Source organism: Yersinia sp. IP36721, from assembly GCF_003634395.1.
In the GTDB taxonomy this organism is placed as follows: Bacteria; Pseudomonadota; Gammaproteobacteria; order Enterobacterales; family Enterobacteriaceae; genus Yersinia; species Yersinia entomophaga.
The window spans coordinates 1-115,343 of sequence record NZ_QCZL01000003.1 but is presented as its reverse complement, the minus strand read 5'-3'; the positions used below and the strand labels follow the sequence as shown (position 1 = coordinate 115,343).

The window sequence follows — 115,343 nt, the reverse complement described above, 5'->3', positions numbered from 1 at the left end:
GACATCGTGAGATTTCCCTTCGTCAGTTAACACCAAGTCACCGGCGACAACCGCAGCCAATGGCAGCAAATATTTCTCTCCGGTTACGGATTTACCTTCTGAATCGACAAATACTTGAGGCCGTTGTTTCACTTCGAATATAGTTAAATCGGCATCAAAGCCTGCGGCTAATACCCCTTTACCGGTCAAACGTAATGCCTGCGCGGCATTTTCTGTTACGCAGCGAATAACTTGTTCGAGGTTAAGACCAATGGTAAAGAATTTAGACATCACCTTTGCCAAGCTGTGCACCGGCCCGGTAATACGGTTGCGGCAGTAAATATCAGAACTGATGGTGTGAGGGTAAATTCCCTGTTTAATCGCCTGCTCAGCAACATCGAAACTAAAACTGGCGCTGCCGTGACCGACATCCAATAACACACCACGTTTTAATGCGCGTTGAATAGACTCCCGCAGCGTACCGGACGGGGTCAAAATACGGTTGGGTTTACCGTTATAGCAGTGGGTAATAATGTCCCCTTGGGTCAGCAAATCGGCAATTTCATCTAGATCCGGCGGATTATTGCCAATATGTACCATCAAAGGTAATTGGTTATTTTCTTGCTGGATTTCTTTGGCTCGAACCAAAGGCTTAATGCCGTTTTTCCCCACGACGCTACTGCTCATCCGAGCCTTAATCCCAATAATAAAGCCGGGATTGCGAGCGATTGCCTCGCTTACGCTGGATTTATCGATCTGCTCCATATCGGCTAATTCGTTTTGCGTCACAATGCCGGTTTTAGCGATATTTAAAAACGCGTAAACCTGTGTTTTCGCCGCTCGCGTCAAGGTATAAAAATCATCCACGTCATTGGCACCGGTACTCCCCGCGTCAATAACCGTAGTCACGCCGCTGGCCACGCCAATTAAATCCGCATCATCATGATAAATTGGCGAAGCTGGGTAGCAATGAACGTGTGAATCAATCCAGCCTGCGCTGACAAAGTACTGCCCCGCCAAATCTATGGTTGCCTTGGCAGAAAGAAAGTCGATAGGATTTTCATTACAGAGTGAAACTGAAGTAATCTTGCCGTCATCAATAACGATATCGACCTGATGCCCTTCAACCAACCTTGCCCGTTTGATAATAAAGTCATGCATTATCTTTATTCTCCGTTAAATATCCGGGTAACAAGATGTGAGTGGCTAAATGATGATGGGGCAAAATTGATCATTTAATTTCGCCCCGTAATATCAAGAAATAGCGACCGGGAATAGAGAACCTAAAATCATCGCGCCTAAAATCGCACCACCGGTAATTGGCTTGCTCCATAAATAGAACAATAATGCGCCAGCCAAAGAACCAATACCGATAGGAATAGAAGCTGCCATTGCAGAAAGAATAATCAAGGGTCCAAGAAAACGTCCGGATGAATTACCTGCGCCCATCATGACATCCGCGCCGTAAGTTGAATCACTCTGATTAATGGTGAATTTTCTAGCCAGAATAATAAGATAACCGATAGCAATGCCAATAACTAACCCAGTGACCAGTGAAGCTGCAAAATTGGCTACGGGGAAAACAAATCCAGCGCCCAATAATAATGCAGGAACCCCCAAACCTACTCCGGTTTGAATCGCCCCACCAATATCCAGAATACCTACCAGCGAGCCTTCGATAATGCGTGCGAATAAGAAGCTGGCACCGAATGCTGCTACTGCACCATAAACGCCGGTATCCATACCTGCTCGCAACATGGAAACGAAAGCCACTTCGTTAAATGCGCCAATCCCATAGAGATAATACATATGGGTACCAGCAAAAACGCCGGAATATAATACGCCAACAAATATCGGGAATGACCAGTCGGCATACCAAAAACCGTCTTTGGTTTGTTCATCCATCATCAAGCTCCTGTAGAAATGTTATTTACCGCTTAATGCGTTATGAATGCTGTCGAGCCAGACTGGAACGCCCAGACTGAATGACTCCAGGAATTTCATGTCAAAGCCACGGAAGAAACCGCTCAAAACAAACAGTAAGACAATAACTGCCATCATGATTTTTGTGACTTTATTCCAACCGCTTTCTTCTACGCCTTTACCGATTAAAATACCCAGAACCAGACCTGGAACAGCGTTCCCCATAATTAACTGAGCCAGACCGCCAAAAATAGTGGCCCAGAAACCGGAACGACGACCGGCATCAATAGCCGCCAGCCAGAAAATAACCGGCATCACGGTATTCACCAGAATATTAGCCGCCGGTACCAATACTTTAATTGCGGTAACCTGCAATGCTTCCGGTACAGCCGAAGCGGTGGTATTTAAGAAGCTAACAACGATAACGCCAATAATGCCGCAGGCAATCGCCATTTTTTTCGGGTTATGCATGGTCTCGGCCACATTGCGATTTTTAATCATCAATGCTGCTGCACCCCAGTTAGGAATAATGCGATGGTCAACATCTTGCGTAAACGCACCCGCCGCAACGGAAGACGCCCATGCGTTAAAGAAGAAGCCCAAACCAAAGGAGAAATGCGAGGCTGGATCGCCTTCACAAGAGTTCAGTTCACCCAAGGTACGAAATGCGCCCATGCCCTGAACCGTAGGCGCATGAAACATTCGCGCTGCACCGGCACCGACGCCGACACCAACCAGTCCGCCGATGATAATCGACTTAAAAAGAATGATTAAAAACATCAGTATATCCTTTCATTTATAGCCAACGTTTTTATTTAGAGACGAAAACAACCTTATCTGTATTAATGATTGTTACGCTCACGGTAATATCTAAGGCTACGGTATAAGTCCTCTTTTCGCGGGGAAGAAAGAAGAACAGAAATTTCTCTTTTTTTACCGACTCTTCCGCGCTTAATACCTTCACGTCCTGGGGTTCAATGCGTAATAAGATATTTTGTGTCGACTTCAATACCGTATTCTGGACATGACCTAATGCGCTGGCGAAAGCCTTAGCTTTAGTATCCCCTTTCCCTTTGACCTTAACCTGGGTGGTATATTGTTCTTTCATTACGGATTGCCATGTTTCTTAATATAAGCTTCAACCAGTTTCTGACCGAGTTCTTCTTTATCCATAAAACCAAAACCTAATACTTTACAACCTTCATTTATTGCCGTTACGCCCTCTTCAATAGAGCGCATTCCGTATTTCGCTTTATAGCCATATTTAGTTTGTGCCGTAATAGCGCCTGCGCCACCGCTGCCGCAAAATGAAATACCGAGGGCAGCCTGTTCTTTATTCATCACATCGCCCAATTTCATATCTGCGGCAACGCCAGGAATCACAATAGATTTTGCCCCGGCCAACTCAATACCCTGACCGACTTTCTGACCTTTACCCAAACGGTCGCCAATCACAACGGTAATTTGACTCATAATTTTTTCTCCAAGGCTGAATTTATGAATTATTATCTTTGGCTACTTCAAAATGCACGGACAATAAATAGGCTTCCTCAATGGGCAAATTCCCCAATGAATCGACTACTTGCTGAGCCATTCTCATTGAATCTGCTGATATTTCGTCAAATAATGACTTATCCACTTCCGGCAGTGGTTCACCAGTAATAGAGCGCAGCACCATAGCCCGAATATGTGAGGTCAACATCTGCTGCTGAACATCATTGGTATAAATATTCTCGGCATTCAGCATGGCCATTATATCCGCCAATAACCATTGAGTTTTCTCAATGCCATCATCGACATCGAGTTTATTCTCAGTATTTACAGATACGGCTCCATCATTCACGCTAGCGTTCCTCTGTACTGTGCTGATTTATTTTCTGACTGCAAAGAAAAGTTCATGGCGTTAAATCTTATTCCTTTCCTTTACGCTATAGCCTTACCCTACCCCTAAGCGTAAAAAGTATGTAGCCTGTTTTTTTCCAGTTCGAAGTGGAAATAAAGTGAGCAATATTGATCCAATTCGCAAAATCCGCGGTACTGGGCCTTCCCAGTGAATTTTCACTTTTTTAAAGCTAGCGCTATCCATAAATGTTTATAAACGATAAAACAGAAAAAAACGCCGAAGAAATAACAGGCAAATATCATGCAAAATCTTAGAACTTGCGATGATTCAGCTATTTTATAAGAAGATGAAATAGGGAAAACAGGGTAAGAGAATAAATATCCTTATTTTATTTCAGCATAAAAAATGGCAATTATGGAAAATAACGAGATCAAGATCACCTTTTATCAAAAGATAAAGCAAGAAAAGCTTCGTGATCCGGATCTCTTTCTTTTCTCGCCAGAAGCGCCTAGTATCAGACTAATAATCTGATATTTTCTAACACCCCCTCTCCTATGGCGCGGGGGTGTTGTTTTTATGTTTTCTGTACTTGAATTGGAGAGTGGTATGACCAAGCCAACCATCACGATTAACGAGCTGGACGCCGAACGTTTGGATGCGTTGTTGGCACAACCTGCTTTTGCTGACACAGCGATTGCCGATGCACTGAATGAAGAGCTGGATCGCGCTGACATTCTGCCTCCGTCAGAAATACCTGCTGACGTAGTCACCATGAATAGCCGGGTTCGTTTTCGTGATTTGAATAATCAGGAAGAGCATATTCGCACGCTGGTCTACCCCGCATCGCTGAAAGATAGTAACGAACAAATCTCGGTTATGGCTCCGCTCGGCGCCGCATTACTGGGATTACATGTTGATAATGAGATTAACTGGAAACTGCCGGGTGGGGATGAAGCCCGCATTAAGGTATTAGAACTGCTGTATCAACCAGAAGCCGCCGGTGAATATCACCGTTAATACCTTCGCGTTTTAGCGATGAAGGGTGGTAGATCGTCGATCTCTCACCCTTTTATGCATCAAGTGTTAAATCCATTTACTTCTCAATACTCTTTATTCCTTAAGCGCACTCATTATTTAGCCTGACTCATTCTTTCAAGCTATAGCATCTTAACGGTATTTTTTATGGTAAGTGTTGCGGGTGTCTTTGAATTCCTGCGCCACCTTTCGCGCCTCTTCCAGCTTGCCTTGATCGGCTAAAGCCAGAGATTGATCGATTTGACCGATCAGTATGGTTAATCCATGACGATAATCTTGTACTTCTGCGCTATCTGGCGCCTTGCCCTTTAATTTAGGCGGAATGCCTTTCTGCGCATCCAACGCCGCGCTGCGCATCCCCTGTAGGCCTTGTTTGAAGCTTTCCAGCGAATCGGTTTTCAGAACCGCACTGTAATTGCTCGCAATGGTATCCATATCTTCCGCAATATCATTTGCCATTGCCAAAGTGCTAGCGCTTAGCAGTATGGCGGCCACTAACACTTTTATTTTCTGACTCATGCTCACGCTCCTTATAATTATTGTTAATAGTTTGTATCACTCATAACATAGGTGGCTAGCAGGGAAACAGGCAATAGAATTTTTGTAAAACACTGAAAATTTAATGGTAGCAGCAATGAGACATAAAAATGGCCGAGGGCATTAGCCATCGACCATTTTACTACAGATTTTTATGCCACAATATTTGAACCCATTCCCGCTAATCGAGCGTGATTAACGAAAAAATCCAAAGGATTATTCACCAGCAATTTTCATTTCTGGAAGTAATATTGAACCGCACTGAATATTACTGCGTGTTTCAATATCACTGCCTGCGCTAACCATATTGCGCAGCATGTCTTTAAGATTACCTGCAATGGTAATTTCACTGACCGGATACTGAATTTCACCGTTCTCCACCCAGAAACCGGCGGCACCGCGAGAATAATCACCGGTTACGGTGCTTACGCCCTGACCCATCAGTTCCGTTACTACCAGGCCTCTGCCCATCTTCTTAAGCATTCCGGCGAAATCCAGCCCTTGCCCAGCAATACGCCAGTTATGGATTCCGCCAGCATGACCGGTGCTTTTCAGACCCAGTTTACGCGCCGAATAGCTGGTAAGCAGGTAGGTTTGCAGAACGCCGTCTTTCACAATTTCGCGACGCTGGGTACGTACCCCTTCGCTATCAAAAGGCGTAGAAGCCAACCCGCCCAACAGGTGCGGATGCTCTTCGATGGTCAGCCATTCAGGCAAAATCTGTTTGCCGAGATGATCGAGCAAAAAGGTAGATTTGCGATATATATTCCCGCCGCTAATGGCTGAAACCAAATGCCCAAACAGGCCGGTAGCGACTTCTGCAGCAAATAACACCGGAGCCTTCATAGTTGGCAGTTTACGCGGTGACAGGCGAGACAGGGTGCGACGAGCGCACTCTGCGCCGACCCACTCTGGGCTGGCCAGATCTTCCAACCGGCGGCTGATGCTGTAAGCGTAATCACGCTCCATATCACCGTCAAACTCTGCAATCACGCTACTGGATATCGAATGGCGACTTGAGCAATAACTTTTCAGCATACCGTGGCTGTTTCCGAAAACCTTGATGCCATAGTGACTGTTAAAACTACCGCCTTCGGTATTGGTAATGCGCTTATCGGCCTTTAATGCCGCCTGCTCGGCTCTAGCTGCCAGTTGAATGCCGCGATCGGCGTCCAACTCCGCGGGATGGAACAGATCCAACTCCGGCGCATCAAACGCCAGCAAGGATTTATCTGCCGGGCCTGCATAAGGATCCGGCGAAGTATAGCGAGCGATATCCAACGCAGCCTGGACGGTGCGGGCCACTGCGTCTGGATTCAAATCAGTGGTGGACGCGCTGCCTTTCCGCTGCTGGTGATAAACGGTAATCCCCAGCGCACCATCGCTGTTGAACTCCACGTTTTCCACCTCGCCAAAGCGGGTGCTGACGCTAATACCCGTAGTTTTAGTAACGGCGACTTCGGCCGCATCCGAACTGGCGCGAGCCAGTTCCAAAGCTTGTGCAACAGCTTGTTCCAGCGTTTTACGCTGTTCTGCAACTTGAGTGACTACTTTCATCGATCTGCCATAATTAATGAGATAATCGTTCAGGAAAGTGCCGTGACGGCGTAGTAATACGACGATTTACACGGATAAAATGTAGAGCGCCATGGCTTTGAGTCTAACAGGATCTGCGTACAATTTCGCAGAAAGCCAACAACCTGATAGGATTAGCCTCTTTTTAAGGAATGACACCATGAACAAACAGCCCGAAGACTGGCTAGACGAAGTCCCAGAAGATAAAAATGAAGATGATGATGAGATTATCTGGGTCAGTAAAAGTGAAATTAAACGCGATGCCGAAGCGCTGAAAGATCTGGGCACCGAGCTGGTAGAGCTGGGCAAAAACGCGCTGGAAAAAATCCCGCTGGACGAAGATCTGCTGGCTGCCATTGAACTGGCGCAGAAGATCAAAAAAGAAGGCCGTCGCCGCCAGATCCAATTGATCGGTAAAATGCTGCGCGCCCGTGATGTTGAACCCATTCAGATCGCACTGGATAAGTTAAAAAACCGCCATAATCAGCAGGTTTCGCTGTTCCATAAACTGGAAGTGCTGCGCGACCGATTGGTAGAGGAAGGTGATGACGCGGTGCCTACCGTGTTGGATCTGTATCCCGATGCCGATCGCCAGCAACTGCGTAGTTTGATCCGTAATGCCCAGAAAGAAAAGGCAGCCAACAAGCCGCCAAAAGCATTCCGTCAAATCTTCCAGTACCTGCGTGAACTTTCCGAGAAGCAGCTATGATCGGACGGAGCCGGGAGTCTGCCACAGACCCCGGTTCCGACTAACAAATATTAAAGCGTAAACTGCCAGACAATTCTTCTTCCGCCTCTTCGAACAGTAGAATAATCGCGCCAAAACGCCGTTTCCGGCGGTGATTGAGATGAATAAACTCAATTTCCACCGGTAAACTGATAGCTCCGGTTACCGTATCCCACAATGCATCCAGATTGGCGCCGAAATCTTCGCCCAAAGAAAACTTCTGCGAAAAATCGTGATAAAATGCGGGAAGATCCGCGATATGGTCAAAATCAAACGTCACTTTCACCATCTTCTCACTCCACCCGAACAAAATTCTTATAATGATCCTGAGTCAGATAAATCAGGCCATCATTGGAATAGAGCAGCCGATCCGTTCCCCGATGGCCACACTGATAGTTGACGTCCGCTTCACGCCATATCCGATTATTCGCCTTGGGTAACGAACCTTCACGGTTTGAAAAACGATCGCCACCGATAGCTTTCCCCGGTAATACCTGGCATAAATTGCCGTCTTTCGGATTCCAACCTTGCTCACGCGCCTGCTTTTTCGTGATATAAAAATCCGGCAACCGGTTGTTTTGTTTTAGGTATTTCACCACTTTTTCATGCTGGGTCAGTTGGTCGATAGAGTCAGTTCGGCTGACTTTATTACTCTGCTGATGGCTACGCGTCTGCTCCTGACTATCGGCCTGCGCTATCACCGGTGTTGACGTCGGCACAGAGGCCGGCGCTGTTCCCCGCTCGTTTCCCTGAATGACCGCGACAATTAATACCACCGCCGCCGCCAGAATTCCCACCAGACGTTTGTTCATGATTTTCCCAATCAATTTGCTCGGCTAAAAAAGAGAGCTGACGCCGATGAGCGCCAGCGCTTTTCCGTTGATTTATTGGCTATAAATTACCTAAATGTAAGGTTTTCACTTCCATAAACTCATCCAAACCCAGCACCGAACCTTCACGACCCAAACCAGATTCTTTCACACCGCCAAAAGGCGCTAATTCAGTAGAAACCGAACTATCGTTAATGCCGATCATGCCGCTTTCCAGCGTCTCGGACACGCGGAATACTCTTTTCAAATTTTGAGTATAGAAGTAAGCCGCCAGACCGAAAGGTGTGTTATTCGCGCGCTCAATCACTTCTTCTTCGGTCTTGAAACGGAAGCAGGCTGCCAGCGGGCCAAAAGTTTCCTCACTTGCTACTTTCATCTCTTCGGTAGCCTCGGCAATGACAGTAGGCTGGAAGAAGTTGCCACCCAATGCGTGACGTTCACCGCCCGCCAGCAGACTCCCGCCTTTCGCCAATGCGTCCTTGACGTGATCCTCAACTTTTTTTACGCCAGCAGAGTTGATTAGCGGCCCCAGGTTTACCCCTTCATCCATCCCGTTGCCGACTTTAAGTTTTTTCACTTCGGCAGCCAAACGGGTGACAAACTGTTCGTAAATACCATCCTGAATATAGAAGCGATTGACGCAGACGCAAACCTGACCAGCATTGCGGAATTTGCAAGCCATAGCTCCGGCAACTGCCGCATCCAGATCGGCATCGTCAAAGACGATATAAGGCGCATTTCCCCCTAATTCCATCGAGATTTTCTTCATGGTTTCTGCGGCGTTGCGCATTAGGGTTTTGCCAACCTCGGTGGAGCCGGTAAAGGAAATTTTACGCACTTTCGGGCTGGCCATAATGACATCGCTGATGGCGTGAGTGTCGCCAGCAACGCCATTTAACACGCCGGCCGGCACACCGGCTTTCTCTGCCAGAGCCAGCAGTGCGAAAGCAGAAAGCGGAGTGTTATTGGCAGGTTTAATCAAACCGGTACAGCCCGCGGCTAACGCAGGACCCAGCTTGCGAGTTAGCATCGCCAGCGGGAAGTTCCACGGCGTAATCGCTGCGACTACGCCCACCGGTTCACGAGTGGCAAAGATACGCGCGCCGGTTTTTGCCGGAGGAATAATTTCACCGTTGGCACGTTTAGCCTGCTCACTAAACCACTGAATGAAGCTGGCGGCATAATCTACTTCACCCAAAGCTTCTTTCAAGGGCTTACCTTGCTCTGCGACCATTAATTCGGCCAGATACTGACGGTTTTCGACGATAAGCTGATACCAGCGCTGTAGAATCTCGGCACGCTGTTTGGCCGGCGTTTTACGCCAGGCAGGGAAAGCCTCATGGGCTGCTTTGATCGCCGCCTCGGTTTCACTTTTACCGGCTTTAGCCACCTGAGCCACCAATTCACCCGTGGCTGGGTTCAATACATCAAAGGTTTCTGCGGCCTGATACCATTTTCCACCGACATAGTAGCCAGTTTTAAACAATTCATGTTTCTGTAACGGATTATCCAGATGTGTTGAAGCGGACATCTTTAGGCCTCCTGATCGGCAAAGGGCTGCCCACAATAGGCAACGAGGAAGGGGGGAGCGTGAGTTGAGTATAGCCCTTGATGGTGGCAGGAAAACAGGCTCCCTGCCGCCAATAGCTTATTGAATGAGCGCGTGCTGGTATCTGTGCAACATATCTGCAAGACGTTTGACCGTTTGAGTAACAGAGACAGGAGCATGATATTCAACCAGTTTTTGCTGGTAATCACTTAATTCCTGTAGCAGACGGAAAAAGTAGTGGCGTCGCTTTTGCTCGTTTTTCGACGTCATCACCCGATCGGCGGTATGGCGAATCTGTTTATGGAAGGCGCTTAACTCGGCGTTGACTGGAATCTCGGTATTATTCAGCCTTTGATGAGCGACAATCAGCAACAGAGCCAAACGGTACTTGGCGATATCACCGGGGAACATCATCAGCAATTGGTTGAGCTGCTGATATAACGCTGGCAAATGGTTATCGCTGCGGCGGGCTTGGTTAGTGGTCAGAGCCGCCACCGCGCTGTACACAAAACGGTTGAGCAACGTTCTACCGGTACGCACTTTAGCGTTATCACGAATCAGCAGCAGCACGATCAGAGAAACAAAACAGCCGACCATCTGGCCGAGGGCGCTATCCAGAAACAGGCTAACGTTGAATTCCATGGGGTTGCTGAGCACCAAAATGTTAATAGTACCCGCCAGCGTGCCCAAGGAGCCCAGCCGCCGTTTCTGCACTTCCACGCCGATAATAAATGCCAGTAACCCCAAGCTAATGCATAACAGCAGTAAACTTTGCTGAGTCGAAGGCAGAATAAACATGAAGTACAGCGCTCCCATCGGCAACGCCATTAACATACCGATGAGAAAGTCCATCGCCACCATGCGCGGATTGGGCGTTCGCATCGCCAGAGAGGTTACAACCGCTATCATGACCATACAGCCCGCCCCCGATGTCCAGCCGGTCCACAACCAGAACAGGCCGCCGATCGCAGTAGCAATACCGGTGCGTAGGCCATTGATCATCGCGTGATGGCCCTCCGCCGAGGTGTGTTTTATTTCAGGCTCGGTGGTTAACAGCTCTTCTTCAACGCTGCTAATACTGCTGTTGGTATGAATGCCCTTCGCCAGCAATAAATAGCGAGTGGCGGCACCAACCCAGCTACTGATGGTCAAAGGCACGGCACTACTGTGACTACCCGCGAAATGCTGACGTAACACTTTCATTTGCTTATGAATATCGCCGCAGTTATCTGCGGGTGTACTCAGTAGCGCTTTCAGTTCATCGGTTAGATAATCAGGATGATTAATCAAAATCAAATAGGTTTCACAGGCCTGAGTAATCATAGCGAGGGATTGGCCGTGTAACGCCTGTAAGCGGCGATCGCAGCGCTGCCAGCGTGAGGATTCCATCATCAGATAGCTACGCATCCCTTTCAATGCACTGGTATTTTTCACCAAATCATTCCACGCACGGTCGATATCTTCTTTATCCGCAGAGTGGATGCACAAATGCAGCAGGTGATACTGATCCACCAGCAGTTTATCGATCAGTCGATCGATATCCTGTTTGATGGATCGCGGAGAAAACAGCAGATCCGCGATCACCGCACAGACGATCCCCAGCACAATCTCGCTACAGCGTTCCACCGCAAACTGCGGCGTTAGCAACGGCGTTTCTCCGGTAGTCACAATGATGATCAATGCGGTGTAGCCAGCCAGACCGAAAGCGTAGGAATTCTCGACTTTCACCAGCGAGGAAATCCAGGTACAGACACCAGCCCAAACACAGCACAGTATTAGCGTCAGTACCGGTGCTCTTATGGTCAGAACGATAATGATCAGGCCACCAATACAGCCAATGAATGTGCCAATAATCCGCAGCCAGCCGCGGTGACGAATAGCGCCGGAAAAAGGTTCGCCACCGGCAGCAAAGGCTGGTCCAGCAGCAACAATCGCCGCCGTCATCACCGACCAACGCGGAGTTTCCAACTGAAAATGGAAGCCCAGAAACAGCGCCGCTATAATGGCAAAGCTCAGTTTGAACGCAAAGCGATAGCGGATAAACCTTTGGCTAGTGAACATACTTCCCCTTAGCCGAACTCACGCAGGCGATGCATTAGCTGAATCAAACCCGAAGCATGGCTTGGCTCGCGACCATTCGGCCCGGTAATCACTACGGTGGCAGTGGTGCCCGCAGGATACGGATGCTGTTGATCTTCCTCATCTAAACGAACTTTTACCGGCACACGCTGAGCTAAACGAACCCATTCCAGATTATTATCGATCGTCGCCAGCCCCTTACTATCGGCCTTGCTGCTGCTGTTAGTCACCCCTGCGGATACGCTATCGACGGTGCCGTGCATAATACGATGACTACCCAACGGGGTGATTTCGACGCGATCCCCTCTGCGTACACCTTCCAGCTTGGTTTCTTCCAGATAGGCCAGTACGTAAAACGTGTCTTTTTTCACTAGCGCTACCGCAGTAGCGCCTCGGGTAATAAATTCACCAGCATGAACATTCAAGTTAGTGACCCAACCCTGAGCTGGCGCACGCACCGTGGTTCTTTCCAAATCGAGTTTTGCCAGATCGCGCACCGCGATGGCTTTTGCCAGTTGGTGTCTGACGGTTTGCAACACGTTGGTGGACTGATCGATTTCTTCCTGTGACAAAGCCTGCACCCCTAAACGCAGACGACGGCTGGACTCACGCTGTTTCTCCGCCGCTAATGTTTGATAGTAGGCCACATCGGCTTCGGCACTGGCCAATGCCTGCTCGTAACGGGGACGATCGATAACAAACAATACCTGACCTTTTTCTACCAATTGGTTATCCACCACCGGCACATCGGTAATTAAACCGCTGACGTCGGGCGCGATGGCGACCACGTCGGCGGTAAATTTGGCATCACGAGTCCAGGGGGATTCGGTATAAAACGCCCAGATTTTAAAAATGGCCATTACGGCCAGCAGTACCACAACCAAGGTGATACCGATTCGGATTATTTTTATCAGAAATGTACTCACGGTAACCTCAGGAAAAGAAACGAGACGTTAAATAAAAAAGGCAACAGAACAGCGCCGTATTAAACAAAGCCGGGTGCCAGACAAATTCATAAATACCCGTCGGCTGTAAAACCCGACGCAGCAGAAAAAACAGCGCCAGAGAAATCAGCAACTCGAGAAATATCGGTGGAAAAGACAGACCGAAAACAACCATCACCGGAAGCAAACTCATTCTTTTATCCTTATTTTTTGGGTACCGGTTGGTTTACCCTACCGCTGGATTTATACCGTCGAGTGAAAGGTCACCGTTCGCTCGACCGATCGCGGCACTAACCTGAAATAACTATCAGGTGCCTGAAGTGTTAAACTTGCTGGTATCTGTCAGAGGAAGGTGCGAGGACAACTGAGGCGGTGCGTATTAACACCGAAGGTTATTTCTCCCGACCCCTTATATTAGCCTGCTTATTATCAACTGATCTACAATCTGTGATCTAAATCACTTTTAAGCCAGAGTTAACAATTCATTCAGAGAGAACAATGGAACGATTAAAACGGATGTCGGTTTTTGCCAAAGTCGTAGAGTGTGGTTCCTTTACCGCCGCCGCCCGGCAGTTAGGCATCAGCGTTTCTTCCATCAGCCAGACCGTATCCAAACTGGAAAATGAGCTACAGGTCAAACTGCTTAACCGCAGCACGCGTAGCATTGGGCTGACCGAAGCGGGTCGTATCTATTATCAGGGCTGTCGCCGCATGCTACAGGAAGTGCAGGAAGTGCATGAGCAGCTCTATGCTTTTAATAATACGCCAACCGGCACATTACGCATTGGCTGCTCCTCAACCATGGCACAAAACGTGCTGGCAACCATGACCGCAGATATGCTGAAAGCTTATCCTGGCCTATCGGTCAATTTGGTTACCGGGATTCCGGCTCCGGATCTGATCTCCGACGGGCTGGATGTGGTGATCCGCGTTGGGGCTTTGCAGGACTCAGGCCTATTCTCTCGTCGTCTGGGATCGATGCCGATGGTGGTTTGCGCCGCAAAAAGCTATCTGGCTCAACACGGTACGCCGGAGAAACCCGCGGATATGGCGAATTTTTCCTGGCTGGAATACAGCGTTCGCCCTGATAGCAACTTCGAACTGACCGCACCGGAGGGAATTTCCACCCAGATATCGCCGCAGGGACGTTTTGTCACCAATGATTCGCAAACCATGATTCGTTGGCTCAAAGCCGGAGCCGGTATCGCCTATGCGCCGCTGATGTGGGTTATTGATGAAATTAAACGGGGAGATGTGGAAGTGCTGTTCAACCGCTACCATTCAGAACCACGACCGGTTTACGCTTTGTATACCGAAAAAGACAAAATGCCGCTGAAAGTGCAGGTATGTATTGATTATTTGACGGAATACTTCAAGCGCGTGGCTGAAATTTATCAAGGATACCGCTGAGTAAATCTGGCCTCCCCAAGCGAGGAGGCCAGCGAAAATCAGGCCGTGCCGCCGACGGTCAGATTATCCAGTTTCAGCGTCGGCTGGCCGACCCCCACTGGCAGACTCTGCCCTTCTTTACCACACACGCCCACGCCTTTATCCAGCGCCAGATCGTTGCCAACCATCGAAATTTGCTGCATCGCCTCAATGCCCGAACCAATCAGCGTGGCACCTTTCACCGCGTTGGTGATTCGGCCATTTTCGATCATGTAGGCTTCCGAGGTAGAAAACACAAACTTACCGGAAGTGATATCAACCTGCCCACCGCCAAAATTCGGCGCATACAGACCGTATTCCACGCTAGCGATGATGTCTTCCGGCGTGGATTTACCAGCCAGCATGTAAGTATTGGTCATACGTGGCATTGGTAAATGCGCGTAAGACTCACGACGGCCGTTGCCGGTCGGCGCGACACCCATCAAACGTGCGTTCAGCTTATCCTGCATGTAGCCTTTCAGAATGCCGTTTTCAATCAATACGTTGTATTGACCCGGAACGCCTTCGTCATCGATAGCCAGTGAGCCACGGCGGCCTTGCAGAGTGCCGTCATCCACCACAGTGCATAGCTCTGAGGCCACGAGCTGCCCCATTTGACCGCTGAATACCGAGCTGCCACGACGGTTGAAATCGCCTTCTAGACCGTGACCAACCGCTTCGTGCAGCAGCACGCCCGGCCAGCCTGCGCCCAATACAACCGGCATAGCGCCAGCCGGAGCCGCCACAGCGAACAGATTCACCAAAGCCATACGAACAGCTTCTTTGGCATAGGCGTCGGCACGGACATCCCCATCAACCGGTTCTAAGAAATAGTCATAGCCGAAACGACCGCCGCCGCCGCTGGCACCGCGTTCACGTTTGCCGTTGTCTTCCACCAGCACACTGACAGACAAACGCACCAGAGGCCGCACATCGGCGGCCAGCGTGCCATCTGTAGCCGCAACCAGAATCAATTCATATACGCCGGTCAGACTGGCGCTCACTTCCTGCACCCGCGCATCTGCGGCGCGCGCCACTTTATCGACCCGATGCAATAGCGCGATTTTTTCTTCACGCGGCAAGCTTTGCAGCGGATCGAGCAGAGGATACAGCGAAGCGTGGGCAATCTCGCCCAAGGTGTGAACTTTACCGTTCCCATTATCACGCACAATACTGCGGGCAGCCTGCGCACTTTGGTGTAAAGCATTCAGGGTAATTTGGTCGGCATAGGCAAAACCGGTCTTTTCACCGCTGACCGCACGCACGCCAACCCCTTGATCGATATTGTAAGAGCCATCTTTGATGATGCTGTCTTCCAACACCCATGCCTCGTGATAGCTGGACTGGAAATATAAATCCGCATAATCCAGGCGGCGTTCAGCCAACTGACCCAGAACTGAGGAAAGATCCTGATGGGTCAGTTTGTTAGCAGCGAGTAACTGCTCACTGACAAACGAGAGGCTCATATTATTTTCACTCTTTATTGGATGAAACTTCATTGAATGGCGGCACCAGACTTGGCTGGAAGCGATTATGCTGCATCACCGGCATCTGCTTACGTATTTTTTGCAGGCCATTAGCCTCGACCCTCACTTTCAGGGCAGAAACGTTATCTGGATTCTCGATTAATACCTTGCCCCAAGCGTCAACGGCCATCGAATGACCCCAGGTTCGACGGGTTAACCCATGGCTGCCAACCTGTGCCGGCGCCAATATCATACATTGGTTCTCAATAGCCCGCGCCCGCAGTAACACTTCCCAGTGAGCTTCACCGGTAACTCGGGTAAATGCCGCCGGAACGGAAATAATTTCCGCCCCTTGCGCGCGCAACGCCTGGAATAACCCAGGGAAACGCAAATCGTAACAAATGGTCATGCCCAAACGCCCAACCGGCGTATCGACTACGGTTAGATGCTCTCCCGGCTGATAGGTATCAGACTCACGATAGTGTCCGTGTGTATCATTGATATCCACATCGAACATATGAATTTTGTCGTAGCGCGCCTGCAATTCACCCTGATCGTCAAACAGTAGGCTGCTCGTGGTAATGCGATCCGGAGACTCACGGCTAATCATCGGCATCGAGCCAACCAGCAGCCAGACGCCGTAACGGCGCGCCATTTCACGGATGGCCTGCTGTAACGGGCCATCATTGTGACGCTCGGCCTGTTTACGATAAGCCGCAGAATCGGCAAATAACAGCGCATTTTCTGGCGTCATCACCAATTTAATGCCCGAATTCAACTGCTTAATCTGTTGCTCTATCTGAGCTAGGTTAGAACGGGTTTGCTCACCGCTACAAAGCTGTAAAAGTGCAACATTGGCATTTTTCATGGTGCCTTATTCTCCTTTAGCTGGCGTAACACCTCATGGATATCCGGCTGATCCAGACTACCGGTTATCTGATATCGAATCAGAGATATTTTACTCCACAACGGCCCGAGCACTTTGGTGGCCGCAAAAACCGCCGCCCCAATCACCGGGTTAATCACAAATGCCGTAGCCACACCGACGGTCGCGGATATTTCCGGCGTAATAACGGCTTCCATGTTGATTTGGCGTTTCACCAAATCAACACTGCCGTTCATGGCGATATCTGCCGCCAGACCGTCGATCAAAAGATCGTTAGTATGCACCACGCCAGATTTCACGCTGGCGGTGCCGCGAATCGAATCAAAGGCAAAGTCACGGCTGAAGGTATCGCTGAAATCCAGCTGTAGTTTACGCAACAATGCGTCGAAGCTGACCAGCCGCAGCAGTTGCCCGGCGCGGCCTCCGCCCAGATTCACCATGGCACCTTTGCTTAGTTTGGCGCTCAAATTGCCATTAAGGGTTTCAATTCGCGGCTGCCAAGGCACGCCCTGCCATGCCAGCGTTGCGTTGCCGTCAAAAGGTGCATCTTTGAGCGGCGTGCTAATACCGAAGAATGACAGAGTGTCATCGATTTTACTGCCAGAAACCTTCATCCTAACCGACGTGTTATTGCCTTCCGCACTTTGCTGCCATTCGCCGTTAACCGCCATGCGAGCCTTAGCGACCTCAATCAGGCCATTCTTAAGACTTAACACTTTGTTGTTATGGGAGATATCGGCGCTCACTTTGCCAATATTCTGCCCCATAACCCAGCATTCTTGACAGCGAAGCTGCAACGCTGGCCAATCGCGGAACGAAACATCATGACTTAGTGGAGAATCTTGCAACGCCGCTTTTGACAAAGGTTTATCAACATCTTGCGCCGTCCACTGCGGGTTGTAGTAGAGATAGCGAATATCTGCCCGCCACGGCCCGCTGCTGGCTACGCGCACGCTGCCATCCACTTCGCGCCCTTTGGCGCTAATATTTGTCCCATTCAGCTGCGGCTCAATCCGCAGGGTCAGATTATGCCAAGCCTGGCCGCCCAGCAGCAGTTCTGGCGTTTGTAGCTCAATGCGAGAAGGTAATGTGAACTGGCTCTGGCTGGCAGATTTTTTACCGATCATGGATGACGCCTGCGGAGAGGCTGATGCTAGCGCAGGGCCAATTAGCGCCAGCCAACGTTCCCCATCCAAAGGGGGCAAATTCACCACCAACCCTTTTTCAGCAGGTAATGGCGGGACTTTTTTGCTGTCGGTTTGCCAGACCGCTTTACTCAATTCGACTTTCTGATCTTTTAACAACCATTGACTGTTAAAATGATTCGTTCCTGCCGCTGAACCAGAAAGCGTGAATCCATTGAGGCCACCTTTGGCCTGAACGCTCACCGGCAAAGATTCACCGCCTTGAGTATCTAGCGGCGGCGGTAAGCGACTGCTCACTTTCTTTAGGTCTGCGTTGACATCTACCAGATAACTTGGCTCCCCGTGCTTCGGCAACTGCACCGCAACTTTGCCCTGCCAACCGAAGCTACCCTTCAGCTGTTTGGCTATTTCAGCGGGAATCTCGGTGATTTTGGCTGGAATCCAGTCACCGCGCAGGTTAACCCCAACCTGAAAGTTGTCTTTTTGCTCTTCCGTGGTGAAATTTACCGTCAGCGGCTGACCAAACCAGTTAGCCGATATTTCATCGCTCGACAGATTGCCATCGCTAAAGCGGAATTTACCGCTGACATTTTCCAACTGACTTTGCAGTGGCTTAATCAATAAACTGTTGTTGTGCAGCGTCACCTCACCGGTAGCGTGCGTGATATTGCCTTCTACCAAGGGAATATCCAGATGTAAGCGCCCACTTACACCCCCACCAACCTGGAGTTCATCCAATGCACTCCCCACGGAATCATGTAGCGGCGTATCGTTAAAGTAATCATGAACATCCGAGCCTAGCCCCGCTACCTGCGCATCAACAAACAGGCGTTCTTTCAGATAATCAGGAATATTGGCGCTGATATTGGTGCCGGTGACGTTCCCCAGCATTGCCCGCGGTGCATTCATCCACAGGCCGTCATTGAGGAAATTCAGGTCGATAGCCAGATTTTCCAGCGCTGGCCATTCCGGTTGGAACTGGAAGGTCGCATTACGCAACGGAACATAAACCTGGAATTGACCCTCGTTATGGGTATAAGGGAAATAATGTGGATTACCGTTATAGACCAACGTGGCGTTATCCACCTGCCCGCCCTGAATCGCGCCGGTCAGATAATCCACCAACGCTTTCCCCATCAAAGGCTGAGGGAAGTAACGCCAGGCATCTGCGCCGTCATACAGGCGGATACCGGCCAGAATATTCAGCCACGGCTGGCCTTTTTCCGGCTGTTGATAACGGAAACTACCGTTTGCCCACAAAGACTTGGCTTTTACATCCAGCTTATCGCTCCACAGCTCCCAGCCTTTATCATCCATGCGCCAGTCAATGTCGCCCTGAGCGCTGCTGACTTCCAGCGGTGCGCCAAACATGTCACCGTAAGGCAAAATGCTGTCGTGCAGATTTACCGCCAGACGCCCATGGCTGACGGAACCGCTCAATGTGCCAGAGAAATGATTCACGCCCGGTAAGAGTTCCCAATGCTGCCAGCTGACATCTTGCCATTTAGCCTGAAAACGGGTCAATTCTGGCTGTTTTAGAGGAATATCCAGCGCCAGCGCATTCAAATGCCCCTGCGGTTTTAAATCTCCCCAACGGGCCAGTAAATCCGGGGTAAACAAAGAAATGGTCGGTAACAGCGGCCCAATTCGCTCTAACTGAAGGTCTTTGGCACGAAGGCGTAATTCTTCCGGCTGATCCGGGCCCAGCAGTTTATTATTTTCCGGCAACCACAGCGCCGACAGGCTCCCTTGCGGCCACGCCTGGCCGTCAGTGGTTAAATTCAGCTGTGGGGCATCAATCTGCCAGCCATTTCCCTGACGGCGCGCGTCCACCACCAGTTGATCGACAGCGAGCTGATGGGGTTCACCTTGAGTAGTCCAAGCGGCTTGCCCTTGTTTTAGCAGCACATTCCCACTGTAAATATCGCCGCCTTTGAGCGTCAGCCAAGCTGCCAGACTAAATTCGGCGCTGTCTAATCCGGTATTATTATGCAACCAGCGGCTGATCCAAGGCTTCACGTCAATATTATCAGCCTGCATATATACAGTGCCGTTATTCAGAATGCCCTGATCGTCGTGTAAATCCATCCGTACCTGAACCACGCCGTGCTGGCCATTAATCGTCGATAGGCTGATCTGCCCTTCGGCGCGATGGCGGTTACGCGAGTTAAGCCAGGTTAACTGAGGAATTTCCAGCTCGGCGCTGGAACCAGAAGGGGTAAGAAATGAAATGCGGCTGTTACGCAGATCGAAATGATCCAACTGACGCAGAAAAATATCGGTGAAGTGGCTGGATTCAAAAGAACGGTTCTGATCACCCGGATTAATCAGCGGACGATCCAAATCCAGCTGTAGCTGATGGAACGTCATATCCCGTAGCTGCCAGCGCCAGTGCAGCAAAGATTGCCAGACATCCAGCGCTAGCGTGATGCGCTGAACCTGCAATTTGGTATCAGGCAACTGGGCGCGCAGATCCCGTACTTCCAGCGTCGGGCCAAAAGTTTCCCAACTGCCTTGAATAAAACCAATTTCCAGCGGAATTCCGCTGACGGCCTGAATCTTAGCCTGTAGCTGCGCACGATAGTCGTTGAGCTGCGGCAACATCAAACGAAGCCCACTCACCAACAATGCCACCACAACAATCATTGTGGCGCCTGTCGCTAACAAAATCCTGGGCAGTCGCCTCACGCATCTCTCCTTGCTTCCCGCTGCAAGGGGCGCAGCGGAAATTTATTACATCATCACCACGTCAAACTGCTCTTGGCTGTAGAGCGGTTCAATTTGAACTTTTACCTGCTTACCGACGAAAATTTCCACTTCGGCCAGCGCATGGGATTCTTCGCTCTTCAGCGCTTCCCCTACCGCAGGTGAGGCATAGACCAGGAATCTGTCGGTATCATAGGCATGGTGAACCCGCACGATTTCTCGCAGGATTTCATAGCATACCGTTTCGACGGATTTGACCGTGCCGCGACCGTGACAAGTAGGACAATCATTACACAGCACGTGCTCAATACTTTCGCGGGTGCGCTTGCGGGTCATCTCCACTAATCCTAGCTGAGAGAAACCGTTAATACTGGTTTTCACTCGATCTTTGCTCAGCGCCTGCTCTAATGAGTGTAATACACGGCGACGGTGCTCTTCATTACTCATATCAATAAAATCAATGATGATTATCCCACCGAGGTTACGCATTCGCAGCTGGCGAGCAATGGCCTGAGTGGCTTCGATATTAGTATTGAAAATGGTTTCATCGAGGTTACGGTGGCCGACAAATGCCCCAGTGTTGATATCGATGGTGGTCATAGCTTCAGTTTGGTCGATAATCAGGTAACCACCAGATTTCAATTCAACTTTACGCTCCAGAGAACGTTGAATCTCGTTTTCTACATCATACAGATCGAAAATAGGTTGTTTGCCGGAATAGTGCTCCAGCTTATTGGTCATTTCTGGAATATATTCGCGGGTAAATTCGATCAGTTGCTCATAGGTCTGGCGGGAATCGACCCGAATGCGATCCAAGGCCGCGCCCGCAAAATCCCGTAGAATTCGCTGCGCCAGAGCCATTTCGCCGTACAGTTTGCATTTAGTTTTATCACGTTTTTTACGCAGCTGTACTTTGGCCCACAGACGTTTTAAAAACGCCGCGTCCGCGGATAACTCTTCTTCACCAATACCTTCGGCGGCGGTACGGATAATAAATCCGCCCTGCTCATCGCAATAGCTGGCCACTGTATTTTTCAGACGATCGCGCTCAGCTTCGCTTTCAATACGCTGAGACACACCAACGTGCGCCGCTCCGGGCATCAACACCAGATAACGAGAAGGCAGCGTGATATCCGTAGTCAGGCGCGCGCCTTTGGTGCCCAGCGGATCTTTGACCACCTGCACCATGAGATCCTGCCCCTGACGTACCAGTTCAGCGATATCACGTACATTGAAATTCTTTTGCTCATCCCCAGCCACGCATTCGGTGTGGGGCATAATGTCTGAAGCATGAAGGAAAGCCGCCTTATCCAGGCCTATATCGACAAAAGCCGCCTGCATTCCAGGCAAAACCCGGCTAACGCGACCTTTGTAAATGTTACCGACGATGCCTCTTTTCGCTTCACGCTCAATGTGAATTTCCTGCAGGATGCCACCGTCGATGTAGGCAACCCGCGTTTCAGACGGTGTAATATTGACCAGTAATTCAGCTGTCATGTATTCCTCTCACATCACGTAGCGCGAAAAAATGACTCAGTAGTTCATGGGTTTCTACCAACGGCAGGCCGACAACGGCGTGATAACTGCCTTTAATCGCCCTGACGAAACAACCACCCTTGCCCTGAATACCGTAAGCGCCCGCTTTGTCCATCGGTTCACCGGTAGCAATATAGTCACTGATTTCTTGTTGAGATAACACGCGGAATGTCACATCTGTCACGACCATTGTGCCGAGTAAATCCTGTTTATCGGCTAATGCAACGGCGGTCATCACCTGATGCTGCTGCCCGGACAACGCACCCAACATTTGCGCGGCATGAACAGCATCTCGCGGTTTTTCCAAAACCTGTCCATTAAGCACCACAATGGTATCGGCACCGAGTACCGGTAAATCCCACTCGGCAACCGCCACTCCGGCGCGCGCTTTATCTTCAGCCAAACGTCGGACATAGTCCTCGGCGGCTTCCCCCGGATTACGCTGTTCCTCCACTTCCGTTTTCAGTATTTCAAACGGTAAATCGAGAAGCGCGAGCAGTTCACGCCGACGGGGAGAACCTGAGGCCAGATAAAGGGCTGTCATTGGAAAAATCCTTATTGCACCGCAAACTTACGGCGAATCTTACGCATTAATAAGAATAGCCACGGCCATAAGATACCGTTAATTAAACTACTCCAGAAAACTTCAGGTCGGAACGAAACGTTAATCACTAAGAATTCTGACCAGAACACCACAACATCCATCGTTAGCGACAGAAGCATCACGATTAATGCCTGCTGCCACAGCGCCATATTGCGGAATAACTGAAACTTAAAGGCCACCAGATAGGCAATGATGCTCAATGCCAACGCACGCACGCCAAGAGTTGAACCTAAAATCAGATCCAAAATCAGGCCGAGAATAAAGCCGCTGCCAACGTTAACCCGATGAGGCAATGCCATAACCCAGTAAATCAGGATCAACGTCAGCCATGACGGGCGGAACATATAAATTTCTTTTGGCCACGGCATCACCTGTAGCACCATTGCAATCAGGAATGATAGCCAGATAACCCAGCGCCCATTACTGGTGTAACGGTTCATGGCGTCGCCCTTACCGCTGGCGCGTTCGCCGGAGGCGGATTCAAACTGGCTGGCGCCGGTGGGCCGACCATTTCGCTGGCGCTTGGCAATACCTGAGGCATCATCTGCATCAGACGCTCATTAGCCACCCGATGTACTTCATTCGGCGGCAACGGCAAATCGCCATTGCGATCCGCGCCCCACAGCAACAGCAAATAACGCAGACGCTGTAAATCGGCCATTGGACGAGCCTGAATAACGGTATAGGCGCGCTGATTATCGACTTTAACCGAAGAAACCACCGCCACCGGATAACCTTCTGGGAAACGTCCACCGAGGCCAGATGTCACCAAAACATCACCAACACGAATATCAGTATTGCTTGGCAAATGTTCGAGCAATAAGTCGTCGCTACAGCCGCCACCGGCAGCAATAACGCGAATGTCATTACGCAAGACTTGAATCGGTAGCGCGTGGGACGCATCGCATATCAACAGCACGCGGCTGGTGAATTTGCTGACCGCCACTACCTGCCCGACCACGCCTTTATCACTGATCACCGGCTGGCCTTCATACACGCCATTATCGGTGCCCTTATCGATCACCACCTGATCGCTATAAGGATCGGTGCCGCTGGAAATAACCTGCGTCACCATTTTTTGTTCGTCCTGACGCAGCGGAGAGCCGAGTAACTCGCGCAGACGTGAGTTTTCCTGCTTAAACTGGCCAAGCAACTGTAGATCGGTATTTTTAAGCAACAGTTCCTGACGTAACGCACGATTTTCCAGCTCAAGCTGTTGGCGCGTTGCGATGGTTTCTGAAACGCTGTCTAAAACTTTACGTGGCCCATTGGCCAGAAAATAGAAGGGGCTAACTGCGGTGTCCATATAGGTACGAATTTTAACGAACGTACCGAGCCGGCTATCGACAATAACCAGCGCAATGGCTGCAAGAACGGCGAAGAAAAGTCGCAGTTGCAGGGATGGACCCCGGCTAAAAATCGGCTTCATAAATTATGCGTATTCCTCGACAACAAAAAGGAGGCACTAAACCTGATGATGCAATACCTTCATCCGATCCAGCCCTCCTTTTTTGGCTGACTATTCTTCGCTGAACAAATCGCCGCCATGCATGTCGATCATTTCCAACGCTTTGCCACCGCCGCGAGCTACGCAGGTCAGAGGGTCTTCTGCAACCACAACCGGAATGCCTGTTTCTTCCATTAACAAACGATCCAGATTACGCAGCAATGCGCCGCCGCCGGTTAACACCATGCCGCGTTCGGAGATATCGGAGGCCAATTCTGGTGGACACTGTTCCAGAGCAACCATAACCGCGCTAACGATGCCGGTCAGTGGCTCTTGCAGAGCTTCCAGAATCTCGTTGGAATTCAGAGTAAAGCCGCGCGGAACACCTTCTGCCAGGTTACGGCCACGGACTTCGATTTCCAGCACTTCATCACCCGGATACGCCGAGCCGATGCTGTGCTTGATACGTTCAGCCGTTGCTTCACCGATCAGAGAGCCATAGTTACGACGCACATAATTAATGATCGCTTCATCAAAGCGGTCACCACCGATGCGTACAGAAGAGGAGTAAACCACACCGTTCAGTGAGATCACCGCCACTTCCGTAGTACCGCCACCGATATCCACAACCATTGAACCGGTTGCCTCGGAAACCGGCAGGCCAGCACCGATTGCAGCCGCCATTGGCTCTTCAATCAGGAACACTTCGCGAGCACCGGCACCCTGGGCTGATTCACGAATTGCACGACGTTCTACCTGGGTAGCACCGACTGGCACACACACCAATACGCGCGGACTTGGGCGCATAAAGCTGTTGCTATGAACCTGTTTGATAAAATGCTGAAGCATTTTTTCGGTCACGAAGAAATCGGCGATAACGCCGTCTTTCATCGGGCGAATCGCGGCGATATTGCCAGGAGTACGCCCCAGCATCTGCTTGGCATCATGACCCACAGCTGCAACGCTTTTGGGGGAACCGGCACGATCCTGGCGAATAGCAACCACCGAGGGTTCATTCAGTACGATGCCTTGTCCTTTTACATAAATCAGGGTATTGGCGGTACCCAAGTCGATGGACAAGTCGTTGGAAAACATGCCACGAAATTTCTTAAACATAACGAAAGGATAATCCTGCAAGCTGGGGGCGAAAAATAAAATCCGCCTACTTTACCAACCACACGGAGCAGCGACAAGGCGCAAAAACGTCCTACTCCGGTGAAAAAGTGGCTACGTTATTCCAATCAAGTTCCGCTGAATAAGGTATATGCACTAAAACCCTTGAATAAAGGCTCATTATACCCCCCAGTCGACGCGTCGAACGGTGTAACACAGCACATAAAATCTAACATTTAACCTGATTTACCGCCGGAAGTAAGTGCCTACCAACGGTCTACGGAAATGGCTGGGACATTCTACGTTAATTTTTGCTCAACGATCAGGCTAAACATGGCCCTGTTACGAATATTTTTTCTGCTCTGGGTTCAAAAGCATCGGCGCAGCAAAAAAATTGCCCTGTCCGCCATAAACCCCTTTCTGTAGCAGCGTTTCCCATTCTTCCCTGGTCACCACTTCTGCGGCAAAAACTTTAACATTCGTACCGGCACAGGCACCAGTAAGACTTTGCACAAATAGCTGATTTTCAAGGCGGACATCAATACTTCTTACCAATCCCGGATGTAACTTAATCATTTCCACCCGTAAAGACTTAATATATGAGGTACTGACCACCGTCAATCCGGCCTGCGAAACCATCAATCTACAACCTAACCCTAATAACAATCGAATCACAGGGCGTAGGGCCTCAATATGTTGGCAGACATCCGCCTCAGCCAGCTCAAAGATAATCCGCTGACGGTAACTTTTCCGGCACTGTAATAAGGTATCCCGTAGCCAACGCTTAAAGGAACGTTGCAATAATGAATCAACGCTTATGGAAAATGCCAGCGTTTCATCCGGCCACAGCGCCAACAAAGGAATTATCCGACCTATTTTCTGTCGATCATAACGTTCGGCCAACCCGAGCAAACGTACCAACGGAGTAAACTCCGCCGCTATCAGCTCTTGTTCGCCATCAAATATCCGGCTGATGATTTCACGGTGATGAATTTTTCCATCACAGGTAATGACCGGTTTCTGATACAACCTAGGGCCACCGTTAACCAGCGTTTTTTCCAGCAATGTTCGCCACTTAACGCTACCGCGTCCTTTCTCCGGCACCTGATTGTCATAGACATACCAGCTATTGCCTCCATACAACGCCGCATTTTTGGTAGCTTGTCCAGCATTATCCATAATTTGTTCCGCCGCCTGCCCGTGGCGATAGGCCACGATACCAATATTGAGCAAAGCGTCGCGATCGATAATCTGCGGCGCTGGCATGGCACCCGCCACATGAACCAACTGTGCCGCCATCACATCGGCGTCTTTCAGAGTTTTATGCGGTAATAAAATGGCAAAATCGCTGTTGGCGTAGTGAGCTAGCAGTGCGGAAGGATAACGGTCGACAAAAGTGGAAAGCAGATTCACCATCGAATGCATCAATTCCTGCACCCGTGATTTGTCGTAAACCTCACTTAACGCATCAAAATCGGGTAAGTGCACCATCATCACTACGCCGTGGGCACCGGGTTCTTCAAGCTGGGTAGTCAGCTGATTATCAAAAAACAGCGCGTTATTCAGGCCGGTTTTAGCGTCCTGTGCGGCATAGGAGCGAATCAAAGTATCCAATTGGCTGCGTTCTTCACGCATTTCCGCCAAATCCAGCAGCAAACGGTCGAGAGCATGGCTGGCATAAGGCGGCCACTCATGAGTTTCACCGCGCAGTACATTCTCACGCTCGCCGTTGAGAATACGTCGCGCTCGGTTCTCCAGTTGCTCCTCACCTGCCGTTTGTTCCCGCAGCCAGCGAAAACTTAAAAACAGAATGACCGCAATCATCGCCACCGCCAACGACAAAATCACCGCTGCATACATTGAACGAGTGTAACTGGTGAGCGGATCGATATAAGTCAGGCGCATCGAACTGCCGGGCTGCTGTAATAATGGAAGAGACAGTTCGCGATAGCCGCTATTGGTATCCCAGGCGGTATAAGTAGGAAGGACTTTCAGATAAAACAATTGATGCTGCGAATTTTCAACGCTGATTTCAACCACGCCAATAGCGCCCATCATCAACGGCAACCAGCTACGCGGAACTTCAGGTGGATCGGTTAGTAAGGATTGATCGTACGCGGTCACGATAGTATTAAGGCGATGTTCCATTTTTTTCTGGCATAAGTAGAAAAAACTGAACGTACTCCCTAACAACATTAAACACATGGCCAATACGACCAGTAATGCCATAAACGCAGAAAGTTTGGTTGTAAATCGCATCCCTCAGCCTTGCCTACCGCAGTTAAATGGAAAGTATTCCTCACTCCTTTAGGGCAGGTACTATATGATAAAACCGACCACGGACGCTGGTTTTTTAATGTTTTATACGACAAAAACGCAATTTTTTACGAAATTCGCATCCATTGCCTCATCCTTACCCTGCATAAAGCATAGTCACTGATATAAGCATCGAGGCCAAATTTGTCCTCGGTCAGCCTTCGAACTTGATGTTTCCGGTATAGTCACCCAACCTGATGAATACGAAATTTTCGATCGTTATTAGTCGATCGTTCGTTATTAGTCGATCATTGTTAACGGCACTTCTTAGGGAGCCTCTAATGCGCGCACTGTTACTCGAACAGCACGATGGCAAAACCTTGGCCAACGTCCGTGATATTTCACCGGAACAACTGCCTGCGGGTGAAGTCACGGTTGATGTCAGTTGGTCTAGCCTGAACTACAAAGATGCACTGGCGATCACCGGTAAAGGCAAAATCATTCGTCAGTTCCCTATGGTGCCAGGCATTGATTTCGCCGGAACCGTTCACAGCAGCGAAGATCCGCGTTTTCACATTGGCCAGCGGGTATTGCTGACCGGCTGGGGCGTAGGCGAAAACCATTGGGGCGGGCTGGCAGAACAGGCGCGAGTACAGGGTGAATGGCTGGTTCCGCTCCCCGCAGGTTTGGATGCGCGCAAAGCGATGATTATCGGTACCGCCGGTTTCACTGCGATGCTGTGCGTGATGGCGCTGGAAGAAGGCGGAGTCACACCAGAAAGCGGCGAAATTGTGGTGACCGGTGCCAGCGGCGGCGTGGGCAGTACTGCGATTGCTCTGCTTTCAGCTCTGGGCTATCAGGTAGCAGCTATCAGTGGCCGTGAAGCGAATAACGACTATTTACTGTCACTCGGAGCCAAACGGGTTCTGCCGCGTAGCGATTTCAGCGATGCATCTCGTCCGTTGGAAAAACAGCTATGGGCTGGCGCTATTGATACCGTCGGCGACACTTTACTAGCCAAGGTGCTGGCACAGATGAACTATAACTCTACCGTCGCCGCCTGCGGTCTGGCCGGGGGTTATAAACTGCCAACCACGGTAATGCCTTTTATCCTGCGCAACGTGCGTTTACAAGGTGTAGATTCTGTCATGACACCGCAACCGCGCCGTCGGGCTGCCTGGGAGCGTCTGTTGAAAACGTTGCCAGAAAGCTTCTATCAACAGGCTGGACGTGAAATTACGCTAGAACAGGCTCCTGCGGTAGCAGCCGAACTGATGGAAAATCAGGTTACTGGCCGAACCTTGGTTAAAGTTCGCTAATTAGCCCATTAAAATAGAGTCATTTCATTGGGCGGATGTTTCGTTCGCCCAATCTCAGAAATTTCATATTTTCTGCTAACCTCTCGCTTTTACAGCCTTTTCACACCATGCTTTATTCCATTACGGTCAGTATGACTTTCTCTGCCCGATGGAGTAATCACATGAGCAAACAACGCAAATTAACCGAATCTGACGTCACGCCGGAAAGCGTGTTTTATCAACGCCGCAAGGTGCTGCAAGCGCTGGGTATTACCGCCGCCAGTCTGGCATTGCCGGTTTCGGCTCAGGCTGACCTACTGTCTTGGTTTAAAGGTAAAGATCAGCCCAAGGCACCGGCAGGCAAGCCGCTCACCTTCAGTAAGCCGCCAGCCTATCATCCTGACTGGGAACTGACGCCGGAAGACAAAGTGACTGGCTACAACAACTTCTACGAATTCGGTCTGGATAAAGCCGACCCGGCCGCTAACGCCGGTGGATTAAAAACCGGCGATTGGCAGATTCGTATCGATGGTGACGTCGCCAAACCAATGACGTTGAGCATCGACGATTTGCTCAAACGCTTCCCGCTGGAAGAACGCATTTATCGTATGCGCTGCGTGGAAGCCTGGTCGATGGTGGTGCCTTGGATCGGTTTCGAGCTAGGAAAACTGCTAAAGCTAGTCGAACCCACCAGCAACGCGCGCTTTGTGGCATTCCAAACCTTGTACGATCCGGATCAGATGCCGGGACAGAAAGATCGCTTTGTGGGCGGCGGGTTGAAATATCCCTATGTAGAAGGTTTGCGATTAGATGAAGCGATGCATCCGCTGGCCTTTATGACACTGGGCGTGTACGGCAAAACGTTACCACCACAGAACGGCGCGCCGCTGCGTCTGATCACGCCGTGGAAATACGGTTTTAAAGGCATTAAATCTATCGTTCATATTCGACTCACTCGCGAACAGCCGCCAACGACCTGGAATCTCAGCGCGCCGAACGAGTACGGTTTCTACGCTAACGTGAATCCCAATGTGGATCATCCGCGCTGGTCGCAGGCTACCGAACGCTTTATCGGTTCCGGCGGGATTTTAGACGTTAAGCGCCAGCCAACCCTGCTATTTAACGGCTATGCCGATCAGGTGGCTTCGCTTTATCGCGGCATGGATTTGCGGGAGAATTTTTAATGCGTCTGAGCCTGAAACAGGTCAAAGGGTTGAAAGTAGCAATCTGGCTGGCCGCCTCATTGCCCTTCTTCTGGCTAATTTTATCCGTCGATCAGGGCTGGTTCAGCGCCGATCCGTCCAAAGACATTCAGCATTTTACCGGGCGCATGACTCTCAAGCTGCTGCTGGCCACCCTGTTGGTGACACCGCTGGCTCGCTATGGCAAGCAGCCGTTGCTGATGCGCTGTCGCCGCCTGTTGGGAGTATGGTGTTTTGCCTGGGGAACCCTGCATTTAGCCAGTTATTCAGTGCTAGAGCTGGGGCTGTCCAATATCGGTTTGCTGGGGAAAGAATTAGTTACCCGCCCCTATTTAACTTTAGGTATTATTAGCTGGCTATTACTGTTCGCACTAGCAGTTACATCGACACAGTGGGCACAGAGAAAAATGGGACCTAACTGGCAAAAATTGCATAATTTCGTTTATCTCATCGCCATCCTGGCACCGATTCACTATCTTTGGTCGGTCAAAACTTTATCACCCTTGCCGATAATTTACGCAATCGCAGCAATTATTTTGTTAGCACTGCGTTATAAAAAATTTCGCCAATGGTGCCGCTAAATGCTGGGACTTCACCCTCTTCTACCCCAGATAATCCGTTAGGCTTTGTATAGTTCACCATGTTTCTTATTGAATATCTTCGCTGATAAGACCAGTATTTAGCTGCTAATTGCTACGATATCATTATAATGCTCCACCTTAGTTCCGATCGTAGTGGGAACTTCACCGTTAACAGGTGACAAATCGGTGGCATCAGGCTATTTTTGACGATGACGAACTAATTGCCGGAGATACCAGCATAATGGCGGACAAGTTTCACATTTTGCTTCTGAACGGCCCGAATTTAAATCTGCTTGGCTCTCGCGAGCCAGAAAAGTATGGTTACACCACGCTGGCAGAGATTGTTAACGGGTTGGAGACACAGGCTCAGAATTTGGGTGTTGCGTTATCCCATCTGCAATCCAATGCAGAACATGCGCTGATAGACAGAATTCATCAGGCACGGGGCAACACTGATTTCATCCTGATTAACCCGGCGGCGTTTACGCATACCAGTGTCGCTTTACGCGATGCTCTGTTAGGCGTTCAGATCCCGTTTATCGAGATCCATCTGTCTAACGTGCATGCTCGGGAGCCTTTCCGTCACCATTCATATCTCTCCGATATTGCGGTTGGCGTGATCTGCGGACTCGGCGCAGACGGCTACAACTTTGCTTTACAGGCAGCGGTCAATCGCTTGTCAAAATCCAATTAATTGCAACGCAAAAGAGTACGGAATCACACTCATGGATATTCGTAAAATCAAGAAACTGATCGAACTGGTAGAAGAATCTGGCATTTCCGAGCTGGAGATTTCAGAAGGTGAAGAATCAGTACGTATCAGTCGTGCTACAGCCGCACCAAGCTACCCAATGATGCAACAGCCTTATGCTTTTGCCGCGCCACAGCAGCCAGCATTGGCTAACGCTGTAGCACCGGCACCGGCTGCTGAAGCCGCTGCACCCGCAGCCATCAGTGGTCACATCGTGCGCTCCCCAATGGTCGGTACTTTCTACCGCACCCCGAGCCCAGATGCTAAAGCCTTCATCGAAGTAGGTCAGAAAGTTTCTGCTGGTGATACCCTTTGCATCGTTGAAGCGATGAAAATGATGAACCAAATCGAGGCAGACAAATCCGGTACTATCAAGGCCATTCTGGTCGAGAACGGTCAACCGGTTGAATTCGACGAGCCTCTTGTCGTCATCGAATAACGAGGCGTTCCATGCTTGATAAAATCGTTATCGCTAACCGCGGTGAGATCGCGCTACGTATTCTGCGAGCTTGTAAAGAGCTGGGCATCAAAACCGTAGCCGTTCACTCCTCTGCGGATCGCGATCTGAAACACGTTCTGTTGGCTGACGAAACCGTGTGTATCGGTCCGGCAGCGTCAGTCAAAAGCTATCTGAACATTCCTGCAATCATTTCAGCAGCAGAAATCACCGGCGCGGTGGCTATTCACCCTGGTTATGGTTTCCTGTCCGAAAACGCAGACTTTGCCGAGCAGGTAGAGCGTTCAGGTTTCATCTTTATCGGTCCTCGCGCCGAAACCATTCGTCTGATGGGCGACAAGGTTTCCGCAATCAGCGCCATGAAGAAAGCCGGTGTACCTTGTGTGCCGGGTTCTGACGGCCCGCTGAGCGACGACACCACGCAAAACAAAGCTTTCGCCAAACGCATCGGTTATCCGGTGATCATCAAGGCGTCCGGCGGCGGCGGCGGTCGTGGTATGCGCGTAGTGCGCAACGACAAAGATCTGGAAGAATCCATTAACATGACTCGTGCGGAAGCCAAAGCGGCTTTCAACAACGACATGGTTTACATGGAAAAATACCTTGAGAATCCGCGCCATATCGAAATTCAGATTTTGGCAGACGGTCAAGGTAACGCGATTTATCTGGCTGAACGCGACTGCTCTATGCAGCGTCGTCACCAGAAAGTGGTTGAAGAAGCGCCAGCACCGGGCATCACCAGCGAAATGCGTCGTTATATCGGCGAACGCTGTGCAAAAGCCTGTGTGGAAATCGGCTACCGCGGCGCAGGTACTTTTGAGTTCCTGTATGAAAACGGCGAGTTCTATTTCATCGAAATGAACACCCGTATTCAGGTTGAGCATCCGGTTACCGAAATGATTACCGGCGTCGATTTGATCAAAGAACAGCTACGCATCGCGGCAGGCCAGCCTCTCTCCATTAAACAGGATGAAGTGAAGGTTCACGGCCATGCGGTCGAGTGTCGTATCAACGCTGAAGATCCAAATACCTTCCTGCCAAGTCCGGGTAAAATTACCCGTTTCCATGCGCCGGGTGGCTTTGGTGTTCGTTGGGAATCTCATATCTACGCTGGCTATACCGTGCCTCCGTACTACGATTCCATGATCGGCAAACTGATCACTTACGGTGAAAACCGTGACGTGGCAATTTCCCGCATGAAAAATGCTCTGGCAGAGCTGATCATCGATGGCATCAAAACCAACGTTGAACTGCAACAGCGCATTATGAATGACGAAAACTTCCAGCACGGTGGCACCAATATCCACTATCTGGAGAAAAAACTTGGGTTGCAAGAAACCTGATTTTATTTCGCCTGAAAATCAAGGCCGGTTAATACCGGCCTTTTTTATTTTCTGATCAAACAGGGCTAGGCAAACGCCGCGCTTGCCGTAAAATCCCCTACCCTTGTTAAACTCAGAACCGTCAATACCCACGGGAGAATGAATGGACACGAGATTTGTTCAAGCCCACAAAGAAGCGCGCTGGGCCTTTGGTCTGACTCTGGCCTATCTGGCAGGCTGGTTATTGTGCGCCTATTTTCCTGGCGATGTGCCGGGGATGACCGGGTTACCCGCCTGGTTTGAAATGGCCTGTCTGGCCCTGCCACTGCTATTTATTGTGCTGTGCTGGCTGATGGTTCGCTTTATATTCCGCGATATTCCGCTGGAGGACAGTGATGCAAACTGATGTCGTCCTGCCATTAGTTGCCTATCTGGCATTGGTTTTTGGCCTTTCTATTTACGCATACACCCGGCGACAGACCGGTAATTTCCTCAACGAATACTTCATCGGCAACCGTTCGATGGGAGGGTTCGTATTGGCGATGACTCTGACCGCCACCTATATTAGCGCCAGTTCATTTATCGGCGGGCCGGGAGCTGCTTATAAATACGGCCTCGGCTGGGTATTACTGGCGATGATTCAGTTGCCAGCGGTGTGGCTGTCGCTAGGCGTACTGGGTAAGAAGTTTGCGATTCTGGCGCGTCGTTATAACGCCGTAACTCTGAATGACATGCTGTACGCACGCTATCAAAGTCGTTTACTGGTGTGGCTGGCCAGCCTGAGCCTGTTAGTCGCCTTTGTCGGTGCCATGACGGTGCAGTTTATCGGCGGAGCGCGTTTACTGGAAACCGCTGCGGGTATTCCCTACGATACTGGGCTGCTGATCTTTGGCGTTAGTATCGCGCTCTATACCTCCTTCGGAGGTTTCCGCGCCAGCGTATTGAATGATGCGCTGCAAGGGCTGGTGATGCTGGTAGGAACCATTTTACTGCTGGTTGCGGTGGTTCACGCCGCCGGCGGCCTGCATAAGGCGGTCGATACGCTACAACACATCGATCCGGCGCTGGTTTCCCCGCAAGGTGGCGACGGTATCCTCGATTTGCCGTTTATGGCGTCATTCTGGATTCTGGTGTGCTTCGGCGTCATTGGCCTGCCACATACAGCAGTACGTTGCATTTCCTATCGAGATAGCAAAGCGGTTCACCGTGGCATTATTCTGGGCACTATTGTGGTGGCGATTTTGATGTTTGGTATGCATTTGGCTGGCGCATTGGGCCGGGCGATCCTGCCAGATCTGAAAATTCCGGATCAGGTTATTCCTACGCTAATGATCACTGTGCTACCGCCGTTCGCCGCAGGGATCTTCCTCGCCGCGCCTATGGCGGCTATTATGTCGACCATCAATGCTCAGCTATTGCAGTCTTCCGCGACTATCGTCAAAGATTTGTACCTGAATTTCCGTCCGGAACAGATCAAAAACGAGCGTAAGCTGGCTCGTATTTCCAGCATGGCCACGCTGGTTCTCGGCCTGCTGCTATTGCTGGCAGCCTGGCGTCCGCCGGAAATGATTATCTGGCTGAATTTACTAGCCTTTGGCGGTCTGGAAGCGGTATTCCTCTGGCCGCTGGTTCTGGGGCTGTATTGGGAACGCGCTAACGCTCACGGTGCACTTAGCTCAATGATCGTCGGTGCGGTATGCTATACGCTACTTGCCAGTTTCGACATTAAGATCGCCGGATTGCACCCGATCGTGCCGTCACTTGTGCTGAACTTGCTGGCGTTTTATATCGGTAACCGGTTTGGCGACAGAGCGCGGGCGCGACAGCCTGTCGTCGCCAACGCTGAATAAATCGCTATTTAACGGTATTATTTACCGAAACCTTATTGACAAAAACCGGTCCAAAAACGCAAGTTGCGGAGCGGTTTTAGAAGAGAAAAGCTATGCCTTGGATCCAATTAAAGTTAAACACTTCCGGTAATCAGGCCGAATCCCTCGGGGACGCGCTGGTTGAGAGTGGCGCAGTATCCGTCACCTTCCAGGATACCCACGATAATCCGGTATTTGAGCCGCTGCCGGGGGAAACCCGTCTGTGGGGCGATACTGATGTGATTGGCCTGTACGATGCCGAAACCGATATGGCTGAAGTGATCGCTGTGCTGGAATACAACCCGCAGTTAGGCAAAGGCTTCGCCCACAAAATTGAACAACTGGAAGACAAAGATTGGGAACGTGAGTGGATGGATAATTTCCACCCAATGCGCTTTGGCGAGCGCCTGTGGATTTGCCCAAGCTGGCGCGATGTGCCAGATCCAACCGCCGTTAACGTGATGCTCGATCCCGGTTTGGCCTTCGGTACCGGTACTCATCCCACCACCTCTCTTTGTCTACAATGGCTAGACGGGCTGGATTTGGAAGGTAAAACTATCATCGATTTCGGCTGTGGCTCCGGCATTCTGGCCATTGCGGCTCTGAAGCTGGGTGCCAGCCGCGCTATCGGCATTGATATCGATCCGCAGGCCATTCAGGCCAGCCGCGATAATGCGCAGCGTAATGGCGTTTCAGAGCGTCTGGAACTGTATCTGCCGAAAGACCAGCCGACGGATCTGTCTGCCGACGTCGTTGTCGCCAATATTCTGGCTGGCCCACTGCGCGAACTGGCTCCGTTGATTAGCGTGCTGCCGAAAGTCGGCGGTCATTTGGGTCTGTCTGGCGTACTGGCGACTCAGGCTGCCAGCGTTGCTCAGGCTTATGAAGATAAATTCGCGCTGGACCCAGTGGCAGAGAAAGAAGAATGGTGCCGCATTACCGGCGTCAGAAAATAATCCCCACGCTATTTATCCCCGCTTACGGCCTCACTACGCCGCTGGCGGGGTTATTTCCCCCGTCGTCATACCCAAGCCCGCCTTTTACACTTAATCGCTGTGTGAGCTTTCTGCTGCGTTAACATGTCTTTGTTGCAGCTGATAGCGACGCGTCATGTTTTTTCCTCAAAGTGAGAGCTTTCTCACAGGATTTATGGGGTTATTACTGTGGTTTAACGCAGTTTTGCTTACTAAATCAGCAGTATCGATCGGTGTTAAAAGAAGTTTCCAGTCAATAATCAGGGTGTTTAGCAGAAAATATTGTCGTACATAAAACAACCAATAATCTATAACTGCATGTTTAATATGAATAAATAATTATTATTACAAGATTAGCTGGCTATTTATTGCTATTTTTAAGCCAATTGGTCAAAGTTTGGCCTTTCATCTGAACGTAAAAATGCGTAATATACGCGCCCTTGCGGACACAGTATGGTCATTCTTTGTCTATGCACATTGGACACTTCCAGCTTAAAAATTGCCTGATTGCCGCCCCGATGGCCGGTATAACAGACCGACCCTTCAGAGCCTTATGTCATGCGATGGGGGCTGGGATGGCTGTATCTGAAATGCTCTCCTCCAATCCGGAGGTGTGGCGGACGGATAAGTCGCGTCTACGCATGGTCCATAGCGATGAGCCCGGTATTCGTACCGTGCAGATAGCCGGTTGCGATCCGGATGATATGGCAGCGGCCGCCAGAATTAATGTGGCGGGCGGCGCTCAGATCATTGACATCAATATGGGGTGCCCGGCCAAGAAAGTGAACCGTAAGCTGGCAGGATCTGCATTGTTGCAGTATCCCGATCTGGTTAAACAGATCCTCTCCGCAGTCGTTAATGCGGTAGATGTGCCTGTCACGCTGAAAATTCGGACTGGTTGGGCTCCGGAACACCGTAACTGTATAGAGATTGCCCAATTGGCCGAAAGTTGTGGTATACAAGCCCTGACAATTCATGGCCGAACCCGTGCTTGCCTGTTTAATGGTGAAGCGGAGTACGACAGCATTCGGGCAGTTAAGCAGAGTGTTTCCATTCCGATTATCGCGAATGGCGACATAACTGACCCGCATAAAGCCAGAGCGGTACTTGATTACACTGGGGCTGACGCCCTGATGATAGGCCGTGCCGCTCAGGGGAGACCCTGGATCTTCCGGGAAATCCAGCATTATCTGGACACTGGGGAACTGCTGCCACCGATGCCACTTGGCGAAGTGCAGCGTTTGTTAAACGGGCATATACGGGAATTGCACGACTTTTATGGTCCAGGCAAGGGATTCCGTATTGCACGTAAGCACGTATCCTGGTATCTCCAGGAGCACGCCCCAAACGACCAGTTTCGGCGCACATTCAACGCCATTGAGGATGCCAGCGAACAGCTGGAGGCGTTGGAGGCATATTTCGAAAATCTTGCGTAAACAGAAAAAAGAGCTGACAGAACTATGTTCGAACAACGCGTAAATTCTGACGTACTGACCGTTGCAACCGTAAACTCACAAGATCAGGTGACTCAAAAGCCTCTGCGTGACTCGGTTAAACAAGCACTGAAGAACTATTTTGCTCAACTGAATGGTCAAGATGTAAGTGACCTGTATGAGTTGGTACTGGCTGAAGTTGAACAGCCATTGTTGGACATGGTGATGCAATACACCCGTGGCAACCAAACCCGTGCTGCCCTGATGATGGGCATCAACCGCGGTACGCTGCGTAAAAAATTAAAAAAATACGGCATGAACTGATACTAGTCAGTTAGGTTGTTGTTTAAAAAGGCGTACTCCACACGGAGAACGCCTTTTTTATTGCCTGTAAACTGCCCGCTGTTCTGAGATAAGGAGAACAACCTCGCAAAAAACAAATGATTCCTTCACTAATTAAATGGTCAATCATACTTATACAATCACAACCCTTCGTAGTAAGGTATTTTTTAGAAAAAGTTATCGCAATGTTCTGATTTTATTATTTAAATTGGTAAATATCATGTATTCTTTGTCGTCCCCGCCCATCGGGCAACCTGATAGTGCTGTATCAATCTTATCGATTCACTCAATCACTTTTCAGTCATTCAATAAGTTTCTGGTTATTAACGAGCTATATTAATTACAGCCCAAATTCTGCCTATAGCGCGGACTATCGAATATAAGGTAGATACTATAAATAATAACGCCGGTGGTTGGACTATTAATGAATCGCTGAAGGCCTGTGAATTACCTGCAAATATCAAAACAGGTTTTGCTGGCGTGACTAAAAACCTGGTTGGAGCGGAATGCGTTCCGGTATTATATGCTGCCAAGCAGAGAGGCAACGGTACCAACCCTACGCTGATTTGTGTGCAACCCCTTTCAGAAAAAGGCACGAGCAAACATCTTGTGACATTTATCCTTCAGGAATCCTTGGATAAAAAGTCAGCAGCGCCCTATCACGCCTATCGTTAAATAATTCAGTTTATTGATGGAGTTAAATAATGGAGTTAAATAATGCAGGTAAATAACAGAGATAAATAATAGAGATAAATAGTCATTTTTGTATTTTCAATTTTATTACCGCAACTAAATACACCCGCCCCTCGACAATTATTTTTGTCGGAATGGCTGCTTATTTTATTTATTAATGAAAAATCACTGCAACGGCAGTCTCTTAGCAAATCAGACAACGTCATCCTAAATATCCTGCAATGGGTAGAACAGAACGTTATTTCCCCTTGAGTTTGATTAATTAATCTCTTTATTTCACTCAGGAGATATATGTTATACTTGCCCAAAGAGCCGCTTCTCGCCTGCCAACTGCCTCCGATTGAGACCCGAAACACCGCGCGATCCCCGCTTTTAATGTAAAGATTCTGTCAATTATTGGTTTGATGAAAACGATAAGCGACAACTGGTGTCTTAAATAATGTACCGCTAACGAGTTATTTCCTTATGCGTTACACATTCGCTCCTAACGCATAATGATTGAGTTAACATGATAAAACCCCAAAAGTTCCAGCTTTCGCTGCTTCATCCTCGCTATTGGCTAACCTGGTTTGGTCTCGGCGTCCTATTTTTACTGGTTCAGTTACCTTACCCACTGCTGCAAAAGCTCGGCGTGTGGCTGGGCCGGACTTCAATGCGTTTTCTGAAACGCCGCGTCTCCATTGCCCGCCGCAATCTGGAACTGTGTTTCCCGGATATGGATAAGCAAGTGCTGGAACGCACCATTGTCGGCAACTTTGAATCCCTGGGCATGGGGCTGATGGAAACCGGAATGGCCTGGTTCTGGCCTGATTCGCGGGTTAAACGCTGGTTCACCGTTTCAGGCCTGAATCACCTGAAGAAAGCGCAGGAAGGCAACCGAGGCGTGCTGGTTATCGGCGTACACTTTATGTCGCTGGAACTCGGCGGCCGCGTGATGGGCCAATGCCAGCCGATGATGGCGATGTATCGTCCGCACAACAACAAAGCAATGGAATTTGTACAGACCTGGGGTCGTATGCGTTCGAATAAAGCTATGTTGGATCGTAAAGATCTGCGCGGCATGGTACATGCATTGAAAAAAGGCGAAGCCGTCTGGTTTGCACCTGATCAGGACTACGGCCCGCGCGGTAGCGTATTTGCCCCGTTCTTTGCCGTCAATCAGGCCGCGACTACCAGCGGTACTTTCATGCTGGCTCGTCTGGCCAAACCGGCGCTGTTACCTTTGGTGCTACTACGCAAACCCGATGGCAGTGGTTATGACCTGCTGATTCAGCCAGCGCTAGAAGATTATCCGATTGACGATGAGCAAGCCGCCGCCTGTTATATGAATAAGGTGCTGGAAAAAGAGATCTTGCGTGCGCCAGAGCAATATCTATGGCTGCATCGCCGCTTTAAAACCCGCCCAGCGGGTGCGCCTTCGCTGTATTAGCACCATCTGAATAGCAAAAAACCGGCGGAGCCGGTTTTTTATTGTCTGAAGAACGCCAAATCGCGGCTACTTCGCCGTTTTATCTTCTACGCGATAGTCCGAAAGCGATGAGAACGTGCGGGTTGCTTCATCCAGCACATCAATAGAACCGGTTTCAATATCATAAACCCAACCGTGTAAGCGCAAACGCCCCTGCGCTGTCGCCAATGCCACCGACGGGTGAGTTTTAATATTCGCCAGCTGCGCAATCACGTTCTCACGTACCAGAGAATTCAGCCGATCTTTGGGTGAAACATGCGGCAACGCGGCATTGACCAGCTTGGCCGAATCCGCATGACGCAACCAGGCTGCGACCGCAGGCAGATGATCCAAACACTGACACTCGGCAATCGCGCTCATGGCACCACAGTTTGAATGCCCGCAAATTACCACATCGGTAACGCCCAGCACTGCCACAGCATATTCTACCGTCGCGGAAACACCGCCCGGCTCAGGCCCGTAAGAAGGCACAATATTTCCGGCATTACGAATGACAAACAGCTCTCCCGGCTCCCGTTGAGTCAGCAGTTCCGGCACCACGCGGCTATCAGAGCAAGTCACAAACAGCGCGCCGGGACTCTGTGTATCGGCCAGCTGTTTAAATAGCTCAGAACGCTGTGGAAACACTTCTCGTTGGAACTTCAGAAAACCGTCAATAATATCTTGCATCATATCTCTCCTCGCCCGTTCAACGCAGGCCCACGCCAGCACGCTGGCAAGTTTTGTCGCTTACCATAATAAATATCCTATCAGCGGCGCGCCTATTACGGTAATAATTCCAGCCAACATCATGACTAGGCTAGCGACTACCCCTTCCTGTTGCCCCATTTCATAAGCTTTGGCCGTTCCTGCACCGTGGGAAGAGGCGCCCAAACCGGCACCTTTTGCTAAACCGCTACGCACCGATAGCCGCAGAAACAGCAAATCGCCTACCGCCATACCGAATACGCCGGTAATCACCACAAACAGTGCGACCAAATCGGGCTGTCCACCCAACTGTTTCGCCGCTTCCAGCGCAAAGGGCGTGGTGATAGAGCGCACCGCCAGACTGCGCTGCACCTCTTCCGAGAGCGTCAGCAGCTTCGCTAGCCATACCGAACTGGCTACCGCAACGGTAATCGCAGTTATCACTCCTGCGCTGAGAGAAAGCCAGTGACGACGAATAATCGACAGATTCTCATACACCGGTACCGCAAAGGCGATAGTGGCTGGACCAAGTAGCCATAACAACCAATGGGTTTCTCCAATATAATCCTGATAGGAAATATGAGTAACCACCAGCAATAACACCAAAATCATGGGTGTCAGCACGAGTGGCATGAGCAGCAAGGAACGGCGACGAAGATAGAGTTTCTTATTGGCAAAATACAGCCCCAGCGTCGCCAAAAAGCACAGGATACTGATAATAAAGTCATTCATGATGAGCTGATTTACGCCGCTGTAGCCAGATTTCAAACCGATAGACTCGATCGACCACTAACCCGGTAGCGGCCAGTGTCAGCATGGTACTCACGGCGATAACGGCAAAAATCTTCAAACCCTCAACCATTAATAGCTGGGAATAATTCACCACGGCTACCACCGCCGGAACAAAGAACAGCAGCATTTCTGCCAATAACCAGCGAGAACCGGCTTTAACCCAGCCCATCGGCATAATGCGTAATACGATCAGCGTCAGTAGCAACAACATACCTACGATATTGGCTGGCAGTGGCAAATGGAAAACCCGAACTAATTGATCGGCAATCACAAAGAGCCCAACGTATAACGCCACTTGAACCGGCACCTGTATGCGTTGGAGGAAAGACGGCGCAAAACTGCGTAACGCCAATGACATGAGTGAACCCCAATGGGAAAGATTTTACAGCATCCAGTATAGGCGCGCGGAAAGCTTGCCAAAAATGAATTAAAATTATCTTAATCATGCCAAATTGGCATACTTAGGGTGATGCTCAAGCTACCAGCCAATTTTTGGGGAATACAGATGGATATCCGTACCTTACGCTACTTTGTCGAGGTCGTACGCCAGCAGAGCTTCACTCGCGCCGCAGAGAAGCTGTTTGTCACTCAGCCAACTATCAGCAAAATGCTGCGCAATCTGGAAGAAGAGCTGGAATGCAGTCTGTTGATTCGCGAAGGTCGCCGCCTGCATTTAACCGATAGCGGTCAGGCCGTTTATCAGCGCGGTGTCGCCATTTTGGATCAGTTTCAGCAGTTAGAAGCCGAGCTGGAAGATATTGGTTCGCTGAAAAAAGGCCGCCTGCGCCTGGGCATACCGCCGATGGTCGGCACCCAAATGGCGGTATTAATCAGCGAATTTCGCCAAAGTTACCCCGGTGTAGAACTCCGTATTGCCGAATTCGGCGGCCTGACCGTCCAGCAGGCAGTGCTTTCCGGCGAGCTGGATTTAGCGCTTACCGCCCTGCCCGCCGATGCCGATTTGCCTCTGACTTCATTACCATTATTCAGCCATCCACTGTGCGTGGTGGTGCCGCGCACGCCCTTTTGGCTGAACCGAACCACCATTAGTATTCCCGAATTGGCAGAACAGTCGATCCTGATTTATAACGAGGATTTCGCGCTTTATCGCCAGTTGATGGACGCATTCTCCGCTAACGGATTTTCACCGAAAATTGCCGTTCGCAGCGGTCAATGGGATTTTCTGGCTGCGATGGTGCAGGCCAATATCGGCATTGCCATTTTGCCGGAGCCTATCTGTCAGCGGTTGGATAAGAGTACGTTACTGTGGCTTCCGCTGGAACCTTTACTCCCTTGGCAACTGGGGCTGATTTGGCGCCAGGGCAGCTATTTGTCCCACAGCGCGCAGGCGTGGATTGCCCGTTGTCGAGAATTCTGGCCCAACGGCTCGTTATTAGGAAAAAAACGGGAGAGTTAATGCGAGGCTGAGTGACGGGAGAAACGAGCGGAGCCTGACGACTCCGCTCATTAAGGGAATTAACCTTCTTTTTCTATCAGCAAGGCTTCCAGCAAATCCAAATCGTGCAGTAGCTTTTGCAGCGTTTCGTTGCTAATTTTCTGCGTCGCGCGCAAATGGTAAAGCTCGCCGCGTTCTGCCCGTAACGCGGTTAAACGGAAGCGACGCTCCAGATTCTCTATCAGCAAGGTATTTTCGATTTCGTCTTTACTGCCAGTGCGCCGCCGCAAAGTCCCGATTACCCGCGAACTGACCTCCTTCAGCAATTGCTCGTCAATATTCTCTTCCGTACTGGCCGCCAGACGTTCTTCCATCTTATTCAGGCTAACAATAGCCACTTCGGCCATTGCGGCCTTGGCGGCGCGAATTTCTTCACGGCTGACGCTTTTATCCCCAACCACGACGCCGCGTAGCAACAGCGGCAAGGCAATTACCCCCATAATCAGCGAGAAGAGAATGACACCGGTTGCGATAAATACCAGTTGGTAACGCGATGGGAACGCGGTGCCATCGCTCAGTAATAACGGAATGGACAACACACCGGCCAGCGTAATCGCCCCACGCACGCCAGCAAATGAGGCGACCCATAACTCACGGGTGGTGTACTCACTAAACAACAGCGGGCGTTTTTTCATGACTCGCTTACTGATGCGTTTCATCAGCCACAGCCAGCTAAAACGCAGCATCAGCAGCGCCACATAGATAATGGCGACGTCGGCAAACAGGTTCCAGGTTTGAATAGTTGGATCCAGCTCGGCCTGTAGAATCGAGGTTTCCAGAATCCCCGGCAGTTGCAGACCCAACATGATAAACACCATGCCGTTGAAGACGAATTCCAGCATCGACCATACGCTATCCGCGCGCAGGCGCATTGCCAAAGGCGCATTACGAATGACGCCGGACTGACTGATGGTCATCCCCGCAGCAACCGCCGCCAGAATCCCCGATACGCCAATATGTTCAGCAATCAAATAAGAGGCAAACGGCAGTAATAGCAGGAAAACGATTTGCGTCGCCGGATCGTCACCGCTCCAGCGGCTCATAATACGCAGCGATTTACTGTACAGCCAGGTTACGGCCACACCGGCCAACAGCCCACCAATCGCCACTTTCAGGAACTCTAGCGTAGCGCCAGAAACGCTGAAGATCATGGTGCCCATCGCCACGGCAATAGCAAACTTCAACGCCACCAGACCAGAGGCATCGTTCATCAAGGCTTCGCCTTCCAGCACGCCCATGATGGATTTTGGAATGCGCCCTTTGCCCACAATACCGGACAACGCCACGGCATCGGTTGGCGAAAGCACGGCAGCCAGCGCGAAGGCGGCAACCAGCGGAATCCCCGGAACCATCCAATAGATCAAATAGCCAACGCCAACGACCGTAACCAGTACCAACGCCAAGGCCAGACCGAAAATCTCCCGACCGTGATGAATAAACTCGCGGGTAGGCGTTTTCCAACCGTCGGCAAACAGCAACGGAGGAATAAACAGCACCAGGAATAGCTCGGGATCGAAATTAACGTGCAACCCAAAGTGGGGCCAGGCGAGCAAAGCACCACAAACGATTTGCATCAGAGGGAGAGGGATTTGAAACGGCAACATCCGGGTGACAACACCTGAGAGTGATACCACCAAAATCAGGATGAGGATTGTAAAAAAGATTTCCATGCTTTCCTTAGACTCAACGCGACTTAAGTTCTGATCTTACCCACACTCTTCAAGGGGCGGGGGGGCCTGATAGGTGATAGTAGATCACTTTTTTCTTCGCGGGGAAAAAACCTGTTACTGACAGCAGCAAAAGCATAAACAGCGGGGAGTTTGACTAAAAATAGCGGTAAGGAGAGGCGATTACCGCTCCTTACCAGCCAGATGAAACAGTTAAATCAGATAGCCCAGCCGCCGGCATAGAATGCCACCAGCGCGATGGCAATAATCACGGTGCCGATATTCAGCTTACGCCATTCGCCAGAGAAAATACGGCCAATCACCAGAGAGCTGAAGCCCAGCATAATGCCGGTAACGATGTTGCAAGTCAGTACGATAAACACCGCACACAGCAGGCCAGACATCGCATCAACAAAGTCGCTGAAATCCAGTTTGGCTACGTTGCTCAACATTAATAAACCGACGTACATCAGAGCCGGTGCCGTAGCGTAGCCAGGAACCAGATAAGACAGCGGAGACAGGAACAGAATCAGCAGGAATAAAATACCGACTACCGTTGCCGTCAAACCTGTTTTGCCACCCGCAGCGGTACCTGCCGCAGATTCGATATACACCGCCGCCGGAGCCGCGCCGACCAAACCGGCAAAAATGCTGCTCACCGAGTCAGACGTTAAAGCTTTACCGCCGTTGATAATCTGCCCGTCTTTATCCAACAGATTAGCCTGCCCCGCCACCGCCCGAATCGTACCGGTGGCGTCAAACACCGCCGTCATCACCAGCGCCAGTACGCTTGGCAACACCACGGGCTGCAAAGCCCCCATAATATCCAGACTGAAAATCAGCGAGTCGCCGTTGGCATCAGCCAGACTTGGCATCGCAAACAGACCTTGGTAAGTCACGCTTGGATCAAAAATCAAGCCAATGATTGAAATGGCGATAATCACCAGCAGAATGCCACCTGGCACCCGCAGTTTCTCCAGACCAAAAATCACCGCCAGACCCAATAACGTCATGATCACCGGGAAAGAGGTGAAAGCGCCCAACGCCACAGGCAAACCTTCCAGCGGGTTTTTAATGACCAGACCGACACCGTTGGCAGCAATCAGCAGTAAAAACAGGCCAATACCAATCCCTGTACCGTGAGCGACGCCCATCGGCAAATTACGCAGAATCCAGGAACGAATGCCCGTTACCGAAATAATGGTGAACAGTACCCCCATCAGGAATACCGCGCCTAAAGCCACGGGAATACTGATGTGTTGACCGAGAACCAGACTGAACGCGGTAAAAGCGGTCAGAGAGATGGCGCAGCCAATGGCCATCGGCAAGTTCGCCCATAAACCCATTAACAGAGAGCCAAGCCCGGCCACCAGACAGGTTGCGACAAATACTGCCGTCGGCGGAAAACCGGCTTTGCCTAACATGGCTGGCACAACTATGACCGAGTAAACCATGGCCAAAAAGGTTGTCAGACCGGCCAGAACTTCTTGGCGCACATTGGTATTGCGTTCGCTCAGTTTAAAAAATGCATCCAACGCGCCTTTCGGCTTTATACCGTCGTTCGCTTGAGGATTGGTGCTAGACATGGTTATGTCCCCTGTGTGTCAACAAATAGCCTGCACGCGGTTCCGACAAAATCGCTTTCATTACTGAGCATCCATCGAGCTATTTCCCCGAAATAGTCACGCTGGAAAGAAAAGCAAACGATTAGCTGGCTGCGCGCATAACCGAAAAAAAGTAAGGTTTATTCAAGGCAAACGATTATCTAGCCATCCATAGTGACTAATCAACACCAGATAGCGACATTTAATGCATTTTATGACATTAAATAGCCATTCTCAGAAATGTGCGGGGGATCTCATCCATAGAACGCCATTTTTATGTCGTTAAAATTGGGCAAAAGCCTGGGTGAGAATAATAACGAAAATGCCGAACGGCACGAGCGGGGAATAATCTGGATCACCGGTTTCCACAAAGTTCGGCCAAAGCCGCCAAGGGGAAACCGGTTTTTTATCACTGGCTGACGAAACGGCTCTAGCGAACCAGTTCGAATTTACCGCCACGCTCTACCGCACGTTGGTATGCTGGCCGGCGGTGAATCCGCGCCAGAAAATCTTGCAGTTTCGGGTAGCGGGATAGCCCTTTTCCTGCATCGATAGCCTCAATGGGGAAACTCATCTGCACATCTGCCGCACTAAAATCTTTGCCAGCAAACCACTTATTGGTACTCAAGTGCTGTTCCAGATAATCCAGATGCGTGGCGATCTGCTTATCCAAATAATTTTTCTGCACTCCTTTGCCGATTGCTCCCGCCACCGGACGCAGTAACCACGGCATCGGCGGGTGTCCCAGACGACCAAAGATCAACTTCATCACTAACGGCGGCATCAGTGAACCTTCGGCATAATGCATCCAGTAACGATATTGTTGGCGGTCGTAATGATCCGTCGGCTTGAATTCACCTTGAGCATCATATGTTTCCTGCAAATACTCAATAATGGCTCCCGACTCCGCCAAAGTCATATCTCCATCGGTAATCACCGGCGCTTTTCCCAGCGGGTGAACCTTTTTCAACTCACGCGGAGCCAGCAGGCTTCCCGCATCACGCTGATAGCGTTTTAGGTCATAGGGTACTTGCAGCTCTTCCAGCATCCATAAGATACGCTGAGAGCGAGAATTATTCAGATGATGAACTATGACCATAAGAAAACTCCAGAGTAGAAAAGCAGAGATCGGAAAAACTGAGTATAGCCGAGGATAATCGCCAACTTTTATTACCTTGCTAATCAGCTGATAAAAGATTGTTCAGCCAGTCGGCCATAAAGGAACGCCACAGGCCAATATTCCGCTTCAATGTTATATCAGAGAGCATCGCTTTGCGGTAAAAGGATTCGCCATGAGAATAAATAGGCGTTGGCGATATTTTACTTAGAGGAAGGAAGATCGATAAACTCTTGCTCAATCAGGTATTTCTTGTCACTTAGCATGGTTAGCGCGCCCTGGAGCGTTGCTGATATCCCAACCAGATCACGCCATTCCACCAGACTGTTTTTCCAGATATATTTCCACCCTTTCTTGCCTTTGATGTAGGTTAACTGGAGTAGCTCAATCTGCACCTTATCTACTGAAGCGGCTGATAAATAAATGCGCCGACCTTTCAGTTCATAAATCAGTTTAGCCCTAAGCCCAGCCGACAAATCCGCATTAAAGCTGGCGCAAAACGATGCCAGTATCCCTTCAAGATCATCTAATTCCTCCATACCGCTAATCATCCGCACTCCCCTTGCTTAACCTGCATGATTGAAAGCCTGTTTGCATCCTATCCTTGATGTTATTGAACTCCCGGTCTTCATCGGTCCTATCAAGATAGGGATCCTGAATACACCCGAGATGATGTTGGCCTGTTGTTATCTCTATAGTGGTTATGTCAGCCAGAGCCGCCTGAGGGTGTTATCATTGCTCAAAACTTATCATGACATCCAGCCCGATAAATGGAGTCCAGCGACCAATGACTGACGATTTTAACCGCACCGCCAAGGTATTATCCGTATTTGACTTTGACGGCACGCTGACACACCACGATAGTTTTATCCCTTTTTTGCAGTTTGCTTTCGGCAAAAGATACTTTGTCCGTCGTCTGGTAAAACTGGTATTACCTACCATTAAGTGTCTTCGACGAGAACTTACGCGGGATGAGCTGAAAGAAGTGCTGATCAAAACCTACCTGACCGAGGTTGAGGATACATGGGTCCGGCAAAAAGCCGAAGAGTTCTGTTCTCTTTACTGGAGCAAATTAATGCGCCCTGCCGGGCTGCTGGCAGTAGCCACGGAAGTGAACTCCGGAGCCGAAGTCACGCTATGTTCCGCTTCACCGGCAATGGTACTGCAACCTTTTGCCGACAAACTCGGCGTTAAACTTATCGGTACTCAGCTTGAGGTAAAAGACGGTTTACTGACCGGGCGCATCAGCGGCCATAACTGTCGCTGCGCGCAGAAGATCAAACGTCTGGAAAGTGTGTATGGAAATCTGGCTGATTATCACCTGAGAGCCTGGGGAGACACCCGAGGCGATTACGAGCTGCTGGCCGCCGCTCAGGAGCCGCACTGGCGGCATTTCCATCCAGTCTGGTCTAAAAAGAAATCTCGACTGGCGAAATTACGCCAGACCAGCTTAAACCCGCCGCATCAGTAATAGCTCATACCTATCAGATAATGCGTAATGCGCCCCGACTCAGGGGCGCCCAAAATTATAGAATGCGCTCAGCAACAGCGGCATCGTGCCAGTCCTTAAACTCCTCTAGGAGCAGGTCATAAAGCCGGTCTTCTTTTAACGTGGCAAAGTTATCGATAGCAAAGAAATGGGTGTTATCCATCCGACGCTCAGTAAAGCTATCCAACTTTTCCAGAATTCCGTAATTTGTCCCCCCCAGCCCAACGAACTTCCAAAAAATCGGGTAATTGGCCGAGCGTCGTATGGCATTCTTGATTTCTCGGGTTTTACTGATCCCACCGTCAGTAATAAAAACCACATACACCGGCAGCTCACTGCTTTTAAAGAAATCGACAATTTCTTCCATTACCGGTGGCTCATTGTTGACGCCGCCCAATCCAGGCAAATTCTCCCACGTCGTACGTTTAGATGTATTTTGAATAGAATCAATATAACCATCGAGATTATCTAGCGTGACATCCGGATATTTACGGTGCCGCTCAGCAAATCCCCAAACATCCATCGAGCCATCGTCGTCAAACTGTACGGCTAATACCGCGATACGATCTAGCACTGCCTGGACATTTCCGCGATTAAATTGCCCCTTCATCGAACCTGATGCATCCAGCACAAAAGCCACTTTTGCTTGCACTGATTGTAGTTTGTATTTATTCAGGCTAACGACGGCATTTTTTGCCAGATTGACCAAACGAGGCGCTTTTTGTTCGAGCTTTTTCTCCAGGCTTACTGTTGGCGTTGAGGTTGAACGAGCTGGCGGTGGTGTCGTTGCGATATCAACGCCAAAATTGATCGCCAGCGGTTCCAGCCCACCGTTGAATCCTTGCCCAAGTGCTCGCAGCTTCCAATGTCCGCTATATCTGTATATCTCCGCCACGATCAGTGCTTTTTCGCTACGCCCGGAGGTTTCTACAGTAAACAAAGCTACATTGTCAGTCTCTGTCTCAGCGGAAAAATGTAGTTGTTGAAGGCTGGCAATGGAGTCCTGCCCATCAATAACCAATGTAATGGCGACCTTGCTGATTTCGGCATCAATCTTGGAAAGATCCAACGTGATTACGCTGTTTTGCGCTGCACTTTGTAAAGTCAGACTCCCATCCGCCGCTACCGGATGATTGAAAAAGAAAAAATCATCATCTCCTCTCACTTTTCCGCTGGCGGTCAATAAAAAGGCTGAGGTATCAACCTCGCTTCGGAAAGAAGGAGTTGTTGGGTAAGAAAGTGTCAGTTTGAGTGAGTTCTGAGTTAACGCGATGTTCTGGCCAGCCTGAAGATGCATATCTAAAGTCCTTGGTTCCATATCAAACTACAGTGGTCATTTTCCTATTATTTACGGGTTTTACTCATAAAAAACCCCGGTAATCACCGGGGTTTTTTATCACTGCGGAAATTAGACGTTTACGCCGTGCTGGGAGGCCAGCGCAGATAAACCGCCAGCAAAACCCTGGCCTACCGCTTTGAATTTCCACTCGGCACCGTGACGGTACAGTTCGCCGAAGACCATCGCCGTTTCGGTAGAAGCGTCTTCAGACAAATCGAAACGAGCAATTTCAGCGCCAGAATCGTTGTTGTAAACACGCATGAAGCTGTTGCTCACCATACCAAAGTTTTGTTTACGACCTTCGGCATCGTAAATAGTGACGGCAAAGACCAGTTTCTTCACGTCAGCCGGAACTTTGGCCAGATCGATTTTAACCTGCTCATCATCGCCGTCGCCTTCACCGGTGCGGTTGTCGCCCTGATGTTCAACGGAAGCACAAGGGCTGAGTTTGTTATTGAAGAAAATGAAGTGAGCGTCAGACAGCACTTTACCGTCTTCACCGACCATAAATACGGATGCATCGAGATCGAATCCCTGACCGTCGGTCACACGAGAATCCCAACCCAGGCCAACCATAGCGATGTTCATGGTGGGTGCTTCTTTAGTCAGGGATACGTTGCCGCCTTTAACGAGAGAAACTGCCATTTTAAAGCTCCTGCTTATAATTGGATTATTGGGCAACGACTTGCTGCCCAAGTATTAAACGGTGGCGATTAGAACGCGTTAATACCGTACTGTGCGCAGACGGAAGCCAGACCGCCAGCGTAACCCTGACCTACTGCACGGAATTTCCACTCTGCGCCGTGACGGTACAGTTCGCCGAACAGCATGGCGGTTTCGGTGGAAGCATCTTCGGTTAGATCGTAACGAGCAACTTGAGTCTGGTTGTCATCATTGACCAAACGGATAAATGCGCCAGAAACCTGACCAAAGTTCTGACGGCGAGTTTGTGCGTCATGAATAGTGACTACGAAGACAATTTTGTCTACGTCAGCTGGAATATGATCCAGCTTGATTTTCAGGGATTCATCATCGCCATCGCCTTCACCGGTACGGTTATCACCGGTGTGAACCACCGAACCATCGGCAGATTTCAGGTTGTTATAGAAAATGAAGTCTGCGTCGCCGCGTACTTTTCCGTTTGCAGCCAGCAGAAATGCTGATGCATCAAGGTCGAAATCCTGACCATCGGTAGAACGTGCATCCCAACCCAGTCCAATCAGGACATTCTTCATGGTTGGAGCCGCTTTGCTCAGGGAGACATTACCGCCTTTAGATAAAGAAACGCTCATGTGAGTAACCTCTTGAGTTGATATTTTTCGAATTCAAATTCAGGAATCGGGGATCAGTTCCCCTTTTCTTCCTCAGGGTCCGGTTTGCCAGGGAACATTACGCTGGCAATGATACCTACCGCCAGCACACCCAGAACCACAAACAGACTCGTGGTGGCTGAAATGTTGTAACCGTGGTGCCAAATGTGATCTGTTGCATTCAAACCCAGTTTCGCGGCGATGAAGAACAGCAACGCAACAACGGCCTTTTCGAGGTGAACCAGATATTGTTTCAATGCTTCCAAAACAAAATACAGCGTACGCAGACCCAAAATAGCGAACATCATGGCGCTGTAAACAATCAGAGGCTCGCGGCTGACGGCAATAATTGCCGGTACGGAATCGAAGGCAAACATCACGTCAGACAGCTCGACTACCGCAACACACAGCATCAGCGGGGTTGCGTACAGTGCGGCTTTGGTTCCACGCCCTACGGTAACGTCCTGATTTTCCGGCTTCGCCAGTTCTTCATCAACTTCTTTCTGATTCAGCAAGAAAGCATGACCTTTCAACTTCGGCCAAATCGGGAAGAAGCGTTTTACCATGCGATAAGCCAGATGCTGCGAATAATCTTCAATTTCATCGCTTTCGCCGCCGCTTCTCAGCATCATCACCGCTGTCCAGGCCACAATCAGCGCAAACACGATTTCAACATAAGGCCCAAGGCTCAATAGCCCGGTACCGATAGCGACGAAAATGCCACGGAAGAAGATTGCCCCGATAATCCCCCAATAGAGAACCCGGTGACGGTAACGGTCCGGCACCGAGAACCAGGAGAAGATCGCCATCATGACGAACAGGTTATCGACCGAGAGGACTTTCTCCAACGCATAACCCGTAACGAACAGGCTGGCAACTTCCGCGCCGTGATGAAGATATAGGAAGCCGGCAAACACCATCGCCACAAAGATCCAGAAAATAGACCATAAAGCGGCGCTTTTCAGCGAAATAGGCTTGTCATGGCGGTGCATGAACAGGTCGATAAAAATGGCTCCCACAGACAAAGCAATAAAGACAATGACTGTTTCAGTTGGGAAGCCGATATGCGTGGATACCATATATAACCCTTACCAAATACTTATATTCAGAGGCCGAATTCAGCAGGCTCAAAGCCCAGTGCGACGGCGATTTCACGAACTGCCTGTTGTTCATTCTGGTCAAAGTCACCGTCACTTTTCGCGACGGCAATCCCGACTCGAATCGCCAACTGAGCGGCTTCAGGCTGATCTTTCAGAGCAAGAATGTGCTTCATGGTTTCCCCTTTGCCAATTTCGAGATCGAAATCGAAGCTGGAAACCAGTTTGTTAAAGAATTCAATAACCTCAGAGGTATCAAACACACTTAACTCATCGGATGCGCGCAGAAAACCAATCATCTTCTGTTTTTCTTCCGCGCTAACGCCGTCGCTGGAAACCGCAATACGTGCACACACGGCCACGGTACCTTGCATGAATTTTTTATTTTTGAAGCGACTAACCTGCTTAGTCAGCTCCGCACGACCCGTATTGAATGCGCCTTTAACTTTGTTGAAAAAACTCATTCTGTATTCCTTATTATTGTCTGAAATTACTTTGAACCCGCTTTCCAACGGAATCCCCAGCCAAGCGCTTTATCCATATCGCTGTGGTCTTTAAAGAACTGGTTGATACGTTCAACTTTGATCGTTCCCTGCTCGTTGACCAACCGGGCAATGGCACACATGTTGCGGCTGTTTTGCCCCTCGGTCATACGCGTTTCTATCGGCGGTTGATCTGGAATATGGATAGTGACGACGCCGTCGGTATTATCCCAGCTCGCGACACCTTCGTAGATAAAGGCGAAAACCAATACCTGACGAATATTCTTCCATTCCCGACCGTTGATATGCAGCCATTCGCCCTCTGATACATCCCCGGTACGATCGTCGCCCTGCAATTGCACGAAAGGTTCCTGATGGTACGAACCAAAGCCGTTCCCCAAAGCCTGAACCACCGACTTATGGCCATCATCCAACTCGACGAAAGCACCTAAATCCAGATCGACACCTTTCTTCGCGCTAAACATGCTGCGCAGGCCGGAGGAAGAGCTGCCGCGATGCCAGTTCAGGTTAATGCGGATTTCGCCAAAGTTGTCACGCTTCGCGAGGCTTATCGCCGGTTTATCTTTGGTGAGGGAAACTTTGCTCAGGTTGATCTTAGCCGGAGCGGGCGTGGGTGCTGGAGCCGGAATCGGCGCAGGTGCAGGTGCAGGTGCAGGAGTATCCGCAATATCGACGCCAAAATGCTCAGCCAATGGCTTAAGACCGCCGTTGAAGCCCTGCGCGATGAAGCGGAATTTCCATTCGCCGTTACGGCGATACAGTTCGCCCAGAATCAAAGCGGCTTCCTGACGGCCAGTCAGTTCTACGTTGCCGCAGATCAGCACGTCGTTTCCATCCTCAACCTGCACCGACAAACGTTGCAGACCAGAAACGGTCTGATTGCCATCGCAGGTCACCGTAAACGCCACTTTCTCAACGTCTGAACGCAATCGCGTGACATCCACGGTAAACAGAGTGTCGTTGCCTTGAGCAACCAAACTAACGGTGTTGTCGTTATTAACAGGCTGACCGTAAAACACCATATCGGCGTCACCCTGCACTTTTCCGTTGGCAAACAGCCGAAATGCAGAGGCATCGACGGGTGCGCCGGATAACACTCTTACCGTCAATGACTTAGAAGGTACGGGGGCATTGCCCCCTGGAGTCATATTCATTAGCGCACCACGGTAGCAACAATATCCGAATGCATATCGTCAATAGTCCGACCGCGGCAGGCGTGACCATGAGCGGTAAAGTCCCATTGCCCGTTGTTACGGCGCAGTGACGCAATAACAATACCGGTATGAGCCCCCTGGTCGGTTAGCTGGTAACGAGCCATTTCTTTATTATTTCCCCGATCCACGACGCGGCAGAATGCGTTATCTACGTCATTAAACGTCTGGCCGCGAAAGCTGTTAACGGTGAACGCGAGGTATTCAACCTGATGTGGTAAGCGGTTCAAATCCACGCGAATCACTTCGTCATCGCCGTCGCCTTCACCAGTCAGATTGTCGCCGGTATGAACAACGGAGCCGCAAGACGACTCTAATTTACGGAACCAGATAGTATCGATGGTATTACCGGATTTATCCATTAATACACAACCCGCATCAAGATCAATGGAATTATTTCCGCCAAAAAGGCTGCCTAATAACCCTTTTTTCTTAATTGGATCCCAGCCTAAACCAAATTGAAGTTGGCTAAGAGAAGAAGATTGTTTACTCAGTGAGACCGTCTGGTTTTTGCTTAATGAAACCATATTTTATATTCCTTCAACAGGATATGAAAAATAACCACATTTTTTACATTAAAGTCGTGAATCCAAAAATCATATCATGATGAAGTTCTTGAACAAGTTAATTTTTAGTCATTATCGTTAACAAATCATTTATTTGAATGATATATAAGATATTTTATTTTTATATCCTTAGCGGAATAAGCTTTTTTGCCATCTAAAATCTTTTCATATCTTTACATTATAAACACAAAAAATATAAGTCATAATATGATTGACATACAAAAATAACGTCCATAGACTCTCGGCTATTTAATTCGCCTGTCGGCCCTGCGTGGAAATAGATATCAATGGCACATAAAATTTGGCTTATGGAAGGTTTGTCCTCCCAACGGGATATTATTCAGGGCATTAATACTTTCGCTAAAAATAAAGATACGGACATTTTCGTTATTGCTTCCCACCGTAATGAACGTAATGAAATTCTGTCGCAGGCGGACTTGGCAGTACTGGAGCCAAAAGAAGAAGAACAGCGCCTTTCTTTTATTCTCTCACTGGTTAAAAGACTTGATATTCAGGCCATCCATACCGGGCGCAATTCCCTATGGTTCGAATCCCATCGCAACGAAATTGAATGTTCCGGCGTAAAACTCACTACCGGAGCCCATAGCGTGGCGCGGCTTGAACTGGCGGATGACAAAGTGAGTTTTGCCCAGTTTATGGAGCAGCAAAACCTGCCGGTCGTGCCTTCTATTCGCGTGGAATCACTGTCCGAATTATTCCATTTCATCACCCACTCTCCCTTTGGTTTAAAACCTTTGTGCGTAAAACCGGTAAAAGGGATTTATGGCATGGGATTCTGGCGCTTCGATGACAAGGTTTCGGCTATGGCGGCGTTTACGCATCCGGAAAACCGCAGGGTGAATCCGCACTTGTATCTTCGCGCCCTCGAAGAATCGGATAGTTTTGAACCGCTGGTGTTGATGCCCTATCTGCCTGGCCCGGAGTACTCCGTTGATATGTTGGTTGAGCGAGGAAAAGTGCTGGCGGCGGTGGCTCGTCGTAAAGAAGGTGCTCTTCAGTCTCTGGAAAACGCAGGGGAAGCTTACGAGCTGGGGAGAGCCTGTGCCGAGGCCATGCAGGCTGACGGACTGGTCAACGTCCAAACCCGCCACAATGACAGCGGCAAACCCGAGTTACTTGAAATCAATATGCGCCCTTCCGGCGGCATCGGCTACACGCGATTCAGCGGCGTCAACCTGCCGGGTTTGTTTGCCCTGCGCCAACTGGGATTAATGAGCCAGCAAGAAGTGATGGACGAAGTCCGTAGCGCATTCACCCCCGCTATAGTTCGATCCATTACCGACGTTGTGCGTTATAGCCCAACCTTGACCAACCTACTCCCGCAGGAATAGTCACCATGAATAATCACTCTGGCCTTCAGATATACCGCAGAGAGCTTTCCTGCGGCACTCTGAGTGTGACGCCAACCGGAGGCATCACCACCTTCGACGACCTGTTCGAAATAGCAGAAAGGCGTAATCCTAAACGGGCATTTCTTTTTGTCAGCAAAGTGCTTGGCAGACATATACCGGTTTCGCCGACGGTAATGCGTTCGGTTTACCGTCAGTTAGGGGAACAAATTCCCTCCCTGACGACAGGGCCGGTGCTGTTTATTGGCATGGCTGAAACCGCCGTTGGCCTAGGAGCCGGAGTGTTTGATGAAATTCGACACCGTGTGGCCGAGCCGGTCTATCTCACCTCAACCCGGCATCCGGTAGAGGGCGAGTTACTGTGTGAATTCAAAGAGAACCATAGCCACGCCACCGATCATTTGATTTACCTGCCGCAAGACGCCGAGCTGCGCCGCCGGGTATTACAAGCCAAAACCGTGGTTTTAATCGACGATGAAGCCACCACCGGAAATACCTTTATTAACCTGCTCGCGGCATTAAGAGAGACTGCGGGTCTACACCATATTCAGCAGGTGATTGCGGTCACACTGACCGATTGGAGCGGTAGTTCCATCGCGGAACGCTGCCCGCTGCCGGTGCAAACCGTTTCCTTGGCGCAGGGAAACTGGCACTGGGAGAAAAATCCTGACGCACCTGTGCCAATCATGCCTTCTGTGAATATCACCGCTTCCGGCAACGTCCCGATAACCGGTAAACAAAGCTGGGGACGGATCGGAATGAATGAGCCTGAGAATGATCTTGGGCTATCCATTCAGACGACGGAAGGAGAAAAGCTATTGGTATTGGGAAGCAGCGAATTTGTCTGGGAACCCTTCTTACTGGCGGAGCGGCTGGAAAAACAGGGAGCAGAGGTCAAATACAGTTCAACGACCCGCTCACCGATTGCCACCAGCTTCGCGATCGAATCGGCCATTGCCTTCACCGATAATTACGGATTAGGCATCCCTAACTTTGTCTATAACGTGGCTCATCAGCGTTTTGACCGAATCTTGCTATGTATCGAAACGCCGACAGAAAGCGTCGATCCCGCACTGCTGGAGGCGCTGAAAAAAGTGGCTCCCTCCGTTGAGGTTATTTCCTATGAATAAGCCGGTTATTTTTTCCGATCTGGATGACACCCTGTTTCAAACGCGCCGCAAGATGGTGAATGAGCTGGATTTGCAGCCTTACCGCACCGGTGCCTTGGATCGCAGCCTGGAACCGCGCAGTTTTATGACGGAAGAACAGACCATGCTGGTGGATTGGATGCTAGAGCATGCCGAGCTGATTCCCGTCACCGCGCGAGGAACCGAGGAAATCGCTCGGGTCACTATTCCGTTTCGTTCATGGGCCGTGACCACTCATGGTGCCGTGATTCTCGATCCTCAAGGCCAGCCGGACGAAGGCTGGAAAACGCAGATGCTGGCGGCTTTACAGCCTTACGCAGAAAAGCTAGTCACTATGCAGCGTCAAATGACCGAACTCATGGAAGCCAGAAATATCAACGGCTGGGCGCGGCTCAATTACGAATATAACCATACGCCGATCTATCTGGTGATGAAGCATCGGGACAGCACCAAACTGGATGAGCTAAACGCGATTGGCGATGAAATTGAACAGATTTTCTCAACCGACGGTTTCTATATTCACCGCAACAGCAACAATATTGCCTGGCTACCGGAGCCGGTAGAGAAAGGGTTGGCGGTCACTTATTTACTGAACAAACTGCGGGAGGAACGGGGCGTATTTCCGGTTATCGGGCTCGGTGACAGCCTGAGTGACCACCGTTTCATGAAACTCTGCACCTGGTATGGATTGCCTCGCCAGAGCCAGTTTGCTGAAAGCATCGCCAGCAAAATCTTTGGAGAAAAATAATATGCATGATTTCATCCCTTTTTCCGGTTCCTATCTACCGGAAGACGTTCATTTCCTGCTGAAACCGGTCGAAATCGAAATGACACCGGTGGAACAAAAAGAACGGTTGATTCAGTCTGGCGCACGCCACTATTCGGAAATGCTGAGTCAGGAACCGGAGCCAACCTCTTGGCACTTAGATTTATTCACCCGCGCTCTCGATAACGGCGCAGATCGTCTTGCCAAAGAAGTGGTGATGCTGGCTAAGGCCTTGATTCAACGTTTCGGCGATACGCCGATTGTATTAACCAGCCTGGTGCGGGCAGGTGTCCCTCTGGGCGTTATGCTCCACCAAACGCTGCGGGCAATGGGAAAGGAATCTCATCATTACGGCATTAGTATTATCCGCGACCGCGGTATTGATACCGTTGCGTTAGATTGGATTGAAGCTCGCCACGGTACCGAAGGCATTGTTTTTATTGATGGTTGGACGGGGAAAGGAGCGATTACCGGCGAGTTAGTGCGTTCGCTAAAAGATCGGCCAGGCTATCCAGAACAGCCTCGTTTAGTGGTGCTGGCCGATCCCTGCGGATGTTCGTGGCTTGCCGCCAGCGACGACGATTGGTTGATTCCTTTCGGCATCATGGGCGCACCGGTTTCCGGCTTAATCTCTCGCTCGATCTGGTCGGCAGAAGGGCTGCACGGCTGCGTTCAATGCGATCACCTCAGCCAATATGAATGTAGCCGTAAGCTGGTGGATACCGTAGCGGCATCTCGCCAGACCTTAGATCTTGCCGCCATCCCCGCCAGCGATTGGGATTCTCAGCAAAAAACCTATCTAAAGCAGCGCAGCGCACAAGTTATCAGTGCGCTGGCAGAAAAATATCAGATTTCCAGCGTCAACCGTATTAAGCCCGGCATTGCCGAAGCCACGCGCGCTGTATTACGTCGTGTGCCTGATCATGTTCTGGTGCGCTCCGTCAATGACCCTGATGTCGCTTTGCTGGTTTATCTCGCCCGCGAGAAAGGAATAACCATTACCGAAGTCGGTGACGAGATTGGTCAATACCGCGCAGTCACAATCATTAAAAAGGTACTCTGATGAACAAACGGCTCTCCCCTTGGCATTTGGGCGCGACATTGTATATGCCTGCTACCCGCACAGACATTGCCGAGGCCATCTTACATAACAAAATTAGTGGGTTACGCTCGCTGGTTATCTGTCTGGAAGATGCGGTAAACGAAGCTGATATTCCCACGGCTTTAATCAATTTACGTGAGCTGCTAGCGGTTCTCGCTCAGGCCAAGGCTACTGATGGCAATAGCCATTGGCCGCTGGTTTTCATTCGCCCAAGGCATATTGAAATGGGGCAATGGCTAACGGAAAGTCTGGATCTCAGCCCGATCGATGGGTTGGTATTGCCTAAATTCACTTTGGCGTCATTGCCCGAGTGGTGGGCAATCATACGAGATAGCCATTTATGCATGATGCCCACGCTCGAAACCGAAGAGGTTTTCGACGTCGTTCAAATGCGCCAGCTTGCCAGTGAGCTACAAGCTCATCCTTGCCATCAGCGTATTATTGCTTTGCGTATTGGGGGCAACGATCTGATGAATGTGATTTCTTTGCGACGAACGCGTGATTTCACTTTGTACGACGGCCCTATGGGTTATGTGATTAAGATGCTGGTGGCCGTTTTTTCCTCGCGGGATTTTGCCCTAACAGCGCCGGTCTGCGAACACATTGATGACCATCAGGTGATGAATAAAGAGCTGGCTCTTGATATGGCTCACGGTCTGGTTGGGAAAACAGCCATTCATCCTAATCAAATCAGTAAGATAGAACAGGCCTTAATGGTATCACCCACGGATTATGCCGATGCATTACGTATCCTGAACTCAACCCAGGCCGTATTTAAATCTCAGGGATCAATGTGTGAACCCGCAACCCACCGTCGCTGGGCCTCCGGTATCCTCGCTCGCGCTCAGGTTTATGGTATTAGTGCGGAACCGGGGCAAGACGGCGTACGTCTCATGACCGTGACTCAGAACAGCTGAAGGGAACAGCATACTGATTTATCTTAAATTTAGGATCTTCCTGATATTATACACGCCGCAAAGATCGAAAATACCGAGTTGGTTGGCCTCCTGTGGCACAAAAAAACAGGGGAAACCATCTTGGCTCGAAACAGGATTATCTGTTGAGGCTGGCCGGAGTCGTCATTTATGCACTACTCTTTGAAGCGGTGAACATCTCAGGATTAACCAAATGCATCAGCAAGATAACGGGAAACCATCTGGTTATCAGGAAGATGTCCACCGTCTTTATCTTCCCGGCAATAGAATTCTTGACCATGAATGCAGGCGGTAACTAACTATGCAACTCAGCACAAAACAGGCTCGAATCTTCACACTGGCAAATATTCTGGGTTCGGGAAAACCAGTCTCTGCCATTCGAATTATTTCGTCCCTTGATTGTTCAGAGCCTACGCTGACCCGCGCGCTAAAAGAACTGCGTGAATCCTATTCAGCTGAAATAAAGTACAGCAAAGCCACTCATTCTTATCAGCTGGTTAGCCCCGGGAATCTGGATAAAAAAGCCTTACGTAGTATGGCCAAAGTACTAACCGCCCACGCGGAGTCAAAAAACAACGAGGTGGTTAGTCGAGTGTTTCTTGATAAGGATAAAAAGCGAGCGGTGTCGCTTTCGCTCAAAGGATCTATCTTACGTAAAATAGATAAACTGTCCCGATTGATCGAATCCACCCGTAGCGAAGCCGTAGAAATGCTTGCCAATAACTGCATTGATGATTTGATCCGTCATCTCCAAACCGCCAAAAAAGAGAAATAATTGCCGGTTTCTCAAAAAGAGGATGAATTAGTCTTTGAAGGCCAATTCATCTCCCCGGTACGCCTGTAATCTGCCCGTAACCTCTAGCGCCAAAACCAAGACTCTAAAAAAAGTGAAAGCGTATTGCGGCATTTCAGTCAAAGCCCGTATCCGATTGCAACTGCCAGAAACGAAAAAACCCAGCGATTACGCTGGGCTTTGATGTTTTATCTGTCTTTAGATGACGCCGATAAGAACCCGAGGATCAGAACGGGATATCGTCATCAAAATCCATTGGTGGCTCGTTGCCGCCCTGCTGCTGTGGCGCTGGAGCAGACTGCGCCTGACGTGGAGCCTGGCCGCCGCTGAACTGATTGCCACCCTGAGGTTGCTGAGGCTGACCCCAACCGCCCTGTGCGCCATCGTTGGAACCACCCTGCGCGCCGCCAGCAGGAGCACCGCCGCCTTGACGACCACCCAGCATTTGCATGGTGCCGCCAACGTTAACAACCACTTCCGTGGTGTAACGTTCCTGGCCGCTTTGATCCTGCCATTTGCGAGTTTGCAGTGCGCCTTCGATATAAACCTGTGAACCTTTACGCAGATATTCACCAGCCACTTCTGCCAGCTTGCCGAACAGCACTACGCGATGCCACTCGGTTTTCTCTTTCTGCTCGCCGGTTTGCTTGTCACGCCAGCTTTCGGAGGTGGCCAGTGTGATGTTGGCAACTGCCCCACCGTTCGGCATGTAACGGACTTCCGGGTCTTGGCCCAAATTCCCGACCAAAATCACTTTGTTTACGCCTCTGCTGGCCATGTGAACTCTCCTGATGAAGTAAATTTGTACAGTATAAACGAGTAAGTTTAACACGCTAGAGCCTAAACGGCACTGCCGATCGTTACTGCGGGACACATTCCAGTTTAGCAAAACAATCAGCCTGAATTGCAGCCATATACTGGATATTCATTCAGGTTTTTTTGTGTCATAATTATCCGTTTCGTACTGGCCGTGTCCTTTTTCTGGCGTTGCAAAGTGCATTTTTTACATTAGGCTGCGCAATAAAGGACACGGTGAGAGGCTCAGTTTAATCCGGGAAATGTTTGTATGGATAATATCGAAGTTCGGGGCGCTCGCACCCATAATCTCAAGAATATCAACCTGATTATCCCGCGCGACAAACTGATTGTTGTCACCGGCCTGTCTGGCTCTGGTAAGTCTTCACTGGCGTTTGATACCTTATATGCCGAAGGCCAGCGCCGTTACGTTGAGTCTCTTTCCGCCTATGCGCGCCAGTTTCTGTCATTGATGGAAAAACCGGACGTTGACCATATCGAAGGTCTGTCTCCGGCCATTTCTATCGAACAAAAATCTACGTCTCATAACCCGCGTTCCACTGTCGGAACCATTACCGAAATTCACGATTACCTGCGCCTGCTGTTCGCTCGTGTTGGGGAGCCGCGCTGTCCGGATCATGATGTTCCGCTGGCGGCACAGACCGTCAGCCAAATGGTTGATAACGTGCTGGCACAGCCGGAAGGTCGTCGTCTGATGTTACTGGCTCCGGTGGTGCAGGATCGCAAAGGCGAACACACCAAAACGCTGGAAAACCTGGCGACACAAGGCTATATCCGCGCGCGCATCGACGGCGAGGTTTGCGATCTTTCCGATCCGCCGAAGCTGGAACTACAGAAAAAGCACACCATTGAAGTGGTCGTGGATCGTTTTAAAGTGCGGGAAGATCTGGCTCAGCGTCTGGCAGAATCCTTTGAAACGGCGCTAGAGCTATCCGGCGGCACCGCGATCGTGGCCGATATGGACGATGCAAACGCCGAAGAACTGCTGTTCTCCGCCAATTTTGCCTGCCCAATCTGTGGCTACAGCATGAGCGAGCTGGAACCGCGCCTGTTCTCTTTTAACAACCCGGCCGGTGCTTGCCCGACCTGTGATGGCTTAGGCGTACAACAATTCTTCGATCCGGATCGCGTGCTACAAAACCCTGAGCTCTCGCTGGCTGGTGGTGCAATTCGCGGTTGGGATCGCCGCAATTTCTATTATTTCCAGATGCTGCGTTCACTGGCAGAGCACTATAAATTTGATATTGAAGCCCCGTTCAATTCCCTGAGCGCGGAAACGCAAAAAGCAGTGCTGTACGGCTCCGGCAAAGAAAGCATCGAATTCAAATACATGAACGATCGTGGCGATACCACGGTACGCCGTCATCCGTTTGAAGGCGTGTTACACAACATGGAACGCCGTTATAAAGAAACGGAATCCAGCGCAGTTCGGGAAGAACTGGCGAAATTTATCAGCAACCGCTCCTGTGCTTCTTGCCACGGTACTCGCTTACGTAGAGAAGCGCGCTATGTGTTTGTGGAAAACACCACGCTGCCGGAAATTTCCGAATTAAGCATCGGCCACGCTCTGACCTTCTTCCAGAATATGAAACTAAGCGGCCAACGCGCCCAAATTGCGGAAAAAGTCCTGAAAGAGATCGGCGACCGGCTGAAGTTTTTGGTCAACGTCGGTCTGAACTACCTTTCCTTATCGCGTTCCGCCGATACGCTATCCGGCGGCGAAGCCCAGCGAATTCGCCTAGCTAGCCAGATTGGAGCCGGTTTAGTCGGGGTCATGTATGTGCTGGATGAGCCGTCCATCGGCTTGCATCAGCGGGACAACGAGCGCCTGCTGGAAACATTGATTCACCTGCGCAATCTGGGCAATACCGTCATTGTGGTAGAGCATGACGAAGATGCGATTCGCGCCGCAGATCATGTGATTGATATCGGCCCAGGCGCTGGCGTTCACGGTGGGCAAGTGGTGGCAGAAGGAACCGTCGATGACATTATGGCGGCTCCAGAATCCTTAACCGGCCAGTTCCTTAGCGGAAAGCGGGAAATTGCGGTTCCAGCGCAGCGTGTTCTCGGCGATCCGAGTAAGGTGTTGAAGCTAATCGGCGCTACCGGCAACAACCTGAAAGACGTGACCTTAACTCTGCCGGTTGGCCTGTTTAGCTGTATTACCGGCGTATCCGGTTCGGGCAAATCAACGCTGATTAACGACACTTTGTATTCCATTGCACAGCGTCAATTAAACGGCGCTACCATTACCGAACCAGCACCATACCGTGATATTCAGGGTTTGGAACATTTCGATAAAGTCATAGATATCGATCAAAGTCCTATTGGCCGGACTCCACGTTCCAACCCGGCAACCTATACCGGTATCTTTACGCCTGTGCGCGAATTATTCGCCGGGGTTCCTGAATCTCGCACCCGCGGCTATAACCCAGGCCGTTTCAGCTTTAACGTGAAAGGTGGGCGCTGCGAAGCCTGCCAGGGCGATGGCGTAATTAAGGTGGAAATGCACTTCCTGCCAGATATTTACGTCCCTTGCGATCAGTGCAAAGGTAAACGCTATAACCGTGAAACGCTGGAAGTGAAATACAAAGGCAAAAACATTCACGAAGTATTGGAAATGACCATCGAAGAAGCGCGGGAATTCTTTGATGCGGTACCTGCGCTGGCGCGTAAGCTGCAAACCCTTATTGACGTTGGGCTATCCTATATTTGTCTGGGGCAATCAGCGACGACGCTGTCCGGCGGTGAAGCGCAGCGCGTGAAACTGTCGCGCGAGCTATCCAAACGTGGCACAGGGCAAACCCTGTATATTCTTGATGAACCGACTACCGGCCTGCATTTTGCCGATATTCAGCAATTGTTGGCGGTATTACACCAGCTGCGCGATCAGGGCAATACCATCGTGGTAATTGAGCATAATCTGGACGTGATTAAAACCGCAGACTGGATTGTGGATCTCGGCCCGGAAGGGGGCAGCGGCGGCGGTGAGATTTTAGTATCAGGTACACCGGAAACCGTTGCTGAGTGCGAAGCTTCTCATACCGCGCGTTTCCTGAAGCCACTTTTGACGCGTAAATAAAAGCGCAATAAAACGTGCTATCGGGGGGCGAGCTCATCGCCTCCCGCTCTGCTGACTCTCTAAGATCAAGCGCGTAATTCTTGCCGAATCTGTTCCGATAAACCTTGTAATACCAATTGATAAGAGCCATCAATCAACGCATAGAATTGAGAATTTGGCAGCTTTCCATCCAGAAACACCGTGTTCCAGTGCGCTTTATTCAAGTGATCACTCGGCACGATCTCCGGATGCTTTCCACGCAGTTGTTCTGCTAATTCCGGACTACTTTTCAATGAAATAGCAGGACGCCCCCGTACCTCGCTAACCATGGCAAACATCACATCGCCAACCTTAATCTGATTCGCCTGCCACTCTTCATGATCGCTTTGTTCCGCTCCCGGTTTAGACAGACAGTATTCGAGTAATGTCGAATTATTCATTCGCTTATCTCCTGTTATCTGGCCGCATTCAGCCATAAAAACCGACTATTCCAAAGACGGATTTCCTCAGAATAGTAGCCAGAGAGCGTTAGATTTTCGCTATCCGGTTTTCTGATCATGCAGTAATGCCGTGAGATTTACTGTGATCGATAGATAGAGCTGACATTCCTGGCATTAATGATGACACCTACTATCAGTATATTCTTTAATCATCCCACCACAACCCACGCATCAGGAATAGGCCATCACCTTCTGTTCCTCAATAGAAAAGGGCGATATCTCTATCGCCCTTAGGTACCCAACACAATCAGATCAGCGAAAATTCACTCGCCATCTGTTGAGTATTTAAACAAAACGGATTTACTGCACGGCGGCAAACGCAGCGGCTACCTGCTGAACATTTTGGTGATTAACCCCAGCCATGCACACACGGCCACTCGCGATCAGGTAAACACCGAATTCTTCTCGCAGACGATCCACCTGCTGTTCAGTAAAACCGGTATAGCTAAACATGCCGCGTTGAGTCAGCAAATAATCGAAGTTACGCTGCGGCAGCGCTACTTTCAGTGCCGCGACCAGAGTGTTACGCATTTCCAGAATACGGGTGCGCATTTGCTCGACTTCATTGCGCCACTGGCTGCTTAATTCTTCGTCATTCAAGACCTTAGCCACAACCTGCGCACCAAAGTTCGGTGGGCTGGAATAGTTGCGGCGAACAGTAGCTTTGAGCTGCCCCAACACGCGGCCTGCGGCTTCTTCGCTTTCACATACCACGGATAAGCCGCCAACACGCTCGCCGTACATTGAGAAAATTTTAGAAAAAGAGTTGCTGACTAAACACGGCAAACCTTCCGCGGCCATCTGGCGAATGGCATAGGCATCTTCATTCAGACCAGCACCAAAACCTTGATAAGCAATATCGAGGAATGGGATCAATTCCCGTTCTTTGGCGATCCTGATGATCTGATCCCACTGATCGTTAGTCAGATCCGAGCCGGTCGGGTTATGGCAGCACGGATGTAACAGCACAATGCTTCTTGCCGGTAACTGCTGCAAAGTGGCCGACATTGCCTCGAAATTAACGGCTAACTTTTCATTATCAAAGTACGGATAGGTGTTCACCTTAAAACCCGCACCGCTGAAAATGGCAATATGATTTTCCCAGGTTGGATCGCTGACCCACACTTGAGAATCCGGGAAGTAGTGGTACAGGAAATCAGCCCCTACATTCAACGCGCCAGACCCCCCTACGGTTTGAATAGTGGCTATACGACTTTGTTCCAGCATCGGGTGATCTTGCCCAAACAGCAAATGCTGAATAGCAGAACGATAAGCCTGCAAACCTTCCATCGGTAAATAGACCGACGCAGCCTGTGGCTGAGCGCTCATTTGCGCTTCCGCTGTGGCTACCGCCTGCAATTGCGGGATCACACCCTGAGCATCGTAATAAAGCCCAATACTCAGGTTAACTTTATGCTCTCTGGTATCGGCTTTAAAACTTTCCATCAGCGAAAGGATGGGATCACCTGCATAGGCATCTACATTCTGGAACACGGCATTACTCTCCTTAATTAGGTGCAACCAAAATAGCACTAACTTACCCTGCCAGGCTACTCAGGAATAAAAGCGTTTACTGAAAGTAATAAATAACTTTACCTCATGTTTTATAATGTAATTATTAGGATTCTCTCTCTAAAAAACTCAGGAATGAGAAAATAATAATCAGTGAGGTATTCGGCTCTGACTAAAACGAAAAAGGCGCACATATCGCTATGCCGCGCCTTCAGATGACTTGCTAAATCATGCTCGGTGAAACTATTCGCCGATATATTCCATTGATACGCGAGACGTTAGTTTGGTAATCAATTCATAAGCACTGATACCGGTAGCGATAGCCACTTTTTCCACTGGCAAATCCGCTCCCCATAGCTCCACTTCATCACCCACTTTATCCCTAGAATCCGGGCCGAGATCGACAGAAATCATATCCATAGAAACTCGTCCAACGAGCGGCACTTCGCGACCATTCACCCACACCGGCGTGCCGGACGGCGCGCTTCGCGGATAGCCATCGCCGTAGCCCATCGCCACTACGCCTAAACGCGTATCCCGCGGGCTGATCCAGGTTCCACCGTAGCCAACCGGTTCACCGGTTTTATGCTCGCGTACCGCAATCAGACTGGATTTCAGCGTCATCACCGGTTGCAGACCAAAATCGGCTCCGGTTTTCTGCTCCATCGGGGAAACACCATACAATATAATGCCTGGGCGAACCCAATCGCGATGGGATTCCGGCCACAGCAAGATTCCGCCGGACGCAGCAATTGACTGTTTACCCGGTTTCCCAGTGGCAAACTCATCAATGCACTGAATTTGCAGTGTTGTTGCCGAGACTTCCGGTTCATCTGCGCGGCTAAAGTGGCTCATAATATTCACCGGCTGAACCACATTCGAGCAAGCGCTCAGGCGCTGATAAAACGCTTCGGCCTCCTCCGGACGCACACCCAGACGATGCATTCCGGTATCCAGTTTCATCCAGACATTAATCGGATAAGGTAAATCTGCCTGTTCTAATGCTTCCAATTGCTCAACGCTGTGGATGGCCGTTTCGATATGATTGACCACTAATACCGGTAAATCCTCAGCGGAAAAGAAACCTTCCAGCAATAAGATAGGTTTCACGATCCCGCCGGAGCGCAGCATAAGTGCCTCTCCGATACGAGCGACGCCATAACAATCAGCATCTTGTAACGTGCGCGCAGTTTCTAACAGCCCGTGGCCATAAGCGTTTGCTTTCACAACGGCAATCAGGCGGCTTTGCGGCGCCAGACGCCGAACCTGTTGCAAGTTATGTCGCAGAGCGCGGCGGTCGATTACTGCGGTTGCCGCTTTCATTTTCTATCCTTAATTATCAATATGTACCCAAGAAAATTGGAGCTTCAGCTCAATTGAAGACGAACCACCCAATAAGCTGAATTAAGCAAGAAATTCATGTAAATGAACGTTAACTAACTACCTTAAAACTCCAGATTCGCTGGGGATTATTCGTCGTCGTATTGCGGACCGGCATAATTATCAAAGCGCGACCACTGACCGTTGAAGGTCAAACGAACCGAACCGATCGGACCATTACGTTGTTTACCCAAAATGATTTCTGCGATGCCCTTCATATCGCTATTTTCGTGATAAACCTCATCGCGATAAATAAACATGATCAAGTCGGCATCCTGCTCAATCGAGCCAGATTCACGTAAGTCGGAGTTCACCGGCCGCTTATCGGCACGCTGCTCCAGGCTTCGGTTAAGCTGAGAAAGCGCCACCACCGGTACCTGTAGTTCTTTCGCCAACGCCTTGAGGGAGCGAGAAATTTCCGCAATTTCCAAAGTACGGTTATCAGAAAGCGCAGGTACCCGCATCAATTGCAGGTAGTCGATCATAATCATGCTCAGGCCACCGTTTTCACGGTAAATTCGCCGCGCTCGCGAGCGCACTTCCGTCGGCGTCAGGCCCGAAGAGTCATCAATATACATATTGCGTTTTTCCAGCAGAATACCCATGGTGCTGGAAATACGCGCCCAATCCTCATCATCCAACTGACCGGTACGAATGCGGGTTTGATCGACGCGAGACAGGGACGCGAGCATACGCATCATAATCTGGTTTCCGGGCATCTCCAGACTGAAGATAAGCACCGGTTTGTCCTGCATCATTGCCGCGTTTTCGCAAAGGTTCATGGCGAAAGTGGTTTTACCCATCGACGGACGCGCCGCCACGATGATCAAATCTGATTTCTGTAAACCCGCGGTTTTCTTATCCAAATCCTGATAGCCGGTAGAAACGCCGGTCACGCCATCATGCGGGCGCTGATAAAGTTGCTCAATACGCGCAACGGTATCTTCCAGAATCCGGTCGATACTTTTCGGACCTTCATCTTTATTGACGCGGTTTTCCGCAATCTGGAATACCTTGGATTCGGCCAGATCCAGTAGATCTTCACTGGTACGCCCTTGAGGATCGTAACCGGCATCAGCGATCTCGTTTGCGACCGAAATCATTTCGCGTACTACTGCACGTTCACGAACAATATCGGCATAAGCGCCGATGTTCGCCGCACTTGGCGTATTTTTTGACAACTCGGCCAGATAAGCAAAACCGCCGACGGACTCCAGATCCCCTTTCTGTTCCAATGATTCGGAAAGAGTGATCAAGTCGATCGGCTTGCTCATTTCCAGCAAGCGTTGCATTTCAGTAAAGATCCGGCGATGAGGGCGACTGAAGAAATCGTTGCTGGTAACTCGTTCGGAAACGTTGTCCCAGCGTTCGTTATCCAGCATCAAACCGCCCAACACGGACTGCTCTGCCTCCAGCGAATGAGGCGGGAGTTTCAGCCCTTCCATCTGGCGGTCTCGTGGCTCTGTCGTATTGTTGGTTGGTTTTTTTCCTGCCATGAAGAGTGTTCTTTACCCGGTTGAGAATAGAAAATATAACGACCCAGTATACGCGATGATAGGCAGCGAGTAATTATATACCCGTTGAATTAGCTATCGCATATCGGTATTAGCCTCATGGTTATAAAGGTGGAACCGCCAACATCTTAGCTGTAGGGTTAAATGACTTCCATTATGAGGATTTCACATGGCCAAGCGTATTCAGTTTTCCACAACCGGCGGTCCCGATGTGTTGCAATATATTGATTTTACGCCAAAGGATCCGGAAGAACATGAGGTGCAGGTGGAAAATAAAGCCATCGGCATTAACTATATTGATACCTACATCCGCAGCGGTTTATACCCGCCAGCCCAGCTTCCAAGCAGCTTGGGAACCGAAGGGGCGGGAGTTATCAAAAAGGTCGGTTCGGCGGTGAGCACTTTAAAAGTAGGTGATCGCGTGGTGTATGCACAATCAGCCCTTGGTGCTTACAGTGAAATTCATAATGTTCCAGCCGAAAAGATCGCTCTGTTGCCAGATAACATTTCTTTTGAGCAAGCAGCGGCCTCATTTCTGAAAGGGTTGACGGTGCAATATTTGCTACGTCAAACCTACGAAATCAAACCAGGAGAAACCTTCCTGTTTCACGCTGCCGCCGGTGGCGTCGGGCTGATTGCCTGCCAATGGGCAAAAGCGCTGGGAGCCAGACTGATTGGAACCGTAGGCTCTGACGAAAAAGCCGAGTTGGCAAAAGCGGCAGGAGCCTGGGCCACAATAAACTACGCTAAAGAAAATATCTCGCAACGGGTTATCGAGCTGACTCAAGGGGAAAAAGTAAAGGTTGTTTATGATTCCGTCGGAAAAAGCACTTGGATTGATTCACTCAGCAGCCTGCAAAAGCGCGGCTTACTCGTAAGTTTCGGTAACGCTTCCGGCCCGGTTACCGGCGTGGATTTAGGTATTCTCAACCAGAAAGGCGGACTTTATGTTACTCGGCCATCGCTAAATTGGTATGTTACCAATCGGCAGGAACTTGAGCAGGCCAGCAGCGAGCTATTCTCACTGATTGCCTGCGGCGCGATTAACGTCGATGTAGCACCAGAGCAGAAGTTTCCACTGAGTCAAGCCCAACGGGCGCACCTGATGCTGGAAGGCAGGAAAACCACCGGCTCCAGCCTTCTCATTCCTGGAAACTAACGATTAACTGACGTTTATTTTCGGCAATTATCCTGATTTCAGCCAGTAAAAAAGGGTTCCCGCAAAGGAACCCTTTTTTATAACGCATTGATACAGTGTAGGGGTACAGCAGTGTATTCCGACGGAAAAGAGTGCGGCTTATGCCACTATTGTTATTCCCGGCGAAGATGAAAATATTGATACAAGAAACTATCGATTCGCATCCTAGCAGCCAGTTCAGGCAAAAAAAACGCTTTAACCGCAAATTAGCGGATAAATGTTTCAAGCTGTGATCACAACCGCAAAACCTCTGTTCAACTTTTCTTCAGTTGCATTTATTTCATGTGGTTTACACAAGAAAAACTTATCTTAACATTTTGTTCTTTCTGCCATTTAGCCGACAGAAGCCGATCGATATTCCATCAATTATATTAGTAGCGACGAATAGTCGGATTCTGCATAGCGCGCCAGATCCATACAATCGCAACGGCTAAAATCAGCCACGGTAATAACTTAATCATCATCACAAATAACCCACCGACCATCATAAAAGCAGCCGCAACCAGCAAAGCACCTAAAATGCCCAGCAGGGAAATACCGGTCACCATCAGCATGATGAAAAAACCGATAACAAAGAAAATCTCTAACATGGTTGGCTCCTCAATAATTGTTATCATCCAAAATATTGGATAATGCTGATTGGGTATTACAAGAAGCGTGCCAGCTTATAGATAAGGGCTAATTGACTGAATTAAATAGAGATGAACAATTGTAGCCCGCTAAAGAACATAACGGGCTTGGTCATTTTGACTAACTTATAGTGAATTATGTTGAGGCTGTTTCACTAACGATAGGGCTTTCTCTACCACGGAAACATCGGCGCCAGGCTTATGAGCATTCTCGCTTAAATGGCGGCGCCACTGACGCGCACCGGGAATGCCCTGGAAGATGCCCAGAATATGTCGGGTGATATGGCCTAAATAAGCCCCACGCGCTAATTCTTGCTCAATGTAGGGATAGAGAGCCTCTACCGCCGCTACACTATCCGTAATCGCCGCCTGTGGATCGAAGAGTTCGCGGTCTACCTGCGTCAAAATACTCGGATTTTGATATGCCTCGCGGCCAATCATCACGCCATCGAGATATTTGAGGTGTTCTTTCGCTTCATCCAAGGTTTTCACGCCGCCGTTGATGGCGATGGTCAACTCGGGGAAATCACGCTTTAGCTGATAAACTCGCGGATAATCCAGAGGTGGCACTTCACGATTTTCCTTCGGACTCAAACCGGATAGCCAGGCTTTACGCGCATGAATAGTAAACATATCGCAACCGCCCTGCTCTGAGACTTTCTGCACGAAATCACACAAAAACTCGTAGCTGTCCTGATCGTCAATGCCGATTCGGGTTTTAACCGTTACCGGTATGGAAACCACATCGCGCATCGCTTTAACACAATCGGCAACCAGCTCCGCTTCCCCCATCAAACAGGCACCAAAGCGACCGTTTTGCACCCGATCGGAAGGGCAACCAACATTCAGATTAATTTCGTTATAACCACGCTGTTCCGCTAGTTTCGCGCAGTGGGCTAACGCCTGCGGATCGCTGCCGCCCAATTGTAGCGCTACCGGATGATCTTGCTCACTGTAAGCCAGATAATCAGCCTTGCCGTGGATAATGGCACCAGTGGTGACCATTTCCGTGTAAAGCAGCGCCTGTTTGGTCAGCAAACGGTGGAAATAGCGGCAGTGACGATCCGTCCAATCGAGCATCGGCGCGACGGAGAAACGTTGTAATGGGTAGCCTGAATGACCAGTTTGGGCGTTAGATACAGTCTGATTTTCGTGCATGTGCGGTGAGTTTCATCGGTTGTTATTACGTCAATTCCCGCTGTTTTGGTTGCATAGCAAATCATCAGTGGGCTGGAATGCGGGATTATACCATAGAACCTAAGGACGCATTCCAGCGCAATAATCTTACGACTTAACCTATTGATCTATGCGGAAATGTGACGCGGATAGAGGTAACTCACGGCGCCTATCGGCGATCACGCGGAGATATGTTAAAATTGCACAAATAATAATGTTGCGGGACGATTATCATGACTTCAATCAACCAAGAAAAGCTGCTTGCTCAGGCCGAAAGCCTGTGTAAACAACGAAATGTACGGCTGACTCCGCAACGTTTGGAAGTTTTGCGTCTGATGGCACAGCAACCGGGCGCAATCAGCGCTTATGATCTGCTGGATTTATTGCGGGTTTCCGAGCCTCAGGCTAAGCCGCCAACCGTCTATCGCGCTTTGGATTTTCTTTTAGAACAAGGATTTATACACAAAGTTGAGTCGGCAAACAGCTATGTGCTGTGCCATCATTTTGAGGAGCCGCTGCACACCTCAGCGCTGTTTATTTGCGATCGCTGCGGTTTGGTAACGGAAAAAACCACCGTTGGTATTGAAGAAGCCTTAGCTTTGCTGGCGAAACAATCAGGTTTTGCGCTGCGTCACAGCGTGGTAGAGGCTCACGGCCTTTGCGCCACGTGCGGCGAAGTCGAAGCCTGTGATAGCCATGAACATTGCGATCACGACCATAGTCTAGTGGCAAAAAGAAAGTAACCTTGGAAAAGTAACCCCTGGTGCAGAAATCATTTCTGTCGCCATACGGCGGCAGAAATAAAATAAAAAATGGTTTGTCGTCATGACTCACTGTATTAATTAACATTGTATTGATTGACATTAATTATAACCAACACTGGCAGTGTCAGCACATCCTTGTGCTTGCAACATCTTAATATAAAACATGTAAACTTGATGATATTAAATTATATTTTAATAAATAACTCTATTTATAAAATATCGACACATTTAATAACACCGTGGAGGGAGGTAAGTTTTGTATTCATATATTAATACCAACGCAGGTTACCAGCGATATTTGGTATGATCTTCCCAAACTTTCACTTCTTTTTCCGCAGCTTCCTTCTGATAACCGTATTTTTCCTGAATTTTACCTACTAGCTGTTCGCGTTTCCCTTCTATCACCTTCAGGTCATCATCCGTCAGCTTGCCCCATTTCTCTTTAATTTTCCCTTTAAACTGCTTCCAGTTACCGTCGGCTTGATCTTTATTCATAATATCTCCGTTAACTTTTGTTAGCTCAGTTTATTTAATTCCTATTAATATATAGGCTAATATAATTACCAGTAAATTAATAAGACAATCTTAAATTGAATCGTTGTCTTATTCTTACCGTGAAATAACTATAGCAGAGCATTCTGCCGATGGCTAAATTAGTACTATGGAATAGTAATGAAATAGTAGGCAGGCTAAGAAAACCTCATATTATTCTGTATTTAAATCAGCAAGTAACTCGTTATTATCGGATAGTTCTCAATATTACTAAAACACTGTCATGTGAGTGATTAACCAATATATATGCCTTCATTTCTGATGAGATACAGGATTATTTGAGTCGTAGCACACATAATAAAACCCCAATGAAGGGGCTTTATTTAAGGGATAAAATCAATTGCTATTAACGCTAACTACCGCAGGTAGGAATACGTGGTTCGTTAAATCCAGTCGCCATTGCGGATAACGCCAACGGCTAAACCTTCGATAGTAAATGTTTGCTCGCGCAGATCGACGACGATGGGCTGAAATTCACTGTTTTCAGGAAGCAACTGAACAATATTACCTTGTTTTTTCAGACGCTTAACAGTAACTTCATCATCAATACGCGCCACCACAACCTGCCCATTGCGCACATCCTGAGTTTTATGAACCGCAAGCAAATCACCGTCCAGAATACCGATATCTCTCATAGACATACCGTTTACCCGCAGCAGAAAATCAGCATTAGGCTTAAACAGCGAAGGATCAACTTTATAGTGACCTTCAATATGCTGCTGCGCTAACAGCGGTTCGCCCGCAGCAACCCGGCCAATCAGCGGCAGGCCTTCTTCGTCTTCCATTAATAGGCGAATACCACGAGAAGCGCCGGAGACGATCTCAATCACCCCTTTACGCGCCAACGCCTTTAGATGCTCTTCTGCGGCATTAGGCGAACGGAACCCCAGACGCTGCGCGATCTCGGCACGTGTCGGTGGCATGCCCGTTTGCGAGATGTGATCGCGAACCAAGTCGTAGACCTGTTGCTGTCTGGTAGTAAGTGCTTTCATTCCGCCCCCTGTTTGTTTATACAGTTTAGCTGTGAGTATATACAGCCAAACCCCTATTGGGAACCGAAGAGTGAATAAAAACAGGGATTAATGGCTGTATTGTTCTTCACCACTATTTGCTCTTTCCCTGAACTATGCCAAATTCAAGTATTGCCACAGCACAGTAGCCCAAATAAATACCGCCAGCAGGATAGTGATGAGCACTGCGGCGGACCCCATATCCTTTGCCCGACCTGAAAGGTCATGCAGCTCGCTGCCAATCCGGTCAACAACCGCTTCAATCGCACTGTTGATAATTTCAACCACCACCACCAAGACGACAGATCCGATCAATAAAATTCGCTCTATGACTCCCACATCAAGCCAGAAGGCCAGTATGATAGCGATGACGGCCACCACGGCCTCCTGCCGGAAAGCGGCTTCATTTTTCCAAGCAGCGGTTAACCCTTTCACAGAATAACCTGCCGCTTTATAGATACGGGTTAGTCCTGTTGATTGATTAGCCATGAGTTATGTACCTTTTTATTGGATTGATAATAGTTTCGCTGCTTCCATCAGTCTGATCACCACAGATCTCAAAACGAGTTTCTGGTATCCTTGCGGCGAATTGCTAACAAGAGGCTTCACGTTGTTATGTCAGGTTGGCGTAAAATATATTATAAGTTACTGAATTTACCACTTAAATTGTTGGTAAAAAGCAAGGTAATCCCCGCAGATCCTGTGACTGAACTGGGGTTAGACCCGTCACGTCCAATTTTGTATGTTTTACCTTATAACTCTAAGGCTGATTTGCTGACATTGCGAGCGCAGTGCCTGGCACAAGATCTTCCCGATCCGTTGATTCCACTGGAAATAGACGGTGCACAGCTGCCAAGTCACGTTTTCATCGATAATGGCCCACGGGTATTTCGCTATTATGCCCCGAAGCAGGAATCGGTAAAATTATTCCACGATTATCTGGATCTGCATCGCAATAATCCTGAGCTGGATATTCAGATGCTACCGGTATCAGTAATGTTTGGCCGCTCTCCGGGCCGGGAAGGTCACGGTACACCACATCTGCGCGTACTGAACGGCGTACAAAAATTCTTTGCCGTACTGTGGCTGGGTCGCGATAGCTTTGTGCGATTCTCGACTACCGTTTCCCTGCGCCGCATGGCCAGTGAGCACGGCACTGACAAAACCATCGCCCATAAGCTGGCCAGAGTCGCGCGTATGCACTTCTCTCGTCAGCGTTTAGCTGCCGTTGGCCCAAGTCTGCCGGCACGTCAGGAGCTATTTAAAAAGCTGCTGGCGTCAAAAGCTATCGAAAAAGCGGTGGCTGATGAAGCGCGTACCAAGAAAATTTCCCACGAAAAAGCGCAGCAAAATGCCATCAATTTGATGGAAGAGATTGCGGCAAACTTCTCTTATGAAGCCGTGCGTTTATCCGATCGCGTGTTGAGTTGGACCTGGAACCGTCTGTATCAGGGCATCAATGTTCATAACGCCGAGCGCGTGCGCCAATTGGCACAAGATGGCCACGAAATCGTGTATGTCCCCTGCCATCGTAGCCACATGGACTATCTGTTGCTGTCCTACGTGCTTTATCATCAAGGCCTGGTACCGCCGCATATTGCTGCCGGTATCAACCTGAACTTCTGGCCGGCTGGCCCGATTTTCCGTCGTTTAGGTGCCTTCTTTATTCGCCGTACCTTTAAGGGCAACAAGCTGTATTCCACCGTGTTCCGTGAATACCTAGGTGAGCTATTCACCCGTGGTTATTCCGTTGAATACTTTGTGGAAGGTGGCCGTTCACGCACCGGTCGGCTGCTGGAACCCAAAACTGGCACCCTGTCGATGACAATACAGGCCATGCTACGCGGCGGCTCCCGCCCTATTACTCTGGTGCCAATTTACATCGGTTACGAGCACGTAATGGAAGTTGGGACATACGCCAAAGAACTGCGCGGCGCGACCAAAGAGAAAGAAAGCCTGATGCAAATGCTGCGCGGTCTGCGCAAACTTCGCAATTTGGGTCAGGGCTATGTGAACTTTGGCGAACCTTTGCCATTGACTACTTATCTCAACAACAACGTGCCAGACTGGCGTGATGCTATCGATCCAATCGAAGCTCAGCGCCCAAGTTGGCTGACTCCGGCGGTTAACGATTTAGCCGCTAAAATTATGGTTCGTATCAATAATGCCGCAGCGGCTAACGCAATGAACTTATGTTCTACCGCGCTGCTGGCATCGCGTCAGCGTTCATTGACTCGCGAGCAACTGTTGGAGCAACTCGATTGCTACCTGCAACTGCTACGCAATGTGCCTTACGCCAAAGATGTGACCGTACCGGATAAAACGCCGGAAGAGTTGCTGAACCACGCGTTGAAAATGAATAAGTTCGAGGTAGAGAAAGACAACATCGGTGACATCATAATCCTGCCACGTGAGCAGGCGGTGTTAATGACTTACTACCGTAATAATATTCAGCACTTGCTGATGCTGCCTTCACTGATTGCTAGCATGGTGATGTACCATCGCCGTATTACTCGTTCCGAGTTATTACGCAAGATCGGTATGATTTACCCAATGCTGAAAGCCGAGCTTTTCCTGCATTATACCAAGGAAGAACTTGCGCCAACGCTGGATACGCTGGTTAACGAACTGGCGCGCCAACAGTTGATTTGCGATAAAGGCGATGAATTAGTGTTGAATCCAGCGCGTATTCGTCCGTTGCAGCTGCTGGCCGCTGGCGTGCGTGAAACTCTGCAACGCTACGCAATTACGCTCTCTTTGCTCAGCGCAAACCCAAGCATCAATCGGGGCGCGCTGGAGAAAGAGAGTCGCATCATGGCGCAGCGTCTTTCCGTACTGCATGGTATTAACGCGCCGGAATTCTTTGATAAGGCCGTATTCTCCACGCTGGTTGCAACTCTGCGCGAAGAAGGCTATATCAACGATATTGGCGATGCGGTGCAGGAACATACGCTGGAAGTTTACAATATGCTAAGCAACCTGATGACGCCGGAAGTGAAGCTGACGATTGAAAGCGTCAGTATGCCTGCCGAGACAAATCAGTTACCTGCTCCAGATAAACCAGCAGAATAATTTCCAGATAGCTGAATAAGCAAAGGGCCAGATAATATCTGGCCCTTTCTATTTGTATCATTTGGGGTTTAATTCAATGACCAATAGCTCAACAGAATCCCAAGGAACAGAACCAAACCAACGTAATTATTATTCAGGAAAGCCTGGAAACAAGGTTCACGCTGACGTTTAGCAATCATTTTCTGCTGATGAATAAATAGAGCGCCGGCTAATAAAACGGACCAATAGAACGCCCCGCCTAAATGCATCAGATAACCGATAATCACCATCAATAACAACGTAGCCAGTTGCAGCAACCCGACGATGAGGCGGTCATACTGACCGAATAGAATAGCCGTGGATTTGACGCCAATTTTTAGGTCATCGTCCCTATCTACCATCGCATACAGCGTGTCATAAGCGACGGTCCAGCAAATATTCGCCAACAGCAACAACCAACATACCAGCGGCAGGCTTTCGCTTACTGCGGCAAAACCCATTGGAATCGACCAGCCAAATGCCGTGCCTAACACCACCTGCGGCAAGTTGGTTACCCGCTTCATAAAGGGATAAATCCAGGCCAGTGCCAGCCCCACCAGAGATAGCCAGATGGTCATACTGTTTAAGGTCAGAACCAGCCCGAACGAGATCAGCACCAGTACGCCAAACAGGATTTTGCTTTCTTTTTCGCTCACAGCGCCACTGGGCAATGGCCGTGAAGCGGTGCGTTTTACGTGTCCATCGATTTTACGATCGGCGAAATCATTCACCACACAGCCTGCGGCACGCATCATAAACACGCCCAGCACGAACACGATCAGAATTTTTGCATCAGGAATACCGCGTCCTGCCAGCCATAACGCCCATAATGTTGGCCACAGTAACAGCAGTGAACCAATAGGCTTATCAATTCGCATCAAACGGCAATAGGCGCGCCATTTGCTTTGAAGAACACTTCCATCCAATTTATTTATCTCCCAAATCTTTGCTCATAGTCACACCCTGGAAAGCTGATATAACGGCGACGCTGGCAAGAATACTTCCGTCAGCAACAGGGGTTTCCCAGACAGGCGTAAAAGTGAACGGCGCGCCCAAAGCTTTTCCTGTAACCCCGTTTGGATATAGTCTCGCGTCAGAGCATCGCCACTGAACAGATAGCGCCCTAGAGGCACCGTTCCCAGATCCACCAGCGCACGATCGGAGCCAGAAAGGGTTTCTTCTGGCACCACCGTCCGCCCCAATAACCAAGGCTGAGCATCACCGAACAAAATAACTTCTCTCAGCCAATAACGCTGGCTTATCGGCAAATGTTCCGCCTCTTCACCCAGTTCATCGCGAGTAATAAAACATTCCAGCTTTGGTTCGATATGTACCCGTTGGCAATGTTGCTCAAAACGGCGGGTCATTGACCCCAGCTCCATCAACCAATCGGCAATATCGGCACTGAGATTAGGCTGATCAATAGATCGCCATTGAATAGGTTTTAGAATTGATACCTCGCCGTATGACATTCGGCTCGCTCCCGCCGGGGATACATCTGGCTCCCCGCAATTGGTCAACATGGGGCTATTGTAGCGCAGAAAGCCCTTGGGGTAACACGTCGAGTAGCATCTGATGATCATAACGACAACAGTGAGTTAACTGCGTCACATTTGCAGAATGCATTAGGTAAATTGATCTAATTAAGAGAAATAAGGTTGAGAAAGGGAAGAACGCGATAACCATCATAAATCATCGCCAAAGATGTCGCAGATAAAATCAGTCGGGGTATACATTCGTACGTAAACCAAAATCCACACGCGCAGTAGCCGCCATAGATCACAAAGAAAAAAGGTGCGCCACGGCGCACCAATCATCCAGCCACATTCGGCAGCGCTGGGTATCTAGCCCTTGCCTTTGACGCTGCCAATAAAGGTTTGACGCGCGGAGGTTGAGCCTAGTTTTTCCGCTTCATTCAGCAGTTTCAGCGCTTTATCCACATCGCCCGCTTTTACCGCATCTTTGATCGCCTGATTGAAATAGCTTTCGGTATCGTTAAGCATTGGCTCGGTCGGTTTACTCACCGTAGCCGGTGCGGCTGCCACTACGGGCTGAGTATTTCCGACCACGACAGGAGCGGGCGCGGCTGGCTGAGTGAAACCAATCATAATGTTGCCCATGCTTTGTTCCGCAGTGGCTTTGATTTTCAGCACACCAGTCGGAGCATGGCTGGCGATAGGATCGGGAATATTTGGTACTGCGTTACCTACGCCTTGGGCATAGGCTTTGGCCGGATCGAGCAGTTGAGTCGTTTTTGCCAGATCCTGTTTGGTGGTGTACACCAGCAGGTAGATTTGTTTTTGGCCTAATGCTGGAGTCAGTTTCAGTACGCCTTCAAGACGATCGAAACTCATGATGCCGGCTTTTTCGTAGGTAAAATAGCTGGCTGGATAGTAGGCCGCCGGGCGCATTTGTTCGTCCAGCACCACGACGCTTGGAGAGTAGAGTTTATTATCCACCACCTGACTACTCAGCGTGACTTCCATCGAACCGCGATCGGCTGGCAACGCGAAAGCGGCTACCGCACCTTCAATTTCACCCTGAGAAATATGCGGGCTGGCGTTGGTCAGTTTGATTTCCTGCGACGCCGGTGGAACTAACGGTTGCCACGGCAAGCTTTGTAAAGTCGATGGACTAATGCTCGGTGCAACCGAAACATTGGCCGGAGAAATAGTAGAAGCGGCCTGCACTGCCAGCGGCGCAGTCAAACCCAAGGCCAGAGACAAACAGAGTGACAGCAGATTCTTTTTCATTGTTATACCCTCATAGATTGAGCGTCAGCGCTAACTCCGCACGGGCAAGGTCGGCAAAGTTAACCAATCCATAACCCTTTATGTTTCAATCGGCTTTAAGGTGGCGATTTGAAATTTATCGGGTTATCACTTGATCTTGCTTTAAAAAATCAAACAGCCGCCCCGAAGGACGGCTGCGTCACTGCTGTTACCACCAGGCTTCGAATTGTGCGCCGAAGGTTACTTCGTTGTTTTTACCACGGCTATCGGTGCCGATAGTGCCGTTCTGCGCCAGCCCGAGGTCAGGACTGCCCTTAACGTTATCGTAGCCCCATTTCTCATCCCAGTTTGCATAGGTTGCAAACACGCGGATGGCCGGACGAGACCAGATGCTATCCCCCGCCTGCCATTGTTGAGCCAGAGTCAGTTTGTACTGGCCGTTACGGTCGCCGGTACGCTGAGATTTCACGTTGTCGTAGCCTGCTTCCAGTAAGGTGCTCATGATCGGCGTCCATTTATACATTGGGCGCACGCCCACACTGTACCAAGTGGTGCCGTTTTTGTTATCCCAATCGGTATCCTGGTATAAAGCGACGTACATCATGTCCCATTTTTCAGCCAGATTAATGGCACCGTGGTCAATAATACGCAGCATACTGCCGTTGTTATTCACCAGAGAGCCCTGTGAATGGCCGCTGTTCCATGAGGTCATCGAATCGGTGGCGTACTGAACCACAAATTTGTTAAAGCCGCCGAACATGCTTTGAGTATGTTCCGCCGTCAGCAAGACGCCGTCTTTGGTCGCATCTTGTGCCAATGCATAACCGTCCTGAGTATTAGCGCGACCGTAGTCCACACCGAACTCAAGCGTACCGCCTGGGTTGGTTTCCAATCCGGCTAAACGCACGTCAAACACGTCATTAATGGTTTTATCTGCATCTTTACGCTGATTATCGATCCAGGCGCTGGAGCCACCGGCTTCAGAGTTACGGGTTGCGGCCAAAGACAGCTTGCCGAAGCCCAGATCGATGTTTTCCAAACCTGCACCTGGGCCGGAGATATCCCAGTAGTAGAAGTCGATCATGTGAACGTCATGACGTTGATAGAAGCGTTTACCTGCCCACATGGTGGAACCCGGCAACCATTCGATCAGATTCTTACCCTGCACGTTGGCTTCACGGAAAGCGGGATCCGTTGATTCCCAATCGTCACGCTGTGATACGGAATAGGCTACGTTGGTATCGAAGTAGAAGCTTTTATCCCCTTCTTTCCACAGTTCCTGGCCTAATTTGATTTCCGCATAGGTTTCACATTCGTTGCCCAAACGGTATTTAGTTTGAGCGCCGGTGGTTTTGAAACATTGTTGCTCACCGCCGCTCCCTGTCCAACCGATACCAGAACGTGCATAACCGTGGAAATCTACGGCCATCGCTTGTGTTGACAGAACACCAGCGGCAACAGCCAGTGCTATCGGTAACTTGCGCAGAGTAGTCATCAGAAATCTCCTGTTTAATTTGCCTAACGGCGTGCGTGCTTTACATTCACTGTCAGTAGACGCCCGGCTCTTGATGCAGCCGTTGACACGCAGAGCCATCTTCACGGAACAGATGACAGCGATATGGCGGCAGCCCGATGGCGAATGTTGCACCTTCTTCTACCAGCACCACGTCGTTCTGGCGGTAAACCAGGTTCTGACGTATTGCGGGGATTTGGATATGAATCTGTGTTTCATTGCCCAGTTGCTCTACTACCTGAATCGGGCCTTCCAGCGTGACTTCCGATTCGCTGCTTGGCAGCAGATGCTCCGGTCGAATACCCAGCGACATATTGGCGCCGACCTGTACGCGATCGCCTTCCACCGGTAGCCAGACCAACTGGCGGTTCGGTAGCTCGATTTGTACCTGACGAGGCTCAACGGCGGTCACTTTCACTGGGAGGAAATTCATTTTTGGCGAACCGATAAAACCGGCGACAAAACGGTTGGCCGGGTAGTGATATAGCTCCAGCGGTTTACCCACCTGCGCTACGTTACCGGCATCCAACACCACGATTTTGTCTGCCAGCGTCATGGCTTCGACCTGATCGTGCGTAACGTAAATCATGGTGCGTTGCAGGCGCTTGTGAAGTCGGGAAATCTCAATGCGCATCTGCACCCGCAGCGCGGCGTCCAGGTTGGATAAGGGTTCGTCCAGCAGGAACACATCCGGTTCAGCCACCAGCGTACGACCAATAGCGACTCGCTGACGTTGCCCGCCGGACAAGGCTTTTGGCCGACGTTCCAATAGGTGCGCCAGTTGCAGCACTTCAGCGACCTGATTAACTCGCTGGTTAATTTCAGTTTTTTTGGCACCGGCCAGCTTCAGGCCGAAAGACATGTTTTCCGCCACCGACAGATGGGGATAGAGCGCATAAGACTGGAATACCATGCCGATGCCGCGTTCTGCGGGCGGCACTTCGTTCATCCGTTTACCGCCGATCAACAACTCGCCAGCGGTAATATCCTCAAGACCGGCTATCATGCGCAGCAGCGTTGATTTCCCGCAGCCTGACGGACCGACAAACACCACAAATTCACCATCTTCGATCTCCAGATTGACGTCTTTGGAGATCACGACCTCACCAAAGGCCTTATAAACGCCGCTTAGCGTTACGTTAGCCATGCGTTACTCCTTTGCTTGCGCAAACAACTTTTTCATGTGAATCCGATTGAAGAAAAATGGCGGAAGCAAAACCCGGCATAACCCAGCGATGACTCCCAGCACTCTGATGACTTTCTCTCTGCGCGCCGTGCCGCCATGCCACTGGCAAGGTTGCCTCGGACGGCGTCGCCGTCTGAGTATAAGGCTGCAAATTGATCAGCGCTTCAACACATTGATCTTGCTGGGTAATAAATAATCTGATTACGCCGTTCTGCTGGCTGATTTCAGCCAGTTGCCCTTGTTGAATCACCGGCTGACGGCGTAGAGCCAACAACGTTTGGCAAAAGCGCAGGGTGGAATCAGGATCCTGCTGCTGGCGGCTGATGGCCATAGCGCGATGTTCAATAGCCACACGCTGATACCAATGAATCTCTCCGGACGTAGCCTGCTCTGGCGCTTCGTGCCACGGCATCGGCGTCTGCGCACCTTGTGGTTCCTGTAGCGAAGCGGCGTGAGGCAAGCCCAGCTCTTCCCCTTGGTACAGCGCTATAGGCGCGGGCAATAGCGCCAGCAAGGTCAGAAAAGCGTCTGCGGAGCGAAGATCGCCCTGCCCCCAGTTGCTCACTACCCGTGGCCGCTCGGCGTCGCCGGTGCTCCACACGGACTGAGAAAGCGTGGCCCGACGCTCGGCTAATACCGACACCAGTTTTTCCGAACTAAACGGCACCACCTGCTGAGCCAAGGCACCTTGCAATAGCGGTTGCTGTAACGCCTCGGAGCCTGCGTTGCTCTGTGGGTTAATCCACACCGCCAGGCCTTGTTCGGCTAACCGCCGAGCCGTCTGCTCGCAGGGTTGCATATCCTGTGGCACAACCAGCCCATCAATCGATAAGGCGTTCAGATAAGTCAGTGCTCTCAACAGGCCGCGATAATCCCCCATGCCGTCGCCGTTTCCGTCACGGAAACTGATCGGGTGAACCCTATACAACGTAGGATGAGGAACGGCACGCGCTGGCAACATAGTCCTGGCCCTGCAAACTGTGGTTAAAATTGATGCTGCTGATACTGCGGGAATGCCGCAATTTGGTAATCATCCGTAACAAAGTTTTTCATGGGGGAGGAGATGGGAGGATGAGAGAGGTAAGGGGGTAAGCGAAAGTTCCCACCGAAAGACAAATTCGTGATCCTGCTTACAAATTTCGACCGGTATTTTTGTGGCTAACCCCACAGAATAGGCAGCAGTGTTAACTGGGTCACAATAACCTTGTCGGGGGCGTAGACGGGGGGAGGATGAGACTGTGTCCGGTTGTGACCCAATATGACAGCGTACTAAATTGCAGCGCACCCACATTATGACGCTGTCGCTGCCACCTCGCACTGTGACTCACAGCTACCCGATAAGCGGCTATTGATTCACACGAAAGTCGGTGCCCACAAAATTGGATAAAAGGATTGGATTATGACTCACAGTTTCATGAAGTCCGGCGTTGGTAAGACCGCTCGAGTCCTGGCGCTTTCCGCGCTGACCACGCTGGTACTTTCCTCTTCCGCTTTTGCCAAGATTGAAGAAGGTAAGCTGGTTATCTGGATCAATGGCGATAAAGGCTATAACGGTCTGGCAGAAGTGGGTAAAAAATTCGAGAAAGATACCGGTATTAAAGTCACCATCGAACATCCCGATAAACTGGAAGAGAAATTCCCGCAGGTTGCGGCCACCGGCGACGGCCCTGACATTATCTTCTGGGCTCACGACCGTTTCGGCGGCTACGCGCAATCCGGCCTGCTGGCCGAAGTCCATCCATCCAAAGCCTTCCAGGACAAACTGTTCCCATTCACCTGGGACGCGGTGCGTTTCAACGGTAAGCTGATCGCCTACCCAATCGCGGTGGAAGCGCTATCGCTGATTTATAACAAAGACATTATTAAAGACGCGCCAAAAACCTGGGAAGAAATCCCAGCGCTGGATAAAGAACTGCGGGCCAAAGGCAAAAGCGCCATCATGTGGAACCTGCAAGAACCCTACTTCACTTGGCCGGTTATTGCCGCTGACGGCGGTTATGCCTTCAAGTTTGAAAACGGCATCTATAACGTGAAAGACGTCGGTGTTAACAATGCCGGAGCCAAAGCTGGCCTGCAATTCATCGTCGATTTGGTGAAAAACAAGCATATCAATGCCGATACTGACTATTCCATCGCTGAAGCCGCCTTTAACAAAGGCCAAACCGCGATGACCATCAACGGCCCGTGGGCGTGGTCAAATATCGACAAGAGTAAAATCAACTACGGCGTCACGCTATTGCCGACTTTCCACGGCCAGCCGTCTAAACCTTTCGTCGGAGTATTAAGTGCCGGTATCAACGCCGCCAGCCCGAATAAAGAGTTAGCCACTGAATTCCTGGAAAACTACCTGTTGACCGACCAAGGCCTGGCTGAAGTAAATAAAGACAAGCCGCTGGGCGCCGTGGCGCTGAAATCCTTCCAAGAGCAGTTGGCGAAAGATCCGAAGATTGCCGCCACCATGGATAACGCCACCAAAGGCGAAATCATGCCGAATATCCCGCAGATGAGCGCATTCTGGTACGCCACGCGCAGCGCGGTATTGAACGCAATCAATGGTCGACAAACTGTAGAAGCCGCATTGAACGATGCCGCGGCTCGTATTACCAAGTAACGGCTCTGCTCGTTAAAGGGGCACGGATTCCGTGCCCTGATAAATTCTTCACGTCAGATCGCAGTGCTGTAGTCGCTACAGAATGGCCAAATAGTCACAAAAGGGACCCGTTATGCAGTTATCCCAAACCGAAAGTTATGGACGCAAAAAGAAAGTCGCCTGGTGGCAGAGTGATGCGCTGAAGTGGCTGGCTATTGGCCTTATCAGCCTGTTTACCTGCTATCTGATCATATTAATGTATGCGCAAGGTGAATATCTTTTTGCCATAGTGACGCTGATTCTGGTTAGCCTTGGGCTGTACGTGTTTGCCAACCGTCGCGCCTATGCCTGGCGCTATGTTTACCCCGGCGTGGCCGGTATGGGGCTATTCGTCCTGTTCCCGCTGATTTGTACCATCGCCATCGCCTTTACCAACTACAGCAGCACCAACCAGTTAACCTTTGAGCGGGCGCAATCCGTATTGATGGATCGTCAGTTCCAGACCGGAAAAACCTACGGCTTCGGCCTCTATCCTGCGGGCAATCAATGGCGTTTACAGCTCACCACGCCGGATAGCGATCAACTTTTGATATCTGAGCCTTTCAGCCTCGATGGGCTGAGCGAGCAGCGAGTTAACGTCGCTCCGGCCAACACTGAAGCACAGGGTGAACGCGCCTCTTTGCGAGTGATTACTCAAAACCGTCAGGCGCTAAACCAATTGGTCGCGGTATTGCCTGATGGCGGCGAACTGCGCATGAGTTCACTGCGCCAATTTGCCGGAACCAGCCCGCTGTATGCGCTTGGTGCAGACGGCAGGGAGCTGATTAATAAGCAAACAGGCGTTATTTATCGGCCCAATATTGCAGAAGGCTTTTATCAGGCCGTCAACGCCGATGGACAGTGGGAAAATGAAAAACTCAGCCCCGGCTTTACCGTCACTATTGGCTGGAAAAACTTCCTGCGCGTGCTGCACGATGAAGGCATCCAAAAACCGTTTATCTCAATCTTTGTCTGGACCATTATTTTCTCGGTTCTGAGCGTGACCTTTACTGTCGCCGTGGGCATGGTGCTGGCGTGCGCAGTACAATGGGACGCATTGAAAGGCAAAGCTATTTACCGAGTGATGCTGATTCTGCCCTATGCGGTGCCGTCCTTTATCTCCATTTTGATTTTCAAAGGGTTATTCAACCAAAGCTTCGGTGAAATTAACCTGATGCTGAGCCACCTGTTTGGTATCAAACCGGCGTGGTTTAACGATCCTCTGACCGCCAAGAGCATGATTTTAATCGTCAATACCTGGCTGGGTTATCCCTACATGATGATTCTGTGCATGGGATTATTGAAAGCCATCCCTGACGATTTATACGAGGCTTCCGCAATGGACGGTGCCGGGCCGTGGCAGAACTTCACCAAAATCACCTTCCCGCTGCTGATCAAACCGCTCACGCCGCTGATGATCGCCAGTTTTGCCTTTAACTTTAACAATTTCGTATTGATTCAGTTATTGACTAACGGCGGCCCGGATATGATCGGCACCACAACGCCGGCAGGGTACACCGACTTGCTGGTCAACTACACCTACCGAATCGCTTTTGAAGGCGGCGGCGGGCAGGACTTCGGCCTCGCGGCGGCAATTGCCACCCTGATTTTCATATTGGTAGGCGCGTTAGCGATACTGAATCTGAAAGCCAGCAAAATGAATTTTGATTAAGGAGGAGAGGCAGATGGCCATGGTTCAACCTAAATCCCAGCGTTTGCGTCTATTGGGTACCCATTTTCTGATGCTCTGCTTTATCGCGCTGATTATGTTCCCGTTATTGATGGTTATTGCCATTTCACTGCGACCCGGCAACTTTGCTACCGGTAGCCTGATTCCAGACCAGATTTCCTGGGAGCACTGGAAGCTGGCATTGGGGATGAGCGTGACTCACGCCGATGGCAGCGTGACGCCGCCGCCGTTCCCCGTGATGCTGTGGTTGTGGAACTCGATTAAGATCGCGGTGATTACCGCCGCCGGTATTGTCACCCTTTCCACCACCTGCGCCTATGCCTTTGCGCGTATGCGTTTCAAAGGAAAAAGTAGCCTATTGAAAGGAATGCTGATTTTTCAGATGTTCCCTGCAGTGTTGTCACTGGTAGCGCTGTATGCGTTGTTTGACCGACTCGGCCAATATTTACCGTTTATTGGGCTGAATACCCACGGCGGCGTGATTTTCGCCTACATGGGCGGTATCGCGCTGCACGTTTGGACCATTAAAGGCTATTTTGAAACTATCGATAACTCGCTGGAAGAAGCAGCCGCGCTGGATGGTGCGACGCCCTGGCAAGCATTCCGATTGGTGCTGTTGCCGCTGTCGGTACCGATTCTGGCGGTGGTGTTTATCCTGTCGTTTATTGCCGCCATTACCGAAGTACCGGTGGCCTCTCTATTGCTGCGAGATGTGAACAGTTACACGCTGGCGGTCGGTATGCAGCAATACCTCAATCCACAAAACTACCTGTGGGGTGACTTCGCCGCGGCGGCAGTCCTGTCTGCCATTCCAATTACCGCGGTGTTCCTACTGGCACAGCGCTGGCTGGTGGGCGGATTAACCGCTGGCGGGGTGAAAGGTTAGTCAGAATCGTTTTGCTGGTACAGGTGTCTGTGTCGGGTGACTGCACCAGTTGGTTACAAAGCATGCCACTGCTTACTTTGCTGTAATTTACCCTGGTACTGTGTCTTTATGGCGGCCTATATGGCCGCCATTTTTTATGCCTATTATTGTTTACTCGCGTTTTAGTCGCTCGGTATTGGCCAGATATAACGTCACCACCAGCAGCAGAATCGACGCCGAATACACCAGCGTATCAATAGGGTTCTCGTGATCGACAATAATCAGCCGGATAATGGCAGTTATTCCGATATAGATAAAATAGCGTAGAGGGAAGTGATAACCTGACTCAAAGTACTTCACTATCAATGCGATAAACTCGAAGTACAGGAAGTAGATCACTATTCCTTCGATCAACTTATAGGATGAGGTTTCCTGATTATTGGTAAACAAAACCTGCCCAAGATGAAACGTCTCTTTAATCAGAAAGACCACCAAAATAGCGGCCAACGCGATCAAGCCAACGTTTAATAAACGCTGTAGATTTTTAGCTACCCATTGAGAACGCGAATTTTTCGCCATAGATACACCCAGAGAAAGAGGGGGAAACAGTCTGAGGCTAACACAAGGCCAAGCCTCAGACCGAAAAAAGGCCCCTTACATCAGTAAGAGGCCAATAATAAGCACGGATCAAAGAGCTTTAGCTCTCTAGCTTAACGCCAGTTCTTGAAACGGTTAATCAACGCATTGGTTGAGCTATCGTGGCTGGTCACCGGCGCATCATCCGCCAGCTCAGGCAGAATGCGGTTAGCCAGCTGTTTGCCCAGTTCTACACCCCATTGGTCGAAGGTGAAGATATTCAGGATTGCGCCTTGAGTAAAGATTTTGTGCTCGTACAGAGCAATCAACATCCCCAGGCTGAACGGAGTAATCTCGCGCAGCAAGATGGAGTTGGTTGGACGGTTGCCTTCAAAGACTTTGAACGGTGCAACGTGCGCCACTTGCTCCGGCGTTTTACCTGCGGCGGCAAATTCGGCTTCCACTTCTGCCCGCGATTTACCGAAAGCCAAAGCTTCGGTTTGCGCGAAGAAATTAGACAGCAGCTTAGCGTGATGGTCGCTCAGCGGATTATGACTGATAGCTGGCGCGATGAAATCGCAAGGAACCAATTTAGTGCCCTGATGAATCAACTGGTAGAACGCATGCTGACCGTTGGTGCCCGGCTCGCCCCAGATGATTGGGCCCGTTTGGTAATCAACCGGATTGCCATTACGATCCACATACTTACCGTTAGATTCCATGTTGCCCTGCTGGAAGTAAGCCGGGAAACGATGCATATACTGGTCATACGGCAGAATCGCTTCGGTTTCTGCGCCGAAGAAATTGTTGTACCAGATGCCGATCAGTGCCAATAGAACCGGAAGGTTTTTCTCTGCTGGAGTTTCGGCAAAATGACGGTCCATAGCATGGGCACCGCTCAGCAACTGCTCGAAATTCTCGAATCCAACGGACAGAGCAATAGACAGGCCGATAGCAGACCATAGTGAATAACGGCCGCCTACCCAGTCCCAGAACTCAAACATATTGTCGGTATCAATACCAAACTCGGCTACGGCTTTACCATTAGTAGACAGCGCAGCAAAGTGTTTTGCCACATGCGCTTCGTCCTGTGCAGCAGCCAGGAACCAGTCGCGAGCGCTGTGCGCATTGGTCATGGTTTCCTGAGTGGTGAAGGTTTTAGATGCGACCAGGAACAGCGTGGTTTCCGGGTTCAGCGGTTTCAACGCTTCGGCCATATGGGTGCCGTCAACGTTGGAAACAAAATGCATATTCAGATGATTTTTGTACGGCCGTAGCGCTTCGGTCACCATGTAAGGGCCAAGGTCTGAGCCACCGATACCGATGTTCACTACGTCGGTAATCGCTTTACCGGTGTAACCTTTCCATTCGCCGCCGATCACGCGGTCACAGAACTGTTTCATTTTAGCCAGCACCGCGTTCACTTCTGGCATTACGTCTTTACCATCGACCAGAATCGGGGTGTTGCTGCGGTTACGCAGGGCAACGTGCAGTACGGCGCGATCTTCGGTACGGTTAATTTTTTCACCGGAGAACATGGAGTTAATCGCACCGGCCAGATCGGTTTCTTTTGCCAGTGCCTGGAGTTTTTCCATAGTTTCAGTGGTGATGCGGTTTTTTGAAAAATCTACCAGCATCTGGTCGTCAAAAGTGGCAGAAAATTTCTCAAAACGCTGCTTGTCCTCGGCAAACAGATCGCGGATTTGCACATCTTTCATCTGTTCAAAGTGTTGTTCTAACGCTTTCCAGGCAGCGGTTTGACTAGGATTTACATTTTTCATAGCGACGCTCTTCTAGGCTTAAGGATAATGAAACGAATGCGTTAATTGTATCCTGTTAACCTGTGATTGAGATCTCTTTTCTTGCGATAGGTAATAACTCTCGATCAGAAAAGATCCCCATTCCCTTTTTAAGGGCAAAATTCCTATACTTCAGGATAACAACCTGTTACTGAGGTTGTGTAACTGTCACAGGTATGTGGCAGATTAAAACATACCCACTTTTGCTTAAGATTAAAAAGGTTGTCGCTATGGAATTATCTCCCCCGCTAATGTTGGTGGTGATTGGTCTGAGTTCATTATTGGCGCAGTGGGTCGCCTGGTTATTACGCTTACCGGCGATTCTTCCGCTGTTATTGATGGGTATTGTACTTGGCCCGCTGGTGCACTGGGTGCAGCCCGATTTGCTGTTTGGCGATTTGCTGTTCCCGCTTGTTTCCCTGTCCGTTGCCATCATTTTATTTGAAGGCGCGTTAACTCTGCGAGTGGAAGAGATTCGCGGTTTGGGCGGCGTGGTACGCAATCTGGTTACCGTGGGAATGTTGGTGACATTTTCGGTTATCAGCGTGGCCTGTTGGTGGCTACTGAATTTCCCTCCAGAATTGGCCGCGCTAATCGGAGCCGTCACAGTGGTGACCGGCCCGACGGTTATTGCTCCGTTAATGCGAGTGGTGCGCCCAAAATCTACGATTAATCAGGTGCTACGCTGGGAAGGGATTGTCATCGATCCGGTTGGGGCGATATTCACTCTGCTGGTTTTTGAATTTATTGTCCTGAAACAGAATGCAGAATCTTACACTCACCTGTTCTGGACGCTGGGTATTACCGCCGCGGTGGGTTTGATCGCCGGCGCGCTATTTGGCTATTTATTAGGATTGGCGCTGCGCCGCGTCTGGCTACCTCGCTATTTGCAAAACCTGGCGGTACTGGCAATTATGTTGGCCGCGTTTGGTATTTCTAACGCCATTGCCGATGAGTCCGGCCTGCTTACCGTCACGGTAATGGGCATCTGGCTGGCAAATATGCGCGATGTCGATACCAGCGATATTCTGGCTTTCAAGGAAGAATTATCTGCGATTCTGATTTCCGCTCTGTTTATTATTCTGGCGGCGCGGTTGGATATTCATGCTCTATGGAACATGGGTTGGCCGCTACTGATTTTACTGGCGGTAGTGCAGTTTATTGCCCGTCCGCTGTGTATCGCCGTTTCGACCTGGCGATCCAGTCTCCATTGGCGCGATCGTCTGCTGTTGTGCTGGATCGCTCCGCGAGGTATTGTCGCGGCGGCGGTCAGCTCATTATTTGCCCTAACTTTACAGCGTAATGGCTACGAAGGAGCGGATAAGCTGGTTACGGTGGTTTTTGCGATTATTATCGGCACCGTCGTGCTGCAAAGCCTGACCAGCGGAATAATGGCGCGCTGGCTGCGGGTTCAGCAGCAGAAGCCGCGCGGCGTACTGATTGTCGGGGCCAATAGCGTGGCGCGCATGCTGGCGCAGGCGTTGCTTAAACTGAATATTCCAGTGCTGGTCACGGATAGCAGTTGGGAATATTACCGCCTGGCGCGTATGGAAGGCATTCCGGCCTATTATGGTCACGCTTACTCAGAACATGCTGAAAACTATCTCGATCTGAGCGAAACCGCGCAGGTTTTGGCGCTATCTCCCAATCGCCACCAGAATGCGCTAGCGGTGTACCATTTTGGCCATATCTTTGGCGATAGCCATGTGTTCGCCATTCGTTCCGGCACGCTACAAAAAGGGCGAACCAATGCGGAAAGTAGCCGATTCCGCCGCCACGAAGTGCTGTTCGCGCCAGAAGCCACTTATGGCCGCTTAAGCAGCCAGATTGCCAAAGGTGCCACCATCAAAGCGACCAAACTCAGTGAAAACTTTGGCTGGCTGGAATATCTGGAGAAACATCAGGGCATTATTCCACTATTTTATCAGCGGGAAGACGGCACTTTGCAGCCAATTAGTGCCGGCGTGGCTCCCGCTGTGCCCTGCACTTTGATAGCCTTGGTACAGGACGATAATTCATCGGCAAGCCGCTGATTACCCAAGAAATCACTTCAACCAGAGGGAAGGCCAGGCGTCTTCCCTTTTTATTATAAAATTGACGAATAAGCGCTCGGTCAGAAAAAATTTTTATTGTTAACAATTGGTGACATCGTTGGAAAAACCGCTATTTTGCAGATAATCCCAATACATTGCCCTCGCCACGCCACAGATTCCCCCACTAGGCTGAAAACCGGCAGTATGAAGGTGAAAAAACCTCATTGTGCCGCCGTTGACAGCGGCCCGAGAACCCGTTATTCCTAAACACCTACTTACGCAGCATTGCGTAAGCCAGAAGAGGTGCGTCGCCCAGGTAGAGTGTCGGAGGAGCCGTAATCCGCTGAAGACATTTGAGGGGGAGCGACGCCGAGACGTGATGACTTCGGCTATCACCACGTCGACTACAGGGGCTGAATCCCCTGGGTTGTCACCGGAAACCGTTCATTTAGAATGGTTAGCAAGGTGGAGCGCTTCTGGGTGTACCCTAGCGTAACTCTTATGCTTGTGCCCCCTGTCTCCCGCTCTTCCCTTGTGCCAAGGCTTATGTATTTAGATGACCACCCTGCGCGGTGCATCCCTGACACGAGGTTTTTTAGATGATTCATGCAGCATCCCAACAGGCTACCGTCGTCGCCAAATTTGGTGGAACCAGCGTCGCCGATTTTACCGCCATGAGCCGCAGCGCTGACGTGGTTCTGTCTCATACCGATGTTCGCCTGGTCGTTCTCTCGGCCTCCGCCGGTGTTACTAATCTGTTGGTCGCCCTTGCCGAAGGTTGCGAGCCAGAACAGCGCGCCTTTCATCTGGATGAAATTCGCCATATTCAATATGCCATTCTCGATAACCTGAAAGAATCCAGCGTAGTACGTGATGAAATTGACCGTATGCTGGACAATATCGCCATGTTGTCCGAGGCCGCCAGCCTGGCGACATCCACGGCGCTGACGGACGAATTGGTTAGCCACGGCGAACTGATGTCTACGCTGCTGTTCGTTGAAATCATTCGCCAACGCGACGTTGCCGTGGAATGGTTCGACGTGCGTAAAGTGATGCGCACCAATGATCGCTTTGGTCGAGCAGAACCCGATACTCAGGCATTGGCCGAACTGGCTCGAGCCCAGCTGGCGCCGCGTCTGGCCGAAGCTATTATTGTCACCCAAGGCTTTATCGGCAGCGAAGCTAAAGGCCGCACCACCACTCTTGGCCGGGGCGGCAGTGACTATACCGCCGCATTGCTAGGTGAAGCTTTGAGCCTCAGCCGCGTTGATATCTGGACTGACGTTCCAGGCATTTACACTACGGATCCGCGCGTGGTGCCTCAAGCTCAGCGCATCGATAAAATCGCTTTTGAAGAAGCCGCTGAAATGGCAACTTTTGGCGCTAAAGTCTTGCATCCCGCCACCTTATTGCCCGCCGTTCGCAGCGATATTCCCGTGTTTGTTGGTTCGAGCAAAGATCCGGCCGCCGGTGGCACCTTAGTCTGCAATAAAACCGAAAATCCGCCGCTGTTCCGCGCGCTGGCATTACGTCGTAAACAAACGCTGGTGACCCTACACAGCCTGAATATGCTTCACGCTCGCGGTTTTCTGGCGGAGGTTTTCAATATTCTGGCGCGCCATAATATTTCCGTTGATTTGATCACGACCTCGGAGGTCAGCGTGGCGCTAACGCTGGATACCACTGGCTCCACGTCAACCGGCGAAAGTCTGCTGACCACGTCTTTACTGACCGAGCTATCCTCCCTCTGTCGGGTGGAAGTCGAGGAAAATCTGGCTCTGGTGGCGATTATCGGCAATCAGCTTTCTCAGGCTTACGGCGTTGGGAAAGAAGTATTTGGCGTATTAGATCCATTCAATATTCGTATGATTTGCTACGGTGCCAGCAGCAACAATCTGTGCTTCCTGGTTCCTGGCGACGATGCCGAACAAGTAGTCAAAACCCTGCACCATAATCTGTTCGAATAGATAATAACAATCAGCCGGGTGGATACCGCCCGGCACCTTCTCTGCACAACATCACCAGATAACAGGACATCGCATGCTTGCCAAAGTCACTCGCTTGTTCCCGCTCTGGCCGGTTTTACTGTCTATCGCTGCCTATTACACTCCCAGCACCTTTACGCCGATCGGCCCCTATATCGGGCCATGACTTATGCTAATCATGTTTGCCATGGGCGTAACGCTGCGGTTAGAAGACTTCAAACAAGTGCTTTCGCGGCCTGCCCCGGTGGCTGCGGCAACTTTTTTGCATTATCTGATTATGCCGCTGGCAGCCTAGATACTGGCAATGCTATTCCGCATGCCGCCGGATCTTTCCGCTGGAATGGTTTTGGTAGGTTAGCGGAACAGCATCTAACGTTATGATTTATCTGGCCAAAGGTGATGTGGCTTTATCTGTCACTATCTCTGCGGTTTCAACGTTGGTTGGCGTATTCGCTACGCCGCTGCTCACCCGTTTATACGTCGATGCCACAATCAGCGTAGACGTAATGGGTATGCTGAAAAGCATCCTGCAAATCGTAGTCATTCCGATAACTGCCGGATTGGTTATCCATCACTGTTTTACCAAGACAGTTAAACGTATCGAACCCTACCTGCCCGCTCTCTCGATGGTATGCATTCTGACCATCATCAGCGCTGTAGTTGCGGGTAGTCAGGGACATATTGCATCTGTTGGATTCGTGGTGATTATGGCCGTTATTCTGCATAACGGTATCGGCTTGCTCAGTGGCTATTGGGGCGGAAAACTATTCGGCTTTGACGAATCAACCTGCCGCACATTAGCTATTGAAGTTGGTATGCAAAACTCTGGGCTAGCGGCCACATTAGGCAAAATCTACTTCTCTCCATTAGCTGCGTTTCCGGGGGCTCTTTTCTCCGTCTGGCACACTCTTTCCGGTTATCTCCTCGCCGGTTATTGGTCAGGACGAGCAATCAAAAAAGCAGCATCAAATGATAAATTAACTAAATAAAGTTGTCGTACCCGATAAATTTCAGGTGCGTTCTCGATCTAAATACAAAGACTTACGCGCGTTTACCTTAAATGTCCTCTACGAAATTTCACATTCCCATCTGCACGGGTTGTCAGCTATTACCATTTCCCCTATTATCCACCCCATAGAAATGAGTTAGGATTCTTCTGACTACAAAGAATAAGATTAATAGTAAAAACAAAATTAATCTTTATAAGAAAAAATAATACTTACTTTTCAATTTTTATAAATTTTACAAACACCATGGAATTAACCCTTCTAAAAAGAGTCATTCCATTTAGTCATTCTACGCATTTAATAAGTCATTAATTATCTGCGCCAACATCGCAGATAAAGGCTACCTGAAAAAGGTGAACTGACGCTTCAAGCCATTTGAGGCTTCTCTGTTATTTGCTATTTAACCTTTTCGAGCAAGAGGTAGTCTTGCCCCGACGCATTAAATAAAGGACAGAAACAGTACCAACGTCTTTATATGGCGTGACAGACTGTCTCTCATAATAGGATTAAATGATTAAAAGATACTCCGCATTTTTATTGCTTTTGAGCGCCAGCGCTCAGGGGAATACTTTGCCTAATATGGGTGACTTCTCCCCTATGAGCGAATCTCGTCGTGCATTGCAGGATAGCTCGCGTACCGTTCACGAAATAATGGATGAACGTCGCTACCAACAGTTAAAGAAACAAAACCTGTTGGATTCCGAAGCTGAAATGCATCACATGGCTTTACCTATGTCGGCGCAATGTTTACCGATCAATGGCGTTTATTTACGCGGCGTGACTCTATTAAAAAACAGTGACTTAGAATCGATCGCTACTTTACCTGAAAATTGCATCAGTAGTAACGATATTAATCAACTTACCCGTGAAATCACGCACTTATATATAAGCAAAGGTTACGTTACTGCCAGAGTTCAATTTATCCAGCCTAATCAGGATGGTGAACTGGGTATTAATGTCACCGAAGGTTTTATCGAGAAAATTATCGGTGGTGACCACTGGGTTAATAGTGATTTATTATTTCCTGATTTAGTCGGAAAACCGCTTAATCTGACACAGCTTGATCAAGGATTAGATCAGGCGAACAGGCTGCAATCCAATACAACTAAATTAGATATTTTACCCGGTAAAAAAGACGGTGGTTCTATTGTTCGATTGAACAATGTACATACCAAATCATGGCTTTTATCTGGAAGTATGGATAATTACGGCCAGAAAAATACCGGAAAATGGCTGGCTCGGACTTCTGCCAGTTATGATAGCCCATTGGGTTTATCTGACTTCGTTAGCTTAAATGTCAGTAGCACATTAAAAGATCCGCAGCAGCGCTATAGCCGTGCCTACACCATGCTGTATTCCATACCTTACGGTGCCTGGACATTTAGCGGATTTGCCAGTTTCTCTGATTATTTAAATCATCAGAAACTAGCGATTAATACCGTTAAATTAGACGGAAATACAAAACAATACGGCCTGCGTACGGATTATGTGTTTCACCGGGATCAAGACCAAATTGACTCACTGAGCGCACAACTTACCTACAAAAACGTTAATAACTATTTTGAGTCATCCAAGCTACATATCAGCAGCCCAACGCTGACGGTGCTGGAATTGGGTGCCAGTCATATGCAAATTCTACCGCGCGGCCTGCTTAGCCTGAATGCCACGGTAGAGCAAGGCATGCCGTGGTTTGGCTCAGAGCGGAGTAGTGGCCGCAAACCTGCCGGTTATCCGGACGCACAGTTTACCAAAGCCAAGGTTTTCGCCAGTTTAAGCCAGCGCTTTACCCTGTTTGATAACCCGTACCAATTGACCAACTCGTTCTACGGCCAGCACAGCAAAAACTCTCTACCGGGCGTGGAATGGATCAGCCTGACTGACCGCAGCGCAGTACGCGGCTTTAGTCATAGCACCCTTTCCGGCGATAACGGTTGGTATCTGCAAAATACGCTGTCTCGCACAGTTCCAGTGGGCAATACCACTTTTACTCCACGTTTAGGGGCAGATGTAGGGCGAGTACAGGCACGTCTTAGTCAGCAAAGCTGGCAAAGCAGCGCAGGCCTCAGCGCCGGAGTGACCTTCCGTTATCAACGGTCATTAATTGATGTGGAAGCCAGCCGTGGCTGGATTCTTTCCGAGCATAAAACCCCCGTTGATCCGGTACAGGTTCTGGCCCGTTTCTCGTACACCTTTTAACGATCCTTTTATTGATTAATAACACCAGTAGTTAACGTTATAAAAACGGAAATATCTAGGAGATACACGGATGAAAACTAAAAAATTCAAACTGTCACCCGCAGGAAAACTGGTTGCCTCTTTGGCGATTATTTTCGCCTCATTGGGTGCAGCCTACGCCGCCGATATCGTCGGGGCCGGTGACGCAGCCCATAACCCAACCATCAGCAGCGCTGCCAACGGCGCTGCGGTAGTCGACATTGTTGCTCCTTCAGCATCAGGTTTGTCTCATAACCAATACGATAGCTTTAACGTCAATAAACCCGGCGCAGTGCTAAATAACTCCTTAACCGACGGCACCTCTCAACTGGCCGGTCAGCTTAATGCCAACGCCAATCTGGGCAGTAACGCTGCAAAAATCATTCTGAATGAAGTGATTAGCCGTAATCCTTCTTTACTATTAGGGAAACAGGAAATCTTCGGCATGGCCGCTGATTATGTGCTTGCTAACCCGAACGGTATCACCTGTGATGGCTGCGGTTTTATCAATACCAACCGCTCTTCGTTGGTGGTAGGGAATCCGCTGGTTGAAAAAGGGGAGCTGAATGGCTTTAACACCTTCAACAATACCCATGCGCTCTCAATAGGCAAAGGCGGACTGGATGCGGATAGCGCTCTGGATCTGATTGCACCACGCATCAGCGCCGAAGGCCATATTTCCTCACCGGAGCAGGTTTATGCTCTGACCGGCGAAAACCGTGTCTCAGCCAAAGGCGAGATTCTCGAAAGCAGAAACACTCAAAAAGCGGGCGCATTAGACAGCTACTACCTTGGTAGTATGCAAGCTGGCCGTATTCGCCTGATCAGCACAGCCGAAGGAAGCGGTGTCAAAATCGGCAATGAAATCGATACCTTTCGTTTAGCTAACGGTCAGGTCACCGTTGGGGATATCGATGTTGCATCGAAAGGCAATCTCGAGTTAGAGGCAGCCAAATTAAAAGGCGCCGATATCAGATTAACGGGTAAAAACATCGTATCCAAAGGCAAAATCATCTCCGATAGTCACAGCCGTAATGATAGCGATAACTACGATACCTGGTGGAGCGGCAAATACGTTAACAACCGCGATAGCAGCCAGCGCCTTCAGGAAACCAGCATTTCAGGTAATGATATTTCGATTGTTGCCAAGCAAAACAATACGCTGACCGGCGCATATGTCCAAGGCCGCGATGTCACTCTGCAAGGCGCTAACCTCAAGCTAGATGGGCAAAAACTCACACAAACCGACGGCCATACTGATAATCGGGATCGTGGTGCCTGGCGTCGCAATACCAATAAAGAAAACGAGAAAGTTGAACAAGTTGGCACTGAGATTCATGCACATCGAAATGCAAAATTAATGGCTGACGAAGGCGATATCGTGATCAGCGGTAGCCAGGTCTATGCCAACAACGATCTCAGCATCAATGCAAAAAACGATCTGCATCTATCGGGTTTAACTGAATCACAAACCGTCCGCGAAAATGGCAAACGTAAAAATGACACCAGCAAATTACTGACGGGTAGCTGGTCCAATAGCACTACGACGGAAAATCTTAAAACCGCAAAACTCAACGCCGTAACCGGTAATTTAGGCCTCTCCGCGGGCGGTAATATCACCAGTAAAGGCGCGGAAGTTCGAGCTAAAAAAGACCTGATTGTCACCGCAGACAAACAAATCAATATCGATGTACAGAAAACAGCCAACCAGAAAACCGTGAAGAACGATATCGTGGTTTGGGGCGGTATCGGCGGCGGAGATGATAAGGATAATGGCAATAAGAAAGAAGTCAGCCATGCCTCTGATTTTTCTAGCAATGGGAAACTTCTGGTATCCGGTAATCAAGGCGTTAAGGTTACTGGTAGTAAAGTCACCGCCAAAGAAGGCGCATTCGTTGAAACCAAGAATGGCGGTCTGGTCATTGATAACGCCATTAGCTTAACCACCGAGAAAGTGGATCAACGCACCGGTACCGTTTTCAATATCACTAAAGATTCGAAGAAAGCGAATAACTCTACCGAGCAATCTACCGGTAGCGAACTGAAATCTGATGCAGATTTAAAACTGTTTAGTCAGCAAGATACGACTATCGTTGGCAGTCTGGTCAATAGCGCCGATGAGTTAGGGATTAAAACGCTGGGCAATCTGAATGTTAAATCAGCCGTTGAACAGCAAAAGATTGACGAAAAAACCACATCGCTGAAAGTCGATGCCTATGCCAAAGAACATAGCGATAAACAATATCGTGCCGGCCTGCGCATTGAGCATACCAGCGAAACAGAAAAAACCGACAGCACCAAGAATAAAGCGGCAACCCTCAGCGGCGGCAGCGTAAAAATCGAATCCGATAAAGACGTTACCTTTACTGGCTCGAAACTGGAAACGACCAAAGACGACGCTAAAATCAGCGGTAATAACGTTGCTTTTCTGGCTGCAGAAGACAAAACCACCAGCGACAAAACCAGCACAAAAGTTGGCGGCGGCGTTTACTACACTGGCGGTATTGATAAAGCGGGCAGCGGTGTAGAAGTTGGCTATGAAAATAGCAAAACTCACACTGACGCGAACAAAGCCGCGGCATCCAGCTCCAACGTAGCGGGAAACTTTACCGTTGAGGCAAAAGGCGATCTGACCAACCAAGGCACTCAGCATAAAGTGGGGGAGAAACTGACGCAGGAAGCAGCGAATGTGAATAACCTCGCAGCTAAAAATACCAAAAACAGCAAAACTGAAACGTTAACAATCGGTGCTGAAGTCGGCGCTAACGTTGATTACAGCGGCATTACTCGTCCGGCAGAAAAAGCGATTGATAAGATTGCTAAACTGGACATTCTCGGTGCCGCTAACGATTTGGGTGATATTGGCCTGCCGAACCTTGGTATCGATGTCGGAGCCAACGGCAGCAGCAGCGATGTCACTAAAAACAGCTCAAAAGCGCTCGTTACTTCCGTTCAGGCTGGCAGCGTTGCCACGAAAACCACAGGCACAGTGAAAGATCAGGGCACGCAATACGAAGCCACTAAAGGCGGCGTAACCATTGAAGCCCAAAGCCACACCAGCGAAGCGGCAGCCAATACGGAAACCGTTAATAGCCGTGAGACCAAAGGTAACGCAGATCTACGTGTTTATACCTCCACTGGCAGCGATATCAGTGCCGATGCTAAAGGCGAAGGCGGTACTACCCGTAGCGAAAAAGACGCCAGCAACGCGGTCACCGGCAAGATTAAAGCGGCCGATGGCATTAGTATCAAGGTCAAAGAGGACGCGACTTATCAGGGCACCTCTCTGGACGCAGGCGCGGGTAAAACCAGCGTCAAAGCCGGCGGGGACATCAAATTCGATCAGGCCACGGATACCAGCAGCGAGAACCATAAAGGCTTTAACGTTAAGCTTTCTGCCAAAGGCGGCAGCACGCCAGAGAGCAACAACTTCGGCATTGGTTTGGGCGGCGGTATAGACAACGGCAGCAGCAGCACTTCCGATGCCAAAGTGAGTCAGTTGGCGGGTAAACAAGGCGTAGAACTGGATTCCGGCCGTGATTTAACGCTGAAAGGCAGCCAGATTGGTAGCAAAGAGCAGCCAACCGGCAATGTCACGCTGAAAGCCGCGGGCAAGGTTGATTTGCAAGCAGCTGAATCCACCAGCAGCAAGGAAAATACCAAGCTGTCTGGCAACATCAATGTCGGCACCAGCAGTACCGATTCTGAAACCAAGAGCGGCGGTGGTTTCAATCTGGGCGGCGACGTTAACTTCGATAAAGTTGATGAATCAGCCACGACTCGTCAGGGTAGTAAAATCGACAGCAAAGGGACGCTGAAGATTGAATCCGGCAGCGATGACAAACAGGCTATCCATTTGCAAGGCACCGAAGTCACCAGTAAAGCAACGGTTCTGGATGCTAAAAAAGGTGGCATAGTGCTGGAGTCAGCGCAAAACGAAGAGAAGAAAAACAACTGGAATTTGGGTCTGAAAGGCAGCGCAGGCATTTCTCAATCTTATGATAAGAATGACAAAGGCGTAGTCGACAGCGAATCTGGCAAAGACTCTCATAACGTTAGCGCGGGTATCAACGTCGGCGTTGAGAAAAAAGATGCGGTTAAACAACAGAATACCAAGATTAATACCGGTAATCTGACGTTGAACAGCGGAAAAGACACCACGCTGGCTGGTGCCACAGTGACTGCGGATAAAGTGAGCGGGGATGTAGGTGGCGATCTGCGTGTCGAAAGCCGCAAAGATCGTGAAACCGGTGTCAACGTTGGCGTGGATTTAGGTTTAAGCCACACCAATAAAAAAGAAGATAATCTGGTAACTCGCGTTTCTGATGCCAGCCCGGTAGGGAAGGAAAAAATCAAAAACGCCTTGGAAACCAAAGCTAACAAAGCCTTTGATAAGGTTGAAGATAAGTACAATAAGTTCGCTCACAAAAACGACCCTAAGCAAGACACCACCAATGCCGTGAGCTTTAGTAAAGCCAACGATAAAGTGACCTTGCCAGAGAAATTGGTTGAGGAAAAAACTGACAGCGCGGTTTGGGATAAAGGCGCTCGTTGGGCGGGTAACAAAGTGAAAAACAAAGTCGTTGGCCCGGCAGAAGAAATTGGTCTGGATGGTCACTTCAAAGTTAACGCTAACGTGGTAAATAACGATGCCATTAACGAAACCTCAGCGATCAGCGGTAAAGAAGGCGTAACGCTGAACGTGAAAGGTAACACCTTGTTAAACGGCGGAAAACTGAGCAGTGATCAAGGCAAAGTTGAACTGAAAACCAAAGCTCTTGAGTTACAGGAAGTCAAAGGTAACAACTATCAGGGCGGCGGCGGCTTTAACCTTGCGCCAACCGTTTCTGGTTTGCTCACCGGCGGTGCGAAAGATGTATTGAGTGGCAACACTCCGTTTATTCAGGCCCATACCAAGTCTGAAAACCGTGATGTAAAGGGTGGAATTGAAGAAGGCAAAAAGGATGATAAGGCTGAAGAAACCGAGTAATCAAAGCTGAATCAAAGGGGTTTTAGGGACATTATCTGCGCCTAAAACCCCACCTGAACATGAAAAACCGGCGCTGCCTATCTGGCACGCCGGTTTCTTTTAGCACTCACACTCATTTATCAATCTGCATCGTAACCCAGATTAGGGGCCAGCCAGCGCTCGACTTCGGCTATCGGCATCCCTTTTCGCGCCGCGTAGTCTTCTACCTGATCTCGCTGAATCTGCGCTACGGCAAAGTATTTGCTTTCTGGATGGCTGAAATACCAGCCTGAAACCGAGGCTCCTGGCCACATGGCGTAGGATTCAGTCAGTTTCATTCCGGTGTGAGTCTCCACGTCCAGCAGCTTCCAGATTTGCCCTTTTTCCGTGTGTTCCGGACAGGCCGGATAACCCGGAGCCGGACGAATCCCCTGATAGTTTTCCCGCACCAATTCTTCATTACTCAGGTTTTCATTTGGCGCAAAGCCCCAGTACACCTTGCGCACCCGCTCATGCAGATATTCGGCAAAAGCCTCCGCCAAACGATCGGATAAGGCTTTAATCATGATTTTATTGTAATCATCATGCTGAGCATCGTAAGCCTCCGCCAGAGCATCTTCCTCCAGTCCACCGGTCACGGCAAAAGCGCCGATGTAGTCAGCTTTACCGCTGGTTTTTGGCGCAACGTAATCCGCCAGACAATAATTAGGGAAGTCATTTTTTTCCGTTTGCTGCCGCAAATGGTGGCTCACCAGCAGCACGTCATCGCGACGTTCATCCCGATAAATCTCAATATCATCACCCACCCGATTGGCAGGGAACAGACCCACCACGCCTTTAGGATGCAATGATCCTTCTGATGAGAGCTTATCCAGCATCTGATTTGCATCAGCAAACAGACGCTTAGCCTCTTCTCCCACCACTTCATCTTCCAAAATGCGCGGATACTTGCCGGCCAACGACCAGGTCATAAAGAATGGTGTCCAATCGATATAATTTCGCAGTATTTCAATGCTGGCTTCGACCTGCTGAACCCCAAGCTTATGGACTACCGGCGGCGTATAATTTTCCCAGTCAATCACCGTAGCGTTATCCCGCGCAGCTTGCAGGCTGACCGGCGGCGTCCGCGGTTTTTTACGCGCATGCTGAATACGGACGGTTTCATACTCTTTGCGAGTTTTAGCAATAAATTCGTCCCGTTGCGCGTCCGAAAGCAACGCCGATACCACCCCAACACTACGAGAAGCATTAGAAACGTAAGTGGTTGAGCCGCTGTAGTTTTGCTCAATCTTAACCGCCGTATGCGCTTTGGACGTGGTTGCGCCACCAATGAGCAACGGCAAGGTAAAGCCCTGGCGTTCCATCTCTTTGGCTACGTTAACCATTTCATCCAGCGACGGGGTAATCAGACCGGATAAACCGATAATATCGACTTTTTCCTCTCGCGCAGTGCGCAGGATTTTCTCGGTTGGCACCATGACACCCAAATCGATAATTTCGTAGTTATTACACTGTAGAACCACGCCAACAATGTTTTTACCGATGTCATGCACATCGCCTTTAACCGTCGCCAGCAGGATCTTGCCGGCGGTGGTGCCTTTCTGCTTACTGGCCTCAATATAAGGTTCCAAATAGGCCACGGCCTGTTTCATCACCCGGGCGGATTTCACCACCTGTGGCAGAAACATTTTGCCCTCGCCAAACAAATCACCCACCACGTTCATGCCGGCCATTAACGGGCCTTCAATCACTTCAATCGGTCTGTCGGCTTCCTGACGAGCCTCTTCGGTATCCAGTTCGATAAATTCGGTAATGCCTTTCACCAACGAATATTCCAACCGTTTCACCACCGGCCAGCCTCGCCATTCCGCCTGCTGCACCGCAACTTCATCACTTTTGCTGCCACGAAACTTTTCGGCGATATCCAGCAGTCGCTCGGTGCTGTCATTACGGCGGTTCAGAATCACATCTTCAACCGCATCACGCAATTCATCGGATAAATCGTCGTAAATTGCCAATTGACCTGCGTTGACTATCCCCATATCCATGCCGCTGCGAATGGCGTAATACAGGAAAACCGCATGGATCGCTTCACGTACCGGGTCGTTGCCACGGAACGAGAAAGAAACGTTGGAAACGCCGCCTGAAATGAGGGCGTGAGGCAGCTCGCCTTTAATATCCGCACAGGCCTCAATAAAATCAACGGCATAGTTATTATGTTCTTCAATACCAGTAGCAACAGCAAAGATATTTGGGTCAAAAATAATATCTTCCGGCGGGAAGCCGACGGTTTCCGTCAGCAGCTTATAGGCGCGACGACAAATCTCGATTTTGCGCGCGCGAGTATCGGCCTGCCCAGCTTCATCAAAAGCCATCACTACCATGGCCGCACCGTAACGACGTACCAATTTAGCGTGATGAATAAAGGCTGCCTCGCCTTCCTTCATCGAAATCGAGTTAACAATTCCTTTGCCCTGAATGCACTTAAGCCCCTTTTCGATCACGTCCCATTTCGAGGAATCGATCATGATAGGTACGCGGGCAATATCCGGTTCACCGGCAATCAGATTCAGAAAACGCACCATCGCCGCTTCCGCATCCAACATGCCTTCATCCATATTGATATCAATGATTTGCGCACCGCTTTCTACCTGCTGGCGAGCCACATCTAAAGCTTCAGCGTATTTCTCTTCCTTAATCAGCCGTTTGAAACGAGCAGAGCCGGTCACGTTGGTTCGTTCGCCCACGTTGACAAATAACGTATTGGCATCAATGGTTAAGGGTTCCAACCCAGCCAGACGGCAGGCGACCGGAATCTGCGGTAATGCGCGCGGCGGCATGCCAGCGACGGCTTTTACCATCGCGGCAATATGACGCGGCGTAGTCCCACAGCAGCCACCAACGATATTCAGAAAGCCTGATCGCGCCCATTCAGCGATATGCTCAGCCATTTCTTTGGCGTCCAGATCGTATTCACCAAAAGCATTCGGTAAGCCAGCGTTGGGATGAGCACTAACGTAACACTCTGAAATTCTGGATAACTCAGCCACATACTGGCGTAACTCATCCGGCCCCAAAGCGCAGTTCAGGCCGAATGACAGCGGTTTTACGTGGCGCAATGAATTATAAAAAGCTTCGGTGGTTTGCCCGGAAAGCGTGCGGCCAGAGGCATCGGTGATGGTGCCAGATACCATTACCGGCAGCACCACGCCCAAGGCTTCAAATTCGGTTTCTACCGCAAAAGTTGCGGCTTTGGCGTTCAGGGTATCGAACACCGTTTCAATCATAATAATATCGACGCCGCCCTCCACCAGCGCTCGGGTGGATTCGCGGTAGGCTTCCACCAATTGATCGAAGCTAACGTTACGGAAAGCCGGATCGTTAACCTTGGGAGAAATAGAGGCAGTTCGGTTAGTCGGGCCAAGCACACCGGCAACGTAGCGCGGTTTATCCGGCGTTCGGGCGGTCCATTCATCGGCGCAGAGTCGGGCTAGTCGGGCGGCCTCGTAGTTAATCTCTGCCGAGAGCGACTCCATTTGATAATCCGCCATAGCAATGGTGGTGGAGTTAAAGGTATTGGTTTCAAGAATATCCGCACCGGCTTCAAGATAAGCATTGTGAATGGCGGTAATCACTTCGGGCTTGGAGAGAACCAATAGATCGTTATTTCCTTTCAGATCGCTCGGCCAATCCGCAAAACGTTCTCCGCGATAATCGGCTTCTTCCAGACGATAGCTCTGGATCATGGTGCCCATGCCGCCATCTAATACTAAAATACGTTTTGCCAGCTGCTGGTGCAGTTTTTCTACTCGATTTGTCACTGTCGCCTCTTCGCCTCGATGCCCTGCCAAATATCATCCCAGCCCATATTTCAGAGCCGTTTAACCTATCGGAACTGCTGCAAAAGCCAGCAAGCCATCCTAGCACAAGTTATAAGGCTAATGAGTCGACGGGAAGTTGAGACTTTTTCAGGTAGAAATCTGCACACATCGGATGAGCGTTTTGGCCCATTAGCATGCATAATTATAAAACGAAAATGAATTCCATTATATTTCCAGGGAGCTGATTTATGACGATACCGATTCCCATTAAACGGGGAAAGAAAACAAAGGCTAGTGGAGCTACATCAGCAGCGGCTACCGGTCAGGTTCAATCATTGACTCGCGGCCTTAAATTACTGGAATATATTTCCGAATCCCAAGGTCAGGTTGCTCTGACGGATCTGGCACAACAGGCCGGTTTACCTAATTCAACGACTCACCGCTTGCTGACTACTATGCAACAGCAGGGCTTCGTACGTCAGGTGGGAGATTTAGGGCTGTGGACCATGGGCGCGCAAGCGTTTGTCGTTGGCAGCAGCTTTTTACAAAGCCGCAATCTACTGGCCATGGTACATCCGATTCTGCGGCGTTTGATGGATGAATCCGGCGAAACCGTCAATCTGGCGGTATTGGATCACAGCGATTATCAGGCGATCATTATCGATCAGGTGCAATGTACCGCGCTGATGCGTATGTCTGCTCCTATTGGCGGTAAGCTTCCCATGCATGCTTCCGGTGCAGGAAAAGCGTTCTTGTCGACTCTGTCAGATGAAAAGCTGGTGCAGCTACTCCATAAAAAAGGTCTGCACGCCTACACCCAACACACCCGCACGAATCCGGTCAGTTTAAAAGAGAATTTGGCGCAAATTCGCAAGCAGGGCTATTCCTTCGATGATGAAGAACATGCGCTGGGCTTGCGTTGTATCGCTGCCTGTCTGTATGACGAACATCATGAAGCCTTCGCCGCTATCTCTATTTCTGGGCCGGTTTCACGCATCACCGATGACCGCGTGACCGAGCTAGGGGCGCTGGTTATTCACGCCGCCAAAGAAATTACGCAATCCTACGGCGGCGGTAATCGCTAAGTAAAATGCCTCACTCGCGCGCCGCTAGTGGGGCAAAAATCACCCTATAATCCGTTGTGAGAAGCGCTGCTTACGCCGATAGGCGAAAACATCCTCCACATGCCCATGACGAATACGCTGTTGCAAACCGCGCCAGTATTCAGCGTGGAATAAATCCTCGTGCATCTCTTCAAAGCAGGCTCTGACTTGCGGATCGCTGCAAAGAAAATGGCGGAACTCTTCAGGAAAAACATCATTTGGAGAAACGCTGTACCAAGGCTCGCTAGCCATTTCGTCCTCCGGATAGCGCGGCGGAGGAATATCACGGAAATTCACTTCGGTCATATAACAAATTTCATCGTAATCGTAGAAAACGACGCGTCCGTGGCGCGTGACGCCAAAGTTTTTAAACAGCATGTCGCCGGGGAAAATATTTGCTGCGGCTAGCTGTTTTATCGCATTGCCGTATTCTTCAATCGCGTCCCATAACTGCCGCTCATTAGCCTGCTCCATATAGATATTCAGCGGTATCATGCGCCGCTCCATATACAGATGCTTAATCACAATTTGGTCGCCTAAATCTTCCAGTTTTTCCGGCACTTCCAGCCGTAGCTCGGCCAGCAGTTCCTGACTGATACGATTCTTATCGATAACAAAATTTTCAAATTCCTGAGTATCCGCCATGCGCCCAACGCGGTCATGCTCTTTAACTAACTGATAGCACTCCTGCACTCGCGCCTGGCTGACCTCTTTTTGCGGAGCAAACTGGTCTTTAATCACTTTGAATACCCGATCGAAGGACGGCAAAGTAAATACCAGCATGACCATGCCTTTCACCCCTGGAGCAACAATAAACTGCTCATCGGATTGATGCACATAGGTGAGATATTCGCGGTAGCTTTCGGTTTTTCCGTGCTTTTGACAGCCTATCGCCATATACAATTCGGCGGTAGATTTGCCCGGTAAAATTTCCCTTAGCCATTCCACCATCGCCGCTGGCAACGGGGCATAAACCATGAAATAGGAGCGAGCGAAACCAAACACAATACTGGCCTCGGCTTTGCTGGTCAGGCAGGTGTCAATAAATAATGCTGCCGATTCATTGTGATGAATCGGCAGCAAGAACGGATGTACTCCGTCAGACAATCTGAGCTTTCCCACTAGCCACGCCGCTTTATTACGATAAAACAGTTCGTTGGCAATCTGGAAGCGAGCGGTAGCCAGTTGCTGCGGGCTAAATGCCTGTTGGAGCGCAGCAACGATATATTCAATGTCTCTGGGCAGATTTTCCCAAGGTAAACGAAGGGGTAAATCATTCAATATCGTCTGCAACATCGCAGATAAACCCTGCTCTGGCGTAAAATCCCGCGCCAATGGCCGTGGAATATCGCGAAAACGTCGTTCCGGCTGGGAGCTGAAAACAAAGAGCTTGTCCTGAGTTAACTCACGGTGTTTAAACAGGCGGCAATAAACCGAGTTAAAAAAGCTTTCGGCTATTTCGAAACGTGGATAATCCGGCAATAGATCGGTATAGATAGCTTTTACCCGCGCCAGAAATTCGGCGTCAAAACTTCCGCTACCGGTAATGCGTTTTAGTTGCTCCACCACCAGTCCAACGTGGTGATCATAGAGATGAATTCGCTTTTTCATGGCTTGCTGAATCGCTTGCCAGTCGGCCTGCTCAAAGCGCTGCTGAGCGCCTGCGGTCACTTCCAGAAAGCGGCCATACTGTGCATCAAAACCCTGCAAAATAGTTTGGGCGATTAACTGCTCTAAGCTTATTGCCATGCTCACCTCCCGCTACACGGAACAGAGCCTGCATACGCAGGCTCCGGTTAACAATGATTGCTAGTTCGGCAGTAGGATTAGAACTGCTGCTCTTCTGTCGATCCGGTCAGCGCCGTTACTGAAGATTCGCCACCCTGAATGATATTGGTCACTTTATCAAAGTAACCGGTCCCTACTTCCTGCTGATGGGAAGCAAAGGTATAGCCACGATCCACCGAGGCAAATTCAGGCTGTTGCACTTTCTCTACGTAATGCTTCATTCCTTCGCCCTGAGCATAGGCGTGCGCCAGGTCGAACATGTTGAACCACATGCTGTGAATACCGGCCAGCGTAATAAACTGATATTTGTAGCCCATTGCAGCCAGATCTTCCTGGAAGCTGGCAATTTGCTTATCGCTAAGATTCTTTTTCCAGTTAAAGGACGGCGAGCAGTTATAAGCCAGCAATTTACCTGGGAATTTAGCGTGAACCGCATCGGCAAAACGCTTCGCCAGCGCCAAGTCCGGCGTAGAAGTTTCGCACCACACCAAATCTGCATAAGGGGCATAAGCCAGACCACGGCTAATCGCCTGCTCAATACCGGCGTGAGTGCGGAAGAAGCCTTCGGCGGTACGTTCGCCGCTGATAAATTCACGATCGTAAGGATCGCAGTCGGAAGTCAACAGATCCGCCGCATCAGCATCGGTACGAGCGATCAATAAGGTCGGTACACCCAATACGTCCGCCGCCAAGCGCGCAGCAACCAGTTTCTGAATAGCTTCCTGAGTTGGTACCAATACCTTGCCGCCCATGTGCCCACATTTCTTCACTGCCGCCAGCTGATCTTCGAAGTGAACGCCCGCTGCACCGGCTTCAATCATGGCTTTCATCAGTTCAAAAGCATTTAACACACCGCCAAAACCAGCTTCCGCATCAGCCACAATCGGCAGGAAATAATCGGTATAACCTTGAGTACCCGGCTCGATATTATTCGACCATTGGATTTGGTCAGCTCGGCGGAAACTGTTATTAATGCGTTTAACTACGGCAGGAACCGAATCTACCGGATATAAAGACTGGTCCGGATACATGCTGGATGCGGTATTGGCATCTGCCGCGACCTGCCAACCGGACAAATAAATAGCTTCCACACCGGCTTTAGCCTGCTGCAAAGCCTGACCGCCGGTTAATGCGCCCAAACAGTTGATGTAGCCTTTACGAGCGCCACCATGCAATAAATCCCACAGTTTTTGCGCACCGTGCTGCGCCAGCGTGCATTCTGGATTGACCGAGCCGCGCAATTTAATCACTTCTTCAGCGCTGTAAGGACGGGTAATCCCTTCCCAGCGCGCTGATTTCCAGTCTTGTTCCAATTGCTTGATTTGTTGAGCACGAGAGGTAGTCATTGTTCTTATCCTTATTATTAATTTGTAGGGTTATGCCAGCAGCGCGTAGCCAGGCAGGGTCAGGAAGTCGATCAGCTCGTCTTGTGTTGTTATACGTTCCATCAACTGAGCGGCTTCTTTAAAGCGGCCGGAATCAAAGCGTTCGGAACCAAGCTCTTGCTTAACAACCTGCATTTCTTCACTCAACATTGTGCGGAACAATTCTTTAGTGACTTTTTTCCCGTTACTCAGGGATTTTTGGTGGTGAATCCATTGCCAAATAGAGGTACGGGATATCTCAGCCGTCGCAGCATCTTCCATCAGTCCATAGATAGGTACGCAGCCGTTACCGGAGATCCAGGCTTCAATGTATTGCACCGCCACGCGGATATTGGCGCGCATACCTTCTTCGGTTCTTTCACCAGAACAGGGCTCTAGCAATTCAGCGGCGGTAATAGGTTTATCCTGTGCACGACTCACTTCCAATTGATTCGGACGATTCCCTAATACGCGATTAAATACTTCCATCACCGTATCTGCCAACCCCGGATGCGCAACCCAGGTGCCATCGTGGCCATTAGTGGCTTCCAATTCTTTATCGGCTCGGACTTTATCCAACACCCAAGCGTTCTTCTCTGCGTCTTTACTCGGAATAAAGGCCGCCATTCCCCCCATAGCCAACGCACCGCGCTTATGGCAGGTTTTTATCAGCAGGCGAGAGTATGAGCTGAGGAAAGGTTGAGTCATGGTGACGGATTGACGATCGGGCAAAACGCGATCGCTATGATTCTTCAATGTTTTGATATAGCTGAAAATGTAATCCCAGCGTCCGCAGTTAAGGCCAACAATGTGGTGACGCAGGTGATATAGGATTTCGTCCATCTGAAACACTGCAGGCAATGTTTCGATTAATACCGTGGCTTTAATGGTTCCCTGCGGCAAACCAAAGCGCTGTTCCGTAAAGGTAAAGACGTCGCTCCACCAGGCAGCTTCTTGGTAGGACTGCATTTTGGGCAGATAGAAATAAGGGCCACTACCATTCGCCAGCAGGTGTTCATAATTATGTAAGAAATAAAGGGCGAAATCGAACAGACCACCAGAGATAGCTTCTCCCTGATAAGTCACGTGTTTTTCAGGTAAATGCAGGCCGCGCACTCGCGCAATCAAAACCGCCGGATTTGGTTTTAGCTGGTAAATCTTGCCTGATTCATTGGTATAAGAAATAGTTCCTTTCACCGCATCATGCAGGTTAATTTGACCTTCAATCACTTTATCCCAACTCGGTGCCAGCGAATCTTCAAAATCTGCCATGAAGACTTTCACATTAGCATTCAGCGCGTTAATCACCATTTTGCGCTCTACCGGGCCGGTTATCTCAACCCGACGATCCTGTAAATCAGCAGGGATATTCTGAATTTTCCAGTCACCATTGCGAATGGAAGTGGTTTCCGAAATAAAGTCCGGCAATCCGCCATTATCAATGCCATGTTGCCATTTCTCGCGTGCAGCAAGGAGTTGACAGCGACGTTCTGAGAATTCAGCAACTAATTCCGTTAAAAACTCGATGGCCTGAGCGGTCAATACCTGACGCTCCGCAGTGGAAAACTTCTGCGTGAAGACTAACTCCGTGCCTACTAACTGTTGTGTCATTACCCTTTCCTCATCCCAATCTGACGGCATATACACCAACGCACAAGCGGCGTACTTACCGCCTGAGACGCATTTTATGAGTCATTGGCGGCAAGATTTTCTGGTCGTTTTTCACCCCAACAGATTTAAGAATAATCAATTAATCATGAAAATCAAAAACGATTTCCATTTTTATATTAAATATTTATTTAATCTTTATTTATCAATTGATTAACACAAATAACAAAATACACACTTCAGGAAAGGCATTCCATAAATGACAAAATCCCGTTGTAACATATTGTTTAATATAGAGATTAGACCAGTTGGAAAGGGATTGTTTATGCAGAATAGCAGAAGAAATGGTTAGGCGGCATCGATTCAGCCGCCATATAAAGATGAAATCAGTCGAGAGTCGGGTTCATTTGACGTAGATCGAACGGCGTAATCTGATAGACATAATAATTGAGCCAATTGGCAAATAATAAGTGTCCATGGCTACGCCATGAGGCTAATGGGCGCTGCGTAGGATCATTCTGTGGGAAGTAATTCAGTGGGACAGCAGGTTCCAGACCCGCAGCCCGATCCCGCGCATATTCCCCTGCCAGCGTATCCACATCGTATTCCGGATGGCCGGTAACGAAAGCGACTCTTTTATCCTTACTGGCAAACAGATAAGCACCGGCCTCATCGGAAGCCGCCAGAATATCCAGATCGGTGTATTGCTGCAAAATCTCAATCGGAAAATCTGCATAACGGGAATGAGGGGCAAAGAAGCTTTCATCAAAACCACGGGTCAATAACGCCAAAGGTTTCAGGGTTTGATGGCGATAAATCCCAGACAATTTTTCCTTACGAGTTAGTTTGGGAATCCCATAGAGAATGTTTAAGGCGGCCTGCACTGCCCAGCAGACAAATAGCGTTGATGTCACATGATCCTTGGCCCAGGTGATAATGCGTTCTATCTGCGGCCAATAGGCAACATCGCTGAAATCCACTAACCCAAGAGGAGCGCCGGTTACGATAAGTCCATCAAAATTCTGATTTTTAATCTCTTCAAAATCGCAATAGAAGTTATTCAGATGCTCCGCTGGCGTATTTTTCGATTCGCGGCTATCCACTCGTAGCAATTGAATATCCACTTGCAGGGGCGAGTTCGACAGTAAACGTAAAAACTGATTTTCCGTTTCTATCTTCTTAGGCATTAGATTCAGCACCAATACTTTTAGCGGTCGAATTTCCTGAGTTTTAGCTCTTGATGAAGTCATCACAAAAACATTCTCATTACGCAAGAAACTCACCGCAGGTAGTTCATCAGGGACCCGAATTGGCATGCCTACATCCTCAATATATCCGTTTATACGTTTAGACTTCCAGACACCTGAAGATAACTTTTTCCAAATACAAAGTCGAGTGATCAACAACAACCTGAAAATGTTTCATTGCGGTATTAAACCAATGCGCTGCTGTCCTTTACTTCCGCAGCGCGGCCTCGCATTTAGCCTGATTGCAAAATCACCCTCAATGATAGGAACAAATAACCAAAAAACATAAATATTATTTAGCTATTGGCGCACCAGTGAAATTGGTTAACATCGTATAAAACTGACTAATCATGCATATTAACAACAATAAATAGACAAAATCAGTGAGTTATGGTGATTATGTTGGCAATATTGCATCATCAAAGGCGATACAGCCACTCAATATCCTAGCACCGGATTAATTAAAATAATTAATGCAGTTATTCTGGGCGCCAGAGAGTGACTCGTTACTTATAAAACCAAGGAAGTATTAAGATCTCACCAATGGCTCTATTTTATAAAGGTTTATATTTATAAGGTTGCTAGATTGTGGCGACAAGTGACGCCGATAAATCGAGGAAACTACTCAGAGAGTACTATATAGATTTAGAGAAAGTTAAAATAGGTGCGTATTACTGCTGATATTTTGACAAATTTCAGATACAAAAAAGGCCATCCGTTAGGATGGCCTCGTTTGTTTATTTGATACCTGGCAGTGTCCTACTCTCGCATGGGGAGACCCCACACTACCATCGGCGCTACGGCGTTTCACTTCTGAGTTCGGCATGGGGTCAGGTGGGACCACCGCGCTATTACCGCCAGGTAAATTCTTTTCTAAGTGCCGAACTTAAACCCATATAACTGGTGCTGATACCCAGAGTCGAACTGGGGACCTCACCCTTACCAAGGGTGCGCTCTACCAACTGAGCCATATCAGCACAACTAAATTTGATGCCTGGCAGTGTCCTACTCTCGCATGGGGAGACCCCACACTACCATCGGCGCTACGGCGTTTCACTTCTGA

The 115,343-nt window shown here is 49.7% G+C and carries 96 protein-coding genes, 1 tRNA gene, 1 rRNA gene, 1 pseudogene and 1 riboswitch (2 of these 100 only partly in view); of the genes and pseudogenes, 36 read left to right on the top strand and 63 right to left on the bottom strand.

Annotation, left to right across the window (positions count from 1 at the left end; all coding sequences use genetic code 11):
• Window positions 1-5, bottom strand: partial view of a DgaE family pyridoxal phosphate-dependent ammonia lyase gene (locus DBA33_RS04250; RefSeq protein WP_120805657.1) — the beginning only. 1,108 nt of this gene lie to the left of the window's left edge; the window shows 5 of its 1,113 coding nt (coding positions 1-5); it begins with the start codon at window positions 3-5; the stop codon falls past the left edge of the window.
• A protein-coding gene (locus DBA33_RS04245; protein WP_120805655.1) for an amidohydrolase/deacetylase family metallohydrolase crosses the window boundary here: on the bottom strand, window positions 1-1,140 show its 5' portion. It extends 12 nt beyond the left edge of the window; only the first 1,140 of its 1,152 coding nucleotides appear in the window; its start codon is at window positions 1,138-1,140; its stop codon lies off the left edge, out of view. Before DBA33_RS04245 ends, DBA33_RS04250 begins: the two co-directional genes overlap by 17 nt.
• A 93-nt stretch (window positions 1,141-1,233) precedes the next feature.
• The gene (locus DBA33_RS04240) at window positions 1,234-1,884 is read right to left on the bottom strand and encodes a DUF4310 family protein (RefSeq protein WP_162975162.1); all 651 of its coding nucleotides are present in this window, start codon (window positions 1,882-1,884) and stop codon (window positions 1,234-1,236) included.
• A gap of 21 nt (window positions 1,885-1,905) precedes the next feature.
• Window positions 1,906-2,682, bottom strand: a complete 777-nt coding sequence (locus DBA33_RS04235) for a DUF4311 domain-containing protein (protein ID WP_049597934.1) — start codon at window positions 2,680-2,682, stop codon at window positions 1,906-1,908.
• 31 nt (window positions 2,683-2,713) lie between these two features.
• Window positions 2,714-3,010, bottom strand: coding sequence for a DUF4312 family protein (locus DBA33_RS04230; RefSeq protein WP_064515394.1), 297 nt, complete (start codon window positions 3,008-3,010; stop codon window positions 2,714-2,716).
• Window positions 3,010-3,375: a glycine-rich SFCGS family protein gene (locus tag DBA33_RS04225; RefSeq protein ID WP_120805650.1), complete on the bottom strand. Its 366-nt coding sequence runs from the start codon at window positions 3,373-3,375 to the stop codon at window positions 3,010-3,012. Before DBA33_RS04225 ends, DBA33_RS04230 begins: the two co-directional genes overlap by 1 nt.
• Before the next feature lie 22 nt (window positions 3,376-3,397).
• Window positions 3,398-3,745: a PRD domain-containing protein gene (locus DBA33_RS04220; protein WP_064515398.1), complete on the bottom strand. Its 348-nt coding sequence runs from the start codon at window positions 3,743-3,745 to the stop codon at window positions 3,398-3,400.
• A gap of 606 nt (window positions 3,746-4,351) precedes the next feature.
• Here DBA33_RS04220 and rnk point away from each other — a divergent pair.
• Entirely contained in the window at window positions 4,352-4,762 is a 411-nt protein-coding gene (gene rnk, locus DBA33_RS04215; protein WP_064515400.1) for a nucleoside diphosphate kinase regulator, read from the top strand.
• A gap of 150 nt (window positions 4,763-4,912) precedes the next feature.
• Here the strand turns inward: rnk and cybC are convergent, their stop codons facing one another.
• Window positions 4,913-5,299, bottom strand: a complete 387-nt coding sequence (gene cybC / locus DBA33_RS04210; protein ID WP_064515402.1) for a cytochrome b562 — start codon at window positions 5,297-5,299, stop codon at window positions 4,913-4,915.
• A gap of 234 nt (window positions 5,300-5,533) precedes the next feature.
• Window positions 5,534-6,874: a metalloprotease PmbA gene (gene pmbA, locus DBA33_RS04205; protein WP_064515403.1), complete on the bottom strand. Its 1,341-nt coding sequence runs from the start codon at window positions 6,872-6,874 to the stop codon at window positions 5,534-5,536.
• Window positions 6,875-7,052: 178 nt separating this feature from the next.
• On the opposite strand from pmbA, the gene yjgA reads away from it, so the two are divergent.
• Complete coding sequence (gene yjgA / locus DBA33_RS04200) at window positions 7,053-7,601, top strand: ribosome biogenesis factor YjgA (RefSeq protein WP_064515405.1); 549 nt, start codon at window positions 7,053-7,055, stop codon at window positions 7,599-7,601.
• Between the two features lie 40 nt (window positions 7,602-7,641).
• Here yjgA and DBA33_RS04195 read toward each other — a convergent pair whose 3' ends face one another.
• The 6 genes from DBA33_RS04195 to aaeX all read right to left on the bottom strand — a co-directional run bounded on the left by DBA33_RS04195 (window position 7,642) and on the right by aaeX (window position 13,214).
• Window positions 7,642-7,908, bottom strand: coding sequence for a barstar family protein (locus tag DBA33_RS04195; protein WP_064515407.1), 267 nt, complete (start codon window positions 7,906-7,908; stop codon window positions 7,642-7,644).
• Window positions 7,909-7,912: 4 nt separating this feature from the next.
• On the bottom strand, window positions 7,913-8,431 hold the full coding sequence (locus tag DBA33_RS04190; RefSeq protein ID WP_064515409.1) for a ribonuclease: 519 nt from the start codon (window positions 8,429-8,431) through the stop codon (window positions 7,913-7,915).
• Between the two features lie 79 nt (window positions 8,432-8,510).
• Window positions 8,511-9,980: an NAD-dependent succinate-semialdehyde dehydrogenase gene (locus DBA33_RS04185; RefSeq protein ID WP_120805648.1), complete on the bottom strand. Its 1,470-nt coding sequence runs from the start codon at window positions 9,978-9,980 to the stop codon at window positions 8,511-8,513.
• Window positions 9,981-10,097: 117 nt separating this feature from the next.
• Complete coding sequence (gene aaeB / locus DBA33_RS04180) at window positions 10,098-12,059, bottom strand: p-hydroxybenzoic acid efflux pump subunit AaeB (protein ID WP_064515413.1); 1,962 nt, start codon at window positions 12,057-12,059, stop codon at window positions 10,098-10,100.
• Between the two features lie 8 nt (window positions 12,060-12,067).
• A complete protein-coding gene (gene aaeA / locus DBA33_RS04175; RefSeq protein ID WP_064515415.1) occupies window positions 12,068-13,003 on the bottom strand; it encodes a p-hydroxybenzoic acid efflux pump subunit AaeA in 936 nt (311 codons plus the stop codon).
• Between the two features lie 7 nt (window positions 13,004-13,010).
• Window positions 13,011-13,214, bottom strand: coding sequence for a p-hydroxybenzoic acid efflux pump operon protein AaeX (gene aaeX / locus DBA33_RS04170; RefSeq protein WP_064515417.1), 204 nt, complete (start codon window positions 13,212-13,214; stop codon window positions 13,011-13,013).
• A 305-nt stretch (window positions 13,215-13,519) separates the two neighbouring features.
• On the opposite strand from aaeX, the gene aaeR reads away from it, so the two are divergent.
• Window positions 13,520-14,431 carry an HTH-type transcriptional activator AaeR gene (gene aaeR / locus DBA33_RS04165; RefSeq protein WP_049597964.1) on the top strand — a complete coding sequence of 304 codons (912 nt, stop codon included), beginning with the start codon at window positions 13,520-13,522 and terminating at the stop codon, window positions 14,429-14,431.
• Window positions 14,432-14,469: 38 nt separating this feature from the next.
• Here the strand turns inward: aaeR and tldD are convergent, their stop codons facing one another.
• The 9 genes from tldD to csrD form a co-directional block, all read right to left on the bottom strand.
• The gene (tldD, locus tag DBA33_RS04160; RefSeq protein WP_064515419.1) at window positions 14,470-15,915 is read right to left on the bottom strand and encodes a metalloprotease TldD; all 1,446 of its coding nucleotides are present in this window, start codon (window positions 15,913-15,915) and stop codon (window positions 14,470-14,472) included.
• A 7-nt stretch (window positions 15,916-15,922) separates the two neighbouring features.
• The gene (gene nit1 / locus DBA33_RS04155) at window positions 15,923-16,783 is read right to left on the bottom strand and encodes a deaminated glutathione amidase (RefSeq protein WP_064515421.1); all 861 of its coding nucleotides are present in this window, start codon (window positions 16,781-16,783) and stop codon (window positions 15,923-15,925) included.
• Complete coding sequence (yhdP, locus tag DBA33_RS04150; RefSeq protein ID WP_120805646.1) at window positions 16,780-20,634, bottom strand: AsmA2 domain-containing protein YhdP; 3,855 nt, start codon at window positions 20,632-20,634, stop codon at window positions 16,780-16,782. The genes nit1 and yhdP overlap by 4 nt, the downstream gene beginning before the upstream one ends.
• Window positions 20,635-20,679: 45 nt before the next feature.
• Window positions 20,680-22,149, bottom strand: coding sequence for a ribonuclease G (gene rng, locus DBA33_RS04145; protein WP_064515425.1), 1,470 nt, complete (start codon window positions 22,147-22,149; stop codon window positions 20,680-20,682).
• Window positions 22,139-22,732 (bottom strand): nucleoside triphosphate pyrophosphatase, encoded by a 594-nt coding sequence (locus DBA33_RS04140; RefSeq protein WP_064515427.1) that lies wholly within the window; start codon window positions 22,730-22,732, stop codon window positions 22,139-22,141. The genes rng and DBA33_RS04140 overlap by 11 nt, the downstream gene beginning before the upstream one ends.
• Before the next feature lie 11 nt (window positions 22,733-22,743).
• Window positions 22,744-23,232 carry a rod shape-determining protein MreD gene (gene mreD, locus DBA33_RS04135; RefSeq protein WP_049597977.1) on the bottom strand — a complete coding sequence of 163 codons (489 nt, stop codon included), beginning with the start codon at window positions 23,230-23,232 and terminating at the stop codon, window positions 22,744-22,746.
• Complete coding sequence (mreC, locus tag DBA33_RS04130) at window positions 23,229-24,221, bottom strand: rod shape-determining protein MreC (RefSeq protein ID WP_049597978.1); 993 nt, start codon at window positions 24,219-24,221, stop codon at window positions 23,229-23,231. The genes mreD and mreC overlap by 4 nt, the downstream gene beginning before the upstream one ends.
• Window positions 24,222-24,311: 90 nt before the next feature.
• Window positions 24,312-25,355, bottom strand: coding sequence for a rod shape-determining protein MreB (gene mreB, locus DBA33_RS04125; protein WP_002228205.1), 1,044 nt, complete (start codon window positions 25,353-25,355; stop codon window positions 24,312-24,314).
• A 339-nt stretch (window positions 25,356-25,694) separates the two neighbouring features.
• Window positions 25,695-27,611, bottom strand: coding sequence for an RNase E specificity factor CsrD (csrD, locus tag DBA33_RS04120; protein ID WP_064515429.1), 1,917 nt, complete (start codon window positions 27,609-27,611; stop codon window positions 25,695-25,697).
• Between the two features lie 338 nt (window positions 27,612-27,949).
• On the opposite strand from csrD, the gene DBA33_RS04115 reads away from it, so the two are divergent.
• The 12 genes from DBA33_RS04115 to lpxP all read left to right on the top strand — a co-directional run bounded on the left by DBA33_RS04115 (window position 27,950) and on the right by lpxP (window position 39,958).
• On the top strand, window positions 27,950-28,927 hold the full coding sequence (locus DBA33_RS04115; RefSeq protein ID WP_064515431.1) for an MDR family oxidoreductase: 978 nt from the start codon (window positions 27,950-27,952) through the stop codon (window positions 28,925-28,927).
• A 161-nt stretch (window positions 28,928-29,088) separates the two neighbouring features.
• Window positions 29,089-30,090 (top strand): protein-methionine-sulfoxide reductase catalytic subunit MsrP, encoded by a 1,002-nt coding sequence (gene msrP / locus DBA33_RS04110; RefSeq protein WP_120805644.1) that lies wholly within the window; start codon window positions 29,089-29,091, stop codon window positions 30,088-30,090.
• A complete protein-coding gene (msrQ, locus tag DBA33_RS04105; RefSeq protein WP_064515435.1) occupies window positions 30,090-30,689 on the top strand; it encodes a protein-methionine-sulfoxide reductase heme-binding subunit MsrQ in 600 nt (199 codons plus the stop codon). The genes msrP and msrQ overlap by 1 nt, the downstream gene beginning before the upstream one ends.
• A gap of 241 nt (window positions 30,690-30,930) precedes the next feature.
• Window positions 30,931-31,383 (top strand): type II 3-dehydroquinate dehydratase, encoded by a 453-nt coding sequence (aroQ, locus tag DBA33_RS04100; protein WP_049597986.1) that lies wholly within the window; start codon window positions 30,931-30,933, stop codon window positions 31,381-31,383.
• Window positions 31,384-31,414: 31 nt separating this feature from the next.
• Window positions 31,415-31,879 (top strand): acetyl-CoA carboxylase biotin carboxyl carrier protein, encoded by a 465-nt coding sequence (accB, locus tag DBA33_RS04095; RefSeq protein WP_064515437.1) that lies wholly within the window; start codon window positions 31,415-31,417, stop codon window positions 31,877-31,879.
• Between the two features lie 11 nt (window positions 31,880-31,890).
• Window positions 31,891-33,240: an acetyl-CoA carboxylase biotin carboxylase subunit gene (gene accC / locus DBA33_RS04090; protein ID WP_064515439.1), complete on the top strand. Its 1,350-nt coding sequence runs from the start codon at window positions 31,891-31,893 to the stop codon at window positions 33,238-33,240.
• Between the two features lie 142 nt (window positions 33,241-33,382).
• The gene (locus DBA33_RS04085) at window positions 33,383-33,625 is read left to right on the top strand and encodes a YhdT family protein (protein WP_064515441.1); all 243 of its coding nucleotides are present in this window, start codon (window positions 33,383-33,385) and stop codon (window positions 33,623-33,625) included.
• Window positions 33,615-35,069 carry a sodium/pantothenate symporter gene (panF, locus tag DBA33_RS04080; RefSeq protein ID WP_064515443.1) on the top strand — a complete coding sequence of 485 codons (1,455 nt, stop codon included), beginning with the start codon at window positions 33,615-33,617 and terminating at the stop codon, window positions 35,067-35,069. The genes DBA33_RS04085 and panF overlap by 11 nt, the downstream gene beginning before the upstream one ends.
• A 92-nt stretch (window positions 35,070-35,161) precedes the next feature.
• Complete coding sequence (prmA, locus tag DBA33_RS04075; protein WP_064515445.1) at window positions 35,162-36,043, top strand: 50S ribosomal protein L11 methyltransferase; 882 nt, start codon at window positions 35,162-35,164, stop codon at window positions 36,041-36,043.
• Window positions 36,044-36,531: 488 nt separating this feature from the next.
• Window positions 36,532-37,497 (top strand): tRNA dihydrouridine synthase DusB, encoded by a 966-nt coding sequence (dusB, locus tag DBA33_RS04070; protein WP_071925585.1) that lies wholly within the window; start codon window positions 36,532-36,534, stop codon window positions 37,495-37,497.
• A gap of 24 nt (window positions 37,498-37,521) precedes the next feature.
• Complete coding sequence (gene fis, locus DBA33_RS04065) at window positions 37,522-37,818, top strand: DNA-binding transcriptional regulator Fis (protein ID WP_002210061.1); 297 nt, start codon at window positions 37,522-37,524, stop codon at window positions 37,816-37,818.
• A 1,219-nt stretch (window positions 37,819-39,037) separates the two neighbouring features.
• The gene (gene lpxP / locus DBA33_RS04060) at window positions 39,038-39,958 is read left to right on the top strand and encodes a kdo(2)-lipid IV(A) palmitoleoyltransferase (protein ID WP_064515448.1); all 921 of its coding nucleotides are present in this window, start codon (window positions 39,038-39,040) and stop codon (window positions 39,956-39,958) included.
• Window positions 39,959-40,024: 66 nt separating this feature from the next.
• Here lpxP and DBA33_RS04055 read toward each other — a convergent pair whose 3' ends face one another.
• The 3 genes from DBA33_RS04055 to DBA33_RS04045 are packed head-to-tail and all read right to left on the bottom strand — an operon-like array spanning window position 40,025 to window position 41,834.
• The gene (locus DBA33_RS04055; RefSeq protein ID WP_064515450.1) at window positions 40,025-40,666 is read right to left on the bottom strand and encodes a carbonic anhydrase; all 642 of its coding nucleotides are present in this window, start codon (window positions 40,664-40,666) and stop codon (window positions 40,025-40,027) included.
• A gap of 60 nt (window positions 40,667-40,726) precedes the next feature.
• Entirely contained in the window at window positions 40,727-41,416 is a 690-nt protein-coding gene (locus DBA33_RS04050) for an LrgB family protein (RefSeq protein ID WP_120805642.1), read from the bottom strand.
• A complete protein-coding gene (locus DBA33_RS04045; protein ID WP_120805640.1) occupies window positions 41,409-41,834 on the bottom strand; it encodes a CidA/LrgA family protein in 426 nt (141 codons plus the stop codon). Before DBA33_RS04045 ends, DBA33_RS04050 begins: the two co-directional genes overlap by 8 nt.
• 147 nt (window positions 41,835-41,981) lie before the next feature.
• On the opposite strand from DBA33_RS04045, the gene DBA33_RS04040 reads away from it, so the two are divergent.
• Window positions 41,982-42,893 carry a LysR family transcriptional regulator gene (locus DBA33_RS04040; RefSeq protein WP_120805638.1) on the top strand — a complete coding sequence of 304 codons (912 nt, stop codon included), beginning with the start codon at window positions 41,982-41,984 and terminating at the stop codon, window positions 42,891-42,893.
• 59 nt (window positions 42,894-42,952) lie between these two features.
• On the opposite strand, the gene DBA33_RS04035 is transcribed toward DBA33_RS04040, so the two are convergent.
• The 4 genes from DBA33_RS04035 to DBA33_RS04020 all read right to left on the bottom strand — a co-directional run bounded on the left by DBA33_RS04035 (window position 42,953) and on the right by DBA33_RS04020 (window position 47,871).
• Entirely contained in the window at window positions 42,953-44,602 is a 1,650-nt protein-coding gene (locus DBA33_RS04035; protein WP_064515458.1) for a Na+/H+ antiporter, read from the bottom strand.
• Between the two features lie 215 nt (window positions 44,603-44,817).
• Entirely contained in the window at window positions 44,818-46,185 is a 1,368-nt protein-coding gene (locus DBA33_RS04030) for an NCS2 family permease (RefSeq protein WP_064515460.1), read from the bottom strand.
• Window positions 46,186-46,633: 448 nt separating this feature from the next.
• Complete coding sequence (locus tag DBA33_RS04025; RefSeq protein ID WP_064515462.1) at window positions 46,634-47,302, bottom strand: glutathione S-transferase; 669 nt, start codon at window positions 47,300-47,302, stop codon at window positions 46,634-46,636.
• 221 nt (window positions 47,303-47,523) lie between these two features.
• Window positions 47,524-47,871 (bottom strand): hypothetical protein, encoded by a 348-nt coding sequence (locus DBA33_RS04020; RefSeq protein WP_064515464.1) that lies wholly within the window; start codon window positions 47,869-47,871, stop codon window positions 47,524-47,526.
• Window positions 47,872-48,107: 236 nt separating this feature from the next.
• On the opposite strand from DBA33_RS04020, the gene DBA33_RS04015 reads away from it, so the two are divergent.
• Window positions 48,108-48,791 carry an HAD family hydrolase gene (locus DBA33_RS04015; RefSeq protein WP_064515466.1) on the top strand — a complete coding sequence of 228 codons (684 nt, stop codon included), beginning with the start codon at window positions 48,108-48,110 and terminating at the stop codon, window positions 48,789-48,791.
• A 55-nt stretch (window positions 48,792-48,846) separates the two neighbouring features.
• Here DBA33_RS04015 and DBA33_RS04010 read toward each other — a convergent pair whose 3' ends face one another.
• From DBA33_RS04010 to DBA33_RS03980, 7 genes are all read right to left on the bottom strand, one after another.
• Window positions 48,847-50,106, bottom strand: coding sequence for a VWA domain-containing protein (locus tag DBA33_RS04010; RefSeq protein WP_120805636.1), 1,260 nt, complete (start codon window positions 50,104-50,106; stop codon window positions 48,847-48,849).
• Window positions 50,107-50,217: 111 nt separating this feature from the next.
• Window positions 50,218-50,793, bottom strand: a complete 576-nt coding sequence (locus tag DBA33_RS04005) for a TerD family protein (protein WP_064515470.1) — start codon at window positions 50,791-50,793, stop codon at window positions 50,218-50,220.
• 68 nt (window positions 50,794-50,861) lie between these two features.
• A complete protein-coding gene (gene terD, locus DBA33_RS04000) occupies window positions 50,862-51,440 on the bottom strand; it encodes a tellurium resistance membrane protein TerD (RefSeq protein ID WP_064515472.1) in 579 nt (192 codons plus the stop codon).
• Between the two features lie 53 nt (window positions 51,441-51,493).
• A complete protein-coding gene (locus DBA33_RS03995) occupies window positions 51,494-52,537 on the bottom strand; it encodes a TerC/Alx family metal homeostasis membrane protein (RefSeq protein WP_064515473.1) in 1,044 nt (347 codons plus the stop codon).
• Window positions 52,538-52,563: 26 nt separating this feature from the next.
• Window positions 52,564-53,019 carry a tellurite resistance TerB family protein gene (locus DBA33_RS03990; protein ID WP_064515475.1) on the bottom strand — a complete coding sequence of 152 codons (456 nt, stop codon included), beginning with the start codon at window positions 53,017-53,019 and terminating at the stop codon, window positions 52,564-52,566.
• Between the two features lie 26 nt (window positions 53,020-53,045).
• Window positions 53,046-54,212: a TerD family protein gene (locus tag DBA33_RS03985; RefSeq protein WP_120805634.1), complete on the bottom strand. Its 1,167-nt coding sequence runs from the start codon at window positions 54,210-54,212 to the stop codon at window positions 53,046-53,048.
• Window positions 54,212-54,796, bottom strand: coding sequence for a TerD family protein (locus DBA33_RS03980; protein ID WP_064515478.1), 585 nt, complete (start codon window positions 54,794-54,796; stop codon window positions 54,212-54,214). The genes DBA33_RS03985 and DBA33_RS03980 overlap by 1 nt, the downstream gene beginning before the upstream one ends.
• A gap of 326 nt (window positions 54,797-55,122) precedes the next feature.
• Here DBA33_RS03980 and DBA33_RS03975 point away from each other — a divergent pair, with 326 nt between their 5' ends.
• The 6 genes from DBA33_RS03975 (at window position 55,123) to DBA33_RS03945 (ending at window position 60,931) form a co-directional block, all read left to right on the top strand.
• Entirely contained in the window at window positions 55,123-56,187 is a 1,065-nt protein-coding gene (locus DBA33_RS03975) for an ATP-grasp domain-containing protein (protein ID WP_120805632.1), read from the top strand.
• A gap of 5 nt (window positions 56,188-56,192) precedes the next feature.
• Window positions 56,193-57,335, top strand: coding sequence for a phosphoribosyltransferase domain-containing protein (locus DBA33_RS03970; protein WP_120805630.1), 1,143 nt, complete (start codon window positions 56,193-56,195; stop codon window positions 57,333-57,335).
• The gene (locus DBA33_RS03965) at window positions 57,328-58,101 is read left to right on the top strand and encodes a hypothetical protein (RefSeq protein WP_064515484.1); all 774 of its coding nucleotides are present in this window, start codon (window positions 57,328-57,330) and stop codon (window positions 58,099-58,101) included. Before DBA33_RS03970 ends, DBA33_RS03965 begins: the two co-directional genes overlap by 8 nt.
• 1 nt (window position 58,102) lies before the next feature.
• A complete protein-coding gene (locus DBA33_RS03960) occupies window positions 58,103-59,182 on the top strand; it encodes a cysteine protease StiP family protein (RefSeq protein ID WP_120805628.1) in 1,080 nt (359 codons plus the stop codon).
• Window positions 59,182-60,138, top strand: coding sequence for an HpcH/HpaI aldolase/citrate lyase family protein (locus DBA33_RS03955; protein ID WP_064515488.1), 957 nt, complete (start codon window positions 59,182-59,184; stop codon window positions 60,136-60,138). The genes DBA33_RS03960 and DBA33_RS03955 overlap by 1 nt, the downstream gene beginning before the upstream one ends.
• 319 nt (window positions 60,139-60,457) lie before the next feature.
• Window positions 60,458-60,931, top strand: a complete 474-nt coding sequence (locus DBA33_RS03945; protein ID WP_064515492.1) for a hypothetical protein — start codon at window positions 60,458-60,460, stop codon at window positions 60,929-60,931.
• A gap of 244 nt (window positions 60,932-61,175) precedes the next feature.
• Here the strand turns inward: DBA33_RS03945 and ssb1 are convergent, their stop codons facing one another.
• Entirely contained in the window at window positions 61,176-61,727 is a 552-nt protein-coding gene (gene ssb1, locus DBA33_RS03940; RefSeq protein ID WP_049598032.1) for a single-stranded DNA-binding protein SSB1, read from the bottom strand.
• A 288-nt stretch (window positions 61,728-62,015) separates the two neighbouring features.
• Here ssb1 and uvrA point away from each other — a divergent pair, with 288 nt between their 5' ends.
• Window positions 62,016-64,847, top strand: a complete 2,832-nt coding sequence (uvrA, locus tag DBA33_RS03935) for an excinuclease ABC subunit UvrA (RefSeq protein ID WP_120805626.1) — start codon at window positions 62,016-62,018, stop codon at window positions 64,845-64,847.
• A 65-nt stretch (window positions 64,848-64,912) separates the two neighbouring features.
• On the opposite strand, the gene DBA33_RS03930 is transcribed toward uvrA, so the two are convergent.
• From DBA33_RS03930 to dnaB, 4 genes are all read right to left on the bottom strand, one after another.
• A complete protein-coding gene (locus DBA33_RS03930) occupies window positions 64,913-65,266 on the bottom strand; it encodes an MmcQ/YjbR family DNA-binding protein (RefSeq protein ID WP_120805624.1) in 354 nt (117 codons plus the stop codon).
• Window positions 65,267-65,626: 360 nt separating this feature from the next.
• Entirely contained in the window at window positions 65,627-66,820 is a 1,194-nt protein-coding gene (locus tag DBA33_RS03925) for an amino acid aminotransferase (RefSeq protein ID WP_064515497.1), read from the bottom strand.
• Between the two features lie 261 nt (window positions 66,821-67,081).
• The gene (gene alr, locus DBA33_RS03920; protein WP_064515499.1) at window positions 67,082-68,161 is read right to left on the bottom strand and encodes an alanine racemase; all 1,080 of its coding nucleotides are present in this window, start codon (window positions 68,159-68,161) and stop codon (window positions 67,082-67,084) included.
• A gap of 146 nt (window positions 68,162-68,307) precedes the next feature.
• The gene (gene dnaB, locus DBA33_RS03915) at window positions 68,308-69,714 is read right to left on the bottom strand and encodes a replicative DNA helicase (protein ID WP_049598040.1); all 1,407 of its coding nucleotides are present in this window, start codon (window positions 69,712-69,714) and stop codon (window positions 68,308-68,310) included.
• 187 nt (window positions 69,715-69,901) lie between these two features.
• On the opposite strand from dnaB, the gene DBA33_RS03910 reads away from it, so the two are divergent.
• The gene (locus DBA33_RS03910; RefSeq protein ID WP_064515500.1) at window positions 69,902-70,891 is read left to right on the top strand and encodes a quinone oxidoreductase; all 990 of its coding nucleotides are present in this window, start codon (window positions 69,902-69,904) and stop codon (window positions 70,889-70,891) included.
• Window positions 70,892-71,301: 410 nt separating this feature from the next.
• Here the strand turns inward: DBA33_RS03910 and pspG are convergent, their stop codons facing one another.
• Both pspG and dusA read right to left on the bottom strand, forming a co-directional pair.
• On the bottom strand, window positions 71,302-71,520 hold the full coding sequence (pspG, locus tag DBA33_RS03905) for an envelope stress response protein PspG (protein WP_064515502.1): 219 nt from the start codon (window positions 71,518-71,520) through the stop codon (window positions 71,302-71,304).
• A gap of 165 nt (window positions 71,521-71,685) precedes the next feature.
• The gene (dusA, locus tag DBA33_RS03900) at window positions 71,686-72,717 is read right to left on the bottom strand and encodes a tRNA dihydrouridine(20/20a) synthase DusA (RefSeq protein ID WP_064515504.1); all 1,032 of its coding nucleotides are present in this window, start codon (window positions 72,715-72,717) and stop codon (window positions 71,686-71,688) included.
• Window positions 72,718-72,968: 251 nt separating this feature from the next.
• Between dusA and zur the strand changes: the two genes are divergently transcribed.
• Window positions 72,969-73,478 (top strand): zinc uptake transcriptional repressor Zur, encoded by a 510-nt coding sequence (gene zur, locus DBA33_RS03895; protein WP_064515506.1) that lies wholly within the window; start codon window positions 72,969-72,971, stop codon window positions 73,476-73,478.
• Between the two features lie 306 nt (window positions 73,479-73,784).
• Here zur and DBA33_RS03890 read toward each other — a convergent pair whose 3' ends face one another.
• From DBA33_RS03890 to DBA33_RS03880, 3 genes are all read right to left on the bottom strand, one after another.
• Complete coding sequence (locus tag DBA33_RS03890) at window positions 73,785-73,994, bottom strand: CsbD family protein (protein WP_120805622.1); 210 nt, start codon at window positions 73,992-73,994, stop codon at window positions 73,785-73,787.
• Window positions 73,995-74,434: 440 nt separating this feature from the next.
• The gene (gene lexA, locus DBA33_RS03885; protein ID WP_049598050.1) at window positions 74,435-75,043 is read right to left on the bottom strand and encodes a transcriptional repressor LexA; all 609 of its coding nucleotides are present in this window, start codon (window positions 75,041-75,043) and stop codon (window positions 74,435-74,437) included.
• 132 nt (window positions 75,044-75,175) lie between these two features.
• A complete protein-coding gene (locus DBA33_RS03880; RefSeq protein WP_064515508.1) occupies window positions 75,176-75,550 on the bottom strand; it encodes a diacylglycerol kinase in 375 nt (124 codons plus the stop codon).
• Window positions 75,551-75,676: 126 nt separating this feature from the next.
• On the opposite strand from DBA33_RS03880, the gene plsB reads away from it, so the two are divergent.
• Complete coding sequence (gene plsB, locus DBA33_RS03875; RefSeq protein ID WP_064515510.1) at window positions 75,677-78,133, top strand: glycerol-3-phosphate 1-O-acyltransferase PlsB; 2,457 nt, start codon at window positions 75,677-75,679, stop codon at window positions 78,131-78,133.
• Window positions 78,134-78,201: 68 nt separating this feature from the next.
• Here plsB and ubiA read toward each other — a convergent pair whose 3' ends face one another.
• From ubiA to DBA33_RS20610, 6 genes are all read right to left on the bottom strand, one after another.
• Window positions 78,202-79,077 (bottom strand): 4-hydroxybenzoate octaprenyltransferase, encoded by an 876-nt coding sequence (gene ubiA, locus DBA33_RS03870; protein WP_064515511.1) that lies wholly within the window; start codon window positions 79,075-79,077, stop codon window positions 78,202-78,204.
• A 30-nt stretch (window positions 79,078-79,107) separates the two neighbouring features.
• Window positions 79,108-79,623 (bottom strand): chorismate lyase, encoded by a 516-nt coding sequence (ubiC, locus tag DBA33_RS03865; RefSeq protein WP_064515513.1) that lies wholly within the window; start codon window positions 79,621-79,623, stop codon window positions 79,108-79,110.
• Window positions 79,624-79,995: 372 nt separating this feature from the next.
• Window positions 79,996-80,904, bottom strand: a complete 909-nt coding sequence (malM, locus tag DBA33_RS03860; protein WP_064515516.1) for a maltose operon protein MalM — start codon at window positions 80,902-80,904, stop codon at window positions 79,996-79,998.
• A 187-nt stretch (window positions 80,905-81,091) separates the two neighbouring features.
• On the bottom strand, window positions 81,092-82,378 hold the full coding sequence (locus tag DBA33_RS03855; RefSeq protein ID WP_064515519.1) for a maltoporin: 1,287 nt from the start codon (window positions 82,376-82,378) through the stop codon (window positions 81,092-81,094).
• 52 nt (window positions 82,379-82,430) lie between these two features.
• Window positions 82,431-83,543 (bottom strand): maltose/maltodextrin ABC transporter ATP-binding protein MalK, encoded by a 1,113-nt coding sequence (gene malK / locus DBA33_RS03850; RefSeq protein WP_120805618.1) that lies wholly within the window; start codon window positions 83,541-83,543, stop codon window positions 82,431-82,433.
• Window positions 83,536-83,784 carry a hypothetical protein gene (locus DBA33_RS20610; protein WP_049598117.1) on the bottom strand — a complete coding sequence of 83 codons (249 nt, stop codon included), beginning with the start codon at window positions 83,782-83,784 and terminating at the stop codon, window positions 83,536-83,538. The genes malK and DBA33_RS20610 overlap by 8 nt, the downstream gene beginning before the upstream one ends.
• Before the next feature lie 1,197 nt (window positions 83,785-84,981).
• On the opposite strand from DBA33_RS20610, the gene malE reads away from it, so the two are divergent.
• From malE to malG, 3 genes are all read left to right on the top strand, one after another.
• Complete coding sequence (malE, locus tag DBA33_RS03840; RefSeq protein WP_049598064.1) at window positions 84,982-86,193, top strand: maltose/maltodextrin ABC transporter substrate-binding protein MalE; 1,212 nt, start codon at window positions 84,982-84,984, stop codon at window positions 86,191-86,193.
• 112 nt (window positions 86,194-86,305) lie between these two features.
• Window positions 86,306-87,883 (top strand): maltose ABC transporter permease MalF, encoded by a 1,578-nt coding sequence (gene malF / locus DBA33_RS03835; RefSeq protein WP_064515525.1) that lies wholly within the window; start codon window positions 86,306-86,308, stop codon window positions 87,881-87,883.
• Between the two features lie 13 nt (window positions 87,884-87,896).
• Window positions 87,897-88,787 carry a maltose ABC transporter permease MalG gene (gene malG, locus DBA33_RS03830; protein ID WP_049598118.1) on the top strand — a complete coding sequence of 297 codons (891 nt, stop codon included), beginning with the start codon at window positions 87,897-87,899 and terminating at the stop codon, window positions 88,785-88,787.
• A gap of 150 nt (window positions 88,788-88,937) precedes the next feature.
• Here the strand turns inward: malG and psiE are convergent, their stop codons facing one another.
• Together psiE and pgi are read right to left on the bottom strand one after the other, a co-directional pair.
• Window positions 88,938-89,345 (bottom strand): phosphate-starvation-inducible protein PsiE, encoded by a 408-nt coding sequence (gene psiE, locus DBA33_RS03825; RefSeq protein ID WP_064515527.1) that lies wholly within the window; start codon window positions 89,343-89,345, stop codon window positions 88,938-88,940.
• 131 nt (window positions 89,346-89,476) lie between these two features.
• Window positions 89,477-91,123 carry a glucose-6-phosphate isomerase gene (gene pgi / locus DBA33_RS03820; protein ID WP_064515529.1) on the bottom strand — a complete coding sequence of 549 codons (1,647 nt, stop codon included), beginning with the start codon at window positions 91,121-91,123 and terminating at the stop codon, window positions 89,477-89,479.
• A gap of 248 nt (window positions 91,124-91,371) precedes the next feature.
• Here pgi and DBA33_RS03815 point away from each other — a divergent pair, with 248 nt between their 5' ends.
• From DBA33_RS03815 to DBA33_RS03795, 5 genes and pseudogenes are all read left to right on the top strand, one after another.
• A complete protein-coding gene (locus tag DBA33_RS03815; RefSeq protein ID WP_120805613.1) occupies window positions 91,372-93,174 on the top strand; it encodes a sodium:proton antiporter in 1,803 nt (600 codons plus the stop codon).
• Window positions 93,175-93,464: 290 nt separating this feature from the next.
• Window positions 93,465-93,658: riboswitch (Lysine riboswitch) on the top strand.
• A gap of 115 nt (window positions 93,659-93,773) precedes the next feature.
• A complete protein-coding gene (gene lysC, locus DBA33_RS03810) occupies window positions 93,774-95,141 on the top strand; it encodes a lysine-sensitive aspartokinase 3 (RefSeq protein ID WP_120805611.1) in 1,368 nt (455 codons plus the stop codon).
• Between the two features lie 73 nt (window positions 95,142-95,214).
• A pseudogene (gene panS / locus DBA33_RS03805) lies at window positions 95,215-96,148 on the top strand (ketopantoate/pantoate/pantothenate transporter PanS).
• A gap of 528 nt (window positions 96,149-96,676) precedes the next feature.
• Window positions 96,677-98,362 carry a ShlB/FhaC/HecB family hemolysin secretion/activation protein gene (locus DBA33_RS03800; protein ID WP_064515534.1) on the top strand — a complete coding sequence of 562 codons (1,686 nt, stop codon included), beginning with the start codon at window positions 96,677-96,679 and terminating at the stop codon, window positions 98,360-98,362.
• A gap of 70 nt (window positions 98,363-98,432) precedes the next feature.
• The gene (locus DBA33_RS03795) at window positions 98,433-103,370 is read left to right on the top strand and encodes a hemagglutinin repeat-containing protein (protein ID WP_064515536.1); all 4,938 of its coding nucleotides are present in this window, start codon (window positions 98,433-98,435) and stop codon (window positions 103,368-103,370) included.
• A 119-nt stretch (window positions 103,371-103,489) separates the two neighbouring features.
• Here DBA33_RS03795 and metH read toward each other — a convergent pair whose 3' ends face one another.
• Entirely contained in the window at window positions 103,490-107,170 is a 3,681-nt protein-coding gene (gene metH, locus DBA33_RS03790) for a methionine synthase (RefSeq protein ID WP_120805608.1), read from the bottom strand.
• A gap of 248 nt (window positions 107,171-107,418) precedes the next feature.
• Here metH and iclR point away from each other — a divergent pair, with 248 nt between their 5' ends.
• Complete coding sequence (gene iclR / locus DBA33_RS03785) at window positions 107,419-108,255, top strand: glyoxylate bypass operon transcriptional repressor IclR (RefSeq protein ID WP_064515540.1); 837 nt, start codon at window positions 107,419-107,421, stop codon at window positions 108,253-108,255.
• A 39-nt stretch (window positions 108,256-108,294) separates the two neighbouring features.
• Here iclR and aceK read toward each other — a convergent pair whose 3' ends face one another.
• From aceK to DBA33_RS03755, 6 genes are all read right to left on the bottom strand, one after another.
• Window positions 108,295-110,022 carry a bifunctional isocitrate dehydrogenase kinase/phosphatase gene (aceK, locus tag DBA33_RS03780; protein WP_064515542.1) on the bottom strand — a complete coding sequence of 576 codons (1,728 nt, stop codon included), beginning with the start codon at window positions 110,020-110,022 and terminating at the stop codon, window positions 108,295-108,297.
• 77 nt (window positions 110,023-110,099) lie between these two features.
• Window positions 110,100-111,407, bottom strand: a complete 1,308-nt coding sequence (gene aceA, locus DBA33_RS03775) for an isocitrate lyase (RefSeq protein WP_064515544.1) — start codon at window positions 111,405-111,407, stop codon at window positions 110,100-110,102.
• A 30-nt stretch (window positions 111,408-111,437) separates the two neighbouring features.
• Window positions 111,438-113,036 carry a malate synthase A gene (gene aceB / locus DBA33_RS03770; protein ID WP_120805606.1) on the bottom strand — a complete coding sequence of 533 codons (1,599 nt, stop codon included), beginning with the start codon at window positions 113,034-113,036 and terminating at the stop codon, window positions 111,438-111,440.
• A 383-nt stretch (window positions 113,037-113,419) separates the two neighbouring features.
• Window positions 113,420-114,349 (bottom strand): homoserine O-succinyltransferase, encoded by a 930-nt coding sequence (gene metA / locus DBA33_RS03765; RefSeq protein WP_064515549.1) that lies wholly within the window; start codon window positions 114,347-114,349, stop codon window positions 113,420-113,422.
• Window positions 114,350-115,026: 677 nt separating this feature from the next.
• Window positions 115,027-115,142: ribosomal RNA gene (rrf, locus tag DBA33_RS03760) — 5S ribosomal RNA — on the bottom strand.
• Between the two features lie 39 nt (window positions 115,143-115,181).
• Window positions 115,182-115,257: transfer RNA gene (locus DBA33_RS03755), tRNA-Thr, on the bottom strand.
• Between the last annotated feature and the right edge of the window lie 86 nt (window positions 115,258-115,343).

Bases quoted from the DNA above. Each gene is read 5' to 3' on its own strand.
- DBA33_RS04240 (WP_162975162.1), bottom strand. From the start codon at position 1,884: ATGGATGAACAAACCAAAGACGGTTTTTGGTATGCCGACTGGTCATTC.
- DBA33_RS04235 (WP_049597934.1), bottom strand. From the start codon at position 2,682: ATGTTTTTAATCATTCTTTTTAAGTCGATTATCATCGGCGGACTGGTT.
- DBA33_RS04230 (WP_064515394.1), bottom strand. From the start codon at position 3,010: ATGAAAGAACAATATACCACCCAGGTTAAGGTCAAAGGGAAAGGGGAT.
- DBA33_RS04225 (WP_120805650.1), bottom strand. From the start codon at position 3,375: ATGAGTCAAATTACCGTTGTGATTGGCGACCGTTTGGGTAAAGGTCAG.
- rnk (WP_064515400.1), top strand. From the start codon at position 4,352: ATGACCAAGCCAACCATCACGATTAACGAGCTGGACGCCGAACGTTTG.
- cybC (WP_064515402.1), bottom strand. From the start codon at position 5,299: ATGAGTCAGAAAATAAAAGTGTTAGTGGCCGCCATACTGCTAAGCGCT.
- pmbA (WP_064515403.1), bottom strand. From the start codon at position 6,874: ATGAAAGTAGTCACTCAAGTTGCAGAACAGCGTAAAACGCTGGAACAA.
- yjgA (WP_064515405.1), top strand. From the start codon at position 7,053: ATGAACAAACAGCCCGAAGACTGGCTAGACGAAGTCCCAGAAGATAAA.
- DBA33_RS04195 (WP_064515407.1), bottom strand. From the start codon at position 7,908: ATGGTGAAAGTGACGTTTGATTTTGACCATATCGCGGATCTTCCCGCA.
- DBA33_RS04190 (WP_064515409.1), bottom strand. From the start codon at position 8,431: ATGAACAAACGTCTGGTGGGAATTCTGGCGGCGGCGGTGGTATTAATT.
- DBA33_RS04185 (WP_120805648.1), bottom strand. From the start codon at position 9,980: ATGTCCGCTTCAACACATCTGGATAATCCGTTACAGAAACATGAATTG.
- aaeB (WP_064515413.1), bottom strand. From the start codon at position 12,059: ATGTTCACTAGCCAAAGGTTTATCCGCTATCGCTTTGCGTTCAAACTG.
- aaeX (WP_064515417.1), bottom strand. From the start codon at position 13,214: ATGAGTTTGCTTCCGGTGATGGTTGTTTTCGGTCTGTCTTTTCCACCG.
- aaeR (WP_049597964.1), top strand. From the start codon at position 13,520: ATGGAACGATTAAAACGGATGTCGGTTTTTGCCAAAGTCGTAGAGTGT.
- tldD (WP_064515419.1), bottom strand. From the start codon at position 15,915: ATGAGCCTCTCGTTTGTCAGTGAGCAGTTACTCGCTGCTAACAAACTG.
- nit1 (WP_064515421.1), bottom strand. From the start codon at position 16,783: ATGAAAAATGCCAATGTTGCACTTTTACAGCTTTGTAGCGGTGAGCAA.
- rng (WP_064515425.1), bottom strand. From the start codon at position 22,149: ATGACAGCTGAATTACTGGTCAATATTACACCGTCTGAAACGCGGGTT.
- DBA33_RS04140 (WP_064515427.1), bottom strand. From the start codon at position 22,732: ATGACAGCCCTTTATCTGGCCTCAGGTTCTCCCCGTCGGCGTGAACTG.
- mreD (WP_049597977.1), bottom strand. From the start codon at position 23,232: ATGAACCGTTACACCAGTAATGGGCGCTGGGTTATCTGGCTATCATTC.
- mreC (WP_049597978.1), bottom strand. From the start codon at position 24,221: ATGAAGCCGATTTTTAGCCGGGGTCCATCCCTGCAACTGCGACTTTTC.
- mreB (WP_002228205.1), bottom strand. From the start codon at position 25,355: ATGTTTAAGAAATTTCGTGGCATGTTTTCCAACGACTTGTCCATCGAC.
- csrD (WP_064515429.1), bottom strand. From the start codon at position 27,611: ATGCGATTTACAACCAAACTTTCTGCGTTTATGGCATTACTGGTCGTA.
- DBA33_RS04115 (WP_064515431.1), top strand. From the start codon at position 27,950: ATGCGCGCACTGTTACTCGAACAGCACGATGGCAAAACCTTGGCCAAC.
- msrP (WP_120805644.1), top strand. From the start codon at position 29,089: ATGAGCAAACAACGCAAATTAACCGAATCTGACGTCACGCCGGAAAGC.
- msrQ (WP_064515435.1), top strand. From the start codon at position 30,090: ATGCGTCTGAGCCTGAAACAGGTCAAAGGGTTGAAAGTAGCAATCTGG.
- aroQ (WP_049597986.1), top strand. From the start codon at position 30,931: ATGGCGGACAAGTTTCACATTTTGCTTCTGAACGGCCCGAATTTAAAT.
- accB (WP_064515437.1), top strand. From the start codon at position 31,415: ATGGATATTCGTAAAATCAAGAAACTGATCGAACTGGTAGAAGAATCT.
- accC (WP_064515439.1), top strand. From the start codon at position 31,891: ATGCTTGATAAAATCGTTATCGCTAACCGCGGTGAGATCGCGCTACGT.
- DBA33_RS04085 (WP_064515441.1), top strand. From the start codon at position 33,383: ATGGACACGAGATTTGTTCAAGCCCACAAAGAAGCGCGCTGGGCCTTT.
- panF (WP_064515443.1), top strand. From the start codon at position 33,615: ATGCAAACTGATGTCGTCCTGCCATTAGTTGCCTATCTGGCATTGGTT.
- prmA (WP_064515445.1), top strand. From the start codon at position 35,162: ATGCCTTGGATCCAATTAAAGTTAAACACTTCCGGTAATCAGGCCGAA.
- dusB (WP_071925585.1), top strand. From the start codon at position 36,532: ATGCACATTGGACACTTCCAGCTTAAAAATTGCCTGATTGCCGCCCCG.
- fis (WP_002210061.1), top strand. From the start codon at position 37,522: ATGTTCGAACAACGCGTAAATTCTGACGTACTGACCGTTGCAACCGTA.
- lpxP (WP_064515448.1), top strand. From the start codon at position 39,038: ATGATAAAACCCCAAAAGTTCCAGCTTTCGCTGCTTCATCCTCGCTAT.
- DBA33_RS04055 (WP_064515450.1), bottom strand. From the start codon at position 40,666: ATGCAAGATATTATTGACGGTTTTCTGAAGTTCCAACGAGAAGTGTTT.
- DBA33_RS04050 (WP_120805642.1), bottom strand. From the start codon at position 41,416: ATGAATGACTTTATTATCAGTATCCTGTGCTTTTTGGCGACGCTGGGG.
- DBA33_RS04045 (WP_120805640.1), bottom strand. From the start codon at position 41,834: ATGTCATTGGCGTTACGCAGTTTTGCGCCGTCTTTCCTCCAACGCATA.
- DBA33_RS04040 (WP_120805638.1), top strand. From the start codon at position 41,982: ATGGATATCCGTACCTTACGCTACTTTGTCGAGGTCGTACGCCAGCAG.
- DBA33_RS04035 (WP_064515458.1), bottom strand. From the start codon at position 44,602: ATGGAAATCTTTTTTACAATCCTCATCCTGATTTTGGTGGTATCACTC.
- DBA33_RS04030 (WP_064515460.1), bottom strand. From the start codon at position 46,185: ATGTCTAGCACCAATCCTCAAGCGAACGACGGTATAAAGCCGAAAGGC.
- DBA33_RS04025 (WP_064515462.1), bottom strand. From the start codon at position 47,302: ATGGTCATAGTTCATCATCTGAATAATTCTCGCTCTCAGCGTATCTTA.
- DBA33_RS04020 (WP_064515464.1), bottom strand. From the start codon at position 47,871: ATGATTAGCGGTATGGAGGAATTAGATGATCTTGAAGGGATACTGGCA.
- DBA33_RS04015 (WP_064515466.1), top strand. From the start codon at position 48,108: ATGACTGACGATTTTAACCGCACCGCCAAGGTATTATCCGTATTTGAC.
- DBA33_RS04010 (WP_120805636.1), bottom strand. From the start codon at position 50,106: ATGCATCTTCAGGCTGGCCAGAACATCGCGTTAACTCAGAACTCACTC.
- DBA33_RS04005 (WP_064515470.1), bottom strand. From the start codon at position 50,793: ATGGCAGTTTCTCTCGTTAAAGGCGGCAACGTATCCCTGACTAAAGAA.
- terD (WP_064515472.1), bottom strand. From the start codon at position 51,440: ATGAGCGTTTCTTTATCTAAAGGCGGTAATGTCTCCCTGAGCAAAGCG.
- DBA33_RS03995 (WP_064515473.1), bottom strand. From the start codon at position 52,537: ATGGTATCCACGCATATCGGCTTCCCAACTGAAACAGTCATTGTCTTT.
- DBA33_RS03990 (WP_064515475.1), bottom strand. From the start codon at position 53,019: ATGAGTTTTTTCAACAAAGTTAAAGGCGCATTCAATACGGGTCGTGCG.
- DBA33_RS03985 (WP_120805634.1), bottom strand. From the start codon at position 54,212: ATGAATATGACTCCAGGGGGCAATGCCCCCGTACCTTCTAAGTCATTG.
- DBA33_RS03980 (WP_064515478.1), bottom strand. From the start codon at position 54,796: ATGGTTTCATTAAGCAAAAACCAGACGGTCTCACTGAGTAAACAATCT.
- DBA33_RS03975 (WP_120805632.1), top strand. From the start codon at position 55,123: ATGGCACATAAAATTTGGCTTATGGAAGGTTTGTCCTCCCAACGGGAT.
- DBA33_RS03970 (WP_120805630.1), top strand. From the start codon at position 56,193: ATGAATAATCACTCTGGCCTTCAGATATACCGCAGAGAGCTTTCCTGC.
- DBA33_RS03965 (WP_064515484.1), top strand. From the start codon at position 57,328: ATGAATAAGCCGGTTATTTTTTCCGATCTGGATGACACCCTGTTTCAA.
- DBA33_RS03960 (WP_120805628.1), top strand. From the start codon at position 58,103: ATGCATGATTTCATCCCTTTTTCCGGTTCCTATCTACCGGAAGACGTT.
- DBA33_RS03955 (WP_064515488.1), top strand. From the start codon at position 59,182: ATGAACAAACGGCTCTCCCCTTGGCATTTGGGCGCGACATTGTATATG.
- DBA33_RS03945 (WP_064515492.1), top strand. From the start codon at position 60,458: ATGCAACTCAGCACAAAACAGGCTCGAATCTTCACACTGGCAAATATT.
- ssb1 (WP_049598032.1), bottom strand. From the start codon at position 61,727: ATGGCCAGCAGAGGCGTAAACAAAGTGATTTTGGTCGGGAATTTGGGC.
- uvrA (WP_120805626.1), top strand. From the start codon at position 62,016: ATGGATAATATCGAAGTTCGGGGCGCTCGCACCCATAATCTCAAGAAT.
- DBA33_RS03930 (WP_120805624.1), bottom strand. From the start codon at position 65,266: ATGAATAATTCGACATTACTCGAATACTGTCTGTCTAAACCGGGAGCG.
- alr (WP_064515499.1), bottom strand. From the start codon at position 68,161: ATGAAAGCGGCAACCGCAGTAATCGACCGCCGCGCTCTGCGACATAAC.
- dnaB (WP_049598040.1), bottom strand. From the start codon at position 69,714: ATGGCAGGAAAAAAACCAACCAACAATACGACAGAGCCACGAGACCGC.
- DBA33_RS03910 (WP_064515500.1), top strand. From the start codon at position 69,902: ATGGCCAAGCGTATTCAGTTTTCCACAACCGGCGGTCCCGATGTGTTG.
- pspG (WP_064515502.1), bottom strand. From the start codon at position 71,520: ATGTTAGAGATTTTCTTTGTTATCGGTTTTTTCATCATGCTGATGGTG.
- dusA (WP_064515504.1), bottom strand. From the start codon at position 72,717: ATGCACGAAAATCAGACTGTATCTAACGCCCAAACTGGTCATTCAGGC.
- zur (WP_064515506.1), top strand. From the start codon at position 72,969: ATGACTTCAATCAACCAAGAAAAGCTGCTTGCTCAGGCCGAAAGCCTG.
- DBA33_RS03890 (WP_120805622.1), bottom strand. From the start codon at position 73,994: ATGAATAAAGATCAAGCCGACGGTAACTGGAAGCAGTTTAAAGGGAAA.
- lexA (WP_049598050.1), bottom strand. From the start codon at position 75,043: ATGAAAGCACTTACTACCAGACAGCAACAGGTCTACGACTTGGTTCGC.
- DBA33_RS03880 (WP_064515508.1), bottom strand. From the start codon at position 75,550: ATGGCTAATCAATCAACAGGACTAACCCGTATCTATAAAGCGGCAGGT.
- plsB (WP_064515510.1), top strand. From the start codon at position 75,677: ATGTCAGGTTGGCGTAAAATATATTATAAGTTACTGAATTTACCACTT.
- ubiC (WP_064515513.1), bottom strand. From the start codon at position 79,623: ATGTCATACGGCGAGGTATCAATTCTAAAACCTATTCAATGGCGATCT.
- malM (WP_064515516.1), bottom strand. From the start codon at position 80,904: ATGAAAAAGAATCTGCTGTCACTCTGTTTGTCTCTGGCCTTGGGTTTG.
- DBA33_RS03855 (WP_064515519.1), bottom strand. From the start codon at position 82,378: ATGACTACTCTGCGCAAGTTACCGATAGCACTGGCTGTTGCCGCTGGT.
- malK (WP_120805618.1), bottom strand. From the start codon at position 83,543: ATGGCTAACGTAACGCTAAGCGGCGTTTATAAGGCCTTTGGTGAGGTC.
- malE (WP_049598064.1), top strand. From the start codon at position 84,982: ATGACTCACAGTTTCATGAAGTCCGGCGTTGGTAAGACCGCTCGAGTC.
- malF (WP_064515525.1), top strand. From the start codon at position 86,306: ATGCAGTTATCCCAAACCGAAAGTTATGGACGCAAAAAGAAAGTCGCC.
- malG (WP_049598118.1), top strand. From the start codon at position 87,897: ATGGCCATGGTTCAACCTAAATCCCAGCGTTTGCGTCTATTGGGTACC.
- psiE (WP_064515527.1), bottom strand. From the start codon at position 89,345: ATGGCGAAAAATTCGCGTTCTCAATGGGTAGCTAAAAATCTACAGCGT.
- pgi (WP_064515529.1), bottom strand. From the start codon at position 91,123: ATGAAAAATGTAAATCCTAGTCAAACCGCTGCCTGGAAAGCGTTAGAA.
- DBA33_RS03815 (WP_120805613.1), top strand. From the start codon at position 91,372: ATGGAATTATCTCCCCCGCTAATGTTGGTGGTGATTGGTCTGAGTTCA.
- lysC (WP_120805611.1), top strand. From the start codon at position 93,774: ATGATTCATGCAGCATCCCAACAGGCTACCGTCGTCGCCAAATTTGGT.
- DBA33_RS03800 (WP_064515534.1), top strand. From the start codon at position 96,677: ATGATTAAAAGATACTCCGCATTTTTATTGCTTTTGAGCGCCAGCGCT.
- DBA33_RS03795 (WP_064515536.1), top strand. From the start codon at position 98,433: ATGAAAACTAAAAAATTCAAACTGTCACCCGCAGGAAAACTGGTTGCC.
- iclR (WP_064515540.1), top strand. From the start codon at position 107,419: ATGACGATACCGATTCCCATTAAACGGGGAAAGAAAACAAAGGCTAGT.
- aceK (WP_064515542.1), bottom strand. From the start codon at position 110,022: ATGGCAATAAGCTTAGAGCAGTTAATCGCCCAAACTATTTTGCAGGGT.
- aceA (WP_064515544.1), bottom strand. From the start codon at position 111,407: ATGACTACCTCTCGTGCTCAACAAATCAAGCAATTGGAACAAGACTGG.
- aceB (WP_120805606.1), bottom strand. From the start codon at position 113,036: ATGACACAACAGTTAGTAGGCACGGAGTTAGTCTTCACGCAGAAGTTT.
- metA (WP_064515549.1), bottom strand. From the start codon at position 114,349: ATGCCAATTCGGGTCCCTGATGAACTACCTGCGGTGAGTTTCTTGCGT.